At 73.1% G+C, this 113,684-nt stretch carries 105 protein-coding genes, 2 pseudogenes and 1 riboswitch (2 of these 108 cut by a window edge); of the genes and pseudogenes, 48 read left to right on the top strand and 59 right to left on the bottom strand.

Going from position 1 to position 113,684, the window contains the following annotated elements:
* The 7 genes from IH09_RS02990 to IH09_RS02960 form a co-directional block, all read right to left on the bottom strand.
* Positions 1-3,082, bottom strand: partial view of an SDR family NAD(P)-dependent oxidoreductase gene (locus tag IH09_RS02990; RefSeq protein WP_318279373.1) — the 5' portion only. 5,648 nt of this gene lie to the left of the window's left edge; only the first 3,082 of its 8,730 coding nucleotides appear in the window; it begins with the start codon at positions 3,080-3,082; its stop codon lies beyond the left edge, outside the window.
* Positions 3,083-3,299: 217 nt separating this feature from the next.
* Entirely contained in the window at positions 3,300-3,785 is a 486-nt protein-coding gene (gene mce, locus IH09_RS02985) for a methylmalonyl-CoA epimerase (RefSeq protein ID WP_240150933.1), read from the bottom strand.
* A gap of 116 nt (positions 3,786-3,901) precedes the next feature.
* Positions 3,902-5,122: a beta-ketoacyl-[acyl-carrier-protein] synthase family protein gene (locus tag IH09_RS02980; RefSeq protein ID WP_052853668.1), complete on the bottom strand. Its 1,221-nt coding sequence runs from the start codon at positions 5,120-5,122 to the stop codon at positions 3,902-3,904.
* Positions 5,122-5,361, bottom strand: a complete 240-nt coding sequence (locus IH09_RS02975; RefSeq protein WP_172451154.1) for an acyl carrier protein — start codon at positions 5,359-5,361, stop codon at positions 5,122-5,124. The genes IH09_RS02980 and IH09_RS02975 overlap by 1 nt, the downstream gene beginning before the upstream one ends.
* Before the next feature lie 80 nt (positions 5,362-5,441).
* Positions 5,442-6,518 (bottom strand): beta-ketoacyl-ACP synthase III, encoded by a 1,077-nt coding sequence (locus IH09_RS02970; RefSeq protein WP_110952027.1) that lies wholly within the window; start codon positions 6,516-6,518, stop codon positions 5,442-5,444.
* Between the two features lie 687 nt (positions 6,519-7,205).
* Positions 7,206-8,126: a ParB/RepB/Spo0J family partition protein gene (locus IH09_RS02965; RefSeq protein ID WP_110952026.1), complete on the bottom strand. Its 921-nt coding sequence runs from the start codon at positions 8,124-8,126 to the stop codon at positions 7,206-7,208.
* Between the two features lie 504 nt (positions 8,127-8,630).
* Positions 8,631-9,362 (bottom strand): CDP-alcohol phosphatidyltransferase family protein, encoded by a 732-nt coding sequence (locus IH09_RS02960; RefSeq protein ID WP_052853666.1) that lies wholly within the window; start codon positions 9,360-9,362, stop codon positions 8,631-8,633.
* A 132-nt stretch (positions 9,363-9,494) separates the two neighbouring features.
* Between IH09_RS02960 and IH09_RS02955 the strand changes: the two genes are divergently transcribed.
* The 5 genes and pseudogenes from IH09_RS02955 to IH09_RS02935 all read left to right on the top strand — a co-directional run.
* Positions 9,495-10,484, top strand: a complete 990-nt coding sequence (locus IH09_RS02955) for a zinc-dependent alcohol dehydrogenase (RefSeq protein ID WP_052853810.1) — start codon at positions 9,495-9,497, stop codon at positions 10,482-10,484.
* Between the two features lie 62 nt (positions 10,485-10,546).
* Positions 10,547-10,945 (top strand): 6-pyruvoyl trahydropterin synthase family protein, encoded by a 399-nt coding sequence (locus IH09_RS39585; protein WP_052853665.1) that lies wholly within the window; start codon positions 10,547-10,549, stop codon positions 10,943-10,945.
* Positions 10,942-12,063, top strand: coding sequence for a glycosyltransferase family 4 protein (locus tag IH09_RS02945; RefSeq protein ID WP_318279372.1), 1,122 nt, complete (start codon positions 10,942-10,944; stop codon positions 12,061-12,063). The genes IH09_RS39585 and IH09_RS02945 overlap by 4 nt, the downstream gene beginning before the upstream one ends.
* On the top strand, positions 12,060-12,920 hold the full coding sequence (locus IH09_RS02940) for a methyltransferase domain-containing protein (protein WP_052853664.1): 861 nt from the start codon (positions 12,060-12,062) through the stop codon (positions 12,918-12,920). The genes IH09_RS02945 and IH09_RS02940 overlap by 4 nt, the downstream gene beginning before the upstream one ends.
* Positions 12,917-13,747 (top strand): annotated as a pseudogene (locus tag IH09_RS02935) (lysylphosphatidylglycerol synthase transmembrane domain-containing protein); the annotation flags it as partial. The gene IH09_RS02940 and the pseudogene IH09_RS02935, both read left to right, overlap by 4 nt.
* 45 nt (positions 13,748-13,792) lie before the next feature.
* Here IH09_RS02935 and IH09_RS36535 read toward each other — a convergent pair.
* On the bottom strand, positions 13,793-14,662 hold the full coding sequence (locus IH09_RS36535; protein ID WP_110952024.1) for a RibD family protein: 870 nt from the start codon (positions 14,660-14,662) through the stop codon (positions 13,793-13,795).
* Between IH09_RS36535 and IH09_RS36530 the strand changes: the two genes are divergently transcribed.
* From IH09_RS36530 to IH09_RS02925, 3 genes are all read left to right on the top strand, one after another.
* Positions 14,661-15,395: a hypothetical protein gene (locus IH09_RS36530; RefSeq protein WP_110952023.1), complete on the top strand. Its 735-nt coding sequence runs from the start codon at positions 14,661-14,663 to the stop codon at positions 15,393-15,395. The genes IH09_RS36535 and IH09_RS36530 overlap by 2 nt on opposite strands.
* Before the next feature lie 201 nt (positions 15,396-15,596).
* On the top strand, positions 15,597-16,079 hold the full coding sequence (locus tag IH09_RS02930) for a hypothetical protein (protein WP_143682241.1): 483 nt from the start codon (positions 15,597-15,599) through the stop codon (positions 16,077-16,079).
* Between the two features lie 603 nt (positions 16,080-16,682).
* Positions 16,683-18,119: an MFS transporter gene (locus IH09_RS02925; protein ID WP_052853661.1), complete on the top strand. Its 1,437-nt coding sequence runs from the start codon at positions 16,683-16,685 to the stop codon at positions 18,117-18,119.
* 132 nt (positions 18,120-18,251) lie between these two features.
* Here IH09_RS02925 and IH09_RS02920 read toward each other — a convergent pair whose 3' ends face one another.
* The 3 genes from IH09_RS02920 to IH09_RS02910 form a co-directional block, all read right to left on the bottom strand.
* A complete protein-coding gene (locus tag IH09_RS02920; protein WP_052853660.1) occupies positions 18,252-18,446 on the bottom strand; it encodes a CsbD family protein in 195 nt (64 codons plus the stop codon).
* 151 nt (positions 18,447-18,597) lie between these two features.
* Positions 18,598-20,709, bottom strand: a complete 2,112-nt coding sequence (locus IH09_RS02915; RefSeq protein WP_052853806.1) for a helix-turn-helix domain-containing protein — start codon at positions 20,707-20,709, stop codon at positions 18,598-18,600.
* 118 nt (positions 20,710-20,827) lie between these two features.
* A complete protein-coding gene (locus tag IH09_RS02910; protein WP_052853659.1) occupies positions 20,828-21,622 on the bottom strand; it encodes a 3-hydroxybutyrate dehydrogenase in 795 nt (264 codons plus the stop codon).
* Between the two features lie 231 nt (positions 21,623-21,853).
* Here IH09_RS02910 and IH09_RS02905 point away from each other — a divergent pair, with 231 nt between their 5' ends.
* A complete protein-coding gene (locus IH09_RS02905; RefSeq protein WP_052853658.1) occupies positions 21,854-22,417 on the top strand; it encodes a hypothetical protein in 564 nt (187 codons plus the stop codon).
* A 23-nt stretch (positions 22,418-22,440) separates the two neighbouring features.
* Here the strand turns inward: IH09_RS02905 and IH09_RS02900 are convergent, their stop codons facing one another.
* The 3 genes from IH09_RS02900 to IH09_RS02890 form a co-directional block, all read right to left on the bottom strand.
* Positions 22,441-22,929: an NUDIX hydrolase gene (locus IH09_RS02900; RefSeq protein ID WP_052853657.1), complete on the bottom strand. Its 489-nt coding sequence runs from the start codon at positions 22,927-22,929 to the stop codon at positions 22,441-22,443.
* Positions 22,930-22,990: 61 nt separating this feature from the next.
* The gene (locus IH09_RS02895) at positions 22,991-23,617 is read right to left on the bottom strand and encodes a hypothetical protein (RefSeq protein ID WP_052853656.1); all 627 of its coding nucleotides are present in this window, start codon (positions 23,615-23,617) and stop codon (positions 22,991-22,993) included.
* Between the two features lie 129 nt (positions 23,618-23,746).
* Complete coding sequence (locus tag IH09_RS02890) at positions 23,747-24,601, bottom strand: aspartate/glutamate racemase family protein (protein WP_052853655.1); 855 nt, start codon at positions 24,599-24,601, stop codon at positions 23,747-23,749.
* A gap of 147 nt (positions 24,602-24,748) precedes the next feature.
* Between IH09_RS02890 and IH09_RS02885 the strand changes: the two genes are divergently transcribed.
* Complete coding sequence (locus IH09_RS02885) at positions 24,749-25,897, top strand: glycosyltransferase (protein ID WP_052853654.1); 1,149 nt, start codon at positions 24,749-24,751, stop codon at positions 25,895-25,897.
* Positions 25,898-25,925: 28 nt separating this feature from the next.
* On the opposite strand, the gene IH09_RS02880 is transcribed toward IH09_RS02885, so the two are convergent.
* Positions 25,926-27,278 carry a TerD family protein gene (locus IH09_RS02880; protein ID WP_052853653.1) on the bottom strand — a complete coding sequence of 451 codons (1,353 nt, stop codon included), beginning with the start codon at positions 27,276-27,278 and terminating at the stop codon, positions 25,926-25,928.
* Between the two features lie 253 nt (positions 27,279-27,531).
* On the opposite strand from IH09_RS02880, the gene IH09_RS02875 reads away from it, so the two are divergent.
* The 5 genes from IH09_RS02875 to IH09_RS02855 all read left to right on the top strand — a co-directional run bounded on the left by IH09_RS02875 (position 27,532) and on the right by IH09_RS02855 (position 32,829).
* The gene (locus tag IH09_RS02875) at positions 27,532-27,990 is read left to right on the top strand and encodes a DUF6643 family protein (RefSeq protein ID WP_052853652.1); all 459 of its coding nucleotides are present in this window, start codon (positions 27,532-27,534) and stop codon (positions 27,988-27,990) included.
* Between the two features lie 280 nt (positions 27,991-28,270).
* Positions 28,271-28,669 carry an MOSC domain-containing protein gene (locus IH09_RS02870; protein ID WP_052853651.1) on the top strand — a complete coding sequence of 133 codons (399 nt, stop codon included), beginning with the start codon at positions 28,271-28,273 and terminating at the stop codon, positions 28,667-28,669.
* A 248-nt stretch (positions 28,670-28,917) separates the two neighbouring features.
* Positions 28,918-29,391 carry an ATP-binding protein gene (locus IH09_RS02865; RefSeq protein ID WP_052853650.1) on the top strand — a complete coding sequence of 158 codons (474 nt, stop codon included), beginning with the start codon at positions 28,918-28,920 and terminating at the stop codon, positions 29,389-29,391.
* A 219-nt stretch (positions 29,392-29,610) separates the two neighbouring features.
* Positions 29,611-30,216, top strand: a complete 606-nt coding sequence (locus IH09_RS02860) for an Rv1733c family protein (protein WP_190233191.1) — start codon at positions 29,611-29,613, stop codon at positions 30,214-30,216.
* Between the two features lie 156 nt (positions 30,217-30,372).
* Entirely contained in the window at positions 30,373-32,829 is a 2,457-nt protein-coding gene (locus IH09_RS02855) for a right-handed parallel beta-helix repeat-containing protein (RefSeq protein ID WP_052853648.1), read from the top strand.
* Here IH09_RS02855 and IH09_RS02850 read toward each other — a convergent pair.
* Entirely contained in the window at positions 32,799-35,195 is a 2,397-nt protein-coding gene (locus IH09_RS02850; protein WP_052853647.1) for a hypothetical protein, read from the bottom strand. The two genes, IH09_RS02855 and IH09_RS02850, sit on opposite strands and share 31 nt — an antisense overlap.
* Before the next feature lie 239 nt (positions 35,196-35,434).
* Here IH09_RS02850 and IH09_RS02845 point away from each other — a divergent pair, with 239 nt between their 5' ends.
* Positions 35,435-36,280 carry a DeoR family transcriptional regulator gene (locus tag IH09_RS02845; protein WP_052853646.1) on the top strand — a complete coding sequence of 282 codons (846 nt, stop codon included), beginning with the start codon at positions 35,435-35,437 and terminating at the stop codon, positions 36,278-36,280.
* Between the two features lie 117 nt (positions 36,281-36,397).
* Here the strand turns inward: IH09_RS02845 and IH09_RS02840 are convergent, their stop codons facing one another.
* A complete protein-coding gene (locus IH09_RS02840) occupies positions 36,398-37,555 on the bottom strand; it encodes a pyridoxal-phosphate dependent enzyme (RefSeq protein ID WP_052853645.1) in 1,158 nt (385 codons plus the stop codon).
* 245 nt (positions 37,556-37,800) lie between these two features.
* On the opposite strand from IH09_RS02840, the gene IH09_RS02835 reads away from it, so the two are divergent.
* Positions 37,801-38,088 (top strand): hypothetical protein, encoded by a 288-nt coding sequence (locus IH09_RS02835; RefSeq protein ID WP_052853644.1) that lies wholly within the window; start codon positions 37,801-37,803, stop codon positions 38,086-38,088.
* Between the two features lie 175 nt (positions 38,089-38,263).
* A complete protein-coding gene (locus IH09_RS02830; protein ID WP_052853643.1) occupies positions 38,264-38,767 on the top strand; it encodes an ATP-binding protein in 504 nt (167 codons plus the stop codon).
* Between the two features lie 56 nt (positions 38,768-38,823).
* On the opposite strand, the gene IH09_RS02825 is transcribed toward IH09_RS02830, so the two are convergent.
* Both IH09_RS02825 and IH09_RS02820 read right to left on the bottom strand, forming a co-directional pair.
* On the bottom strand, positions 38,824-39,177 hold the full coding sequence (locus tag IH09_RS02825; protein ID WP_052853642.1) for an SHOCT domain-containing protein: 354 nt from the start codon (positions 39,175-39,177) through the stop codon (positions 38,824-38,826).
* Between the two features lie 154 nt (positions 39,178-39,331).
* Positions 39,332-40,675, bottom strand: a complete 1,344-nt coding sequence (locus IH09_RS02820) for an acyltransferase family protein (protein WP_318279371.1) — start codon at positions 40,673-40,675, stop codon at positions 39,332-39,334.
* A gap of 222 nt (positions 40,676-40,897) precedes the next feature.
* Here IH09_RS02820 and IH09_RS02815 point away from each other — a divergent pair, with 222 nt between their 5' ends.
* The 5 genes from IH09_RS02815 to IH09_RS02795 all read left to right on the top strand — a co-directional run bounded on the left by IH09_RS02815 (position 40,898) and on the right by IH09_RS02795 (position 43,979).
* A complete protein-coding gene (locus tag IH09_RS02815; RefSeq protein WP_052853640.1) occupies positions 40,898-41,188 on the top strand; it encodes a hypothetical protein in 291 nt (96 codons plus the stop codon).
* The gene (locus IH09_RS02810) at positions 41,185-41,430 is read left to right on the top strand and encodes a type II toxin-antitoxin system RelE family toxin (protein ID WP_094794733.1); all 246 of its coding nucleotides are present in this window, start codon (positions 41,185-41,187) and stop codon (positions 41,428-41,430) included. Before IH09_RS02815 ends, IH09_RS02810 begins: the two co-directional genes overlap by 4 nt.
* A gap of 243 nt (positions 41,431-41,673) precedes the next feature.
* On the top strand, positions 41,674-42,276 hold the full coding sequence (locus tag IH09_RS02805) for a TetR/AcrR family transcriptional regulator (protein WP_052853639.1): 603 nt from the start codon (positions 41,674-41,676) through the stop codon (positions 42,274-42,276).
* A gap of 144 nt (positions 42,277-42,420) precedes the next feature.
* Positions 42,421-43,005 carry a DUF4865 family protein gene (locus IH09_RS02800; RefSeq protein ID WP_052853638.1) on the top strand — a complete coding sequence of 195 codons (585 nt, stop codon included), beginning with the start codon at positions 42,421-42,423 and terminating at the stop codon, positions 43,003-43,005.
* The gene (locus tag IH09_RS02795; RefSeq protein WP_052853637.1) at positions 43,002-43,979 is read left to right on the top strand and encodes a phosphotriesterase family protein; all 978 of its coding nucleotides are present in this window, start codon (positions 43,002-43,004) and stop codon (positions 43,977-43,979) included. Before IH09_RS02800 ends, IH09_RS02795 begins: the two co-directional genes overlap by 4 nt.
* Before the next feature lie 43 nt (positions 43,980-44,022).
* On the opposite strand, the gene IH09_RS02790 is transcribed toward IH09_RS02795, so the two are convergent.
* Together IH09_RS02790 and IH09_RS02785 are read right to left on the bottom strand one after the other, a co-directional pair.
* Complete coding sequence (locus IH09_RS02790; protein ID WP_052853636.1) at positions 44,023-44,406, bottom strand: PPOX class F420-dependent oxidoreductase; 384 nt, start codon at positions 44,404-44,406, stop codon at positions 44,023-44,025.
* Between the two features lie 205 nt (positions 44,407-44,611).
* Entirely contained in the window at positions 44,612-45,832 is a 1,221-nt protein-coding gene (locus IH09_RS02785) for an ROK family protein (protein WP_052853635.1), read from the bottom strand.
* Between the two features lie 17 nt (positions 45,833-45,849).
* On the opposite strand from IH09_RS02785, the gene IH09_RS02780 reads away from it, so the two are divergent.
* The 3 genes from IH09_RS02780 to IH09_RS02770 all read left to right on the top strand — a co-directional run bounded on the left by IH09_RS02780 (position 45,850) and on the right by IH09_RS02770 (position 49,181).
* Entirely contained in the window at positions 45,850-47,106 is a 1,257-nt protein-coding gene (locus IH09_RS02780; RefSeq protein WP_052853634.1) for an MFS transporter, read from the top strand.
* Between the two features lie 168 nt (positions 47,107-47,274).
* Complete coding sequence (locus IH09_RS02775) at positions 47,275-48,039, top strand: maleylpyruvate isomerase family mycothiol-dependent enzyme (protein WP_052853633.1); 765 nt, start codon at positions 47,275-47,277, stop codon at positions 48,037-48,039.
* A gap of 602 nt (positions 48,040-48,641) precedes the next feature.
* Positions 48,642-49,181 carry a GNAT family N-acetyltransferase gene (locus IH09_RS02770; protein WP_052853803.1) on the top strand — a complete coding sequence of 180 codons (540 nt, stop codon included), beginning with the start codon at positions 48,642-48,644 and terminating at the stop codon, positions 49,179-49,181.
* 22 nt (positions 49,182-49,203) lie between these two features.
* Here IH09_RS02770 and IH09_RS39580 read toward each other — a convergent pair.
* Positions 49,204-49,801: pseudogene (locus IH09_RS39580) on the bottom strand (IS630 family transposase); the annotation flags it as partial.
* 308 nt (positions 49,802-50,109) lie between these two features.
* Between IH09_RS39580 and IH09_RS02765 the strand changes: the two are divergent.
* Positions 50,110-51,018: a putative protein N(5)-glutamine methyltransferase gene (locus IH09_RS02765; protein ID WP_110952021.1), complete on the top strand. Its 909-nt coding sequence runs from the start codon at positions 50,110-50,112 to the stop codon at positions 51,016-51,018.
* A gap of 338 nt (positions 51,019-51,356) precedes the next feature.
* On the opposite strand, the gene IH09_RS02760 is transcribed toward IH09_RS02765, so the two are convergent.
* Positions 51,357-52,562 carry a geranylgeranyl reductase family protein gene (locus tag IH09_RS02760; RefSeq protein ID WP_052853632.1) on the bottom strand — a complete coding sequence of 402 codons (1,206 nt, stop codon included), beginning with the start codon at positions 52,560-52,562 and terminating at the stop codon, positions 51,357-51,359.
* A gap of 180 nt (positions 52,563-52,742) precedes the next feature.
* On the opposite strand from IH09_RS02760, the gene IH09_RS02755 reads away from it, so the two are divergent.
* On the top strand, positions 52,743-54,104 hold the full coding sequence (locus tag IH09_RS02755) for a dipeptidase (protein WP_052853631.1): 1,362 nt from the start codon (positions 52,743-52,745) through the stop codon (positions 54,102-54,104).
* An 88-nt stretch (positions 54,105-54,192) separates the two neighbouring features.
* On the opposite strand, the gene IH09_RS02750 is transcribed toward IH09_RS02755, so the two are convergent.
* The 4 genes from IH09_RS02750 to IH09_RS02735 form a co-directional block, all read right to left on the bottom strand.
* On the bottom strand, positions 54,193-55,227 hold the full coding sequence (locus IH09_RS02750; protein ID WP_052853630.1) for an NUDIX hydrolase: 1,035 nt from the start codon (positions 55,225-55,227) through the stop codon (positions 54,193-54,195).
* 363 nt (positions 55,228-55,590) lie between these two features.
* A complete protein-coding gene (locus IH09_RS02745) occupies positions 55,591-56,478 on the bottom strand; it encodes a carbohydrate ABC transporter permease (protein ID WP_052853629.1) in 888 nt (295 codons plus the stop codon).
* Entirely contained in the window at positions 56,475-57,419 is a 945-nt protein-coding gene (locus IH09_RS02740) for a carbohydrate ABC transporter permease (RefSeq protein ID WP_052853628.1), read from the bottom strand. The genes IH09_RS02745 and IH09_RS02740 overlap by 4 nt, the downstream gene beginning before the upstream one ends.
* A gap of 53 nt (positions 57,420-57,472) precedes the next feature.
* Positions 57,473-58,729, bottom strand: a complete 1,257-nt coding sequence (locus IH09_RS02735; protein WP_052853627.1) for an ABC transporter substrate-binding protein — start codon at positions 58,727-58,729, stop codon at positions 57,473-57,475.
* Positions 58,730-58,998: 269 nt separating this feature from the next.
* Between IH09_RS02735 and IH09_RS02730 the strand changes: the two genes are divergently transcribed.
* Positions 58,999-61,068, top strand: coding sequence for an NPCBM/NEW2 domain-containing protein (locus IH09_RS02730; RefSeq protein ID WP_190233187.1), 2,070 nt, complete (start codon positions 58,999-59,001; stop codon positions 61,066-61,068).
* A gap of 338 nt (positions 61,069-61,406) precedes the next feature.
* On the opposite strand, the gene IH09_RS02725 is transcribed toward IH09_RS02730, so the two are convergent.
* Complete coding sequence (locus IH09_RS02725) at positions 61,407-62,363, bottom strand: ROK family protein (RefSeq protein ID WP_052853626.1); 957 nt, start codon at positions 62,361-62,363, stop codon at positions 61,407-61,409.
* 143 nt (positions 62,364-62,506) lie between these two features.
* Here IH09_RS02725 and IH09_RS02720 point away from each other — a divergent pair, with 143 nt between their 5' ends.
* Complete coding sequence (locus IH09_RS02720; RefSeq protein WP_052853625.1) at positions 62,507-63,547, top strand: LacI family DNA-binding transcriptional regulator; 1,041 nt, start codon at positions 62,507-62,509, stop codon at positions 63,545-63,547.
* Positions 63,548-64,083: 536 nt separating this feature from the next.
* Here the strand turns inward: IH09_RS02720 and IH09_RS02715 are convergent.
* The gene (locus IH09_RS02715; protein ID WP_052853624.1) at positions 64,084-65,367 is read right to left on the bottom strand and encodes a DUF6986 family protein; all 1,284 of its coding nucleotides are present in this window, start codon (positions 65,365-65,367) and stop codon (positions 64,084-64,086) included.
* Positions 65,368-65,581: 214 nt separating this feature from the next.
* Between IH09_RS02715 and IH09_RS02710 the strand changes: the two genes are divergently transcribed.
* A complete protein-coding gene (locus tag IH09_RS02710; RefSeq protein WP_052853800.1) occupies positions 65,582-66,100 on the top strand; it encodes a DinB family protein in 519 nt (172 codons plus the stop codon).
* Between the two features lie 147 nt (positions 66,101-66,247).
* Here the strand turns inward: IH09_RS02710 and IH09_RS02705 are convergent, their stop codons facing one another.
* The 4 genes from IH09_RS02705 to IH09_RS02690 form a co-directional block, all read right to left on the bottom strand.
* Positions 66,248-67,210: an electron transfer flavoprotein subunit alpha/FixB family protein gene (locus tag IH09_RS02705; RefSeq protein ID WP_052853623.1), complete on the bottom strand. Its 963-nt coding sequence runs from the start codon at positions 67,208-67,210 to the stop codon at positions 66,248-66,250.
* A 50-nt stretch (positions 67,211-67,260) separates the two neighbouring features.
* A complete protein-coding gene (locus IH09_RS02700; protein ID WP_052853622.1) occupies positions 67,261-68,046 on the bottom strand; it encodes an electron transfer flavoprotein subunit beta/FixA family protein in 786 nt (261 codons plus the stop codon).
* 212 nt (positions 68,047-68,258) lie between these two features.
* Positions 68,259-68,765: a flavin reductase family protein gene (locus tag IH09_RS02695; protein WP_052853621.1), complete on the bottom strand. Its 507-nt coding sequence runs from the start codon at positions 68,763-68,765 to the stop codon at positions 68,259-68,261.
* Between the two features lie 224 nt (positions 68,766-68,989).
* Positions 68,990-69,322, bottom strand: a complete 333-nt coding sequence (locus IH09_RS02690) for a thioredoxin domain-containing protein (RefSeq protein ID WP_052853620.1) — start codon at positions 69,320-69,322, stop codon at positions 68,990-68,992.
* 328 nt (positions 69,323-69,650) lie between these two features.
* Between IH09_RS02690 and IH09_RS02685 the strand changes: the two genes are divergently transcribed.
* On the top strand, positions 69,651-70,367 hold the full coding sequence (locus tag IH09_RS02685) for a lysophospholipid acyltransferase family protein (RefSeq protein ID WP_052853619.1): 717 nt from the start codon (positions 69,651-69,653) through the stop codon (positions 70,365-70,367).
* A gap of 53 nt (positions 70,368-70,420) precedes the next feature.
* Here IH09_RS02685 and IH09_RS02680 read toward each other — a convergent pair whose 3' ends face one another.
* The 4 genes from IH09_RS02680 to IH09_RS02665 form a co-directional block, all read right to left on the bottom strand.
* The gene (locus IH09_RS02680; protein ID WP_052853618.1) at positions 70,421-71,116 is read right to left on the bottom strand and encodes a B3/B4 domain-containing protein; all 696 of its coding nucleotides are present in this window, start codon (positions 71,114-71,116) and stop codon (positions 70,421-70,423) included.
* 222 nt (positions 71,117-71,338) lie between these two features.
* Positions 71,339-72,427 carry a threonine aldolase family protein gene (locus IH09_RS02675; RefSeq protein ID WP_052853617.1) on the bottom strand — a complete coding sequence of 363 codons (1,089 nt, stop codon included), beginning with the start codon at positions 72,425-72,427 and terminating at the stop codon, positions 71,339-71,341.
* Positions 72,406-73,167 carry an SDR family NAD(P)-dependent oxidoreductase gene (locus IH09_RS02670; RefSeq protein WP_094795557.1) on the bottom strand — a complete coding sequence of 254 codons (762 nt, stop codon included), beginning with the start codon at positions 73,165-73,167 and terminating at the stop codon, positions 72,406-72,408. The genes IH09_RS02675 and IH09_RS02670 overlap by 22 nt, the downstream gene beginning before the upstream one ends.
* 56 nt (positions 73,168-73,223) lie before the next feature.
* Positions 73,224-74,621 carry a DUF6421 family protein gene (locus IH09_RS02665; protein WP_052853615.1) on the bottom strand — a complete coding sequence of 466 codons (1,398 nt, stop codon included), beginning with the start codon at positions 74,619-74,621 and terminating at the stop codon, positions 73,224-73,226.
* A 623-nt stretch (positions 74,622-75,244) separates the two neighbouring features.
* On the opposite strand from IH09_RS02665, the gene IH09_RS02660 reads away from it, so the two are divergent.
* From IH09_RS02660 to IH09_RS02645, 4 genes are all read left to right on the top strand, one after another.
* Positions 75,245-75,928 carry a glycerophosphodiester phosphodiesterase gene (locus IH09_RS02660; protein WP_052853614.1) on the top strand — a complete coding sequence of 228 codons (684 nt, stop codon included), beginning with the start codon at positions 75,245-75,247 and terminating at the stop codon, positions 75,926-75,928.
* A 179-nt stretch (positions 75,929-76,107) separates the two neighbouring features.
* On the top strand, positions 76,108-76,986 hold the full coding sequence (locus IH09_RS02655) for an ABC transporter substrate-binding protein (protein ID WP_052853613.1): 879 nt from the start codon (positions 76,108-76,110) through the stop codon (positions 76,984-76,986).
* Complete coding sequence (locus IH09_RS02650) at positions 76,983-77,891, top strand: amino acid ABC transporter permease (RefSeq protein WP_052853612.1); 909 nt, start codon at positions 76,983-76,985, stop codon at positions 77,889-77,891. The genes IH09_RS02655 and IH09_RS02650 overlap by 4 nt, the downstream gene beginning before the upstream one ends.
* Entirely contained in the window at positions 77,888-78,706 is an 819-nt protein-coding gene (locus IH09_RS02645; RefSeq protein WP_240150932.1) for an amino acid ABC transporter ATP-binding protein, read from the top strand. Before IH09_RS02650 ends, IH09_RS02645 begins: the two co-directional genes overlap by 4 nt.
* 85 nt (positions 78,707-78,791) lie before the next feature.
* On the opposite strand, the gene IH09_RS02640 is transcribed toward IH09_RS02645, so the two are convergent.
* Positions 78,792-79,325 (bottom strand): GNAT family N-acetyltransferase, encoded by a 534-nt coding sequence (locus IH09_RS02640; RefSeq protein WP_052853611.1) that lies wholly within the window; start codon positions 79,323-79,325, stop codon positions 78,792-78,794.
* A 265-nt stretch (positions 79,326-79,590) separates the two neighbouring features.
* Here IH09_RS02640 and IH09_RS02635 point away from each other — a divergent pair, with 265 nt between their 5' ends.
* The 4 genes from IH09_RS02635 (at position 79,591) to IH09_RS02620 (ending at position 82,823) form a co-directional block, all read left to right on the top strand.
* Entirely contained in the window at positions 79,591-79,977 is a 387-nt protein-coding gene (locus tag IH09_RS02635; protein WP_052853610.1) for a VOC family protein, read from the top strand.
* A gap of 257 nt (positions 79,978-80,234) precedes the next feature.
* Positions 80,235-80,861 carry a DUF5134 domain-containing protein gene (locus tag IH09_RS02630; protein WP_052853609.1) on the top strand — a complete coding sequence of 209 codons (627 nt, stop codon included), beginning with the start codon at positions 80,235-80,237 and terminating at the stop codon, positions 80,859-80,861.
* A gap of 127 nt (positions 80,862-80,988) precedes the next feature.
* Positions 80,989-81,924 (top strand): M56 family metallopeptidase, encoded by a 936-nt coding sequence (locus tag IH09_RS02625; protein ID WP_052853608.1) that lies wholly within the window; start codon positions 80,989-80,991, stop codon positions 81,922-81,924.
* A 200-nt stretch (positions 81,925-82,124) separates the two neighbouring features.
* A complete protein-coding gene (locus IH09_RS02620) occupies positions 82,125-82,823 on the top strand; it encodes an HAD family hydrolase (RefSeq protein WP_052853607.1) in 699 nt (232 codons plus the stop codon).
* Between the two features lie 31 nt (positions 82,824-82,854).
* On the opposite strand, the gene IH09_RS02615 is transcribed toward IH09_RS02620, so the two are convergent.
* The 3 genes from IH09_RS02615 to IH09_RS02605 form a co-directional block, all read right to left on the bottom strand.
* The gene (locus tag IH09_RS02615; protein ID WP_052853606.1) at positions 82,855-83,367 is read right to left on the bottom strand and encodes an HAD domain-containing protein; all 513 of its coding nucleotides are present in this window, start codon (positions 83,365-83,367) and stop codon (positions 82,855-82,857) included.
* A gap of 110 nt (positions 83,368-83,477) precedes the next feature.
* A complete protein-coding gene (locus tag IH09_RS02610) occupies positions 83,478-84,899 on the bottom strand; it encodes a M1 family metallopeptidase (RefSeq protein WP_052853605.1) in 1,422 nt (473 codons plus the stop codon).
* 23 nt (positions 84,900-84,922) lie between these two features.
* A complete protein-coding gene (locus tag IH09_RS02605; RefSeq protein ID WP_052853604.1) occupies positions 84,923-85,855 on the bottom strand; it encodes a M20/M25/M40 family metallo-hydrolase in 933 nt (310 codons plus the stop codon).
* Between the two features lie 252 nt (positions 85,856-86,107).
* On the opposite strand from IH09_RS02605, the gene IH09_RS02600 reads away from it, so the two are divergent.
* The gene (locus IH09_RS02600) at positions 86,108-86,833 is read left to right on the top strand and encodes a response regulator transcription factor (RefSeq protein ID WP_052853603.1); all 726 of its coding nucleotides are present in this window, start codon (positions 86,108-86,110) and stop codon (positions 86,831-86,833) included.
* A 379-nt stretch (positions 86,834-87,212) separates the two neighbouring features.
* Here the strand turns inward: IH09_RS02600 and IH09_RS02595 are convergent, their stop codons facing one another.
* The 5 genes from IH09_RS02595 to IH09_RS02570 form a co-directional block, all read right to left on the bottom strand.
* A complete protein-coding gene (locus IH09_RS02595; RefSeq protein WP_052853602.1) occupies positions 87,213-88,013 on the bottom strand; it encodes an SDR family oxidoreductase in 801 nt (266 codons plus the stop codon).
* Between the two features lie 366 nt (positions 88,014-88,379).
* Complete coding sequence (locus IH09_RS02590) at positions 88,380-89,654, bottom strand: hypothetical protein (protein WP_052853601.1); 1,275 nt, start codon at positions 89,652-89,654, stop codon at positions 88,380-88,382.
* Positions 89,655-89,690: 36 nt separating this feature from the next.
* Complete coding sequence (locus IH09_RS02585) at positions 89,691-89,996, bottom strand: chaplin family protein (protein WP_052853600.1); 306 nt, start codon at positions 89,994-89,996, stop codon at positions 89,691-89,693.
* 454 nt (positions 89,997-90,450) lie between these two features.
* Positions 90,451-90,720 carry a hypothetical protein gene (locus IH09_RS02580; protein ID WP_052853599.1) on the bottom strand — a complete coding sequence of 90 codons (270 nt, stop codon included), beginning with the start codon at positions 90,718-90,720 and terminating at the stop codon, positions 90,451-90,453.
* A 1,357-nt stretch (positions 90,721-92,077) separates the two neighbouring features.
* Positions 92,078-93,448: a peptidase C39 family protein gene (locus IH09_RS02570; protein ID WP_052853597.1), complete on the bottom strand. Its 1,371-nt coding sequence runs from the start codon at positions 93,446-93,448 to the stop codon at positions 92,078-92,080.
* Positions 93,449-93,625: 177 nt separating this feature from the next.
* Here IH09_RS02570 and IH09_RS02565 point away from each other — a divergent pair, with 177 nt between their 5' ends.
* Entirely contained in the window at positions 93,626-94,210 is a 585-nt protein-coding gene (locus IH09_RS02565) for a uridine kinase family protein (RefSeq protein ID WP_052853596.1), read from the top strand.
* Positions 94,211-94,694: 484 nt separating this feature from the next.
* Positions 94,695-96,608, top strand: a complete 1,914-nt coding sequence (locus IH09_RS02560; protein WP_052853595.1) for an AAA family ATPase — start codon at positions 94,695-94,697, stop codon at positions 96,606-96,608.
* 33 nt (positions 96,609-96,641) lie between these two features.
* On the opposite strand, the gene IH09_RS02555 is transcribed toward IH09_RS02560, so the two are convergent.
* The 10 genes from IH09_RS02555 to ribD all read right to left on the bottom strand — a co-directional run bounded on the left by IH09_RS02555 (position 96,642) and on the right by ribD (position 105,360).
* On the bottom strand, positions 96,642-97,778 hold the full coding sequence (locus IH09_RS02555) for a CNNM domain-containing protein (protein WP_052853594.1): 1,137 nt from the start codon (positions 97,776-97,778) through the stop codon (positions 96,642-96,644).
* Positions 97,775-99,118: a hemolysin family protein gene (locus IH09_RS02550; protein ID WP_052853593.1), complete on the bottom strand. Its 1,344-nt coding sequence runs from the start codon at positions 99,116-99,118 to the stop codon at positions 97,775-97,777. The genes IH09_RS02555 and IH09_RS02550 overlap by 4 nt, the downstream gene beginning before the upstream one ends.
* Before the next feature lie 175 nt (positions 99,119-99,293).
* Positions 99,294-99,746, bottom strand: a complete 453-nt coding sequence (locus IH09_RS02545) for a PH domain-containing protein (protein ID WP_052853798.1) — start codon at positions 99,744-99,746, stop codon at positions 99,294-99,296.
* A 56-nt stretch (positions 99,747-99,802) separates the two neighbouring features.
* Positions 99,803-100,651 (bottom strand): ATP phosphoribosyltransferase, encoded by an 849-nt coding sequence (gene hisG, locus IH09_RS02540; protein WP_052853592.1) that lies wholly within the window; start codon positions 100,649-100,651, stop codon positions 99,803-99,805.
* Between the two features lie 66 nt (positions 100,652-100,717).
* A complete protein-coding gene (locus tag IH09_RS02535; RefSeq protein ID WP_052853797.1) occupies positions 100,718-100,990 on the bottom strand; it encodes a phosphoribosyl-ATP diphosphatase in 273 nt (90 codons plus the stop codon).
* Between the two features lie 98 nt (positions 100,991-101,088).
* On the bottom strand, positions 101,089-101,574 hold the full coding sequence (gene ribH, locus IH09_RS02530) for a 6,7-dimethyl-8-ribityllumazine synthase (RefSeq protein ID WP_052853591.1): 486 nt from the start codon (positions 101,572-101,574) through the stop codon (positions 101,089-101,091).
* Between the two features lie 91 nt (positions 101,575-101,665).
* Positions 101,666-102,964, bottom strand: coding sequence for a bifunctional 3,4-dihydroxy-2-butanone-4-phosphate synthase/GTP cyclohydrolase II (locus IH09_RS02525; RefSeq protein WP_052853590.1), 1,299 nt, complete (start codon positions 102,962-102,964; stop codon positions 101,666-101,668).
* Complete coding sequence (locus IH09_RS02520) at positions 102,961-103,614, bottom strand: nicotinamide mononucleotide transporter family protein (protein ID WP_052853589.1); 654 nt, start codon at positions 103,612-103,614, stop codon at positions 102,961-102,963. Before IH09_RS02520 ends, IH09_RS02525 begins: the two co-directional genes overlap by 4 nt.
* Complete coding sequence (locus tag IH09_RS02515; protein ID WP_052853588.1) at positions 103,611-104,264, bottom strand: riboflavin synthase; 654 nt, start codon at positions 104,262-104,264, stop codon at positions 103,611-103,613. Before IH09_RS02515 ends, IH09_RS02520 begins: the two co-directional genes overlap by 4 nt.
* Before the next feature lies 1 nt (position 104,265).
* On the bottom strand, positions 104,266-105,360 hold the full coding sequence (gene ribD / locus IH09_RS02510; RefSeq protein ID WP_052853795.1) for a bifunctional diaminohydroxyphosphoribosylaminopyrimidine deaminase/5-amino-6-(5-phosphoribosylamino)uracil reductase RibD: 1,095 nt from the start codon (positions 105,358-105,360) through the stop codon (positions 104,266-104,268).
* Between the two features lie 187 nt (positions 105,361-105,547).
* A riboswitch (FMN riboswitch) is annotated at positions 105,548-105,678 on the bottom strand.
* Between the two features lie 175 nt (positions 105,679-105,853).
* Between ribD and IH09_RS02505 the strand changes: the two genes are divergently transcribed.
* Complete coding sequence (locus IH09_RS02505) at positions 105,854-106,633, top strand: SDR family oxidoreductase (protein ID WP_052853587.1); 780 nt, start codon at positions 105,854-105,856, stop codon at positions 106,631-106,633.
* 19 nt (positions 106,634-106,652) lie between these two features.
* Here the strand turns inward: IH09_RS02505 and IH09_RS02500 are convergent, their stop codons facing one another.
* A complete protein-coding gene (locus IH09_RS02500) occupies positions 106,653-107,900 on the bottom strand; it encodes an ROK family transcriptional regulator (RefSeq protein ID WP_052853586.1) in 1,248 nt (415 codons plus the stop codon).
* Between the two features lie 70 nt (positions 107,901-107,970).
* Between IH09_RS02500 and IH09_RS02495 the strand changes: the two genes are divergently transcribed.
* Positions 107,971-109,203 (top strand): MFS transporter, encoded by a 1,233-nt coding sequence (locus IH09_RS02495; protein ID WP_052853585.1) that lies wholly within the window; start codon positions 107,971-107,973, stop codon positions 109,201-109,203.
* Positions 109,204-109,300: 97 nt separating this feature from the next.
* On the opposite strand, the gene IH09_RS02490 is transcribed toward IH09_RS02495, so the two are convergent.
* Positions 109,301-109,783 carry a thioesterase family protein gene (locus IH09_RS02490; RefSeq protein ID WP_052853584.1) on the bottom strand — a complete coding sequence of 161 codons (483 nt, stop codon included), beginning with the start codon at positions 109,781-109,783 and terminating at the stop codon, positions 109,301-109,303.
* A 233-nt stretch (positions 109,784-110,016) separates the two neighbouring features.
* Here IH09_RS02490 and IH09_RS02485 point away from each other — a divergent pair, with 233 nt between their 5' ends.
* From IH09_RS02485 to IH09_RS02475, 3 genes are all read left to right on the top strand, one after another.
* Positions 110,017-111,420, top strand: a complete 1,404-nt coding sequence (locus IH09_RS02485; protein WP_052853583.1) for a uracil-xanthine permease family protein — start codon at positions 110,017-110,019, stop codon at positions 111,418-111,420.
* 251 nt (positions 111,421-111,671) lie between these two features.
* Entirely contained in the window at positions 111,672-112,325 is a 654-nt protein-coding gene (locus tag IH09_RS02480) for a DUF5995 family protein (RefSeq protein ID WP_052853793.1), read from the top strand.
* Between the two features lie 68 nt (positions 112,326-112,393).
* Complete coding sequence (locus IH09_RS02475; protein WP_052853582.1) at positions 112,394-113,326, top strand: TIGR03619 family F420-dependent LLM class oxidoreductase; 933 nt, start codon at positions 112,394-112,396, stop codon at positions 113,324-113,326.
* A gap of 66 nt (positions 113,327-113,392) precedes the next feature.
* On the opposite strand, the gene IH09_RS02470 is transcribed toward IH09_RS02475, so the two are convergent.
* On the bottom strand, positions 113,393-113,684 hold the final stretch of the coding sequence (locus IH09_RS02470) for a flavin monoamine oxidase family protein (RefSeq protein WP_052853581.1). It continues 1,400 nt past the right edge of the window; 292 of the gene's 1,692 nt are visible here — the last part of the coding sequence; the start codon falls outside the window, past its right edge; it ends in the stop codon at positions 113,393-113,395.

The raw sequence follows: 113,684 nt of genomic DNA, 5'->3' as shown, positions 1-113,684 counted from the left end.
CCTCGGCGTAGTGCACCCGGCGCGGGTCGATCCCCGCGTCGGCGTAGGCGGCGCGCAGCACCGCTTCCTGGGACTGCGGATTGGGGGCCATGATGCCGTTGCTGCGGCCGTCCTGGTTGACCGCCCCGCCGCGGATGACGCCGTAGACCGGGTCGCGGTCGGCCAGTGCCCGGCTCAGGGGCTTGAGGACGACGACGCCCGCGCCCTCGGCACGTACGTAGCCGTTGGCGCTCGCGTCGAAGGTCTTGCAGCGGCCGTCGGGTGACATCACCCCGGCCTTGCTGAAGTTGATGGCGAAGGCCGGGGACAGGATGAGGTTGACGCCGCCGGCGAGGGCGACGGAGCAGTCCCCGCGGGTCAGGCTCGCGCATGCCTGGAGCACGGCGACGAGGGACGAGGAGCAGGCCGTGTCCACGGCCATGCTGGGTCCGCGCAGGTCGAAGAGGTAGGAGAGGCGGTTCGCGGTGATGCTCAGCGCGCTGCCGGTGCCGGTGTAGGAGTCGATCCCTTCGAGGTCGCCGAGCTGGAGGGTGGCGTAGTCGAAGGTGGAGACGCCGATGTAGACCCCGGTGCGGGTGCCGGCCAGGCTCTGCGCGGGGATTCCGGCGTCCTCCAGCGCCTCCCAGGCCACCTCGGCCAGCAGCCGCTGCTGGGGGTCCATGCGGGCGGCCTCGCTCGCGGAGATGCCGAAGAAGTGCGGGTCGAACCGGTCGGCGCCGTCGACGAATCCGCCCCAGCGGGTGGTGGTTTTGCCGGGGGCCGCGGGGTCGGGGTCGAGGAACTCCTCGGTGTTCCAGCGGTCCGCGGGCACTTCGGTCACCGCGTCGCGGCCCTCGGTCAGGAGTTCCCAGAAGGTCCGGGGGCCGTCGACGCCGCCGGGGAAGCGGCAGCCGATGCCGACGATGGCGACGGGTTCGGCCGGGCCGAGTGGCTGCGGAAGCTGCCGGGGGGCGGCGGTAACGGCCGGAGCGGCGGCTTCGGTTGAAGCGGTGCCGACGGCCGGTGCGGTGCCGGCGGCCGGTGCGGCGGCCGCGGGCCCGGTGCCGTCCGGGGTGTCCAGGAAGCGGGCCAGCGCCTCGATCGTCGGGTACTCCCACAGCACCGTGGCCGGCAGGTCGCGCCCGAGCCACTGCTCCAGCTCGCCGAGCAGGGACACCATGGCCACCGACTGCAGTCCGTAGCCCGCGAGGGGCCGGGTGGTGTCCACCTCCGCCGCGGGCAGGCCCGACCGGTCGGCCAGCTCCCGGGTCAGCCACTCCTCGATGCGGGCCCGGCCCGGGGACGGCGGCTCCGTGGCGGCGGGCCCCTGCCGCGCGGTGCCGCGCTCCGCGGCCGCGTCGAGGAGGGGTGGCGGCCAGGTGGCGAGGGTGGCGAGGCTGCCGTCGAGGAACGCGTCCAGGCAGGCGGCGCGCTGCAGCTTTCCGCTGGAGGTCTTGGGGACCCGGCCGCGCCCGGTCAGGGCGATGTGGTGCACCTGGAGGCCGAACTCGTCGGCGACCTTGGCGCGCAGCGCCGCCATGATGCCCTCGGTGTCGAGGTCCTCCGGTCCGCCGTCGACCTCGTGGACGATCAGCAGCCGTTCCGCGCCGTCGATGTGGCGGGCGCCGGCCACCCCGCAGCCGGCCCGCAGGGCCGGGTCGGCGTCCTCCACGGCCCGCTCGATGTCCTGCGGGTAGTGGTTGCGGCCCGCGATGATGATGACGTCCTTGATGCGGCCGGTGACGTGGAGTTCGGTGCCGTCGAGGAAGCCCAGATCACCGGTGCGCAGGAAGGGTCCCGCGCCGTCGGCGGTGCGGCCCGCGAAGGTCTCCTCGGTCTCCCGGGGGCGCTGCCAGTAGCCCTGGGCGATGCTCGGTCCGGACACCCAGATCTCGCCGACCCGGCCCTCGGGGAGGGCGGTGCGCGTCGCGGGGTCCACGATGGCGATCCGCTGGCCGTGCAGCGAGCTTCCGCAGCCGGCCACCTGCCGGGCGTCCTCGCCGGGGCCGGCGTCGGCGGCGCGGTGCGCCGCGAGGGCGTCGGCCGCCAGAGCGCGGACGACCGGCCGGGCGGTGCGGTCGCCGCCGGAGACGACGAGGGTGGCCTCGGCCAGGCCGTAGGCCGGGTACAGCGCCTCGCGGCGGAATCCGGCGGGGGCGAAGGTCTCGGCGAAGCGGTCGAGCGTGGTGGCGCGGACCGGTTCGGCGCCGTTGAGCGCCAGCCGCCAGCCGCTGAGGTCCAGCGTCTCCGGGTCGGCCTCGGATGCCTTCGAGATGCACAGGTCGTAGGCGAAGTTGGGGGCGCCGCTGAGGGTGGCGCCGTGCTCCGATATCGCGCGCAGCCAGCGGAGCGGGCGCTTGAGGAAGGCGAACGGCGACATGAACGTCACCGGGTAGCCGCCGAAGGCCGGCGCCAGCAGTCCGAAGATCAGTCCGAGGTCGTGGTACGGCGGCAGCCAGGACACCATGTGGTCGCCGGGGCCGGCCGCGAACAGCCGCTGGTTCTGCTCGCGCAGATTGTGGATGAGGTTGCCGTGGCCGACCATGACGCCCTTGGGACGGCTGGTGGAACCGGAGGTGTACTGGAGGAAGGCGAGGTCCCCTCCGGTGATGTCCGGGTGCCGCCAGGCGTCCGCGGCGGTGGCCGGATCCGCGCCGAGGTCGTCGACGCCCAGCCACGTCAGTCCCGCCAGTTTCGGGGCGAGTTCGGCGTAGCGGGGCGCCATGGCGACGACCGACGCGGGTGCGAGCACCACGGCGGGCCGGGCGTCCTCGATGATGCCCGTGAGCCGGGGCAGGGTCCGCTTCAGGAAGGCCGGGTCCGGCGGATAGACGGGGACGGCGGTCACCCCCGCGTAGAGGCAGGCGAGGAACGACGTCACATAGTCGAGTCCGGCCGGGCACAGGATCAGGGCCCGCTCCTTGGGGGCGACCCGGTCCTGGAGGGCGGCCGCGAGGGCGCGGACCCTCAGGTCGAGCTCGGCGTTGGTACCGCCGAGCGGCTCCCCTTCGCCGTTCGCGAGAAAGCGGAAAATCCGTTCCCCGGGCCGGCCGGAAAAGATCTCACGGAAATGTTCGACAAGCGTTTCCGAATCCCGACCCACCGCAGACCTCTCCGTCGATTGCGAGCGAACATGCACAGCCGCCCCCCATTTTCCACGCGAATAATTCCCGAACCCCTGAGGGACTTCACGGAGTTACCCGATGCCGGCCCAAAGGTCTTCCTGAACCCGGACACAGGAATTCCGGTTGCTCGGTGTACTGCTCCATTGCCGTACCGGCGTACCGGCGCGGCCTTCGTGAAGCGGAATCCGGGAAATCTCAGTGGTCCGCGGCCGGGGCCGGCTCCACCAGCTCGACCAGCAGCCCGCCGGCGTCCTTGGGGTTCACGAAGTTGACCCGGGAGCCCGCCGTGCCCCGCCGCGGCGCGTCGTACAGCAGGCGCACCCCGCGCTCGCGCAGCGCCGCACCGGCCGCCTCCACGTCGGTGACGGTGTACGCGATCTGCTGCACGCCGGGGCCCGAGCGGTCCAGGAACCGCGCAATCGTCGACGTCGGCGTCAGGGGTGCGAGCAGCTGGACGCACCCGCCCGCCGCGTCGTCCCCGACCGACATCATCGCCTCCCGCACCCCTTGTTCGTGGTTCTCCTCGATATGGGTGCAGCGCATGCCGAACACCCGCTGGTAGTACTCGATCGCCTCGTCGAGGTCGGCGACGGCCATGCCGAGGTGGTCGATGCGCAGCAGGCCGATGCTCCGCACCGTCTTTCCGGTCACATCCATGGAAGCGCCCGTCACACCGGTCATTCCGCTCATTGGACGGCAGGGGAACACTGCCCTTCGGCCGTACTCCCCTCCTCCTTTCTCGAAGGTTCGAAAATTTCCCGGCCAGTTCTTTCTTGCGCTGCTTCTCTTTCGTTCGCTCAGGCCGCGGCGATGGCCAGCGTGGCGTTCTGACCGCCGAATCCGCAGGAATTGCTCAGCGCGAGTTCCACCCGGGCGTCGGTCCGGGTACGGGCGACACCGATGTCCATCCGCGGGTCCAGCCGGGACAGGTTGGCGGTGGGAGGCACCACCCCTCGCTCGACGGCCAGGACGGCGAACGCGGCCTCCACCGCACCCGCCGCGCCCAGCAGATGCCCCGTCACGCCCTTGGTGGAGGTGACGAGCGGGTCCGCGGTCAGCACCCGGTTCAGCGCCTGGGCCTCGACCAGGTCGTTGAGCTGCGTGGAGGTGCCGTGGGCGTTGACGTGCCGGACGTCGGCGGGGGTGGCGTCCGCGTCGGCCAGCGCCGCGCGCAGGGCCCGCTCGACCCCAACGCCCCGGGGGTGCGGGCTGGTCATGTGGTGGGCGTCCGCGGTCGCGCCGTAGCCGACGATCCTGCCCCGCACCCCGGCGCCGCGGGCTCGGGCGTCGGCGGTGCGCTCCAGCACCAGGACGCCCGCCCCCTCGCCCGCGACGAAGCCGTCGCGGCCGACGTCGAACGGCCGGGAGGCGGTCGCCGGGTCGTCCTCGCGGCGGGAGAGCGCTCCCATCTGCGCGAAACCGGCCATCACCAGGGGCGTGATCATCGCTTCGCTGCCGCCCGCCAGTACGACGTCACACCGGTCCAGCGCGAGCAGGTCCCGGGCCGTGCCGATGGCGGTGGCCCCGGACGCGCAGGCCGTGGCCACCACCAGATTGGGTCCGGTGGCCCCGAACTCCATGGCGGTCTGGCCGGCCAGCATGTTCGGCAGCTGCATGGGCAGCAGCAGCGGGGAGACCTTGGCGACGCCACGGTCCCGCAGGACGTCGTGCTGCTGCTCCACCGTGCCCGGCCCGCCGTCGGCGCAGCCGAGCACCACCCCGACCCGCGCACCGTCCCAGGAGTGCGGGTCGAGCCCGGCGTCGGCGAGCGCCTCGCGCGCCGCCACCAGCGCGAACTGGACGAATCTGTCCAGCCGGTAGGCGCGGCGGGCGCCGAGGAGGGCGTCCGCGTCGAAGCCGGGGACCCGGCACGCGAGCCGTACGGGGTTGCCCGCGAGCCCGGGGTCCAGGGCAGCCGTCGGCCGGCCCTCGCAGACCGCCGCCCAGCTCGGCCCGACTCCGACGCCACCGGGGGTGACCAGGCCGATCCCGGTCACCGCGACATCGATCCCGGACATCAGGCCGTGGTGCTCCGCTCTTCCATGAGGCGCACCATGTCCTTGATCGTCGGCGTCTCCAGCAGTTCGTCGTCGCCGATCCGCAGACCGCAGTTCTCCTCCAGCATCAGCGACAGTTCGACCATCGCCAGCGAGTCCAGCTCGATGTCCTCCCACGTCGCCTCGGGCGTGACCTGCTCCGGCGCCACCCGCAACTTGGTGACCAGGATTTCCTTGAGTTGCTCGAACTGCACGGACACGGTGCTTCCTTTCCTGGGAGCCTCTGGGCATCGGGGGTCCGCACGGCGCGTCCGCACGTGCGGACGGATCGGAGGGCGGTTCAGAGGGCCTTCACCTCGGGCCACACCACGGTGGTCGCCCCCCAGGCCAGTCCCCCGCCGAACGCGGTGAGCAGGACGCGGTGACCGGCCGTCAGCCGGCCCTCGGCCGCGGACTGCGCCAGCAGGAGGGGGATCGACGCGGCGCCGGTGTTGCCCACCGTCTCGATATTGGAGAGCTGCCGCTCGGGGGGCAGGCCCAGCCGCTCCGCCACGGTGGCGAGGATGCGGGCGTTGGCCTGGTGAGCGGCGAGCCGGTCGACATCCGCCAGCCGCCACCCCGCGCGGGCGACCGCCTCCTCGGAGGCGGCCAGCATGTGCATCACCGCGTGCCGGTAGGTGTCGCGGCCCCGCATCCGGAAGAACTCCTCCCCCGGCTCCGGTGCGGTGGCCGAGGAGCGCTGGCGGGAGCCGCCCGCGGGGACTTCGATGAGGTCGCTGAGCGTTCCGTCGCTGCCGAGCACGACCGGGCCGACGGCACCCGGCTCGTCCGCCGTACCGGCCCGCAGTACCACCGCGCCCGCACCGTCCGCGAAGATCACGGCGGTGCCGCGGTCCAGCGGATCGATGATCGTGGTGAAGGCGTCGGCCGCGACGAGCAGCACCCGTCCGGCAGTTCCGGCGGCGATCAGGCCCGCGGCGGTGGCCAGTCCGTAGAGGAAGCCCGAGCAGACGGCGGCGATGTCGAAGGCGGCGACGCCGGCCAGCCCGAGGCGGGCGGCCACGTCCGGCGCGGTGGCCGGGCACGGCCGGTCGGAGGTGGTGGTGGCCAGCACGACGGCGTCCGCCCCCGGCTCGCCGGCCGAGGCCAGCGCCCGCCGCCCGGCTTCCACCGCGAGGTCGGAGGTCGCGGTCCCCGCGTCGACCACGTGCCGGGTCGCGATGCCGGTCCGGCTGCGGATCCACTCGTCGGAGGTGTCCAGCCGCTTTTCCAGGTCCTGGTTGGTCACGACTCCGGGTGGCACGTACGAGCCGATCCCCGCGATGACCGCGGCGCGTCCCCCCGGCGGGCCGGTGGCCCCATCGCGCCGGTGGTGCGCCAGGACCGGGTCCGCTGCCGGGGCCGTCGGTTCAGTCATGTCGCCGGGTGGTCCTTCCTGCTGGGGACGCCCTGGGCTCGCGGCGGCCGGGAACGGGATGCGCGGGGCGAGAGGGCGGCGGTGGAATGCGGGCACGGCGGGTACCTCACTCGCCCCCGCGTGGGCGGCCGTCACGGCGCGCCGGAGAGGATCGGGGAACGGTGCGCATCGCCGCGGAACGGCGGCGCGGTCGAATACCGGTACCGGTCAGACCGGCAAACGGATCGTCCCGGGATACCCAGGAATCCGCATTCCGTCTGCCGAAGTCATTTCTTTCCCCCGTCGCCGTATCCACTGAATGCGTTGGCGCAATATGGCTCAACCAAACGTCTACCGCGTACTCCCTAACTTCTACTCATCTCGCATACGAGCAGCAAGCCTCGACCACGCGAGAACCGCACACTTGTACACAACTCGGCGCCCGAGCAGGGGAAACTCCCGACGTCGCGGAGGCTGCAGGGTTTTCCCGCTCCCCGGAGGCCGGCGCAGATCCTCCCGGAGGGGCGGAACAGGCCGCCGCGGCCGCCATTTCCGGCGTCCCCGGACCTGACCGAACGCCGACATCCGGTCCGCGTCGACACGCGGCCCGCACGCATCACGAAATGACAGAAGGCTGTTGCGCACACGGCCTGTGTGCTCAACAGCCTTCAGAAGCGTCCTGCGAAGTGGCCCCCGGCGCCGGCCCGGCTAACTCTCGTGGAGACGTCGCTCCTCCAACTCCTGGGCGAACCTGAGCCATTGCTCGCCGCGTCGGCGCGCCGCCCGCACCACATCGCACGCGCGGTGCGTGGGCACGCCCGTGGCGAGCCACTGCCACTGCTCCGGTTCGATCGGCTGGCAGCTGAGCAGCCTCAGCAGCGTCCGCCCGGACTCCCGGAAGCGCAGCGTGGGGTCCTTGCGCATACTGGAGAGGATCAACGAGTCGCTCTCGGAAGGGAGTTCAGGGACCTTATCCCCTTCTTTCGCCCGATCGTGTGTACCCTTGGGATCGGAGTCCCGCCACTCCGCGGCCCGCAGTTTGGGCGGTACGGGATCCTCGCCGTCCTCCAGCCTTTTGCGTACGTCCCGGGCGGTGGCGACGGCGATGCCCGCGACCTCGGCGACCTCCCGCAAGGAGGCGTCGGGACGCTCGGCGATGAACTCGCCGGCGCGTCTGCGGCCTTCGGCGGCGTTGAGCGGGCGCACCCGCCCATCGCGTCCGGTCCGGGTGTTCGACTGGCCGGCGTCGTCAGTTGAACGGGCCCGCAGGGCGCCGACCCCGCTCGGTGAGATCCCGGCGATCTCCGCGATCTTGCGGTCGGACCAGTGCGGGTGGGTACCGATGATGCGGGCGGCCGCCGCGGTCCGATCGGCCTGCGAAAGGGGCCTGCCGTGCCGGGTGTTGAGTTTCACGGCCATGACGAAGGCGTCCTCCGGGGAGCCGTCGAAGAACCGTGCCTCGATGTGCTCGTCACCCCGCAGCAGAGCGGCGCGCACGCGGTGCAGACCGTCGATCACATGCATCGTGGGCCGGTGCACCACGATCGGCGGCAGGGGCATATCCGTCTCGGCCAGCGCATGGGAGTGGTGGGGATCCTCGCCCGCCAGCCGCGGCGACCCGAAGTACAACAATGATCGTACGGCCACTATCTCGGTGACGTACTGCCGTAATTCACCACCGTCCCGATGCTCCGTGCCCAATCCAGTCAATACGTCAGACACCGCTGCTCCCCCTTGGAGCGTCGAGCCGAAGAAATACTTCAGCACACTTGTGATCACGTAGAGAACTGCCGGAGGCGACCAAGCGAACAAAGAGAAACGGAATTTACGGTTCCCTCATCGTCCGGAATTGCGTTTTATTTCAGTCATATGGGACTGCCGAGCCGCGGGACCTCGGGCCCCGGATGAGATAATTCCAGATTTCCCTTACCCGGTTGCCATATCGAAGCGCACGACGAAAGGCGCGCGGACCTCGGCGCCCATGCGCAGGCCCGGGGTGATGGCCGGGCCCGAAGGACCGGGCGCAGCGCGACGCGGGCCCCACCGACACGCCATGGTCGAATCAGGGTGCGCTTACGTCAAGAGAGAACAAGGCCAATCACAATCGATCGAAGCGCATGGCCCAATCCCACCTCACACCGCTTGACGCGGCCCGCACCGCCGCAGCCACACGACGTCCCGCCCGAACGACCACACGAGGGCGGCCAGCGACAGTCCGAGCAGCAGCCTGGTGGCCACCGGCGGCAGGACCCCCGCGCTCGCCACGACGAGGACGATCCCCTGGAGCGCGGCCACGGCCTTGCGGGCGCAGCTCAGCGGCAACGCGGCCCGCAGCCACGGCAGCAGCCGGGCCGCCCCCACGAAGGCGTAGCGCATGGCGCCGATCACCAGCACCCACGCCCCCTGGGACACCGCCACGAAAGCGCTCAGCACCAGGATCAGAACGGCATCGACCTCCATGTCGAAGCGCGCCCCCACCGCGGAGGCCGATCCGGTGCGCCGCGCCACCCGGCCGTCGACCGCGTCCATGACCAGCGCCACCGCGGCGAGGACGACCATGGACGCCACGGTGAGCGTCCGCCGGTCCGCCACGGCGCTCGCCGCCAGCGCCGTCACCCCGCACACCAGCCCGGTCCGCGCCAGCGTGACGCGGTTCGCCGGCCCGAGCGGCCGCGACCACGTCCTGCGCAGCGACAGCGCCAGCACCACCCAGGTGGCGGCGGCGAACGCCGCGCCGGCCAGCCAGCCGGCCGGCCCCAGTCCCACCCCGACCCACAGCAGCGCCAGCAGGGCGAACTGCGCGCCCACGCCGATGGTCAACTCCTGGCTGAACTGGCAGGTGCCGCTGAGGTCTTGAGCTGCCACCACGTCTCCTTACAGTGTGGCAAAGTGAATCGGCGCGCCTCAGCGTATCCGCGTGCCTGCCGGGTCTCGGGGACCACAGCCCGGCCCCGCCGGGGAACGATGGCGTACCGCCCCGCCGCCACGGAGGTCACCATGCAGCACACGGCACGCGCCTTCTGGCTCCGGGCACCCGGCCGGGGCGAGATCCGGACGGTTCCGCTGCCCGGCCCCGGTGCCGGCGACGTCATGGTCCGCACCCTGTACTCCGGAATCAGCCGCGGCACCGAGACCCTGGTCTTCCGCGGCGAGGTGCCCGAGAGTCAGCGCACGGCCATGCGGGCGCCGTTCCAGGAAGGCGACTTCCCCGCACCGGTCAAATACGGGTACCTCAACGTCGGCGTCGTCGAACAGGGACCGCCGGACCTGCTCGGCCGTACCGTCTTCTGCCTGTACCCGCACCAGACCCGCTACGTCGTCCCCGCCGGCGCGGTGACCGTCGTACCGGACACCGTGCCCCCCGCCCGCGCCGTACTGGCCGGCACGGTGGAGACCGCGGTCAACGCCCTGTGGGACGCTGCACCGCTGCCCGGCGACCGGATCTCGGTGGTCGGGGCGGGCATGGTCGGCTGCTGCGTCGCGGCGGTGCTCGCCCGGTATCCGGCGGTCGGAGTGCAACTGGTCGACACCGATCCCGCCCGAGCGGAGATCGCCAGGGCCCTCGGCGTCGGCTTCGCCCCTCCCGAGGAGGCCCGCCCCGGACGCGACCTGGTCTTCCACACCAGCGCCACCGAGGCCGGACTCGCCCGCTCGCTCGAACTCCTGGCGCCGGAAGGGGAGGTGCTCGAACTCAGCTGGTACGGCGACCGGCGGGTCAGCCTGCCGCTGGGCGAGTCGTTCCACTCCCGCCGCCTGACCGTACGCAGCAGCCAGGTCGGCGCCGTCTCCCCGGCCCGCCGGTCCCGCCGCACCTTCACCGACCGACTCGCCCTGGCCCTGGAGTTGCTCGCGGACCCGGCCTTCGACGTGCTGCTCACCGAGCGGTGCGCCTTCGAGGAACTGCCGCGGGTCATGCCCCGACTGGCCGAAAACAGCCACCCGGTCCTGTGCCAACTGATCGAGTACCCCTCCGCCGACGAGGTCTGAACGGGCGGGCCGCACCCACCCGAAGGCCGGGGGGGGAATCCGGACTCCATGGAGGATGACCGTTGTTCAGCATCACCGTCCGCAGCCACTTCATGGCCGCCCACAGCTTCCGCGGCGAGGTCTTCGGGCCCGCCCAGCGGCTGCACGGCGCGACCTTCACCGTGGACGCGACCTTCCGTCGCACCACCCTCGACGCCGACAACATCGTGGTCGACATCGGTCTGGCCACCCAGGAACTCGGAGCGGTCCTGGGCGAGTTCAACTACCGCAACCTCGACGACCACCCCGCCTTCGAGGGCATCAACACCTCCACGGAGTTCCTCGCCAAGGTCATCGCCGACCGGCTCGCCGGCCAGGTGCACTCCGGCGCCCTGGGCGAGGGTGCCCGGCAACTGTCCGGCATCTCCGTGACCCTGCACGAATCGCCTGTCGCCTGGGCGACGTACGAGCGCGCCCTGTGAGCCCGGCCGGCACGCTCACGGCGGCCCCGGGCCGGGTGCACGTCGTGCTGCCCGGCGGCGTCGACGATCCGGCCGCCCCCAGCGGCGGCAACGTCTACGACCGCCAGGTGTGCCGGGGCCTCGCGGCGGCGGGCTGGACCGTGCACGAGACCGCGCTGCCGGGCTCCTGGCCGCAGCCGGACGACGCGGCCCGCGCGCGCCTCGCCCGCACGCTCGCCGCCCTGCCCGACGCCTCCGTCGTCCTCCTCGACGGCCTGGTCGCCTGCGGCGCGCCCGAGGCCGTCGTCCCGCAGTCCGGCCGGCTGCGGTCGGCCGTCGTGGTGCATCTGCCGCTGGCCGACGAGACCGGGCTGGCGCCGGCCACCGCCGCCCGCCTCGACGAACGGGAGCGGCGGACCCTGCGCGCCGCGGACGCGGTCGTGGCCACCAGTCCCTGGACGGCCCGCCGGCTGACCGCGCGCCACGGCATCGACCCGAGCCGCGTCCACATCGCCCCGCCGGGCACCGACCCCGCGCCCCTCGCACCCGGCACCGACGGCGCCTCCCGGCTGCTGTGCGTGGCCTCGCTGACCCCCCGGAAGGGACACGACCTGCTCCTCCAGGCGCTCGCCGGCCTCACCGACCTGCACTGGGAGTGCGAGTTCGCCGGAGCGCCGGGCCCCGGCCCCCACCGCCGCGCGCACCTGCGCGACGCGGTGGCACGGTTCGGCCTCACCGGCCGGGTACGGCTGCTCGGCCCGCGGACCGGCGCGGACCTCCACCGCACCTACGCCGCCGCCGACCTCGGCGTGCTGGCCTCCCGCGCGGAGCCCTACGGCATGGTCGTCACCGAGACACTCGCCCGCGGAACTCCCGTGGTGGCGACGGCCGTCGGCGGTGTCCCGGACGCCCTGGGGCACGCGCCGGACGGCAGCCTGCCCGGCATCCTGGTGCCCCCCGATGACCCCGGGGCCCTGGCGGCGGCGCTGCGCCGGTGGCTCGCGGACGCCGCGCTGCGCGAGCGGCTGAGGGCGTCGGCGCGGCTGCGCCGTACGGAGTTGGCAGGATGGCGGACGACAGTGGAGAGCCTCGCCGGCTTGCTGGCGCGGCTCGGCCGGCAGCCGGGGAGAACCGTGTGAGCACGGCAGGACAGGTCCGGTACGCCGCCGAATGGCTGGAGTTGCGCGAACCGGCCGACGCACGGGCCCGCTCCGGTGAGCTGCTCGCGCCGCTCACCGCCCATCTGGCGCAGGCACCGTCCGCCACCGGCCGGACGGTGGTCCACGACCTCGGCTGCGGCACCGGTTCCATGGGACGCTGGCTCGCCGCCCGGCTGCCCGGACCGCAGCACTGGATCCTGCACGACCGCGACCCCGAGCTGCTTCGACTGGCCGCCGCCGGGATGCCGGACACCGCCGCCGACGGCAGCCCCGTCACGGTCCGCACCCGGCAGGGTGACATCACACAGCTGCGCGCGGCCGACCTCGACGGCGCCTCCCTGGTCACCGCCTCCGCCCTGCTGGACCTGCTCACCGCGGACGAGGTGGACGCGTTCGCCACCGCGTGCGTGCGGGCCCGGTGCCCGGCACTGCTGGCCCTCTCCGTCGTGGGGCGGGTCGGCCTCGATCCGGCCGACCCGCTCGACACCGAGCTGACCGCCGCGTTCAACGCCCACCAGCGCCGGGTCCACGGCAACCGCCGCCTGCTCGGCCCGGACGCCGCCGACGCCGCCGCCCGAGTGTTCCGCCGACGGGGCGCCAAGGTGTGGTCCCGGCCCAGCCCCTGGCGGCTCGGCGCCGGACAGGAGGCGCTGCTGAGTCGGTGGCTGACCGAGTGGGTGGCCGCGGCCGTCGAGCAGCAGCCCGAGCTGGGTCCCCGCGCCGACGCCTATCTGCGGCGCCGGTCGCGGTCCTGCGCGGCGGGCCGGCTACGCGCCGTGGTGCACCACGGCGACCTGCTGGCGCTCCCGGCGGCGCCGGGCGGGACACCGGTATGAACCGGCGGGTCTGGGCGGTGGCCCGCGTGCTCATCGGGCTCGGCATCCTCGTGGTGGTGCTCTGGCGGATGGGGACCGGTGCGTCCCTCGCCGCCCTGCGCTCCCTCGACGCCGCGACGCCGGCCATCGCGCTCGGCATCGGCCTGTTCACCACCGTCCTCAGCGCCCTGCGCTGGCGCCTGGTTGCGGGCCGGCTGGGCCTGCGGCTCCCGCTGGGCGCCGCCGTCGCGGACTACTACCGCGCGCTGTTCCTCAACGCGGCGCTTCCCGGCGGGGTGCTCGGCGACGTCCACCGGGCCGTGCGGCACGGCAAGGACTCCGGCGACCTCGGCCGCGGGGTGCGCGCGGTGGTCCTCGAACGGACCGCGGGCCAGGTGGCGCTGATCGCCGTCGTCGCCATCGCCCTGCCGGCCGATCCCGCCCTCTTCCGGCACGGCCGCGGTGCCCCGCTGGGCCTGCTCCTCCTCGTCGCCGCGGCCGTTCTGGGTGCGGCGGTCATCGCCCTGGTGGCGGCGGCCCGTTGGGGGCGGTACGCGGCCAGGCTGCGGCGCGCACTGTCCGCCGCCCGCACGGACCTCCGGCTGGGCCTGCTCGCCCGCGACACCTGGCCGGCGGTGGCGGGCCTGTCCCTGGCGGTGCTCGCCGGACACCTCGGCATGTTCCTGGTCGCCGCACGCGTGACGGGAACCCGGGCGCCGGTGGGCCAGTTGGTGCCGCTGTTCCTGCTGGCGCTGCTGGCGATGGCGCTGCCGGTGAACATCGGCGGGTGGGGGCCGCGGGAGGGCGTCTTGGCACTGGCGTTCAGCTCCGCCGGGCTGAGCGCCGAACACGGCCTGGCCGTCTCCGTGGTCTACGGGGTGCTCGCCTTCGTCTCAAGCCTGCCCGGCGCGGGGGTGCTGCTCCTGCGGCAGGCCCGCCCCCGCCCGGCCGGTACGGAGCTCGAACTCCAGGAGTGTGTCCTCCCCGAGTGCGAAGCGGCGCACCGGGGCCCGTAGCGCGCCACCCATCCGGTCCGGTCCGGGGAAGCGCAGTCCGGGTATGCCCTCGCCCAGGATCACGGGTGCGACGGTGACGTAGAGCCGGTCCAGGACGCCGGCCGCCAGAAAGCGGGAGACCGTGACGCCGCCGCCCTCGATCAGGACCCGGCCCAGGGACCGCTCGGTGAGCGCGTCCAGCAGCCGCCGCGGCGCGAAGGGCTCGCCGTCGCCCGGCACATCGAGGATCTCGACGCCGTCCCGACGGGGCCGGGGCACGCCGCATCCGGCTCCCCGAATCCACAGGGTCGGCGCGGCGCCGTCGGTGAACACACCCCGGTCCGGCGGCACCCGCCCGCTGCGGTCCAGGACCACCCGGGGCGGGCTGTCGCCCGCGCAGGCCCGGACGGTCAGCCGGGGGTCGTCCGCGACGACCGTGCCGGCCCCGACGACCACGGCGTCAGCCAGGGCCCGCAACCGGTGCAGATGGCGGCGGTCCTCCTCCCCGGTGACATACACCGCGTCACCGGTGCGCGTCGCGATGAAACCGTCCACGCTCTGGCCGAGTTGGGCGAACACGCAGTGCGGGCCCGCCAGGCACAGCGGGAGGTAGCGGTGGGCCAGCAGCGTCGCCTCGGGTGTGGCGTCCTCCGTCCACCGCCACTCCCCGTCCGGCCCGGGGGCGAGTCCGGCCCGCTCGGCGTCCTGTGGGGTCCGTACGGACAGCAACCTGCCCCAGGCACGGTCGGCGTCGAGTTCTCGTGGCATGGTGGCCTTTCGTCGGTGGCTGCGGTCGGCGCCCGCCAGCCCGTGTCCATGTCTACCCGCCGAGCAGGGCCGGGTACTTGGTGAACGCGGCGACCGGATGAGCGATCACCGCATCGTCCCTGTCCGGCAAGTGACCACTTGCCGGTACACCTCAACCACGGCCGGTCCTATGACGGCCACGATGTGGCAGCCGCCCGCGGCATACCCTCCGGCCACGGTGTCATGGAATTACTCTGCCCGCATTCACGAACAACCCGGCAGACCAAGCACCGGGAAGGAGGCTTCTGTTGCGCACCCGCCATTACCCGCGCGCGGCGGCACCATTGGCCGCATGACAGGACGAGGCAACTCCCTCCGTCCCGTTTCCCGGCAATCGGATTCCGAGCGCGTGGTGGATCTCCGATCGCCGGTCATGCATGGTGAATTACTCGCGGCCGGTCATCCGAATCGCAATTGTCTGCGTGAGTGGGCGGCATTGGAATACGGAGATGTCTCGGGTCTGGTCCCGGGCCAGGAGACTCTCGCCCGTGTTCATTCGGAATTCCTGACCGGTGACGCGTTCGGCTCCCTGCACTGCGGGTCCGGCGAGCAGCCGTCCGCGACACCGGAAGCCGTACGGGTGGCGGCGGACACGGTCTCGGCCCGGCGGTACCCAGCTCGATCCGCTCGCCAAACCCTCATCGGCTCTCGCTCTCAACGCACTATTACACAAGGCCGAAACATAGCCCCCTAAGGGTCTTCCCTGATTGTCGTCGAGGGGCCCGCCGCTAGACTGTCCACGCCAACTCGGGCCTGCCACCGTCGGCATCACCACAGCGAGCACTCGAAGAATCGGCATTACGGTCCACGGCACTGCACCGTGCGCGGAAGCCGCACAGTCCTCACCGCTCCCCTATGTGCCGTGCACCGTAAGAATTCAGATAGAGGAGTACCTTTGTCCAGCCAACAGCAATTAGCACGGCCGACTGCGCCCGCGACGGTCAAGAACGCGGCCACCGTCATGTACGTCGGCATGGGGCTGACCCTCCTCGCGGCGGTGGTACTGATCGTCGACCAGGCCATGAGCGACACCTTGACCCAGCAGCTCAGGGATGCGTACCCGAGCTACTCCGCGAGCCGCATGAGCACGGTGAAGTCGAGCATCCTCACCTACCTCTTCACTCTCGGTGTGGCCGGCCTCGTCCTGTGGCCGTGGATGGCCGCGGCGAACAGGAAGGGGAAGGGCTGGTCGCGCATCGCCGCCAGCGTGGTCTTCCTCCTCTCCACGGTCATCGCGCTGTACGACTTCACCCAGAACTTCCCGCTGTTCGTGACCCTCACCGGTCTGCTCCCGTGCGTCGCCGGCCTGGTGGCCGTCGCGCTCCTGTGGATGCCGGATTCCTCGGCCTTCTACACCGGCAACCGGGCCACCGCCTGAGCTCCGGATAGCCGGCCGGATCCAGCCACGGCTGGGCCCGGCCGGCCGCATGTGCGGAACCCGGGTGTCCGAGCGCCGTTCCCGGCCGGGCCTGCCGGGGGTCGGACCGGCGACGCGTCCGCTCCCCGGTTCTCGGCGAAGTTCCTGGCACGCTCCGGCGTGATCCGGCTGTTGGCCCCGAGGGCGTCGCGGACCAACCCCCGTGCACCGGCCACCGTCGCCTCTTCGCCCAGGACACCGGCGAGCGCCCCCGCGTCGATCACCACGGTGTGCCGCGAGACGGCCTCGACGCCGTCCGGTGCGGTGCACACCCGCCACTCCCCGTGTGGGCCGTCAGGCGCGCGGGCAGCGTGGTCTGCTCGCAGGCGATGCGCTCACCGGGGAAGCAGATCCGTACGGACCGCGTGGTGTGGGTGGCGCCGTCCGGCGTGCCCACGGCGCGGTGCCCCTGGGCGGACTCCACGCGCCCCGGCGGCCGCGCCGATGGCGGCCGCGCACACCTCTGGCCCCGTAACTGTGGGGATGCGCGCTATATCCGCCTGACCTGGGCATTCCTACGGTGTGGCGACACCTGATCCACCCCTGCCCCCGGAAGTGGTGACCATGGCCGCCTCGGCATCCGCGCCCCCAACTCCCGGCTCGCTCAAGCGCATCGTCGCCGCGAGCCTCATCGGCACCACCGTCGAGTGGTACGACTTCTTCCTCTACGGTTCCGCCGCCGCGCTCGTCTTCAACAAGCTGTTCTTTCCCGGGTCCGACCCGCTCGTGGGCACCCTGCTGTCGTTCCTGACCTACGCGGTCGGCTTTGCCGCGCGTCCCCTCGGGGCGCTGGTCTTCGGGCACTACGGCGACCGGCTGGGCCGCAAGAAGCTGCTGGTGCTGAGCCTGTTGATGATGGGCGGGGCGACCTTCGCGATCGGGCTGCTGCCCACGCATGCGACGGTCGGCACGGCAGCGCCCGTGCTGCTGACCCTGCTGCGGCTGATCCAGGGGTTCGCACTGGGCGGTGAGTGGGGCGGCGCGGTGCTGCTGGTGTCGGAGCATGGCGACGCGCGGCGGCGCGGGTTCTGGGCGTCCTGGCCGCAGACCGGTGCGCCCGCCGGGCAGTTGCTCGCCACCGGTGTGCTGTCGGCGCTGACCGCACTGCTGTCGGACGCGGAGTTCGTCTCCTGGGGCTGGCGGGTGCCGTTCCTGCTCTCCGGAGTGCTGGTGCTCCTGGGACTGTGGATCCGGCTGTCCGTGGATGAATCGCCGGTGTTCAAGGCCGCGTTGGCGAACGCGGAGTCGCGCCGGGCCGAGGGCGCGGCGGTGGAGCGGATGCCTCTGGTCGCCGTCCTGAAGTACCACTGGCGGGACGTGCTGATCGCGATGGGCGCCCGGATGGCCGAGAACATCTCGTACTACGTCATCACGGCGTTCGTCCTCGTCTACGCCACCACGCACACCGGCCTGTCACAGCAGACCGCCCTGAACGCGGTGCTGATCGCCTCCGCGCTGCACTTCGCGGTCATCCCCGCCTGGGGCGCCCTGTCGGACCGGATCGGCCGCCGGCCCGTCTATCTGCTGGGCGCGGTCGGGGTGGCCGTCTGGGCGTTCCCGTTCTTCGCGCTGGTGGACTCCACCGACTTCGGGCTGCTGCTGCTCGCGGTGAGCGTCGGACTGGTCTTCCACGGGGCGATGTACGCACCGCAGGCGGCGTTCTTCGCGGAGATGTTCGCGACGCGGATGCGGTACTCGGGCGCGTCGATCGGCGCCCAGTTCTCGTCGGTCGCGGCCGGCGCGCCCGCCCCGCTCATCGCGACGGCGCTGCTCGCCGACTTCGACAGCCCGACGCCGATCGCCCTGTACGTCATCCTCGCCGCGGTGCTCACGCTGATCGCGGTGGGCGTGGCGAAGGAGACCCGCAGCCGCGATCTCGGCGCGGCCGACGCCGCGCGGCCGGGCGGGGCACCGGAGCCGGCCGGGGACACGGGTGCGGGGGCCGGCGACGCCGCGGCGGCCGGTGAGGGGAGCGCGGCGGGCGGTGCCCGGCGGGCCTGAGGCGCACCGCGGCGCGGCCGCGTCCCGGCCGCGCCGGTCAGGGCCCGGCCGGGGAGCGGGCGCGCCGGTGCGGGCGCCCGTGCGGGATGCCCGTCCTGGCACCCCGCCGGAGCACCCGGGTGCCGGCCGGAGTCAGGACTTGCCCTTGCCCCGCAGCGAGTCCTTCACCCCGGCGGCCTTGTCCTTGGCGTTCTCCATCGTGTCCTTGGCCTTGGCCTTGGCCTGGTCGGTGCGGCCCTCGGCCGCCTTCCGGTCGTCGCCGGTGGCCTTGCCCGCCGCCTCTTTGGCCTTGCCCTTCATCTTGCCCATGGTGCTGTCGTCACCCATGGCGAACTCCTTCGTCCGGTGGGGAGGGGGTCTGTCTGCAGACGTGGCCCACGCTCCCGCAGATCGGTACGGTCCGCACCCGGAGGGGGCTATCGGATCACCGGCCACGGGTGCCGCCCCAGGTGGCGGGTACGGCCCGGCACCGTCCCCGTCACGCCCCCGGCGGGCGGACGACCGCGGCGGAGAGCTGGTGCAGCCGCAGCGCGAGCTGGATCTCCAGCGCGCGGGCCGGGGACTGCCAGTCGGGGCCCAGCAGGCGGCCCACCCGCTCCAGCCGCTGGGCGACGGTGTTCACATGGACGTGCAGTTCGTCCTTGGTGCGGGCCGGGCTCATCCCGCTCGCGAAATAGGCACTCAGGGTGCGCAGCAGATCCGTACCGCGGCGCGCGTCGTAGTCGGTGACCGCGCCGAGCGTGCGGTGCACGAACCCGTCCACATCGCGGGTGTCGGCGAGCAGCAGGCCGAGGAACCCGAAGTCGGCGGCGGCCGCGCCCTGCCCGCCGCGGCCCAGCACCCGCAGCGCCTCCCGGCAGCGCCTGGCCTCCGCGTACGCGTCGGCGACCGCGGCGGGGCGGGCGGCCGGGGCCGTCACGGGCGCCGAGCCGCCGACCGTGACGGGTACGTGGAGGACGGCGCCGAGACGTCCCGCGACCTCCCGGGCGGCGTGCGCCGGGTCGTCCCCGGGGCCGAGCGGCAGCAGCAGGACCGCGCCGCCGTCCCGTACGGCGGCCAGTCCCCGGCGGGTGGCGGCGAGATGCGAGGCCGCCGACCACAGGCGCTGCCGGTCGGCGCCGGCGACGGGGCCGGCGGCGTCGTACCCGGCACCGGTGCGGGCGGCGGCCGGGGCGAGAGCAGGCGCGGGAGCCGGGGCGGGGGTCGGCGCGAGGGCCGGTGGGGCCGCCCCGGCAGGGGTGTCCGCCGGCTGCGGGCCGTCGGCGCGCGCGCCCGGCGGGCCTTCAATGCGCGCCGCGAGGACGATATGCGGCGCGTCGAGGTTCGCGCCGACCCGGGCCGCGCGCTCGCGCAGCAGCCGCGGGTCGCGGCCGGCGGCGTCGAGGAGGTCGTCCAGCAGCTCGCCCCGCACCCGCTGTTCGGCCTCGCCCGCGCTCCGCCGGGCGAGCAGCAGCAGGGAGGTGACCATCGCCGCGCGCTCCAGGGTCCGCTGGTCCACGGGGTCCAGCGCCGGATGGCCGCGCAGTACGAGGGCGCCCAGCACCTCGCCGCCCGCCGACACCGCCGCGACCCAGTCCGTACCGTCCCGTACGGCGTGGCCGTCGGCGCGGGAGCGGTCCAGTGCGGCGGCCGGTGCCCGGTCGGGACCGGCGAACTCCACCTCGCCGCGGAGCACTTCGGCCAGCGCGTCCGCGACGTCCTGGACCCCGCCGCCGCGCAGCACCAGTTCGGTCAGCCGGTCGTGGATGTCCGAGGCCCGCTCGATGACCGCGCTGCGGTCGCGGATGATCTCGTTGGCGGCCTCCAGTTCGGTGAGCGTCTTACGGGTCTCGGCGAGGAGGTTGGCGGTGTCGATGGCGACGGCGGCGTGTGCCGCGTGCGCGGCGAGCAGCGCTATCTGGCCGTGCTCGAAGACCCGCTCACGCCGGTCGGCGGCGAAGAGCACGCCGATCACGCCGCTGCCGAGCATCAGCGGCACCCCGAGGATCGCCACCAGCCCCTCGTCCTCGACACCGGTGTCGATGGTGCGGGTGTGCCGGAACCGCTCGTCGTGGAAGTAGCTGTCGGTGACGTACGGGCGGGCGGTCTGGGCGACGAGGCCGCCGAGCCCCTCCCCCATACCGAGCCGCAGCTGCTGGAACCGCGCGGACACCGACCCGTCGGTGACCCGCATATACGTATCGCCCGCCGACGGGTCGTGGAGGGTCAGATAGGCGACCTCGGTGCCCAGGAGGGAGCGGGCCCGGCGCACGATCGCGCGCAGTACGGCGTCGAGGTCGCGCAGTCCGGCGAGGTCGTGGACGGTCGCGTAGAGCGCGGACAGTTCGGCCTCGCGCCGCCGCCGGCCCTCCAGTTCGGTCCGTACCCGCAGGGCGAGGAGCTTGGCCCGCTCCAGCGCGGCGAGCCGCCCGGCGGGCGCGCCCTCGGCGCGGGCGCGCAGCACCGCCCGTTCGAAGTCCTCGGCGGACGCGCCGGTGGCCAGCAGCCGGAGGAAGGGGGTCTCGGCCGGCTCGTCGGGCGGGGGCGCGGCGGTGGTTCCCGTCGGCGGCGGTCCGGGAGCGCGCTCGGGTATCGGATGTTCGCTGGACATGGTCACAGGGATACCTCCGGTACGACGTGACACACCAGCCTCCACCGCCTCACGTTCCGTCCCGTACGCGGCCATCCCGGAACGGCGCACCGCCGTACCGCCGTCCCGTGCCGCGCGCTCAGTGCGCGGTCCAGCCGCCGTCGAGGGCGAGCGAGGTACCGGTGACGAAGGACGCCTGGGGGGTGCAGAGATAGGCGACGGCCTCGGCGACCTCTTCGGGTTCGAGCAGCCGCTTGAGCGCGGAGTCGGCGAGCAGGATGTCGGCCAGTACGCGGTCCTCGGGGATGCCGTGCGCGGCGGCCTGGTCGGCGATCTGCCGTTCGACGAGCGGGGTGCGGACATACCCGGGGTTGACGCAGTTGGAGGTGACGCCGTGCGGGGCGCCCTCCAGGGCGGCGGTCTTCGAGAGCCCCTCCAGGCCGTGCTTGGCGGCGACGTACGCGGATTTGAAGGGGGACGCCCGCAGGCCGTGCACGGAGGAGATGTTGACGATGCGGCCCCAGCCCCGCGCGTACATGTGCGGCAGCGCGCCGCGCAGCAGCCGGAAGGGCGCTTCCAGCATGACCGTCAGCACCTCGTGGAACGCCTCGGGCGGGAACTCCTCGATGGGGCGGACGAGTTGCAGGCCCGCGTTGTTGACCAGCACATCGCTGCCGGCGGCGGCCCGCTCCGCGGCGGCCAGGTCGGTGAGGTCGAGGGGGTGCGGCTCGATGCCGCCGGGGGTGCCGGCCGGCAGCGCGTCCAGGAGGCCGTCGAGACCGGCCGCGTCCCGGTCCACGGCGCGCACCACGGCGCCGGCCGCCGCCAGCCGCAGCGCGCAGGCGCGTCCGATGCCGCCGGCGGCGCCGGTGACGAGGGCGGTGCGGCCCGCGAGGTCGAGGGATACCGGGCCTGGAGTGCCGATCGCGGTCATACCCGCACCTTAGGCAGCCCCGGGGAACGGCGCCGATGTGTCACGGCCCCACACTTGGCCCCGGTGATATGGCGGCCGCGCACCCCCACCGCGAGGGACGGCTGCCACGCCCGTCCGCGCCGCGCCCGCTCACCCGAACGGCCGCCCCGGATCGCCGCGCCCCCGCCGGGCTCCTAGCGTCAGACGACGCAGCGCGCCGCCTGCGCACCGCCGCCACAAGGAGGTCCGACCATGCGCGTGCTGATCGCCGTACCGATCGTGCTGCTCGCCCTCGCCGCCGCCGGATGCGGGAGCGGCGACGGCGACGGGGTCACCGCCGGCGCCGCGTCGTCCACCACCGGGACGGGGACCGGCGGCCCGGACCGCGCCCCCTCGCCGGGTACGTCGGCCGCCTCCCCCGCCGTCCCCGGGCAGTCCGTGGAGTGCGGTGAGCTCCCGGACGCGCTGGGCGCGGGACGGAACGCCGCGCTCTTCGCGGACCCGGGCGCCGGCGGCACGGTGGACTGCGCGGAGGCCCACGGCGTGATGACCGAGTTCTTCCTGCGGGCACCGCGGCGGACCGGCGGGGACCGGGGTTCGCTGGCCGTACGGGGCTGGACCTGCCGGTACGAGAGCGGTCCGGCCGGCACCTGGCTCAGCTCCTGCCGCAAGGAGGACCGGGAGATGCACACCGAGTACCCGTCGGACCCGGACACCGGCCCCGGCCCGTCGGACGGCCCCGACTCCTCCCAGCTGCCCAGCCTGCCCGGCGACCCCAGCGGGCCGGTGGGCGAACCGTCGACCGAGGAGCTGTAGCGGCCCCGGGAGCGGCCCGCGCGCTACGGCCGGGGGTCCTCCCCCATCCCGCGGAACCAGGTGGGCTCATCCTGCAGCGCCCGCTCGATCCGGGTCAGCGCGTAGTCGTGGACCGCCGGCAGGTCGTCCACCGCGAACCAGCCCACGTCCAGCGATTCGTCGTCGTTGACCCGGGCCGTGCCGCCGATCGCGCGGCAGCGCAGCGTGACGTCCATGAACTGGCACCGGTCGCCGTTGGGGTAGCGGACCGGCGCCATGGCCTCGACGAGGACGACGCGTTCGGGCACGACCCGCACCGCCGTCTCCTCGTAGACCTCGCGCACCGCGGTCTCGGCCGGCTGCTCACCAGGCTCGGGGATACCGCCGATGACCGACCAGCCGCCGGTGTCCGCCCGCTTGCCCAGCAGGACCCGGCCCGCGTCGTCGAAGACGACCGCGCTGACCCCCGGCAGCCACAGGAGCTGGTGGCCGATGGAGGTCCGCAGGTCATGGATGAAGTCGGGGGTAGCCATGCCGGGAACCCTAAGGGACGATCTTGTGGGTCCCGGGCGCGCTCGGGCGGCGGCCGGCCGTTCAGGCGCCGGTCCGGCTCGCGCCGCGCAGGCCCAGCCGGCCGCGGATACAGCGGACGGCGCCCTCGGCGTCATCGACGGTGACGGTGAAGGTGCGGCCGTCGCCCAGCCGGAGCACCAGGCCCTCGCCGCGGCGTACGACGACGGCGGTGCCCTGTTCTGGGCGCCAGCGGTAGCCCCAGCCGCCCCAGTGCCGGGGGGTGACCTGGGGGTCGAAGTCGGCGCCGACGACATGGTCGAGGGGGATCCGGCGGCGCGGTACCCCTATGTGGCCGCAGCGGACCTCCAGATGGTCCGCCTCGACGCGCACCGCGACATGGACGAAGGCGAGTGTGCCGAAGATCACCAGCAGTCCGGCCGCGACGCAGCCGACCACGGCCATCGCCAGGGGCGCGAGGCCGGCGGTCCAGGTGCTCTCGACGGCGAGCTGTACGCCCAGGGCCAGACAGGCCGCGCCCACGGCGGCCAGCAGCCACTGCACGCGGTTGGTGGCGCTGCCGTGCCACACCTCGGGAACGTCCGCATGGGCGCCGCGCACCACGGGCGCGCCGCTGCCGGCGCCGCTGTCACGACCGGCATCGCCGGGGGTACCGGGGGCTGCTGCCCCCTCGTGGGGGTGGTCCCTCATGAGACGCAGCGTACGCGTCTTCGCACGCTGGGGCAGGGCTCAGGACGAGGCGTTGGTCACCCCGGGACGCGGGGCGCGGGCCGCCACCGGCAGTGCGGAGGCGGCGTCTTCGGGGGCGCGCCCCCGGTGTCAGCGGCGCAGCGCGGCGGCGGGCTCACCGGTGCCGGTACCGGCATCCGGGTCGGCGCCCGCACCTGTATCGGCCAGGGTCTCGGCGGCGGCGAGCAGCCGGCCCTCCGGGTAGGCGAGCGCCGCGGCGGGCAGCCGGGCCGGGCGGCCGCCGAGGAGCACCCGCAGACCGCCGGTCGGCGCGGCGGCGGGGGCCGGTTCGGCGCCGACGCGGCGCAGCGCCTGGGCCGCGACGGCCTCGGCGGAGCCGTGCAGGACGAGTTCGGGGGCGCCGGGCCGCTGGAGGGCGGCCCGGATCCGGTCGGCGACCAGTTCGTAGTGGGTGCAGCCCAGCACGACGGCGCGGACGTCCGGCGGGGTGCGCCGGGCGGCGGCCGCGACGGCCGCGTCGACGGCGGCGTCGTCCGCGGCCTCCACGGCGTCGGCGAGGCCGGGGCACGGTACGCCGGTGACGGCCACACCGGCCGCGAAGCGTTCGATCAGCTCCCGCTGGTAGGGGCTGCCGGTGGTGGCGGGGGTGGCCCAGATCGCGACGGGGCCGCCGGCGGCCGCGGCGGGCTTGATGGCGGGCACCGTGCCGATGACGGGGACGGCCGGTTCCAGCGCGGCGCGGAGCACCGGCAGCGCGTGCACGGAGGCGGTGTTGCAGGCGACGATCAGGGCTTCGGGGCGGTGCGCGGCGGCGGCGCGGGCGACCGCGAGGGCGCGCGCGGCGACGTCCTCGGGGGTGCGCGGGCCCCAGGGCATGCTGTCGGGATCGGCGGAGAGGACGAGATCGGCGTCCGGCCGCAGTCTCCGCACGGCGGCGGCCGCCGCGAGCAGTCCGGTCCCGGAGTCCATCAGCGCGATCTTCACCCCGACACTCTACTCAGCCGCGCGCCCGGTTTGTCATACCGGCCCGCGGTCCGCCGCTCCCCCGGCCGGCCGACGGCGTTCCGGCGCACCCGGCCGATCACCGGTGCGCGGCACCGTCCGTGCGGCAGACTGCGGCCCGTGGGAGCGATGGAGTACATCGGAGCCGGGACGCTGCTGGCCTGGGTGTGGCTGCTGCTGGGGCAGGGCTTCTTCTGGCGTACGGACGTCCGGCTGCCGGACCGGCGGGATCCGGCGCGCTGGCCGTCGGTCGCGGTGGTGGTCCCGGCGCGGGACGAGGCCGGGGCGCTGCCGGCCAGTCTGCCGTCGCTGCTCGGGCAGAAGTACCCCGGGCGGGCGGAGGTGTTCCTGATCGACGACGGCAGTACGGACGGGACCGGCGCGCTGGCCCGGGAGCTGGCGGCCGAACGGGGCGGGCTGCCGCTGACCGTCGCCTCGCCCGGCGAGCCCGAGCCGGGCTGGACGGGCAAGCTGTGGGCCGTGCGGCACGGGATGGCGCTGGCCCGCGAGCGGTACGCGCCGGAGTATCTGCTGCTGACCGACGCGGACATCGCCCATGAGCCGGACAGTCTGCGGGAGCTGGTGGCGGCGGCGCGGTCGGCGGAGCTGGATCTGGTGTCGCAGATGGCGCGGCTGCGGGTCGAGACGGGCTGGGAGCGGCTGATCGTGCCGGCCTTCGTCTATTTCTTCGGTCAGCTGTATCCGTTCCGGTGGGTCAACCGGCCCCGGTCGCGGACCGCGGCCGCGGCGGGCGGCTGTGTGCTGCTGCGGCGGGCGGCCGCCGAACGGGCGGGCGTCCCGGAGTCCATCCGGCATGCGGTGATCGACGATGTGACGCTGGCGCGGGCCGTGCAGCGCTCCGGCGGACGGATCTGGCTGGGGCTCGCGGACCGGGTGGTCAGCGTGCGGCCGTATCCGCGGCTGGCACAGCTGTGGCGGATGGTGGCGCGCAGCGCGTACGCCCAGCTGCGGCACCGGCCGTCGCTGCTGCTGGGGACGGTCGCCGGGCTGGCGCTGGTGTATCTCGCGCCGCCCGTCACGCTGCTGGCCGGAGTGGCCCTGGGCGAGGCGCCGGCCGCGGTGCTGGGCGGGGCGGCGTGGGCGGTGATGTGCGGGACGTATCTGCCGATGCTCCGTCACTACCGGCAGCCGCTGTGGACGGCGCCGCTGCTGCCGTTCACCGCGCTGCTGTATCTGCTGATGACCGTGGACTCGGCGGTGCAGCACTACCGGGGGCGCGGGGCGGCGTGGAAGGGCCGGACGTACGGGGCGCCGTGACCCGCGCGGTGCGGTGCGGCGGCCTGCGTCATTTGGCGGCCGGGGACCAGTTCAGGCCCCAGCCGTAGGCGTGGTCGACGGTGCGCTGCGGGCTGACGCCGGGCGCGGGGACGAGATAGCGGGCCTCGCGCCGGACGACGAGTTCGCCGTCGGTCCGGGTGAGCAGCGCCAGCGCGCAGACGGGGGCGGGCACCGTGCAGGCGTCGAGCGCGAACTCGACGGGTGCGCCGTGCTGCGGCCGGAGGGTGACCGTGGCGTCCAGCCCCTCGAAACTGCGCGCCCCGGCATAGACGGTGACGAAGATCAGGATGCGCTTGAACCGGTCCTGGTGGTCGAGGTTGACGGTCAGGTTCTCGCCGCCCTCGACAGCGCCGGTGCGGTCGTCGCCGTCGAGCTGGATGTACGGCGGTGTGTGCAGCGAACCGAAGTTGCCGCCGAGGGGGTGCACCACTCCGGCGCTGCCGTCGGTGAACTCGAACAGCGCGCACAGGTCGAGGTCGAGGTCGCCGCCCTGCGGGAGCAGCGCGCCCCGGGCGCCCAGCGCCTCCATCGCCTTGCGGCCGAGCTTGCGGCCCAGGTTCCGGCCGCCCTTGCCGCCGGTCCAGTTGAGGTTCACCCGCAGCGTGCCCGAGGTGCCGCCCTGTTTCGTCAGGGAGACGGCGGGGGCGGCCTTGGTGAGCGTCACCTTCGTCAGCCGGACCGGGGCGGGCGCGGGGGACGGCGCGGACGGGACGGGCGGGGACGGGAGCTGACCGGCCGGCAGCGGGGGCACGAGGGGCACGGGCGGCGCCGCCGGGGGCACGGGCGCCGGCGGCGGGGCCTGCGCCAGGAGCGGTCCGGGGGCGGGCGCGGGCGCGGGCTCTTCGACGCCGATACCGAAGTCGGTGGCCAGGCCCGCGAGCCCGGTGGCGTAGCCCTGCCCGACCGCGCGGAACTTCCAGCCGCCCTGGCGGCGGTAGAGCTCGCCGAGCACGAAGGCGGTCTCGGCGGTGGCGTCCCGGCTCTCGAAGCGGGCGAGCTCGGCGCCGCTCACCGCGTCCAGCACCCGGACACCCAGCCCGGGGACGCTCCCGAAGGTGCCGCCGTCGGCCGAGGCCGCGAGCACCACCGTGTCGACGGCGCCCTCGACGGCGGCGAGATCGACGGTGAGGCTGTCGGTCATGGCGTCACCGACGGGCCGCTTGCCCTCGTGGCGTACGGCGCCCGAGGCGTGCACGGCCTGGTTGTAGAAGACGAAGTCCGCGTCGTCGCGGACCTTTCCCGACACCAGGAGGAGGGCGGAGGCGTCCACGTCCGGAACCCCGGGAGCGGCCTGCCAGCCCAGCTCCACCCGGACCGCCGCGGCGGGTACCGGAACATTGCCGCCCTTGAGCATCGTCATCGCCGCGCCTTCCTCGTCCCCTCGTATGCGCCGCCCCGTCAGCGTGGCACCCCCCCAACCTACTTGGCCCAGGGCGCCCCGAACGCCCCTCGTTCACCTGCGAGAAGTCCTGCCTTTACACGATCCATACGGGCGTTCGCGACCGATTTCCGTAAGTTCGCTCACATTGTGGACGCGGAGCCCCTCGCAACACGCGAAAGAACCCCCTTGCCCGGCTCCCCAATCGACACATCGTGGGCTTAACTTAAGAGGTATGACCTCCCCCCGCTCTACCTACGGCGGCGGCTACTACGCTTCGCCCTCCTTCCCGGACACCCCGATCTACGACAGCCTCGTCGCGGAGCGCGGTACCCCGCAGATCGCCCCGATCCGGGTCACCCCGCCCGCGTACGACACCGGCTCGTCCTATCTGCCGGCGCTGCCCTCGGCACTGCCGGCGCTCCCCGCCGCCCCGTCCCCGTCTCCGCCCTCGCCGGGCCAGGGCTATCCCGGTGCGGCCGCGCAGCCGGTCGCCCCGCTCCAGCAGACTCCGGCGCCGTACATCCCGCAGCAGGCCGGTACCCGGGGCTATCCCGCCCCGCAGCCGCCGCAGCCCCAGCGCTCCGCCTCGGGCACGGGGTACGAGGCGATGCGTCCGGCCGCGCCGGTCGCGCCGCGGCCCCCGGCTCCGTACGACGACCCGTACGGCCGCCAGTACCCGCGCGGGTACTGATCCGGCCGGCCGGCCAACTGTCCGGCCCGACCGGCCGGCCGGCCGCAGGTCCGGGCCCGCACCGCGACCGGCCCCGCCGCGCCCGGTCGCATCCGCCGCGGGGCCGGTCCCAGCGAGGCGGCCGGGGAGCAGTGAGGCCCGCCGGGGAGACGGTGGTCGCGGGCGGCCACCGAGCGCGGGCCGCGCATCCAACGGCCGGGGCCGGAGTCGTCGTTCGTCCGTGCCGGGGGGCTCACGGGCGACGCCCTCCGGCCGGGCCGCGCCCGGCAGGGAGCCGCTGATGGTCACGGCGCCCGGGACCCGGGGGTGGTCCCGACGGAACGAGGCCGGACCCGGCCGGTACGTCTCACCGCTCCGCGACGACGCCGGTCCCGCCGTCCGGGACGCGCCGCCGAGGAACCGTTTCCGGCCCAATGTGGTGATGGGCGGCACCGCGCCCCGGGCGACGCAGGACCGGCACCGGGTCCGGTGCCGCGAGGTGGCCGGCCGGGCCGCCGGACCCGGCGCACGCTGCGTGATCGCCACTGCCGGCCGGTGCGCGGCCGGGCGCGGCGCGGAGCCGCGCCGCACTCTCCCGGGGCGCCGGCGCTCCGGTGACCAGTGGGTCTTCGGCCAGATTCTGATCCCTCGTGAGATCGGCACCATCCCTGTCGGCGACCCGTTCGGGATACTCGGCTGACGGGCCGGCGCGGCCCCCGCCGTGGCCGCGCCGAGGGCGCTCGCGGCGGCCGCCGGACCCCTTGTGGCCCGGTCTACCGGCCGCCTGGCAGTGAGCGTCCGGCGCCGCCTACGGGAGAGGCCGACGGGGAGACAGAGAGCCGCGTGTCGATGGCTGCGAGGAACACCAGGAGCGTCCACCTCATCCCCGTCCCGCATCCGCGGCCCGGGGACCGCCCGGTGGCGCGCCCCGACGGAGGTGGTGCGGCGGTGGCGCACCCCGATCCGGCCCGGCCCGCCGGGACGCCGGCCGAGGCGCCCTGCCGCCCGCTGCTGCGGCGCCGCTTCACCGCCCGGCTGCTGCCCCAGCTGCGGCTGCTGGTGGAGGAGTGCGCGGTCCGCGAGGGGCTGGTCGAGCCGCGGCGGGGTGAGTTCGTGCTGGCCGTCGACGAGATCGCCGGGAACGCCGTGGAGCATGCCGGCGGTTCGGGGCGGCTGGAGCTGCGGCGGGTGGGCGATGAGCTGGAGTGCCGGATCAGCGACGCCGGCCCCGGGTTCAGCGAAGCGGTGATCCCCGAGCTGCTGCCCGGCCTCGACGGTGCGCCGCAGGGGCGCGGGCTGTGGCTGGCGCGGCTGGTGGCGGACCGGTTCGCGGTCGCCGCCGGTCCGGTCGAGGCGGGCGCTGCGGGCACCGCCGCCGGAGCGGTCGGCACGGTGGTGACGCTGGCCGTACGGCTGCGCTGACCGCCGGACGGCGCGGCCTTCCGGCATGCCACTGTGCCCTCAACCCGCCTTCCTCTCAACGGAGTTGCCACCCGGGTGAGGCAGGAAGGACACAGTACGGGCACCCGCCGCCGCCCCCGCGCACGACGTGACGTTGCTCTCTCTTTACGTAACTCCCCCACGGGTTCCACCCGATGAGGTAGGTACGGAACCGGAGAAGGAGGTGCGGCGGTGCGGGCGATGACCGGGCTGGTGACGGGGCTGTGGCGCTGGCGGCGCAATCCGCTGTGGCGCCGGACCGACCGGATCGAGGCGTGGCTGGCGCTGGCCGCCGTCCTCCTGATGGTGCTGGGGACGCCCGCCGCGGGCTGGTACGCCGGCCGGGCCGCGTACGGCACGCTGCTGGAGGGCGTACGGATCCAGCGCGAAACGCGGCACCCGGTGTGGGCCACGGTCGAGCGGCCGGCCTCCCGGACCCCGCTCGGCCCGGATCCGGAGACCCCGTCGTCGCACGCGGGGCAGCCGCGGGTGGTCGCCAGCTGGACGGCGCGGGACGGCAGCGCGCACACGGGGCGGATCGCCGCGCCGCGTGCGCTGCGGCCCGGTGAACGGTTCCGGATCTGGGCCGACGGCCGGGGGCTGGTGCTGCCGCCGCCGATGGACGACGGCACCGCCGCCACCCACGCGGCGCTGGCGGGGCTGGGCGCCGCGGCGGCCGCCGGATGCCTGATCGGGGGCGGCCGGCGGCTGGCCGTGCGGCGGCTGACGGTGCGTCGTCACCGCCGCTGGGACCTCGCGTGGGAGCGCGCGGGCCAGGACTGGGGGCGGGCCGGGGCGGGCAGCTGACCGTCCGGCTGACCATGTCAACTCCCGCCCGCCGGGCGCGCTACGGTGGTGCAGCCAGCCTCCTGGCTGGGGCCCCGCAGAGCCGGCCGCGGACATCCGCGGACGTACGGCTGCCGGGCCGGCAACAGCCGTACGAGGTGGGGACACGACAGCGCCATGGCACAGGGCTCGGTCCAGGTGACGCACTCCGGAACGTCGCGTTGGCGGCGCCGTACGGGGGAGTACAGCTCGCTCGCCGCCGCGCTGGAGGCCGCAGGGGACGGTGATGTGCTGACCGTCCCGGCGGGCACCTACCGCGAGAATCTGGTGCTGGTGCGCGCGGTGACGCTGCGCGGGGCGGACGGGGCGCGCGGTTCGGTGCGGATCGCGCCGGCCGACGGTGTCGCGCTGACGATCCGGGCCTCGGCCACCGTCCACGATCTGCATCTGGAGGCGACGGATTCGGCCTCGCCCGCGCTGCTGGTGGAGGACGGCGCCCCGGAGCTGTCCGATCTGCGGGTGGTGACCCGGTCCGCGTCCGGTATCGAGGTGCGCGGCGGCGCCCGGCCGACGGTGCGCCGCTGCACGGTCGACAACCCGGGCGGGGTGGGCATCAGCATCCTGGACGGCGCCGGCGGGATCTTCGAGGGCTGCGAGGTGCTGGCCGCCGGGCAGTCCGGGGTGGCGGTGCGCGGCGGGGCCCGGCCGCGGCTGGAGAACTGCCGGATCCACCACGCCTCCGGCGCCGGTCTGTCGCTGACCGGCGAGGGCACCGCGGTCGAGGCGGTGGGCTGCGAGCTGTACGAGATCAAGGGCGCGGGGGTGCAGGTGGCGGCGCGGGCCACGGGCCAGCTCACCGACTGCACGGTGCACCGCACCGCGGCCGACGGCATCACGCTGGACACCGACGCGGTGCTCACCCTTGCCGACTGCGCCATCCACGACATCCCGGAGAACGCGATCGACCTGCGCTCCCGGTCGGTGCTGACGCTGACCCGCAGTACGGTGCGGCACTTCGGCCGCAACGGCCTGTCCGTATGGGATCCGGGCACCCGGGTGGACGCCAACCGGTGCGAGATCCACGACAGTACGGGCGACTATCCGGCGGTGTGGGTGAGCGACGGCGCGACCGCGGTGCTGGACGCGACGCGGGTGCACGACGTGCCGGACGCGCTGTTCGTCCTGGACCGGGGCTCGCGCGCCGATGTGGTGGACTGCGATCTCTCCCAGGTCCGCAACACCGCGGTGTCGGTGAGCGACGGCGCGACCGTGCAGCTGGACGACTGCCGCATCCGGGAGGCCGCGACCGGTGCATGGTTCCGCGACCACGGCAGCGGCGGCACGCTCGCCAACTGCACCATCGACGGCGCGCAGACCGGCGTGATCGTCACCAAGGGCGCCGACCCCACCATCGAGGGCTGCACGGTCAGTTCACCGGCCGAGGCCGGGTTCTACGTCTCCGCGGAGGGCCGCGGCACCTTCCACGGCTGCCGGGTCACCGGCAGTTCGGGGTTCGGCTTCCATGTGATCGACGGATGCCGGACGACGCTGACGCGGTGCCGTACGGAGCGGTGCGCGCGTGGCGGCTACGAGTTCGCGGACGGCGGCTTCGCGGCGGGCGACGGCGGCGGGCCGCTGGTCCAGGACTGCACCAGCGACGAGAGCCGGGCCACGCAGACGCCGGCCACCGGGGCGATAGCGGCGCCCACGGCAGGGCAGGTGACGCGGACGGCCGGGCTGCTGGGCGGCGTCCCCGCGCCGGGCGCGGTCCCGGAGCGGAGCGCGCCGCCGCCCGCCGCGGGCGCCGCCGAGCCGGCCGCCGCCCGGCCCTCCGAGGAGGTGCTGGGCGAACTGGACACCCTGGTCGGGCTGGACAGCGTCAAGCGTGAGGTACGCAGCCTGATCAACATGATCGAGGTGGGGCGCCGGCGCCAGGAGGCGGGCCTGAAGGCCGCCTCGGTCCGCCGCCATCTGGTCTTCACCGGCTCCCCCGGTACCGGCAAGACGACCGTCGCCCGGCTGTACGGCGAGATCCTGGCCGCGCTGGGGGTGCTGGAGAGCGGGCATCTGGTCGAGGTGTCGCGGGTGGACCTGGTGGGCGAGCACATCGGGTCGACGGCGATCCGCACCCAGGAGGCGTTCGACCGGGCGCGTGGCGGAGTGCTCTTCGTCGACGAGGCGTACGCCCTCTCCCCGGAGGACTCCGGGCGGGACTTCGGGCGGGAGGCCATCGACACGCTGGTGAAGCTGATGGAGGACCACCGGGACGCGGTGGTGGTGATCGTGGCGGGCTACACCGTCGAGATGGCGCGCTTCCTGGCGGTCAATCCGGGTGTGGCCTCCCGCTTCTCACGGACCATCACGTTCGGCGACTACGCGCCCGAGGAGCTGCTGCGGATCGTCGAGCAGCAGGGCGAGGAGCATGAGTACCGCCTCGCCGAGGGGACCGGGGAGGCGCTGCTGACGTACTTCACGGCGCTCCCCAAGGGCCCCACGTTCGGCAACGGCCGTACCGCCCGGCAGACGTTCGAGGCGATGGTCGAGCGGCACGCGGGCCGGATCGCGCAGGTCGCCGACCCGAGCACCGACGACCTGACGCTGCTCTACGCCGGGGATCTGCCCGAGCCGCCCTGAGCGGGCACGGGCCTCGGGTGGCGGTCGGCCGGACCGAGCCGGGCGATCAGTTCGGCCCGTACCTTGTCGAAGACCGGGTCGGCCTGGTAGTCGCCGTGGCCCAGGATCTGGGCGGGCAGCGGGTGGTACAGGGTGCGGCCGAAGGCGAGCGGGTCGCGCAGCGGGCCGCAGTCGATCCGCCGGCCGTCCTCGCAGACGAGCCGGATCGGGCCGCCGATGGGGTCGGTGAGGCGCCACAGATTGCGCCAGTCGTCCATCTGACGGTGCAGTCCGGCGAGCGCGGGCGGGCCGAAGTAGGCGGGGAACCAGCGTCCGTAGAGGCGTTCCAGCGGGCAGCCGTAGGTGAGCAGCGCGACCCGGCTGCGGGTCACCGGGTCCAGCTGCCAGACGGCGGCCGCCGCCAGCACGCTGCCCTGGGAGTGCCCGGAGAGCACCAGGCGGCCGTCGAACCGCTCGGTCCAGGTGGCCATCCGCCAGGTGAGGTCGGGGACGGCCCGTTCGGCGTAGCAGGGGGGCGCGAAGGGGTGGGCGGCGCGCGGCCAGAAGGTGCCGACGTCCCAGAGGATGCCGATGGTGCGGCGCGCGGAGAGGTCGCGGTAGGCGCGCCGGCCCGTGGCGACGAGCAGCAGCACGCCGGCGCCCATCAGCCAGGAGCCGAGTGCCTCGGCGGTGGCCGCGGCGGCGTGCACGACGGGCGCCGCGTGGTCGGTGGCGCGGCCGGGCGCATGGCCGGTGAGCCAGGCACCGGCCACCGCGCCGGCGCCCAGGACGAGGGTGACGACGGCGGTGGCGGCGACCAGGACGGGGGCCGCGTCGGTCAGGCCGGCACGGGCGATGACCGTGGCGATCCGCTTCGTTCGCCAGGCGTCGGGGCGTTCCTTGGGGTCGTAGAGCCCGGGGATGTCCTTGGCGATCCGGTCACGGACGACGGTCGCCCGGACCGCGGCGAGCGCCGCGACGACGGCGACCACGACCAGCAGGGCGGGGATGACCGACGCCTGCCAGGACAGCAGGACCGGCGGGCCCGCCATGGGGGCGTACGCCTGGCCGGGGGTCGCACCGCGGTCCAGCCAGTCCGCGAACCGCTCGGCCACTCCCCCGGTCAGCACCCCGCCGAGGGCGCAGGACAGCAGCGCGACCGCCGGTCCGGCCATCCCGCGCAGGGCGGTGCGCGCCGTGCTGTGGGCGGCGCGCTGGAGGAACCCGGCGGTGACGGCCAGCGCGAGGACCACGGCCCCCTGGAGGACGGCGATACCGCCGAAGGTCCCGGCGCCGGGCAGCGGGCCCGCGCTGTCGGCTCCGGGGCGCGCCCAGGCGGTGTGCACGGCGGTGAGGGCCAGCACGGCGAGGGCGGCGTACGGCAGCGCCCGCACGATCAGGAGGTCGGATTCGTCGTCCCGGGCGGCCTCGCTGCGGGCGGTGCGCCAGACGATCACCAGGGTGGTGGCGGCCAGCAGGACGACCAGGGCGGTGAGGCCCTGGCCGGTGAAGGCGAGGGCGGTGCCCGCGCCACCGTGCCGGTCGGTCCGCGCGGTGGCGACGAGCAGGGCGGCGGCGATGGTCAGGACGCCGGCCGCGGTGTGGGCGGCGCGCAGCCGGCCGACGAGCCGGCGGCCGTACCAGAAGCCGTCCAGGCCGAGCGCGGTGCGTTCGTCGGCGGGGAGGTCGCGGGTGGCGCCGGGGCGGCGCGGTGGCGGTGAGGCGGATTCGTAGGCGCTCCAGGTGCGGTGCGAGAGCCACCAGAGCAGGCCGACGAGCAGCAGCGGCACCGCGGAGGCGAGCACGAGGCGGCGGCCGGGGGCGCTCCACCAGCCGCCGTGGGCGGGACTGAGGAAGCCCAGCCAGGACTTCCCGGCGACGCAGTACGCGGAGCCGGCGCACTGCCAGGCCGTCAGATCGAGGGCGACCTCGCAGGCCGCGGCGGTCAGCAGGACGGTGAGGGTGAGCGCGAGGATGCGCACCAGGACGTCGTAGATCCGCTGGGCCTTGTGGTCGGGCGGGGCGGCGGGGCGCATCCAGTGGGCGAGGTTGGCGACCATGAAGGGGAGCAGGATCAGCCACAGGGCGCGGGCGCCGTTGCCCGAGGTGAGGTTGGACCAGCAGTACGCCTCGCGGACCGGTTCGCCGTGGTAGTCGTCGGGCCGCTGTTCGGCGTCCACGTCCGCGGTGCGGCGGTAGCAGGCCGCGGTGGCGTCGCCGGTGATCAGCTGGACGCGCGGGTCACCGAGCATCTGCTGTGCGGTGGTGCCCCCGACGCCGTGCACCAGCAGCTCCAGGGCGAGCCGCGGTCCGGCGGCCTGGGGCCCGGGCGGCGTGCCGTCCCGGTCCGTCGGGCGGGCGTGCGGTGTGGTGTCCGCGGTCTCCACTGGTGTGTCCCCCGTTGTCGTGCGGCGCCGTGCGGCGACGGGCCGTCAGATTCTCTCCTGCCCGCAGGCGGACATCCATCCACCCCCCCGCCGGTGAAATTCTTGTCGCGTTCACGCCATCAATTCGGGTCGCGTCGCGCTGTCGGTGGCTCGTGCGAGGATGAGGGCACCAGTGATCGCGGGCGCAAGCCGGCACGGACGACCCGGGCTCGCGGACCGGGCGGAAGGGACGGGCCGGGGTGAGCGACAGCCACAACCTCCTCGCGGAGCAGCGGCGGGCCCTGATCCTCGATGAGGTCAGACGGCGCGGCGGGGTGCGGGTCAATGAGCTGACCCGCAGGCTCAGCGTGTCGGACATGACGGTCCGTCGCGATCTGGACGCGCTGGCCCGCCAGGGCATGCTGGAGAAGGTGCACGGCGGCGCGGTGCCGGTGAGCGAACCGAGCGCACACGAGCCCGGTTTCGAGGCGAAGTCGGGGCTGGAGCTGAGCGCGAAGGAGGACATCGCCAGGGCCGCGGCCCGGATGGCGTCGCCGGGCAGCGCCATCGCGCTGGCGGGCGGCACGACGGCGTTCGCGCTGGCGCAGCAGCTGCTGGAGGTGCCGGAGCTGACGGTGGTGACGAATTCGGTGCGGGTGGCCGATGTGTTCTACGGCGCCCAGCGGGCCGAGGCGAGCGGCGGCGCGGAGCCGCGCCCGGGGGCCCCGACAGTGGTGCTGACGGGCGGGGTGCGCACCCCGTCGGACACCCTGGTGGGCCCGGTGGCGGACGCGGCGATCCGGTCGCTCCACTTCGATGTGCTCTTCCTCGGGGTGCACGGCATATCGGTGGAGGCGGGACTGTCGACACCGAATCTCGCCGAGGCGGAGACCAACCGGCATTTCGTGCGGTCCGCGCGGCGGGTGGTGGTGGTCGCCGACCACACCAAGTGGGGCACGGTGGGCCTGAGTTCGTTCGCCTCGCTGGACGAGGTGGATGTGCTGGTGACGGACGCGGGGCTGTCCGCCGGGGCGCGCGCGGAGATCTCGGAGCTGCCGCCGGAGCTGCTGGTGGCGGGCGAGCCGGCGGACGACACGGACTGCTGACGGACCGCCGGCCGGGGCCCGGCGGCACCGGCCACCGGGTCCGGACGGCATGCCCCGCAGGGGCAGCACCGGACCGCCGGAGCGCGCGGGCCCACCGGGGCAGGCGGGCGCGGCCGGTCAGTCCGACCAGGTGCCGGTGGTCAGGAAGGTCTCGATGGTGCGCGCATAGGGCGCGATGTCCAGCCCCTGGGCGGCCAGCCAGTCGTCGGAGTAATACTTGTCGAGGTAGCGGTCGCCGGGGTCGCAGAGCAGGGTGACGACGGAGCCCGTACGGCCCTCGGCGCGCATCTCCGCGACGATCTTCAGGGCGCTCCACAGCCCGGTGCCGGTCGAGCCGCCCGCCTTGCGGCCGATCGCCGTCTCCAGGGCGCGGACGGCGGCGACACTGGCCGCGTCCGGGACCCGCATCATCCGGTCGATCGCGGCGGGCAGGAAGCTCGGTTCCATCCGGGGCCGCCCGATGCCCTCGATACGCGAGGCCGTGGCGCAGTCGGTCCCGGGGTCGCCGGTGAGCCAGCCGGGGAAGAAACAGGAGTTCTCCGGGTCGGGGACGCAGACGCGGGTGTCGTACTGCATGTAGTGGACGTACCGGGCGATGGTCGCCGAGGTGCCGCCGGTGCCCGCGGTGGCCACGATCCAGGCGGGTTCGGGGTGCCGCTCCAGCCGCAGCTGGTGGTAGATCGACTCGGCGATGTTGTTGTTGCCGCGCCAGTCCGTCGCCCGTTCGGCATAGGTGAACTGGTCCATGTAGTGCCCGCCGGACTCGGCGGCGAGCCGGGCCGACACCTCGTAGACGGTCCGCGGGTCCTGGACGAGATGGCAGGTGCCGCCGTGGAACTCGATCAGCCGGGTCTTCTCCCGGCTGGTGGTGGCCGGCATCACCGCGATGAACGGGACGCCGACCAGCTTGGCGAAGTACGCCTCGGAGACGGCGGTGGAGCCACTGGACGACTCGATGACCGGCTTGCCGGGGCGGATCCAGCCGTTGCACAGCCCGTAGAGGAAGAGCGAGCGGGCCAGCCGGTGCTTGAGGCTGCCGGTGGGATGTGTCGACTCGTCCTTGAGGTAGAGGTCGACACCCCACTCCTCGGGCAGCGGGAAGCGCAGCAGGTGGGTGTCGGCGGTGCGGTTGGCGTCCGCCTGGACCTTGCGGACGGCTTCTTTGAGCCAGCTCCGGTAGTCCGGATCCGTGCGGTCGACGTCGATGGTGGGGATCGGGGCGCCGGCCGCGCCGTCCCGGTCCGGCCGGCTCTGCGACTGTTCTGCGGTGCTCACCGACGCGCTCCTCAAGTGGTTCCGGGGCCCGCGCGGAACACCGGGCCGATTCCGACTATAACCACCCACCGCACGCTTCTCACCTGCATAAACATCACTTTGAGGAGCCCCAAGGAGGCCCTGGAGCAGGGGTGTTGCACGGGCTGCGGGCCCCGGGGCACTGGTGCGCCGGGTGGCACCCGGGCAGACTTTCCCCCACGGGCCGGCGGCGGACGCCCGCCCGCTTCACCCAGGAGGTGGCGGCCATGGCGGAGCCGGAGTTCAACATGACCGGCGTACGGATCGAACGGTGGCTGAGGTCCCTGACCCGCGCCGGGCAGGTGGTCATCCGCGACGGCAGGCTGGCGCTGCTGACCAGCTACGGCACGGAGATCGACAGCGCCCCGATCCAGACCGTGCAGGCCCACAAACCGCTGTTCGCGGCGCGGGACCGGGCGCTCGCCACCCTCAACGGCCACCGCTACTCCCTCACTCTCGACACTCCGGAGCTCTTCCTGAAGGCGGTGCGGTCGGCGCGTCCGCCACATGCCTGAGGCCCCACCGCGGCCGAGGTGTGCGGTTGCGGGAGCGCACCGCCTGCCGGACCCTGGACACGTATCACTGAGGGTTCACCAGCGGTGACGTTGTGGCGCAGTCGGCATCGCTGGATCCGATCTTCGTCCCTGCCGTGTACGTGGGGGCGCCCGACCTCATCAGGGAGTCGCGGTCGTGATCAGGCAGCCCAGCAGGCACTGCTCGGTGGAGCTCCAGGCCCTTCCGGCCCGCATCGGACATGTGCGCAGAATCGTCTCCGCACAACTGCGGTACTGGCGTCTCGACGCCTTGATCGATCCGGCCTCACTCGGGGTGACCGAGCTGCTCGCCAATGTCCACCGGCACGCCCGCCCCAGTAAGCAGTGCACGGTCGAACTGTACGTACTGCTCGACCAGTTGACGGTCTCGGTGCACGATCTCGATCCGCGGCTGCCGCGGATCCGGGCCGCCGACACCTGGGAGACCAGCGGGCGCGGTCTGTCCCTGGTCGCGGCGCTCAGCGAGAGCTGGGGGGTGCGCCCGGACGGTTGCGGCAAGGTCGTCTGGTTCACCCTCCCGACCCTCGGCCCCGCGCGCGAAGAGGTCCGCCCGGTGCCCGCGTGCTGGGACACCATGCCGCTGGAGGCCCGTACGGCCGCCGGTCCGCGCGCCCGGGAACGGGGCACGAAGGTCGGCTGAGCGCCACCGCGCGGCTGCGCGCACGAGCGGGGGCCGTACGGGCGAACCGGCTGCGCTCACGCCTTGCCGCCCCCCTTCCCCGGCCACACGGGACCGGCGGGCCCCGGCGGACCGGCCGGCCCGGCGCCGAAGCGCTCCTCCAGGACGGCCAGCCGGCGCCGGTACTCCTCCTCGTCGATCTCACCGGCGGCGAAGCGACGGCCGAGTTCGGCGATCGGCGAGTTCGCGTCGGCGCCGTGCCACGGGCCGCCGAACGGCCGGCCGGGCCCGCCGTGCCGCCACGCCGCGCGGCGCGCCAGGATCACGAGGAGGCCCACCAGGCACAGGATGACCAGCGCCCAGAAGACGGGGACGAAGAGGATCCAGGGGCCGGGACCGCCACCGGACCAGTAGTGCGCCAACACGAACATGGGACTCAGCTCCTCGCCGGTACGAGTGCCTGTGCTGTCACTACCCAGCCTGCTCCTCCGAGGGCCGCCGTACCGCCCGGCCAGGGACCGGGCGAGTACCGCAGATGTCCGGGCGGGGCCGGACGAGCCCGGCCCCGCGCCGGTCCGGCGGACGTCAGCCGGACGGCACCGGCCGGTTTCCGCCATCGCTTCCGGCGCCGTTTCCGACACCGCTCGCGCACGGCTGCGGGCCCGGTCCCGTGGTCCGCCCGGCGAGCGCGGGTAGTTGCGGCCGGGGGCCGCGCGGTGCGTCCCGGTCCGGCGCCGTGGTGGCCGCCGGCCGCTGCCGCGGGCTCATCCCGCGCGTCAGATGGCGCCGCAGCACGCGGCCGAGAGGGCCGTCGACGGTGCGGTGGATGACGGCCGAGAGCAGCAGGGAGAAGGCGAGGGCCACCGCCATCGACGGCAGGACGCCGAGCGCGGGCACCTTCTGGAGCAGCCCCTTGGCGACGGGTATGCCGATGCTCTGGTGCACCAGGTAGAACGGGTAGGTGAGCGCACCGGCGGTCACGAGCCAACGCCACCGCAGCCGGGCGAGCGGGCCGGATCCGGCGAGCGCGAGGACGACGAGGAAGAAGGTCAGCACCGCGGCGCAGACGGCCCAGGAGAGCGCGCCCCCGTCAGCGGGCCGCACGGTGTGGCCTGCCACCCGGTCGTTGAGCACCGTGAGTTCGTAGCACCAGGCGATGCCGGCCAGCAGCCACAGCACGAGGTTCTGGCCGAACCGGTGCATCAGGTAGAGCGCGATTCCGGTGATGAAGAGGCCCGCGTACTGGCTGATGAAGATCTCGTCGAGTACGGCCGAGTGGAGTTCACGGCTGACGATCGCGAGGGTCAGCCAGGTCCCGCAGAAGGCGATCATGCGGCGATAGGTCAGCCCGAAGAAGAGCATGACCGCCATCAGCAGGTAGAAGCGGGCCTCCACCCACAGCGTCCAGGCGACCCCGTCGATCAGGTCCAGCCCCAGCGGCCCCGGGACCATCGTCAGGTTCCCCAGGACCGTCCGGAGGTCGATCGGTGTGGCGGCCTGGAGATGGGCGAGCCGCGCGGTCAGGACCAGGGCTATGACCAGCAGCACGGCGCACCAGTACGCCGGGAACAGCCGGGAGACGCGGGAGACGACGAACTGCACGGGGGACCGTCCCCAGCAGCTCATGCAGATGACGAACCCGCTGATCATGAAGAAGAACTCCACGCCCAGCCAGCCGTAGCGGCTGATCTCGTGCAGCGCCGGAGCGAACTGCTTCGGGTCGTGGCTGCCCCAGAAGTGCGGGGTCGTCGTGCCCACGTAGTGGTAGGCGGCCACCGCGAGGGCGGCCACGAGGCGCAGTCCGTCGATGGCGGCCAGCCGCGTCCCCGCAGCCGGCCCGCCTGGTGTCCGCGCACCTCTCCGGCCCGCCGGAACCTCGCCGAGACAGGGTTCCTGCCGGATGGCAGGCGTCGAACCGCTTTTGGGCACGCTGGGTCCTCCAGAGCAGGTGGCGAGGGCCGCCGAGCACGGACCCGCTGACTATAACCAGCATGTATACACGCAACGAATAGAGGGGTGGTGCGCCGGACTTGCCCGCCGGCCCGGCCGGTACCGCGGGACGGGCGCCCGACACCCCGGAACCGGTTGTCCACACGGCCACCCGCCGCGCGGGCACGCGCGTACCGTGGCCGTAGCCGAGGGAGGTACCGCATGAGCGACGTCGCAGCCGTGACGTGGACGACTTACGTCGGCGGCCGGCCGGTCGAGGTCCCGGCGACCATAGAGGGCATCCGCGCCACCCTCGACGAGGCCGATACCGAGGCGTACGACGCCGATGTCCTGCGGACTCCGGCCCAGGACCTGCACCGCGTGCTCGCCCGCTGGGCACTGCCCGCCGAGGCCGAGGACGAGGACGACACGGTCGTCGCCCGGCTGCGGGCCGGCGACTTCTCCGGTTGCGTCCCCCAGGACGGGGACGAGCGCCGCACGGGGGTGGCGTGAGCCGCTACCGCATCCAGTACGCGGACCAGGCCGCGGCGTCCTGGAAGGCGATGACCCCGGACACCGGCACCGCGTTCGAGCGGGCCATGGGCAAGACCCTGGGCCTCGACCCGTACGGCCACGGCTCCACCCAGCTCCAGGACGACCGCGACTACCGCGAGGCGACCGTGGCCGGGGCGTTCGTCGTCTACTACGTCAGTTCGGCGGTGCTGGTCGTCACCGCGGTCCGCATCGTCCACTGACCACGCGATCGCTCGCCATGTGGGCACGCCGCGCGAGCACCGACCGCGCGGAAGGCGGGCCCGAGTTCGGCGTCCTCGCCGGACGGGGGCCCGTCTCGTCGTTCGGGCGCGCGGCGGCGCTTGGGGCGGACCGCGCGCCGGGGCGGTCCTGGCACGGTCACTCGGAGAGCGCCCCGGACCCACCACGCCGCGCGCATCGCCCCCTCCGCTGATTCTGTAACTACTGGTATGTACAGTGGCCCCATGAACACTCGGGAACGGCTGGTGGAGAGCGCCCAGGAACTCCTGTGGGAGCGTGGCTACGTCGGCACCAGCCCCAAGGCGATCCTGGAGCGCGCGGGCGTCGGCCAGGGCAGCATGTACCACCACTTCGCGGGCAAGTCCGCGCTCGCGCTGGCGGCGATCCGGCGCACCGCGGAGGGCATGCGGGAGTCCGCGGAGGAGTGCCTGTCCGGACCGGGGACGGCGTACGACCGGGTCGCGGCCTATCTGCTGCGGGAGCGGCGGGTGCTGCGCGGCTGCCCGATCGGCCGGATGGCGCAGGACCGCGATGTGGTGCACAGCGCGGAGCTGCGGCAGCCGCTGGACGAGATGTTCGGCTGGCTCCGGGGCCGGATCGCGGAGGTGCTCGCCGAGGGACAGCGGCGGGGTGAACTGGCCGCCGCCCTGGATCCGGCGGCCACCGCCGCGGCTGTCGCGGCCGTCGTCCAGGGCGGCTATGTGCTGGCCCGCGCGGCCGACGATCCGGCACCGTTCGACGCCGCGGTACACGGCGTGCTCGCCCTGCTCGCCGCCCAGGTCACACCGGCCCCGGCCAGCACACCGGGCACACCCGCCGCCGGCTGACCGCCGCCCCGCCTCGGCTCCCCCGGCCGGCCGTCCGAGCGCGACGCCACACCGCCCGCACAAGTGGTCCGCACCTCGGCCGGGCGCGCGCCCCGCGCCGACAGCACCACACTCCTCCCCCTCCTCCACCACCCGGAGCCGACCATGCACGCCATGCAGTACGCGATCACCCTGCCCGCCGACTACGACATGCGGATCATCCGGGACCGGGTCCGGTCCAAAGGGCATCTCCTGGACGACTTCGAGGGGCTCGGCCTCAAGGCGTACGGAATCCGCGAGCGCGGGACCGACGGGTCGGCCGTCAACCAGTACGCGCCGTTCTATCTCTGGGCCGATCCGCGGGCCATGAACCGCTTCCTGACCGGGGACGGCTTCCGCGGGGTGATCCGCGACTTCGGACGGCCGCCCGTCCAGCACTGGCAGGGGCTCTTCCACCGCCCGGGGCCGGCCGCCGGCACCCTCCCGCGGGCCTTCTCCCGCCGGACCGAAACCGTCCCCGAGAGCGCCGATCCGGCGGCCGTCATCGCGCACGCGCTGGCCGGGCACGAGGAGCTGGCCGCCACGGACGGCGTGCACACGACCGCACTGGCCCTCGACCCCCGGCACTGGGAACTGGTCCACTTCACCCTCTGGGCGGACGCCGTCCCCGAGTCCGCGGGCGACCGCTATCAGGTGCTGCATCTGTCCGGGCCGGGCACCGGCCGGCTGGGCACGGGGCGGCAGTGGTGAGCCCGGCCCCCACGGGGCGGCCCGCCGCACCGGCCGCCCCCGACGCCGCCCGCACCGTCCGCACCGTTCTGGGGGATATCGCCCCCGGCGACCTCGGCGTCTGCGATGCGCACGACCATCTGTTCCTGCGCAGCCCCCTGCTGCCGGGCCAGGAGCTGGACGACCCCGCCCCGGCCGCCGCCGAACTGCGTGCGTTCCGGGCCGCGGGCGGCGCGGCGGTGATCCAGTGGACGCCGTACGGGATGGGGCGCCGCGCCGCCGAACTGCCGCGGCTGGCACGGGAGTCGGGCGTACGGATCGTCGCGGCGACCGGGCTGCACCAGGCCGCGCACTACGCTCCCGAGATCCTGGAGCGGCTGCCCGCGGATCCGGCCGGGCTGTTCGTCGCCGAGCTGACCGAGGGGATCGGCGGCACCGGCCCCCGGGCCGGGATGATCAAGGTCGCCGGGGGGTTCCACGGACTGGACGGGCACGCCCGGCGCACCCTGGCCGCGGCCGCCGAGGCGCAGCGCGCCACCGGGGCCGTCATCGGCGTCCACCTGGAGCTGGGCACCGGTGTGCCGGACGTCCTCGACATGCTCTGCGGCGACCTGGAGGTGCCGCCCAACCGGGTGATCCTGGGCCATCTCAACCGCTCGCCGGACCTCACCGCGCACCGGCTGGCCGCCGAGGCCGGTGCGTACCTGGCCTTCGACGGCCCCTCGCGCGCGCACCACGCGACCGACTGGCGGCTGCCCGAGGCCCTGGCCGCGCTCGCCGACGCGGGGTACGGCGACCGGATCCTGCTCGGCGGGGACACCACGACGGCCGGTGCCCGGTCGGTGAACGGCGGCCCGGGGATGCCGTATCTGCTGCGCGGTCACCGGACGCGGCTCGTCCGCACCCTGGGCCAGGAGTTGGTGACGCGGTTCCTGACGGCCAATCCGGCCCGCGCCTTCGCCGCCGACTGGGGGCCGCGGGCGGCCGGTACCTGAGGGAGCGTCGGGGCGCGGCACCGCCCGCGGGGTGGCGGCTCCGCTACAGGGTGACGGCGATCCCCACATGCGGGCGCCGGCCCCGGCGCAGCAGCGCGCCCCCGGTGTCCAGCAGCCGGAACCGCAGCCCGTACTTGCCGGCCAGCGCCCTGCGTACGCGGTCGAGTTCGGCGCCGCCCGCCAGCAGCCGGGCGGTGCCCTCGGCGGTCGGCGCCCCTTCGGCGATCGTGCCGCGCACATCGCACGGGGTGACCGTCACCCGCGTGTCGTTGCGCAGCCGCTTGACCTTCCCGCTGTCGTCCCGCGTCCACACCAGGAGTTCCGCCCCGACGGCCACCGCCCATACGGGGGTGGCCACCGGGGTGCCGTCCCTGCGGTGCGTGACAAGGCTGACGTAGGGGCTGCGGGCGATCTCTTCGGGAATCATGAGGCGCAGCCTAGATCCGGTCCACCGCGGCCCGGCGCCCCCGCGTCAGGGCCTGTCGTCACCTTCCCGTCGTCGCCGGTAGGGCGGCCCGACGGCGTCCGGTGCGCGCTCCCGAGTCCTTGTACTGGAGTACTGGGGCTTTCGCCCGGTGCGGCGAGAGCGCGTGCCGGGCGTCGCTGGGCGGACGGGAAGGTGACGACAGGCCCTAGTAGTCCAGGACCACCAAGGGATCGTCCAGGACCGGCTGCCAGGCCAGTTCCGCCGCGCCGACCAGGCTGTTGTGGTCGAGACTGCACGGCAGGATCGGCACTCCGCCGCTGCGGCCCCACAGGCTGCGGTCGGCGACCACCGCCCGCAGCCGTTCGGGGTCGGTCTCCAGGAGGGTGCGGTGGAGTCCGCCGAGGATGATGCGGTCGGGGTTGAGGATGTTGACGAGCCCGGCGATGCCCAGCCCGAGCCGGTCGATGAGGAGGTCGGCAGCGGCGCGTACGGCCGGGTCGGCGTACTCGTACCGGAGCAGGTCGGCGGCCTGCTGCAGCAACGAGCCCTCGGGGCCCGGTGCGCGGCCGGCCGCGCCCAGGAAGGCGAGCGGGTCCGCCTCGACGTCCAGGCAGCCGCGGCCGCCGCAGTGGCAGGGTGCGCCGTCGGGCTTGACGGTCAGATGGCCGACCTCCAGGGCCAGGCCCGAACTGCCGCTGTGCAGACGGCCGTCGAGCACCAGCGCCCCGCCGACACCGCGGTGGCCGGAGGCGACACAGAGCAGGTCGCGGGCGCCCTGGCCGGCGCCGTGCCGGTGTTCGGCCAGCGCCATCAGGTTGACGTCGTTTCCCGTGAAACCGATCGCGTCGGTGACGCCGGGGATGCCGGCGTCGGCGAGGGAGCGCAGGAAGAGCGCGCGCACCGGGGCGCCCGAAGGCCAGGCCAGATGCAGCGGGTTGAGGGCCTCGCCGTCCGGTTCCGCGACGGCGGACGGCACCGCGAGGCCCGCACCGAGGCAGCGCAGACGGGTCTCGCGCAGCAGGCCGGAGCCGGCCGCGACGGCGTCGGCGAGGACATGTGCGGGGTCCTCGGAGATGGTGCCGCAGCCGGTCGCGGTCGCCGCGATACGGCCGCCGAGGCCGACCAGGGCGACGCGGTAGCCATCGGCGTGGATCTGCACGGCGAGCACCACGGGGCCGCTCTCGTCGATGAACAGCCGGTGGGAGGGGCGTCCTTGGGAGCCGGCGGAGGCGGTCGGCCGGGAGTCGACGGTGATCAGGCCGAGGGCTTCGAGCTCGGCGGCCACCGCGCCCGCGGTCGCGCGGGTCACGCCGAGTTCGGAGGTCAGGACCGCGCGGGTGGGCGCGCGTCCGGTGTGTACGAGCTCCAGTGCGGGTCCGAGGGCGCCGCGGCCCCGCTCCAGCCTGGTTGTCCGAGTCTGGGTCACGCCTCTATTCTGGCTTTGTGCCGACGCTAAACAAAATACGGACGGCCCTTACCGCGACCCTCTCGGGGATCCGGCCCCAGGATTCCACCGACCCGCGGCTGGTCCGGCTCCGCATCGCCCTCACCGCGTTCTTCGCCCTGGACGGCTTCGTCTTCGCCGGCTGGGTCGTCCGCATCCCCGCGATCAAGGCGCAGACCGGCGCCGGGGCGGGCACGCTGGGGCTCGCGCTGCTCGGCGTCTCGGCCGGTGCGGTCGCCTTCATGACGCTCACCGGAAGGCTCTGCCGCCGGTTCGGCAGCCATCCGGTGACGGTCGTCTCCGCCGTCGCCCTCTCCCTGAGCATCGTGCTGCCGCCACTCACCCGTTCGGCGACCGCGCTGGGCCTGGTCCTGATGGTCTTCGGCGCCGCCTACGGTTCGCTCAACGTCGCCATGAACAGCGCCGCCGTCGATCTGATCGGCGAGCTGCGGCGCCCGGTGATGCCGAGTTTCCATGCCGCTTTCAGCCTCGGCGGGATGCTCGGCGCGGGGCTCGGCGGGCTGCTCGCCGGCGGCCTGTCCCCCACCGTCCATCTGCTGCTGCTCGCCGCGGCCGGCCTGCTGGTGACGGCCGTCGCGGGCCGGGCGCTGCGGACACGTCCGGCGACCCCGGGGCGGCGGTCCGTGCCCGGGGGCCGCACCCCGACGGCGCGCAGCGGGCCACGGGCGGGCCACCCGCGCCGTATCGTCCTCGTCTTCGGGCTGATCGCGCTGTGCACCGCGTACGGCGAGGGGGCGATGGCCGACTGGGGCGCCCTGCATCTCTCGCAGGACCTGGGCGCGGGTCCCGGTGTGGCCGCGGCCGGTTACACGGTGTTCGCGCTGGCGATGACCGCCGGACGCCTGTCGGGGACGGCCGTGGTGCAGCGGTTCGGAGCGGCCCGCACCCTGGTCGCGGGCGGTACGACGGCCGCCGCCGGGATGCTGCTGGGCGCGCTGGCGCCCACGGCGTGGGCGGTCTGTCTGGGCTTCGCGGTCGCCGGTCTGGGGCTGGCCAACATCTTTCCCCTCGCCATCGCGCGGGCCGGTGAGTCCGGCGGCTCGGGCGGTGTCGCCGCGGCCTCCACGGTCGGCTACGGCGGCATGCTGCTCGGCCCGCCCGCCATCGGCTTCCTCGCCGAGGCGTACGGTCTGCCCGGCGCGCTGACGACGGTCGCCCTGCTCGCCGCCGTCGCGGCCCTCATCGCCCACGTGACCCGCGGGGCGCACCGCACCGAGGGGGCTGAACCCCGGTAGCCGGCGCAGCTGTTGCGGCCGGGCGTGCGTACGGCCGTACGTCCGCCCCCTGGCCGGGCCGCGGACGGCGCCGGGACCCACTCGCGGCCGACTGAGGGGGACCCCGCGGCCACGGCCCTCCGAAGCCCCGCCGGTCCATTGTCAGTGGCGGCTGGCACACTCGACGGCATGGACATCACTGAGCACCTCGAAAGACTGCGGCTGGACGGGACGTTGCTCGCCGATGCCGCGGACGCGGCCGGTCCCGACGCCCGGGTTCCGGCCTGTCCGGAGTGGCAGGTGCGGGACCTGGTCTCCCATATCGGGCGGGTGCACCACGGAGCGGCGCAGTTCCTGACGGACCGCGCCGAACGGCCCGGCAGATTCCCCGAAGCGCCGGAGCTGGCCGACAGCGAGCTGATCCCCTGGCTGCGGGAGGGCCACCGCCTCCTCGTGGCGACGCTGACGGCGGCCCCGCCGGATCTGACGGTCTGGACGTTCCTGCCCGCCCCGTCCCCGCTGGCCTTCTGGGCACGACGACAGGCGCACGAGACGGCGGTGCACCGCGTGGACGCCCAGCAGGCCGCCGGTATGGCGCTGTCCCCCCTGCCGGCCGCGTTCGCCGCCGACGGCATCGACGAACTCCTGGCGGGCTTCCACTCCTTGGACCGCAGCTCCGTCCGGACGGACGTGCCCCGGACCCTGCGGGTACGCGCGACGGACGTGGCCGACGCGGACTGGACGGTGCACCTCTCCACCGAACCGCCGCGCACGGTGCGTACCGCCGGCACGGCGGAGAGCGGCGCGGCACCCCAAGAGCCTGCGGACAGCACGGTCGAGGGCCCGGCCGAGGAGCTGTACCTCGCGCTGTGGAACCGCCTGCCGTGGGACGGTCTGACGGTCACCGGCGATCCGGCACCGGTCCGGCTGTGGCAGGAGAAGGCCGGCATCTGATCCCCCGGAAGCGGCGAACACCCGGTGCCGGGGCCTCCGGTCCCGGCACCCGGTCCGGATGCTCGCCGCCACGGGACCGCCGGCCGGCCACCGATCGGCGGCAGTGCGCAATCCCCTTACGGCTACGGGCTGTTGACGGCCCGGTTCACGAATACGTCCACCGCCCTCACAGCCACCGCCGGCCGGCCTCCCCGGGCATCCGACCGGCATACGCCTCGGCGGTCAGCGGGCTGACGACCAGCCGGCGAGCGATCTCCTCGTCGCAGAGGCCAATGCCGAGGAAGCCGAGGACAGGGCATGCGCATGCCCGCCGAGCGGGACGCGGTCCGGCTGGAACCTCGCCGCGAAACGGGACCCGGCCATCACGAAGACCGTCAGCGCGAGCGTCGACGGCCAGGGCAGGCGGGCCCGGCTCCGCGCTTCCCCGCTGGTGCTGTGACCGCAAGGGTTCGCCGGGCCGGTGGGTGCTTCGTCAGCCTGGGAGCGAGCTGTGCATGTGCCTCTTGCGTGGTAGTGCCGCCCTGAAGGAAATGTTGCGTGGTGGAGCCGCCCTGAAGGAAATGGGATTGCCTCGGGCGCACGGGTCGCGTTGGCTGGGCGGCATGGCTGAACTGCGTACCGACCGCCTCACCCTCCGCCGATGGCGTGACTCCGACCTTGAACCCTGGGCGGCGATGAATGCCGATCCCGAGGTTCGGGAGCACTTGGGCGCTCTGCTCACCCGCGAGCAGAGCGATGGTTCCGTGGCGCTGTTCCAGGCCGAGTTCGATCAACGAGGCTACGGATGGTGGGCAGTTGAGGTGCGGGCCACGGGTGAGTTCATCGGCTTCGCGGGCTTGGACCAGGTGGATGACGGCATGCCGTTCACCGGAGTGGAGATCGGCTGGCGGCTCGCCCGCTCGGCCTGGGGGCACGGCTACGCCACCGAGGCCGCGCTGAGCGTCCTGTCCCACGGCTTCGACACTCTTGATTTTCCCGAGATCCTTGCTGTGACAACGGCCACCAACCTCCGCTCACAGGCGGTGATGCGCCGGATCGGTATGACGCGGGACCCGGCCGACGACTTCGACGACCCCACCGTGCCTGAAGGGCCGCTGCGTCCGAACGTGCTGTACCGCATCACCCGTAGCGCGAGAATCTGACGTTCTTCGCTGCGGCGCCTGGTCAGGCTGCGGTCGCGAGTGGGCGTCCGCACCGGCGACTGGCCTTCTCGCTGCGGATGCGGGCGCGTTCTTTGCATGGGGCGGCGAGCACGTCGGGGTGCCGGGCGTTGGCGTTGCGCCGGTGCGGGTAGCGGTGCCAGAAGCGGGTCCGCGCTGGGTCCCACGGCTGCCACTCTGACGCCGTGGGTGCGGCGGTAGGTCGTCGGCAGCCGGTTGGGCCTGCCCTGTCCGGCCTGGTAGGAGCCCGCGGTGGGGCGGATCCCGAGGAACCCGAACTCGCCGAAGGCGAAAACCCGGTCCACGAAATGCTCCAGGACATTTCGATGCGGTCGTGCCCGGTATCGCATTCGGGGCCGGGCGATTCCTTCCGTGTCTTGGTGTGCTGGAAGGTGATGCCGCGGCGCGGGAGCAGGCACCGTAGGGCTTCTCGGCCGATGCGGATGACCGCGTTCGTGGACGCGGCGCAGGCAGGCGGCGAGTTCGCGGATCGACCGGCGGGTGAAGAGCTGGCCGAGCTTGGTGGGGCGGGTGGTGGCCGTCTGGCTGACGAAGTCCTCGTCGTCCGTGCCGAGACGGTGCCGCGCCCTCGGCGGCGCTCCGTTCTCCCTGCCCGTGACGCTGACCGCACCGGACCCGCGCGACGTCCGCCCACCGCGGTGACCGGCCGTACGCCCACGGGAGCAGCCGCCGGCCCGGCGACGGCCGTGGCGGGTGGCACGGCGTGGAGTCCGGGGCGCGACACGGTCGGCGTGCTGAGGTACTGTTTCCGCCTCCAGCAGTGGACATACCGAGGAGGTGAGACCCATTACCGCTGTATCAGGTCGGGTGCTCCCTCCCTCTCACGGCCGTGCGGTCCCTCTGGCGTAGGTGACCGCGGGAGCACCCTCAGGTATCCCGGAGGGCTCCCATGTCAGCGTCATCCACCCCGTCACGTCCGTCGTCCCCGTCCCCGCTCACCCCGTCCGCCGTCGTCACCAGGCTCCGGGCCGTCGGCTGTGTCTTCGCCGAGGACGAGGCGGAGTTGCTCGTCACCACCGCACGCACGCCCGCCGAGCTCGCCGCCATGGTGGACCGGCGGGCCGGCGGCCTGCCCCTGGAACACGTCCTGGGCTGGGCGGAGTTCTGCGAGCTGCGGATAGCCGTGGACCCCGGGGTCTTCGTCCCCCGCCGCCGCACCGAGTTCCTGGTCCGCCGGGCCGCGGCCCTCGCCCGGCCCGGCGCGGTGGTCGTCGATCTGTGCTGCGGTTCGGGCGCGGTGGGCGCCGCGCTGGCCGCGGTGCTGGACGGGATCGAGCTGTACGCGGCCGATATCGACCCCGCCGCGGTGCGGTGCGCCCGCCGGAACATCGCCGCCGTGGGTGGCCGGGCGTACGCGGGCGATCTCTTCGAGCCGCTGCCCGCCACGCTGCGGGGCCGGGTCGGCGTCCTGGCAGCGAATGTGCCCTATGTCCCCACCGGCGCGGTCGGGCTGCTGCCCCCGGAGGCCCGCGACCACGAGCCGCTGGTGGCGCTGGACGGCGGCGCGGACGGGCTCGCCGTGATGCGGCGGGTGGCCGCCGAGGCGCCGCGCTGGCTCGCACCCGGCGGCCATCTGCTGGTCGAGACGAGCGAGCGCCAGGCGCCGCCGGCCGCCGACGCCTTCGCCCGCAACGGGCTGGTTCCCCGGATCGCCCACAGCGAGGACCACGACGCCACCGTCGTCATCGGCACCGCCCCGGGCGGGGTACGTACGGCACCCGGCGGCGGCATGCGAGTCGAGGGGGACGGCCACGGAGGCGAAGGCGGCCACAGAGGCGAACGGCCCATCCGCCACTGAGACGCGGCGATCGGCGGGCGGCCGGTCCGCGGATTCCGTCGGCCCGCCGGTCGCGTACGCGGTGCGGCCGCCCGCCGACCGGCGGGCGGCCGACCCGAGCGGCAGGCTCCACGGCGGTACGGGGACGTGGCAGCCGTAACGGTCGGGGGCAGCCGGCGCCTCGCCCCCACCCGCACGCCTGGCACATCCACGACGATGCGCCGGTCACGGGCAGCGGCGAACGGCGCCCCGGCCCCCAAGATCCGCCCGCACCGACCCACCGCCCCCGGAGCGGAAACGTCCGTCCGTGGCCACCGCCCGCACACCCGGGGCACCGGCCTCACGACCGGTCGATGGCCTCAAGGCCGGTCGATGGCCTCCAGCGCGCGCCGCGCCATCGGGTGGGTGCGGACCAGCTCGCCCAGCGTCGTCGTACCGCGGGTGATCTTCGCGAAGGCGTGCCAGGCCGGGCGGAAGCCCGTGACCGCGGCGTGCATCATGCCGGGGCGCCGGGAGAAGGCGGCGAGCATCCGCCGCCCCACGCTCATCTCCACACCGAGCCCCGCCTTGATCGCGAAGGCGTAGTTCAGGGCCTGCCGGCGGGCGTCCACGGCGTCGTGTGCCTCACTGACGCGTACCGCCCACTCCCCCGCGAGCCGCCCGGACCGCAGCGCGAAGGAGATGCCCTCCCGGGTCCACGGCTCCAGCAGCCCGGCCGCGTCACCGCAGACCAGCACCCGGCCGCGGGAGAGCGGCGAGTCGTCGGCGCGGCAGCGCGTCAGATGCCCGGACGAGATGCTCGGCTCGAAGCCCGCGAGCCCCAGCCGCCCTATGAAGTCCTCCAGATAGCGCTTGGTCGCCGCGCCCTCGCCGCGCGCGGAGATCACGCCGACGGTGAGGGTGTCCCCTTTGGGGAAGACCCAGCCGTAGCTGCCGGGGATCGGGCCCCAGTCGATGAGCGCCCGGCCCGCCCAGTCCTCGGCGACCGTCGCGGGCACCGGAATCTCCGCCTCCAGGCCGAGGTCGACCTGGTCGACCTTGACGCCGACATGCGCGCCTATCCGGCCCGCGCTGCCGTCCGCGCCGACCACGGCCCGCGCCAGCACCACCTCGCCGTCGCCGAGCACCACCGCGACGGTCCGCCGGTCCGGGACCGCGGCGCCGTGCTGCTCGACCCGGGCGACGGTGACGCCCGTGCGGACCGTCGCGCCCGCGTCCTTGGCCGACTCGACCAGCCCCGCGTCGAACTCGGGGCGGTTGACCAGCCCGAAGAGCATGTTCTTGGAGCGGCGGGTGCGGGTCAGCCGGCCGTTCAGCGAGAACGTCACCGCGTGCACCCGGTCGCGCAGCGGCAGCTCGAAGCCGGGTGGCAGGGAGTCGCGCGAGGGGCCGATGATGCCGCCGCCGCAGGTCTTGTACCGCGGCAGGGCGGCCTTCTCCAGGAGCAGCACCCGGCGTCCCGTACAGGCCGCGGCGTGCGCGGCCGAGGCGCCCGCCGGTCCCGCGCCCACCACCACGACGTCCCACACCTGCTGGTTGTCCTCGGCTGCCTGCTCGCTGCTCACCTGTGCTGCTGCTCCCGTTCGATGCCTGGCTGGGCGTACCGCCCGCATCCTACGGGCCGCACTCGCGCGGATGGCCTGTGGGAAGATCGGGGGCACTCTTGCCCGTGTGTGCGGCCCGTCCGGCGGCATCCCGCCGGGCGTTCCGTACGTACTCAACGCCGCGCCCACAAGGAGCGTTCCATGTCTGACAGCCCGCTCGCGCACACCGTCGCCGCGCTCCAGCCCCGCGCCCGGACCGAGCTGGCCGAGCTGGTGGCCTTCAAGTCGGTCGCCGACCCGGCCCAGTTCCCCCGGAGCGAATGCGATGCGGCGGCCGACTGGGTCGCCGGCGCGCTGCGCGCGGAGGGCTTCCAGGACGTCGCCCTGCTGGACACGCCGGACGGCACCCGGTCGGTCTACGGTTTCCTGCCCGGTCCGGCCGGTGCCCCGACGGTGCTGCTCTACGCGCACTACGACGTGCAGCCCCCGCTGGACGAGGCCGCGTGGGTCTCCCCGCCGTTCGAGCTGACCGAGCGGGACGGCCGCTGGTACGGGCGCGGTGCCGCCGACTGCAAGGGCGGCCTGATCATGCATCTGACGGCGCTGCGCGCGCTCAAGGAGAACGGCGGCGTCCCGGTCGGCGTCAAGGTGATCGTGGAGGGTTCGGAGGAGCAGGGCACCGGCGGCCTGGAGCGGTACGCCGAGGCGCACCCCGAGCTGCTGGCTGCCGATGCGATCGTCATCGGTGACACCGGCAACTTCCGGGTCGGGCTGCCGACGGTGACCGCGACGCTGCGCGGGATGACGCTGGTGCGGGTGCAGGTCGACGCGCTGGAGAGCAATCTGCACTCCGGCCAGTTCGGCGGCGCGGCGCCGGACGCGCTGGCCGCGCTGATCCGGATCCTGGACTCGCTGCGCGCCGAGGACGGTTCGACGACCGTGCGCGGGCTGGCCGCGGACGCGAGCTGGGAAGGGCTCCAGTACGCGGAGGCGGAGTTCCGCAAGGATGCCAAGGTGCTGGACGGAGTCGGGCTGATCGGCAGCGGTACGGTCGCGGACCGGCTCTGGGCGCGCCCGGCGGTCACCGTCCTCGGCATCGACTGCCCGCCGGTCATCGGCGCCACCCCGTCCGTCCAGGCGGGCGCGCGGGCGCTGGTGAGCCTTCGGGTGCCGCCGGGCACCGACGCCGCGGAGGCAACGAAGCTGCTCGTCGCGCATCTGGAGGGCGCCGCTCCGTGGGGCGTGCGGGTCGCGGTCGAGCAGATCGGCCAGGGGCAGCCGTTCCGTGCGGACACCGGGAGCCCGGCGTACGCGTCGATGGCGTCGGCGATGCGCGAGGCGTACGACGGCGAGGAGATGCAGACGTCCGGTATGGGCGGCTCGATCCCGCTGTGCAACACCCTCGCCGGGCTGTACCCGGACGCGGAGATCCTGCTGATCGGGCTGAGCGAGCCCGAGGCGCAGATCCACGCGGTGAACGAGAGCGTCTCGCCGCAGGAGCTGGCGCGGCTCTCGCTCGCCGAGGCGCTGTTCCTCCAGCGGTACGCGGCGAGCCGGGGCTGACGCACCGGGCCGCGCGCCCGGGGGCGCCGCGCACGGACCGCCGGTCGGCGGCCGGGGCGCGGCGCCTGCCGCTGCGCCCGGGGCCGGTTCAGCCGACCGGGACGCCCGCCTCCAGGTTGAGCGGGCAGCCCCGGGCGCGGGCGCGCAGCGCCCAGCGCAGCCGGTTCCAGCGCACCGGGGGCAGCAGCTTCTCGGCCTCCGCCTCGGTGACGAAGCGCCAGTCGCGCAACTCGGCGCCGGGCAGGAGCAGTTGGCGGATCCGGTCGCCGGACAGCGTGCCGCCGTCGAAGAGCAGCCGCAGACCGCCGAAGCCGGGTGGTTTGGGCGCTTCCCAGTCCATCACCAGCAGCCGGGGGGTGCACGGCAGTTGGATGCCCAGTTCCTCCGCGACCTCGCGCACACCGGCCCGGGAGGGCGCTTCGCCGGGTTCGACGATGCCGCCGGGGAACTCCCAGCCCGGTTTGTAGGTCGGGTCGACGAGCAGCACCCGTTCCTCGTCGTCGAAGAGGAGTACACCGGCGGCGAGGGTCTCGGCGGTCGGCTCCGGGGTCTGCACGATGTCGCAGGAACCGGCGCCGGTCCGGACGGCCTCGGCGACCTGTTCGGCGGTCTGCCGGGGGGTCAGCCGGGTGGTGTCGACGACGTGCGCGTCGTCCGCCAGCCACTCCAGCGCGGTGGCGTACGTCCCCAGGTGCGCCAGCGACCAGGCGCGTGTCGAGGCGCCGGTCCCGAGGTCCGCCTGCTCCTCCTCCCGTCGCGATATCCGCGCACGCAGGATCGTTTCCTCCGCATGTAGCAGGACATGCCGGACGGGTATCCGGCGGGCTGCGAGCGAGCCGAAGATCTCGTCGCGGTACTCCTGGCGGAGCAGCGTCATCGGCGTCACCAGAGGTCCGGGGACCTCGGTGAGGAGGGCCGCGGCGGTGTCCACGACCATCCGCCGCCAGGACGGCAGGTCCTGGTAGTCGTCGACGTCCTCCAGCCGCTTGGCCGGCAGCATCAGCCGCAGGCCGCCGCCGAGGAGTTCGGGGTCGTAGAGCGTGCTTCCGGGAAGCAGGTCGAGCAATTCATGAGCCGCTGTGGTCTTGCCCGCACCGAACGTGCCGTTCAGCCAGACGATCACGGTTTCCCCTCTTCCCTAGACCCAGGTGAGTTGCCCGCAACACCCTGCCACGGAAACGCCCCGGACCACGGGTCGCGGGCATGACCGGGCGCCGCGCGCCTCCACCTACCGGCCAGGCCCGGAGACCGCTGGATCCCCGTGTTCCGACCGGTCGGGAATGCGCCACGGCGGGGGTTCCGGTCACCGCATCCCCCGCCGCGTAGCCCCCGGCAATCAAGCGCTCCCCCGCCCCTCCAGCCCCGAAACCCCCACCCGCGCACCGACCTCCGGACTGCGGGCGGGCGGTGCCGGTGCACCTATGACACGGCTGCCCACCGGGCGGTCAACGGCAACCCATCGGCGGGTCAACTGCCCTTCTGCGCCCTATCCTTTGCTCGCCCCCAGGGTCAGGCCGGCGATGAAGTGCCGTTGCAGGGCCAGGAACACCAGGATCGTGGGCAGCGCGACGAGGACGGAACCCGCCGCGAGCAGGTTGTAGTCGGTGAAGAACTGGCCGCGCAGATTGTTCAGGGCCGAGGTGACGGGCAGCTTGTCGCCGTCGGACAGGAAGACCAGGCCCCAGAGGAAGTCGTTGTACATCCAGGTGAACTGGAGCGTCCCCAGGGCGGCGAGCGCGGGGCGGCACAGCGGGAGGGTGACGCGCCGGTACCGGGCCCAGACCCCGGCGCCGTCGACGATGGCGGCCTCCAGGATCTCCACCGGCAGGGTGCGCATGAAATGGGCCAGGACGAAGACGCAGAAGCCGAGCTGGAAGGCGATCTGCACGGCGATGACGGCCCAGTAGGAGTCGTACACGGTCAGCGAGTCGGACATCCAGTACGGCAGCGGAATCTTGTTGAAAAGGACGTACAGCGGGGTGACGATCACCTGTTGGGGCAGCAGGTTTCCCGCGGTGAAGACCATCAGCAGGACCGTGCCGCCGCGGATCCGCAGCCGGGCGACGGCGAAGGCCACGAAGGACGCCAGGAAGAGCGTGATCAGCACGCCGGGGACGGCGATGACGAGCGAGTTCACGAAGTACTTGCCCATACCGGAATCGACGAACGCCTGCCGGTAGTAGTCGAAGGAGAGATGGCGCGGAAGCGAGAAATAGCCGTATTTCGCGGTCTCCTCGTAGGGGCGCAGCGAGGCGTAGACGGCCAGCAGCAGCGGAGCGAGGAAGGCCAGCGAGACGACGAGCAGAAAGGCGTGGACGCCGAGTCGGCCGCGGGAACGGGCGCGGGCCGGGGCGGGAGTGGCGGAGAGGGTCATCGCCGCTCTTCCCCGCGGAGTTCCTGGACGAGATAGGTCACGATGAATCCCATGGAGACGAGCAGCAGGACGACGGCGATCGCCGAGCCGAATCCGATCCGGCCGGCCTCCCCGATGATGTTGTCGGTGACCAGCACCGAGAGCAGTTCCAGGCCGTTGCGGCCCTTGTTGACCGCGTAGACGATGTCGAAGGCGCGCAGCGATTCGATGACGGTGATGACGCCGACGATGACATTCACCGGGCGCAGCGTGGGAAGGACGACGCGGAAGAAGGTTTGCCGTTCGGTGGCGCCGTCGATGGCGGCGGCTTCTTTGAGGGTCGGGTCGACGGATTTCAGGCCGGCGAGATAGAGAACCATGACGTATCCGGTGTGCCGCCAGCAGGCCGCCAGCAGCACCATCCAGATATTGAGGCCGGGGTCGCCCAGCCAGTCGGTGGGATTCCTGCCGCCGATCACGGCGTTGAGTGCGCCCTGGTCCCGGGAGAGGATCAGCTGGGCGATGAATCCGACGACGGCCAGGGAGAGCACCACCGGCATATAGAGCGTCGACTGGTAGAAGCGGCTGAAGCGGACACCGCGGTCGATGAGGACGGCCAGCAGCAGGCCGAAGGGCGCGGCGAACACTCCGAGGAAGACCAGCCACAGCAGGTTGTGGCGGACCGCCGGCCAGAATTGCGGGTAGGTGGTGAACAGGTTGTCGTAATTCTTGAAACCGGCCCAGGTGATGTCGCCGACACCGTCCCAGGTGGTGAAGGACAGGCCGACGGAGGCGAGCGTCGGACCCCAGATCAGGGCGAGGTCGAGCAGGATCGGTATGCCCAGCAGCACGCCGAGGACGGCGAGATCGCGGCGGGTGTGGCGCCGCGGTCCGCGTCGTCCGGCGCGCCGTGCGCGGGTGTTCGGCACGGCTTTTCGCTCCCCGTCCCTCGCGGCGGTCATATGACGGAATTCCCCGGCCGGCGGCGGCCGGTTGACGGCGGTACGGGGCACGGTCAGCCGGCCGCGAAGATCTGCTTCTTCTGGCGTTCGATGTCGTTCACCAGGCCGTCGATATCGTCCGGTCTGTTCAGGAATTGCTGGATCGCCTGGATCAGCACGGTCGAGGCGAAGTCGGGCCGGGTGTCGCGGTCCATGAACTGCGATATCTGCCGGGCGCCCGAGACGAGTTGGACGGCCTTTTTCTGCAGCGGTGTGTACGCGCTGGTGTCGGCGCCGCTGTTGACCGCGATGTTGTTCGGGTCGGAGGCCAGGTAGATGTCTTCCGCCGCGGGCGTGGCGAGGTAGGTCAGCAGTTCCCTGGCACCGCTCTTGTCCCTGGCCTTCTTCGACATCAGGAATCCGTCGACCGGCGCCTCGACGGCATCCCGGCCGAAGGCGGGGTCGATTTCGGGAAAGGGGAAGAAGTCCAGATCGTCGCGGTCGGCCGCGGCGAACTGCTGCCCCGGGTGGGGCAGGCCGAGGACGGTCATACCGGCCTTCTTCTGCGCCAGGCTCTGCGCGGCCTCTTGCCAGGTGCGGCCGTTGGCGCCCTTCTGGTGATACGGCAGCAGTCCGCGCCACAGGTCGAAGACCTGCTTGACCTGCGGACTGTTCCAGGATTTCCGGCCGCTCAGCAACGCGATGTGGAAGTCGTAGCCGTTGGCGCGCATATCGAGGTAGTCGAAGGTGCCCATCGCCGGCCAGCCGTCCTTGTCGCCGAAGGCGAACGGCACCAGCCCGTCCCGCTGCATCCGCTTCGCGAGCGCCCGGTACTCGTCGAAGGTCTTGGGGATCTCGTACCCCTTCTCCTGGAACACGCTCTTCCGGTGGAAGACCGCCCACGGATAGTAGTAGTACGGCACGAAGTACTGCTTGCCGTCCGCACCCGTGGACTGTTTCTTGAGGGCGTCGGAGAATCCCCCGAAGTGCTGCCACAGATCGCTGATGTCCGCGAGCAGGCCCTTCTGTGCGAAGTACTGCATGCGGTTTCCGGCGAACCACATGAAGACATCGTCCGGGGTGCCCTGGAGATAGCGGTTGATGTTCTCCTGGAAATTCTCGTGGTTGACGGTGTTGACCTTCACCGTCTTCTTCGACTTCTTCTCGTATGCCGCGAAGGCCGCGGCGAACGCCTTCTTCGGTACGGCGTCCGAGGCGTTGGACCCCAGCGAGACACCGCTCGGGCCGCTGTCGCAGGCGGCGAGCAGGGACGGCAGGGCGACGGCCCCCGCGCCGAGCGCGGCGCCCCGCAGCAGCGTCCGGCGGGACATCCGATCTCCTGCCGTTTCCCCGTACGCGCCTGAGCCGCTGAACGTTGACCGGGCCATGTCCCCCTCCTCAGGGGTGGAACCAAACAGAACCGAACGCGAGTGGTGGGATCTCACCTCCCAACTACCCTGCCAGTCAAGAGATTTGGCAGGCAGAGGAACAACCGTTACCGCTCCTCTTCCAACAGAGTTCAACAAGCCCTACCGTAAACACTCGCCAGTGACCGGTACATGACTCCCCAGCACCTCTCGCGAGGACGGAGAAGCCCCTCATGCACCCGCACATCCGCAGCACACCCCGGCGAGGCCGGCGAAGAATCGTCGGAGCACTGTCCGTCGCACTGCTCTGCACGGCGGGGGTGACCGCCCTGCCGGCCGCGGCCCGTACACCCGGCCCGGACCCCTCGGACACCCCGCGCGCCGCCCGCACCACCGGCGACGCCCCACGGCTGCCGGGCGGACTCGCCAAAACGCCCCCGATGGGGTTCAACAACTGGAACTCCACCCACTGCCGGGCCGAGTTCAACGAGGAGATGGTGCAGGGCATCGCCGATCTCTTCGTCGCCAAGGGCCTCAAGGACGCGGGCTACCGGTATGTCAATCTCGACGACTGCTGGGCGCTGCCCGCCCGCGATGCGCACGGCAAGCTCGTCCCCGACCCGCAGCGCTTCCCGCACGGCATCAAGGCGGTGGCCGACTACGTCCATGCCAAGGGCCTGAAGTTCGGCATCTATACGAGCGCCGGCACCAAGACCTGCAGTGCGGTCGGTTTTCCCGGTGCGCTGGGCCACGAGTCCTCCGATGCCCAGCAGTTCGCGGACTGGGGCGTGGACTATCTCAAGTACGACAACTGCAATAACCAGGGTGTGGACGCCCGGCAGCGGTACCGCACCATGCGGGACGCGCTGCAGGCCACCGGGCGGCCCATCGTCTACAGCATCTGCGAATGGGGCGAGAACAAGCCCTGGGAGTGGGCGTCGGACGTGGGCCATCTGTGGCGCACCACCGGCGACATCGGTGACAACTGGCCGAGCATGCTCGCGATCCTCAAGCAGAACTTGCCGCTGGCGCCGCACGCGGGCCCCGGGCACTGGAACGACCCGGACATGCTGGAGGTCGGCAACGGCGGTATGACCGACATCGAGTACCGCAGCCACTTCTCCCTGTGGTCGATGATGTCCGCTCCGCTGCTGATCGGTTCCGATCTGCGCAAGGCGTCCCCCGCGACCTTCGAGATCCTGGACAACAAGGACGTCATCGCCCTGGACCAGGACGCGCTGGGCAAGCAGGCCACGGTCCACACGTCCGAGTCCGGCCGCTGGACGGTGGTCAAGCAACTGGCCAACGGTGACCGCGCGGTCGCGCTCTTCAACGAGACCGACCAGCCGCAGCGGATCACCACCACCGCCACGGACATCGGCCTCCCGCAGGCGGCCGGCTACCGGCTGCGTGACCTGTGGCAGCACCGGGACTACCACACCGCGGGCACCGTCTCCGCGACCGTGCCGGCCCACGGCACCACCCTCTACCGGGTCTCCGCCGACCGGCACTGGGCGAGCTACCCGCCGTCCGTCGAGACCGGCACCGACCGTACGCCGCTGGTCGAGGCGGGCGCCGCCACCGTCCTCCGCAGCACCGTCGGCAACCTGGGCCGCACGCCGGCCAAGGACGTCACGGTCACCCTCCAGGGCCCGCAGGGGTGGCGGATCCGGGCCACCTCCGCCGCGACGGCCCACGCGCTGCCCGGCGGCGGGCGGCTGACCACCACCTGGCGGATCACCGCCCCGCCCGGAACCGCGCCCGGCGCCCGGCCGCTGACGCTGACCGCCGGCTACCGCGCACCGGGCGGACAGCGGATCACCACCACCCTGCCCGGCACGGTCCAGGTCGTGGTGCCACCGCCGGCCGGGACCGCGTACGCCGCCGAACTGCCCTGGCTGACGTCCGCCAACGGCTGGGGCCCGGTCGAGAAGAACACCAGCGTCGGGGAGCGCGCGGCCGGTGACGGCGGACCGATCACCATCGGCGGCGCCCGCTTCGACCGGGGCCTGGGGGTGCACGCGCCCAGCGAGGTGAGCTTCTACACGGGCGGCCGGTGCTCGGCCTTCACCGCGCAGGTCGGCATCGACGACGAGGTGGGCGACAAGGGGTCGGTCGCCTTCGAGGTATGGGCGGACGGCGAACGGGTCGCCGCGAGCGCCACCCGGACCGGCGCGGACCCCGCCACGACGCTCACCGCCGGCCTCACCGGGGCCGAGACCGTCCGCCTGGTGGTGACCGACGGCGGCGACGGTGTGGACTACGACCACGCCGACTGGGCCGACGCCAGGTTCAGCTGCTGAGCGAGCGGGTGGCGCGGGTGGCGCCGGGCGGACTCGCCCGTCGGGCCCGGCCGGTACTGGTTGGGGCGCGGTCCGCGCCGTCGGCACCTTCCGGGCCGTGCTCAGCACGGGGACCGCTCCCGTCACCCGGGAAAACGCTCAACCCCACCATGCTGCGGCGGGCCGCCTGGCGGCCCGCCGCACCGGGACCGTTCCCACGCTGACCCCGCGCCCCGGCCGCTCCGCTCACGCTCCCCCGATGCAACGCCGCCATCGCCGCCGCCCCCTCGATACGCAGAGCACCGCCCGTATGCGTGATGGACGGCAGGGTGAGGGGCGCCCGGGTGACGGTCGCGCGCTCAGAGGGTGGGGAGGAAGGCTTCGAGACGGGACTGTTGCGCGGCGGCCGCGGCGGCGCCCACCACCCCTGCGTCCGTGCCCATTTGGGCCGGGACGACGGTCAGGTCCGCCACGAAGGACAACTTGGCGTAGTCGCGCAGGGCGGCGCGCAAGGGGGTGAAGAGGATGTCCCCGGCGCCCGCGACGCCACCGCCGATGACCGCGATCTCGATCTCGACGAGCGTCGCGGTGGCGGCGATCCCGGCGGCCAGTGCCTGGGCGGCCCGCTCGAAGGAGCGCAGGGCGACCGGATCGCCGGCCCGCGCCGCGGCGCCGACGGCGGCCGCGCTGACATCGCCGTCGGGTCCCGGCTGCCAGCCGTTCGCCAGCGCCCGGCGGGCGATGTTGGGACCGCTGGCGATCCGCTCGACACAGCCGCGGGCGCCGCACGGGCACAGGTCGCCGTCGAGATCGACGCTGATGTGGCCGATGTGGCCGGCGTTCCCGGTGGGCCCCGGGTGGAGTTGGCCGTTGAGGACGAGTCCGCCGCCGACACCGGTGGAGACCACCATGCACAGCGCGTTGGCACGGCCGCGCGCCGCGCCCTGCCAGTGCTCCGCCGCGGTCATCGCCACGCCGTCGCCGACCAGCACGACCGGCCGCTCACCGACCAGTTCCCGTACACCGGCGACGAGCGGGAAGTCACGCCAGCCGGGGATGTTGACGGGGCTGACCGTGCCGGCCGAGGCGTCCACCGGGCCCGCGCTGCCGATACCGACGGTCGCCACCCGCGCCCAGCCGGGATCCGCGGTCAGCTCCCCGACCACCTCGGCAACCGCACGCATCACCGTCGCCCCGTCCTTGTCGGCGGGGGTGGGTCGCGTGACCCGCGCGGTCATTCTGCCGGTTCCGTCCACCAGAGCGCCGGCGATCTTGGTGCCGCCAATGTCCAACGCTGCGCTGAGGTACGTGTGCATCGGTGTCGAATCTCCTGGTGGGCATGGAGCCGGGGAGTGTCAGCCCGGCAGGTTATGGGCCAGTCTTAACGCTTTTGACAACGTTGTCTAGAGGCTATGCTCGGCAGCGCACCCCGCTGTCGAAAGAAACAGGACCGCGCACCGTGACCGACACCGCCCGGGGCACCGCCCGCCGCTACGGCACCCGGCCCACGATGAAGGATGTCGCGGCGCGGGCCGGAGTCGGCCTCAAGACGGTCTCGCGCGTGGTCAACGGCGAACCGGGCGTCACACCCGACACCGAACGGCGCGTCCAGGAAGCCATCACGACGCTGGGCTTCCGCCGCAACGACTCCGCCCGGATCCTGCGCAAGGGCCGCACGGCCAGTATCGGGCTCGTCCTGGAGGATCTCGCCGACCCCTTCTACGGACCGCTCAACCGCGCCGTCGAGGAGGTCGCGCGCAGCCACGGCGCGCTGCTGATCAATGGTTCCAGCGCCGAGGACCCGGCTCGCGAACAGGAGTTGGTGCTCGCGCTGTGCGCGCGGCGGGTGGACGGTCTGGTGATCATCCCGGCGGGCGACGACCACCGCTATCTGGAACCGGAGATCGCAGCCGGGATCGCGACCGTCTTCGTGGACCGGCCGGCCGGCCGGATCGACGCCGATGTCGTGCTCTCCGACAGCTTCGGCGGCGCCCGGGAAGCGGTGGCCCATCTGATCGCGCACGGGCACCGCCGGATCGGCTTCATCGGGGACCAGCCGCGGATCCACACCGCGATGGAGCGGCTGCGCGGCTACCGCACTGCGATGGCCGAGGCCGGGCTGCCGGTCGACGCGTCGTGGGTGGCGCTGGGCTCCACCGCCCCGGAACGCGTACGCGCCGCCGCCGCCGCGATGCTGGCCGGTCCGGAGCCGGTGACCGCGCTGTTCTCGGGCAACAACCGGGTCACCGTCACCGCCGTGCGCATCCTCGGTGAACGGCCGCGCCCGCTCGCGCTGGTGGGCTTCGACGACTTCGAACTGGCCGATCTCGTCTCCCCCGCGATCACCGTCGTCGCACAGGACGCGGCACGGATGGGACGGACCGCCGCCGGACTGCTCTTCCGCCGGCTGGACGGCATCGAGGAGCCGCCGCGCCGGGTGGAGATCCCGACCCGTCTGATCACCCGGGGCTCCGGCGAGATTCCGCCTGAGGACGTCTGACGGACCGAAAGCGTCTGACGGGCCGAAGACGTCTGGCGGGCCGAAGACGTCTGGCGGGCCGAGGGCGCCTGACCGGCCGAGGACGTCTGACGGCCCGAGGACGTCCGATCGGCCGGGTAAGTCCGGCCGACCGGAATCCGCCGGCCGAGCGCGCACGGCCCGAAAGGGTCCCACCGGCCGGACGTGCGCGGGCGGCGGCAGTCGGTCGGCAGCCGGGCCGCCGCGCCGGCCGAGCGGGTCCGCGACCGTAGCCGTGGCCGCGGCTACGCCGACCGGTGCACACGACTCGGGGCTCGTATACGGTCCGACGGCGTGCCGGTCCGCGGCGGTGCGCGAAAGTGTCATCTGCCTCTCCCCCGTGCAGTTCTGACGCATCGGCATTCATGCTCGCACGAGGCACTGACAACGCCGCCGCCCCGCGTCCGGGCCCCGACAGGACCGCGTCCACGAGGCGACGGGAGGTGCGGGACAGCGGGCGGCGCGGGACGGCGGCGCGGCCAACGACAGCGTGGCCGACCGCAGCGTGGCCGACGGTGTCAGGCCGTCTTCGCCGGGCGGCCCGCGAGTGCGTCGAGGCCGGCGCGGGTCAGGCCGGTCAGCCCGGCGACCTCGGAGGCGTCGACGGCGCCGCAGTCCAGTCCGCGCAGCAGATAGCCGCTGAGCGCCCTGGCGGTCGCCGGCTCGTCCATGACATCGCCGCCGGTCTTGGCGACATACGCCGCGAGCCGGGCCGAAGCCTCCTCCAGGCCCTCGCGGTAGAAGGCGTAGACCGCCGCGTAACGGGTGGGCAGGTGGCCCGGATGCATGTCCCAGCCCTGGTAGTAGGCGCGGGCCAGCGACCGGCGGACGAGGCCGTGGTGGAGCCGCCAGGCGTCGTGCACCCGGGCTGTCGGGCCGACCGGCAGGACATTGGTGGAGCCGTCCGAGAGGCGGACGCCGGTGCCCGCGGCGGCGGCCTGCATCACGGCCTTGGCGTGGTCGGCCACCGGATGGTCCAGGGACTGGTGGGCGGCGCTGACACCGCAGGCGGCGCTGTAGTCGAAGGTGCCGTAATGCAGAGCAGTGGCCCGGCCCTCGGCGGCCTCGATCATGCGGGCGACGGTGGCGCGGCCGTCGGCACCCAGGATCGACTGCGTGGTCTCGATCTGTATCTCGAAGCCGAGCCGGCCGCTCGCCAGACCGGCGGCCTTCTCGAACTCCTCCAGCAGCCGGACCATGGCGGTGACCTGCTCTGCGTAGGTCACCTTGGGGAGCGTCAGGACGAGCCCGTCGGGCAGCCCGCCGGCCGCCAGGAGACCGGTGAGGAAGATGTCGAGGGTGCGGATGCCGCGGTCGCGGACGGCGGCTTCCATGCACTTCATCCGGATACCCATATATGGGGCCGCGGTGCCCTCCTTGTCTGCGGCGGCCACCAGCGCGGCGGCGCGGGCGGCCGCCTCGTCCTCCTCGGCGTCCGGGCGGTGGCCGTAGCCGTCCTCGAAGTCGATGCGCAGGTCCTCGACGGGCTCGCGCACCAGCTTGGCGCGGACGCGGTCATGGACCGGCCCGGCGAGTTCGTCGGGGATGCCGAGGACGGCGGCGAGCGCGGCGGCGTCGGGGGCGTGCGCGTCGAGGGCGGCGAGCGCCTGGTCGCCCCAGGAGCGCAGGGTTCCGGCGGTGAAGACATCGCCGGGGACGTAGACGGTGTGGACCGGCTGGCGGGTGCCGGGGTCGCCCGGGTAACGGCGTGCCAGATCCGCGTCGGTCGCGGCGAGAGCGGCGCCGATCTCCGTGCGTACGGTGTCCGCAAGGCTCGTCGCCACGGTCTCCTGCTGCCCCATTCGGCACCCTCCCGGTGCTCACGTCCGGCGATCGGACGTTTCCCCGCATTCCGCCCACCGGAATCAACAATCCGTATGGCGAACCTAATCGCGCCGACTGCCGGGGTCAACACCCTCTCCCGGAGGCGGCGCAGGCCAGGCGCCCGGGGCCGGGTGCGCGGCGAACGGAATCAACTCCGTGGCGTACGGCGGCCGGTCCGGTCACACTCACCCCATGACTTGGATCGCACCACAGATAGAACGCCGGGACATGCCGACGGCCGCCGGCGAACGGGAGATGCTCCAGAGGTGGCTGGACTGGCACCGCGAAACCCTGCTCAGCAAGTGCGCGGGACTCACCCCGGACCAGCTCGTCACGGCGAGCGCCCCGCCCTCCAACCTCACCCTGCTCGGTCTCGTCCGGCACATGACCGAGGTCGAGCGCAGCTGGTTCCGGCAGCGCTTCCTCGGCGAGCAGACGGGCGACCTCTACTTCAGGGCCGACAATCAGGACGCCGATTTCGAGGACGCCGCCCCGGCCGGCGCCGAGGCCGACTTCGCGGCCTTCCGCGCCGAGATCGTGAGCTGCGACGCGGCCATGACGGACCACGGGCTGGACGAGACCTTCGCCGGTCCGCGCGACCGCACGCTGAACCTGCGCTGGATCTACGTCCACCTGATCGAGGAGTACGCGCGCCACAACGGCCACGCGGATCTGCTGCGCGAGCGGATCGACGGCGCCACCGGCGACTAGCAGGCCACGAGGGGTGTCCGCCCCGCAGTGCGGCCACCGTTGCCCGCCGCCTCCCCCCGGTGCGAACACATGGCACGAGGCCCCGTACGCGCAATGCGTACGGGGCCTCGTGCCGCTGCCGTAGGCAGGCCGCGGAGAGCCGGGGGCTCAGCCCTTGCGGGCGTTGACCTCGTCGGTGAGGGCCGGGACGACGTCGAACAGGTCGCCGACGACGCCGTAGTCGACCAGGTCGAAGATCGGGGCCTCGGCGTCCTTGTTGATGGCGACGATGGTCTTCGAGGTCTGCATACCGGCACGGTGCTGGATCGCACCGGAGATGCCCGCCGCGATGTACAGCTGCGGCGAGACCGACTTACCGGTCTGGCCGACCTGGTTGGTGTGCGGGTACCAGCCCGCGTCCACCGCGGCGCGCGAGGCGCCGACGGCCGCGCCGAGCGAGTCGGCGAGCGCCTCGATGACCGGGAAGTTCTCGGCGCCGTTGACGCCGCGGCCGCCGGAGACCACGATCGCGGCCTCGGTCAGCTCCGGGCGGCCGGTCGACTCGCGCGGGGTGCGCGAAACGATCTTCGTGCCCTTGGAGGAGTCGGCGACGGTCACCGCGAGCTGCTCGACCGTACCGGCGGCCGGCGCGGCCTCCGGGGCGGCGGAGTTCGGCTTGACCGTGATGACCGGAGTGCCCTTGGTGATACGGGACTTGGTGGTGAAGGACGCCGCGAAGACGGACTGCGTCGCCACCGGGCCCTCGTCGCCGGCCTCCAGGTCGACGGCGTCGGTGATGATGCCGGAGCCGATGCGGACCGCGAGCCGGGCCGCGATCTCCTTGCCCTCCACGGAGGACGGCAGCAGCACGGCGGCCGGGGAGACCGCGTCGTAGGCGGCCTGCAGGGCGTCCACCTTGGGGGCGACGAGGTACTCGGTGAACTCCGGGGCGTCGGCAGCCAGGACCTTCACCGCGCCGTGCTCGGCGAGCACGGCGGCGGCGGTGTCCGCACCGGCGCCCAGGTGCACGGCGACCGGCTCGCCGATGCGGCGGGCGAGGGCGAGGAGTTCGAGGGTGGGCTTGCGGACGGCACCGTCCACGTGGTCGACGTAGACAAGGACTTCAGCCATGGGATGACTCTCCTGCGGGAAGAAGGAAGGCGGTTGAGAAGAGGCGGGGCTCAGATGAACTTCTGGCCCGCGAGGAACTCGGCGAGCCGCTTGCCGCCCTCGCCCTCGTCCTTGACGATCGTGCCGGCCGTGCGGGCCGGGCGCTCGGTCGCTTCGTCGACCGTGGTCCAGGAACCTTCGAGGCCGACCTCGTCCGCCTCGATCTCCAGGTCCTCCAGGTCGAGGGACTCCACCGGCTTCTTCTTCGCGGCCATGATGCCCTTGAAGGAGGGGTAACGGGCCTCGCCGGACTGGTCGGTGACGGACACGACGGCCGGCAGCGCGGCCTCCAGCTGCTCGCTGGCGGTGTCGCCGTCCCGGCGGCCGGTCACCTTGCCGCCGGCCACGGCGACCTCGGAGAGCTGGGTCACCTGAGGCACGTTCAGCCGCTCGGCGAGCAGCGCGGGCAGCACGCCCATGGCGCCGTCGGTGGAGGCCATACCGCAGACGACCAGGTCGTAGCCGGTCTTCTCGATGGCCTTGGCGAGCACCAGCGAGGTGCCCAGCGCGTCGGTGCCGTGCAGGTCGTCGTCCTCGACGTGGACGGCCTTGTCGGCGCCCATCGACAGCGCCTTGCGGAGCGCGTCGTTGGCGTCCTCGGGGCCGACGGTCAGGACCGTGATCTCCGCGTCGTCGGCGGCTTCCTTGATCTGCAGGGCCTGCTCGACGGCGTACTCGTCGAGCTCCGAGAGGAGGCCGTCCACGTCGTCGCGGTCGACGGTCAGATCCTCGGCGAAGTGCCGGTCGCCGGTGGCGTCGGGCACGTACTTCACACAGACAACGATCCTCAGGCTCACGCCGGCTCTCCTACCTGCTTCGTCTCTTCAGAACTGCCTTGTGCTGGCAGCATAGGCGCCTGTTGGGGCGGCTCCCGGTCGGTTGCGGAACCTCGCGCCGACCCGAATATTACTCGCCAGTACATACAGTCTCGCCCCCGGAATCAAGGCCGTTGAACTGTGACGTTGCCAACGGCCCCGACCCGGGGGACGACGGAGCGGCGGGGAACCCTTCAGTCCCGCAGCGCGTTGAAGCGCCCCTGGTGGTAGAGGAGCGGCCGGCCCGGCCCCGAGGGGTCGCCGACGACCGGCTGGGCGAGCACGATCCGGTGGTCGCCGGCCGGCACCCGCGCCACCACCCTGCACACCAGCCAGGCCAGTACGCCGTCCAGGAGGGGCACGCCCTCGGGGCCGGTGCGCCAGGACGTGGCCGGTCCGAAGCGGTCCGCGCCGCTGCGCGCGAAGGTGGCGGCCAGGTCCTGCTGATGCTCGCCGAGCAGGTGGACGCCGATGTGCTCGGCCTCGGCGACGGCCGGCCAGCTGGAGGCGCCGGTGGCGATGCCGAACGAGAGCAGCGGGGGCTCGGCGGCGACGGAGGTCAGGGAGGTGGCGGTGAAGCCGACGGGGCGGGAGCCGTGCGCGGTGATCACCGCGACACCCGCGGCATGCTGCCGGAAGACGGAGCGCAGGAGATCGGGGGCGGCGGTGCGAGGCGTGCCGAGGTCGGGCGAGGCCGTCATGGAATTGTCCTTCTGCTGTGGTGTACGAGCCCAGGCGGAGCGGCCGGCGGCCACGAGGCGCCGGCGGCTCTGTTGTCGTCGCTGCTCACACACCCGGACAGCGCGCGCTGGCGGTACGCAGAAGGTCGACGTGCGCACGTCCGTACAGAAGGGTCCCTGACCGCATAACGTCAGACTGACGATGCCCGGCCCGCACCGTCAAGGGCCGCCCGGTATCTGGGAGATCAATCACGGACGGCCATGCCCAGTGCGGCGATGACGTCCGCCTTGCGCGGCAGACCCGCGGCCCGGCGCACGATCGCGCCGCCCGCGTCGAGCACCAGCACCGTGGGCGTGCGCTCGATGTCCAGGGCCCGGACGAGTTCGAGCCGGGCCTCGGCGTCGATCTCCACGAGCGCCACCCCGGCCACCATGTCCGCGACCTCGGTCAGGGTGCGCCGAGTGGCGCGGCAGGGCTGGCAGAAGGCGGTGGAGAACTGCACCAGCGTGGCCCGCTCCCCCAGTTCCGCGCCGATCTCGGCGGCGCCCAGCCGCTCCCCGTCGTCCCGCCCTGGCACCCTGCGCCTCCCGTTGGATCCGGCCCCGGACCCGGCCCCTGTCTTGGACCGCGCCCCGGCACGAACGGTGTGTCATCGGCGGGTGCAGCGTCCGCCCGGCCGTAAACATTCCCGCCCGGTCACCTGCCGGGATGCGAGGTGTACCTTCTGTTGCGGAGGGCAAGCGCGGAAAGTGAACCCCACGTGACGAGAATCTCTCGGCCGCGCGCCCTGACGCGGTGGCTCCTGGGGCCGTCATCGGGCACGATCTCCCGGAGCCGCACACTTACGGCCGCGTAGGTTTCCGCCGGGAGAACCCTCCCCAGGCACAGAAAAGGGGTCCTCCGACATGGCAGAGCTCGTCTATCCCCCCGTGATCGGTGCGGCCCGCACCGTCTTCAAGGCGATCGACCTCAAGTTCGACATCGCCGGGACGGACAATATTCCGCGCCGTGGCGGAGCCGTGCTGGTCAGCAATCACATCGGGTATCTGGACTTCGTCTTCTGCGGTCTGGCGGCACGGCCGGCCAAGCGGCTGGTGCGGTTCATGGCCAAGGACTCGGTGTTCCGGCACAAGGTGTCGGGGCCGCTGATGCGGGCGATGAAGCACATCCCGGTGGACCGTTCGCAGGGCGTGCACGCCTATAAGAACGCGCTCTCCGCACTGCGTTCGGGCGAGATCATCGGGGTCTTCCCCGAGGCGACCATCTCCGAGTCGTTCACGCTCAAGAACTTCAAGTCCGGTGCGGCGCGGCTGGCGCAGGAGGCCGGGGTGCCGCTGCTGCCGATGGCGCTGTGGGGCACCCAGCGGCTGTGGACCAAGGGCCACAAGCGCGATCTGGGCCGCCGCCACTACCCGGTCACGATCCGGGTGGGCGAGCCGATGGAGGCCGATCCGGCGGAGTCGGCGGAGAAGGTCACCGACCGCCTGCGGGCCCGGGTGCAGGAGCTGCTGGAGGCGGCGCAGCGCGCCTATCCCGTACGCCCCAGGGGTCCCGAGGACACCTGGTGGGTTCCGGCCCACCTCGGCGGCACCGCACCGGCCGCGCCCGGGACGGCTGGCTAGCGGGACCGCCCCGGAGGCGGGCGGCACAGTTCCCCGGCACGCCCGGCGGCAGCCTAGGCGCGGATCTCACCGATCTCGATGCGGGCGTCGGGGCAGAGCTTGTGCAGCGCCTCGGCGAGTTCGGCGGCGGCGGCCGACAGCTCGTCCAGCGGCATCGGCGCCATCCGCTCCAGCAGGAAGAGGGCGCTGACCGACTCCTCGGTCAGGCGGGTGCGGACGCCCTGGCGCCAGTTCCAGCGACGGCAGGTGACGCCCGCGTCGTCGCACCAGACGACCTCGCCCGGCTCGGGGTGCTCGACGGTCTCCGCACCGCCCGCCGCGGTCGCGAACGGCTCCTCGCCGGTGGCCCGGACGAGCCGCATATCGCCCTGGATGCGATCCAGGTCCTCACCGCCGACGGGGATGAGGTGGGCGACGCTGATGGCGTTGTAGAGGTCGACGAGGCGGTTGATGCGCGGCAGTCCGCCGTCCGCGAGGGCGCGCTTGGCCAGCGCCTCGGCGGAGTTGCGGGTCCGCGAGGGCTTGGCGCCGAAGGCGGTGTACGCGGCACGCCAGGCGGCGAGGTGCGGATCGTCCTGCGGTGCGCGGCCGGCCAGCCGCTCCGTGAGGCGGCGGGTAGCCTCGTCCAGCAGCGCCGCACCGGTCTCGTCGCTGGGCCCGTTGGTCAGACCGTGCGCTTCGACGGCGAGATGGCCGAAGCCGGGCGCGAGCGCGCGGACATCGTCGGAGACGTGCAGGGTGCGGGTCATCGCCGTTCCTCGGAGTTCAGGTGCGGAGGGTCTGCCGGAGGCGGTCGGCCGCCTCCGGAGGCATTGCAGCACGACCCGACACCGTTCAGCAAACTGCACTGGTGAGTCCATTGCAGTGGACTCACGACGATACGCAGCGATGCGCCCGGCCGCGTGCCGTGGGCACGTCGGTCGGGCGCATCGCGGTACGACAGGGGGCGGGCGCCACTTCGACGCCCCGCCTCAGCGGCTGATCTCCTCCCGGAGCGCCTCGACGAATCCGTCGACGTCCTCCGTCGTCGTGTCGAACGAGCACATCCAGCGCACATCGCCTGCCCGCTCGTCCCAGAAGTAGAAGCGGTAGCGCTTCTGGAGCCGCTCGCTGACGTCGTGCGGCAGCCGCGCGAACACCGCGTTGGACTGCACCGGGTGGAGGATCTCCACACCGTCGATCTGCCGTACGCCGGCCGCCAGCCGCTGCGCCATGGTGTTGGCGTGGCGGGCGTTGCGCAGCCACAGGTCGCGGGCGAGCAGCGCCTCCAGCTGCACCGAGACGAAGCGCATCTTGGAGGCCAGCTGCATGGACAGCTTGCGCAGATGCTTCATGGCGCGCACCGCGTCGGGGTTGAGGACGACCACCGCCTCGCCGAAGACCGCGCCGTTCTTCGTGCCGCCGTAGGACAGGATGTCCACGCCCACGGCGTTGGTGAAGGCCCGCATCGGGACGTCGAGCGACGCGGCGGCGTTGGCTATCCGCGCGCCGTCGAGGTGCACCAGCATCCCGCGCTCATGGGCGTGTTCGCAGATCGCCCGGACCTCGTCGGGGGTGTAGACGGTGCCCAGCTCGGTGCTCTGGGTGATCGAGACGACCTGGGGCATGGCGCGGTGCTCGTCGTCCCAGCCGTACGCCTCGCGGTCGATCAGCTCCGGGGTGAGCTTGCCGTCCTCGGTCGGTACGGTCAGCAGTTTCAGCCCGCCGACGCGCTCGGGGGCGCCGCACTCGTCGACGTGGATGTGCGCGGTGTCGGCGGCGATCACCGCGCCCCAGCGGTCGGTCACCGCCTGGAGGGCGACGACATTGGCACCGGTGCCGTTGAAGACCGGGAACGCTTCCGCACTCTGCCCGAAGTGGCTGCGGATGACCCGCTGGAGATGCGCGGTGTAGTCGTCCTCGCCGTAGGCGACCTGGTGGCCGCCGTTGGCGAGGGCGAGCGCGGCGAGGATCTCCGGGTGCGCGCCGGCGTAGTTGTCGCTGGCGAAGCCGCGTACCTGGGTGTCGTGGTGCTGCCGGGCGTCGGTCTTCTTTCCGCTCACGGCTCGGGGGTCAGCCACAGACGCTGTCCATTCACTTCATGGGCGGGCCTGCTCCAGACCCCGGCGATGGCCTCGGCCAGCTCCGTGACGTCCGTGAAGCCCGCGAACTTTGCGTTCGGTCGTTCGGCGCGCATCTGGTCGTTGACGAGCGCCTTCACGATCAGGATCGCAGCCGCGGCCCGCGGGCCGTCCGGGCCCCCCGACTTGCGGAACGCGTCCGCCAGGGCCAGCGTCCAGGCTTCGGCCGCGGCCTTGGAGGCGGCGTAGGCGGCGTTGCCCGCGGTCGGCTTGCTGGCGCCGGCCGCGCTGGTGAGCAGATAGCGGCCGTTGCCGCCGCGTTCGAGGGCGGAGTGGAAGGCCAGGGAGGTGTGCTGGACGGTGCGCACCAGCAGCTTGTGGAGGAGTTCCCAGTCGTCCAGGTCGGTTTCGGCGAAGCTCGCCGAGCCGCGCCAGCCGCCCACGAGGTGGACCAGACCGTCGATCCGCCCGAACTCCTTCTCCGTGCGGTCCGCCCAGTCGCGGGTGTGCGCCAGATCGAGGAGGTCCACGGTGTCGCCGGTGACCGTGGCGCCGCCGTGGGCGTAGCGCGCCGCGTCCACGGCCTCCGCCAGGCGGGCGGCGTCCGAGTCCGCGGCGACGACCACCGCACCGGCCTCGGCCAGCCGCAGCAGAGTGGCCCGGCCCGCCGGCCCGGCCGCCCCGGCCACCGCGACGACGGCACCTTCCAGCGGCCCCTGGCCGCCCGTCGAAGTGGTCATCTCCGTCGCCTCCTCATGCTCCTGGACGGCCGGCTTCCCGGCGTCCCGGACGGCCTTCACGCCGCCGCCAGTACGTCGCTGCCGGCCGTGATGCCCTTGGTGGAGGCGATCACCTCGCGCAGCTTCTTGGCGAGCGCCTCGTAGAACATGCTCAGCGGGAACTCGTCCGGGAGGACGTCGTCCACGAGTTTGCGCGGCGGCTGGTCCAGGTTCAGGGCATCCGGCCCCTTGGCCCAGACGGAGCCCGGGTGCGGTGCGAGGTAGGTCGAGACGAGGTCGTACGCGGCGAACCAGTGGACCAGCTTGGGCCGGTCGATGCCGTCACGGTAGAGCTTTTCGATCTCGCCGCACAGCTGGTTGGTGACCTTGGGCGCCCGCTCCCAGTCGATGTGCAGTGTGTTGTCCGTCCAGCGTACGACGTCGTGCTGGTGGAGGTACGCGAAGAGCAGCTGGCCGCCGAGGCCGTCGTAGTTGCGCACCCGGTCGCCGGTGACCGGGAAGCGGAACATCCGGTCGAAGATCACCGCGTACTGCACGTCCCGGGCCTGGGGGCAGCCCTCGGCCTCCAGCTTCACGGCCTCCTTGAAGGCGGTGAGGTCGCAGCGCAGCTCCTCCAGGCCGTACATCCAGAACGGCTGCCGCTGCTTGATCATGAACGGGTCGAACGGCAGGTCGCCGTGGCTGTGCGTGCGGTCGTGGACCATGTCCCAGAGGACGAACGCCTGCTGGCAGCGGTCCTGGTCGGCGAGCATGTCGCGGATGTCCGGCGGGAGGTCGATGCCGAGCGTGGCGACGGCGGCCTCGCTGACCCGGCGGAAGCGGGCGGCCTCGCGGTCGCAGAAGATGCCGCCCCAGGTGAACCGCTCGGGGGCCTCGCGCACGGCGATGGTCTCCGGGAAGAGCACCGCGGAGTTGGTGTCGTAGCCGGCCGTGAAGTCCTCGAAGGTGATGCCGCAGAACAGGGCGTTGTCGTAGCGCGTGCGCTCCAGTTCGGCGAGCCAGTCGGGCCAGACCATGCGCAGCACGACGGCCTCGAAGTTGCGGTTCGGGTTGCCGTTCTGGGTGTACATCGGGAAGACCACGAGGTGCTGGAGGCCGTCGGCGCGCTGCTGGGCGGGCTGGAAGGCGAGCAGCGAGTCGAGGAAGTCCGGTACGCCGAAACCGTTCTCGGCCCAGCGGCGCAGATCGGCGGTGAGCGCCTGGTGATAGGCGGCGTTGTGCGGCAGCAGGGGGGCGAGCTCTTCGATGGCGGCTATGGCGCGGTCGACCTCGTGGCGGACGGTGGCGGCGCTGGGCGCGTCCTCCGCCAGGAGGTCCACCGAGCCGTCCTTGGCCTGCCAGGGGCGGATGGTCTCGACCGCCTCCTTGAGCACCGGCCACGCGGGGTGGTCGGCCACGCGGACCGCGGTCACGGTGCCCTCCGGGACACCCACAGGCGAAAGGATTTCCGTCATGACTGCCCTCCGGCGGTAGATCGTCTGGTGAGCACACGGTATCCAGCGAGGTTCTCCCGCTTCAAGAGGAACTGTTGAAAATTATTCTGTACAGACCCCTGGCCACGCCTATTTTTCCCGCGCTCCGAGGTTTCGGCGACATTTTCTGCCCGTAGCGCGGAAGCTCTCCGCGCTTCCTCCGGCGGCCGCGGCGGCGGACCGACGGGTTCCGGAGGGGCGCCGGCGCTCGGCGGAGGCGGCACCGGGCGCCCCCGGAGCGGCGCGCGGCGACCTGCGTCAGCGCGGGGAGGACGCGCCCACGCGCGGGTGAGCCGGTCCGCCGACGGCGGCGCCGGACGGGCGTCCGCGGCACCTTCGGCACCGCACCGACCCCGGGGCGGCCGACCGGGTGAACGCCCGCCGCCGTCCTCGCCGGGAGGGCCTCCCGAGGGTCTGACTCCGGGCCCCGCGGGTATCGGTACAGGGCACGCCACGGTCCTGTCCGGTTACCGGTCCACCGCGGTACGGGCCCGTTAGGCTGTGCGCCGTTTCGTGGAGCGTTGTCGACAGTCGACAGTTTCCGGTCGGCGGCCGGCACCTTCCCCCACCGACAGTTGCACCGAGCCGACAGAAGCGAGGCAGCCTTGTCCTTTCTCACCATCGGACACCGCGGGGTCATGGGCGTGGAGCCGGAGAACACCCTGCGGTCCTTCGTGCGCGCCGAACGCGAGGGGCTCGACGTCATCGAGCTGGATCTGCATCTGAGCAAGGACGGCGCGCTCGTGGTGATGCACGACGCGGAGGTGGACCGCACCACCGACGGCAGCGGGCCCATCGCCGAGCACACCCTCGCCGAGCTGCGCGAACTGGACGCCGGGCGGGGTGAGCGGATCCCCGTCTTCGAGGAGGTGCTGGACGCGGTCGGGGCGCCGTTGCAGGCGGAGATCAAGGACGTGGCGGCCGCGCGGGCGCTCGCGGAGGTCATGCGGTCGCGCGATCTGACCGGCCGCATCGAGGTGATCTCCTTCCACGACGAGGCGCTGGCGGCCATCCGCGCCCTGCTGCCCGGGGTGCGCACCACACTGGTCGCCAGCCGCTACGGCAAGGAGGTGGTCGACCGCGCACGGGCCGTCGGCGCGCACCGGCTGTCGCTGAACATCCGCCGGCTCACCCTCGAACTGGTCGAGCGCGCGCACACCGCGCAGCTGACGGTCCTGGGCTGGACGGTCAACACCCACGATCACCTCCGGCTCGCGCGCGGGCTGGGGCTGGACGGCGTGGTCACCGACCAGCCCGAGATCCGTCGGGCGGTGCGCTTCACGGCGTGAGCCAGGCGGGCGGCTGTGCCGCCCGCACGGGCCCGGCAGGCCCGGCGAGCAGGGCGGTTCCGGCCGGTCCCGGCGTACCCGGAAACCCGTCGTTCACAGGCGCGCAACGTCTTCCCAGCATGCGGACGATTTCTCCGGTGATCTCGACAGACGGGCCGGTGCGCTGCCACTCTCCCGCCATGCGCCTCGTCAACCGCCCCACACGCCTCACCACTTGCGCCGCCGCCTTACTGCTCGCCGCGGCCGCCGGCTGCGCCCCGCAGGACGCGTCCCCCGGTGGTGCGCACGCCTCCGGACCGGGAAAGGAGAGCTGCGAGCCCGGCAAACTGCCCACCGTCGCCGCCGGAAAGCTGACGGTGGGCACCGACAAACCCGCGTACGCACCGTGGTTCGTCGACGACGACCCGGCGAGCGGCAAGGGCTTCGAGTCGGCGGTCGCCTACGCCGTGGCCGGCCAACTGGGGTACGCCAAGGGTGCGGTGGCCTGGCGGACCGTGCCATTCAACAACGCGTTCGCGCCCGGTGCGAAGAAGTTCGACTTCGACCTCAACCAGATCTCCATCAGCGCCGCGCGGCGACAGGCGGTCGCCTTCTCCGCCGGCTACTACGACGTCCGCCAGGCGATCGTCGCGCTCAAGGGCTCCAAGGCCGCGGGGGCCAAGGGCATCGCCGCGCTCCGGGACGTCAGGCTCGGTGCGCAGGTCGGCACCACCAGTCTCGACGTCATCAACGACACCATCCGGCCCACCCAGCGGCCCGCCGTCTTCCAGAAGAACGACTACGCCAAGTCCGCACTGAAGAACGGCCAGGTCGACGCGATCGTCATCGACCTGCCGACGGCCTTCTACATGACGTCCGAGGTGAAGGACGCCAAGGTGGTCGGGCAGTTCCCGGCCACGGGCACCGCGAAGGAGCAGTTCGGGATGGTCCTGGACAAGGAGAGCCGGCTCACCGGCTGTGTGACGGCCGCGGTGGACGCGCTGCGCAAGAACGGCACACTCGCCGCGCTGGAGAAGAAGTGGCTGACCGACGCCGTGGCCGTACCGGTGCTCTCATGACGCTCCACAGCGGACCGGTGCGGGAGGAACGGGACGACGGACGGCCGCCGGCCGGGGACGGATACGCGCCGTCGCAGCGGCGGATCGAGCGGGAGCGCTTCCACCGCACAAGGACACGCCGCGCCACGGCCGTCGCGGCGCTCTCCACCCTGGTCACCGCCGTCGTCCTGTACTTCGTCATCACCGGCTCCCCCGGCTGGCAGCGCACCCGCGAGACGTTCTTCAGCGCGGAGTACGCCCGACAGGCGCTGCCCAAGGTGCTGGAAGGGCTGCTGCTGAACCTGCGGCTGCTGGTGGTGTGCGGGGCGGCGGTGCTGCTGATCGGGATGCTGCTGGCGGTGGCCCGGACGCTGCACGGCCCGGTGTTCTTCCCGCTGCGCGCGCTGGCCACCGCGTACACCGACTTCTTCCGCGGGCTGCCGCTGATCATCTGCCTGCTGATGGTGGTCTTCGGTGTCCCGGCGCTGCGGCTGCAAGGAGTGACGACCGATCCGGTGGTGCTCGGCGGCTCCGCGCTGGTGCTCACCTACTCGGCGTACGTGGCCGAGGTCTTCCGGGCCGGTATCGAGTCGGTCCACCCCAGCCAGCGGGCGGCGGCCCGGTCGCTGGGGCTCTCCAGCGGCCAGGCGCTGCGCTTCGTCGTACTGCCGCAGGCCGTGCGGCGGGTGGTGCCGGCGCTGCTGAACGACCTGGTGTCGCTCCAGAAGGACACCGGACTGGTCTCCATCGCGGGCGCGGTGGACGCCGTCTACGCCGCGCAGATCATCGCCGGCAAGGACTTCAACTACACGCCGTACGTCGTCGCCGGGCTCGTCTTCGTCGCGCTGACGATCCCGATGACGCGGTTCACGGACTGGGTCACGGCCCGGATGGACCGCAGGCGCGCCCAGGGAGGCACCGTATGAGCACCCCGAAGGACGTCGTCCCGCACGAGGCGGCCGGGGCGGACCCGGTCGCCGACGGGCCGCCCGGCGGCCCGGTGCTGCGGCTGGAGTCGGTCCGCAAGACCTACGGGCGCGGCACGGTCGTCCTGCGGGACGTGGACCTGACGGTCGCGCCGCACACCGTCACCGCGCTGATCGGCACCTCGGGCTCGGGCAAGTCCACGCTGCTGCGCTGCGCGAACCTGCTGGAGGAGATCGACGACGGCGCGATCTTCCTGGACGGTGCGGAGATCACCGATCCGCGGGTCGACCCGGACGCGGTACGCCGCCGGATCGGCGTCGTCTTCCAGGCGTACAACCTCTTCCCGCACCTGACCGTCCTGGACAACGTCACGCTGGCGCCGCGCCGGGTGCACGGGGTGCCGCGGGCCGAGGCCGAGCAGCGGGCGCACGAGCTGCTGGCGCGGCTGGGGCTCGACGGGCGGGCGCACGAGTACCCGGACCGGCTCAGCGGCGGTCAGCAGCAGCGGGTCGCGATCGTCCGCGCGCTGGCCGGCCGGCCCCGGCTGCTCCTGCTGGACGAGATCACCGCGGCGCTCGACCCCGAGCTGGTCGGCGAGGTGCTGGGCGTGGTCCGCGATCTCAAGGCGGAGGGCATGACGATGGTGCTCGCCACCCATGAGATGGGCTTCGCGCGGGAGGTCGCGGACCAGGTGTGTTTCCTGGACGGCGGGGTGGTGCTGGAGCGCGGCACCCCCGAGGAGGTCTTCGGCGATCCGCGGCAGGACCGCACCCGGCAGTTCCTGCAGCGGATCATCCAGGCGGGGCGGCTGTAGCGGGCCCCGGGGAGGGGCGGCCGTCGGTGGGACCCCGCGGGCCCCGGCGCCGCCGCCCCGCCCTCGTACTCCGCGGCCGGAGTACCTAGCCCAGCCGCTTGACCAGCAGCTCGAACTCCAGGTCGGCGCGCTGCGGGATGCCGAACCGCTCGTCGCCGTACGGGAACGGGGTGAGCTGCCCGGTGCGCCGGTAGCCGCGCCGCTCGTACCAGGCGATCAGTTCGGCGCGCTGCCGGATGACGGTCATATGCATCTCACGGGCGCCCCAGGCGGCCTGCGCGGTCCGCTCCGCCTCGGCCATGATCACCTTGCCGAGGCCGCCGCCCTGGAGCGTGGGGCGCACCGCGAACATCCCGAAGTAGACGTGGTCACCCCGGTGTTCGAGCTGGCAGCAGGCGACCAGTTCGCCGTCGCGCTCGGCGATCATCAGTCGGCCGGTCTCGTTGCGGACCACCGCGGCGACACCGTCCGGGTCCGTGCGCTGACCCGCCAGCAGGTCCGCCTCCGTCGTCCAGCCGGCGCGGCTGGCGTCGCCCCGGTACGCCGACTCGATGAGCTCGACGAGCCCGGGGATGTCGGCGTCGGTGGCGGAACGGAAGGCGAGCTGGCTGGTGGGCATGGTGCGCGGGGTCCTCTCGGGGCGGCCGGCGGCGGGCGACCGGCGGGCTGTCACCGGTGTCGGGCGGGTGGTGACGGATGGCGTTGGACGGCTGGCCAGGTGTGGCGCGTGGCCGGAATGGAGGCTAACAAGACCGGGGCCCTCCGTGTCAGGGCCGTCCGGCCACCGGATTCCGGCATCGGATTCCGGCCACCGAAGACCCGCCCGGCGCGCGGCTGCCCCGGGTGGCCCGGCGGGCTCGGCACGGCCGCGTAGGGTCCGTGCCATGGTGCAGGTACTGAGCAGCAGGGTGCTGGTGCGGCCGGCCGACCCCGAGCGTTCGCGGGCGTTCTACGGCGGGGCACTGGGACTGCAGATCTACCGGGAGTTCGGTACGGGGCCCGAGCGCGGCACGGTCTACTTCCTCGGCGGCGGCTTCCTGGAGGTCTCCGGGCGCTCCGCCGGGCCCGCCACCGGCACGCTCCAGCTGTGGCTCCAGGTGGCCGACGTGGGCGCGGCCCACGCGGAGCTGTCGGCCCGCGGCGTCGAGGTGCTGCGGCCGCCGGTGACGGAGCCCTGGGGGCTGATCGAGATGTGGATCGCCGATCCCGACGGCCACCGGATCGTCCTGATCGAGGTCCCCGCGGACCATCCGCTGCGCCACCGCCCCTGACCGCCGCCCGCCGCCGCGGCGACTCCCCCGGCGCCGCCGGGCCGCCTGCCCGGGGCCCGGTGACCGGGTGACCTGCCCCTGTCTGCCGGCACCTCGTCCCGGCCTACTGGTGGCCCGCCGTGCGTGCCCCCCTGTTGCGCCCGTGCGCTCCCGTGTGCCCGGCCCGCGGCGGGCAGTCTGCCGTCGTACGGAACGGGCGCCCCGCGCGACCAGCGGGGTGCCGTGGTCCGTACGACGGGCGCGTGGGGAGGTGCTCCGTGCACGGACCGCCGTGGGTGGGCTGGCTGCTGGTGGTGCTCTGTGCCGCGACGGGCGCGTACTGCCTGTCGCGGGTGGGTGCGGGCGGCGCCGCGCAGCGGCGGGAGGCCCGCGGTGAGGCGCTGATGGGGCTCGGTATGGCGGTGATGGCGCTGCCGATGTCCGTGGTGGTCCAGCCGTCGTGGTCGCCGTGGGTGTTCGCCGCCGTCTTCGGCGCGGCGGGTCTGTGGGCGCTCGCCCACCGGCATCCGCACCACCTGGTCGGCTGTGCGGCGATGGTCTACATGGCGCTGGCGATGACGGCGGCCGCGGGCACCGGCTCCGCCGGACACGCCGCGCACACCGGCCATGCGGCACCGGGCGGGGTGCCGGTGCTGACCGGGCTGCTGCTCGCTTACTACGCCGTGTTCGTCATCGCCGCGGGCCTCCGGCTGGCGCCGGCGGGCGCGGTGGCGGCCGGGGGGCCACCGGCCGGAGCGGTGGCGACGGCTGACGGGCCGGCGGACGCACCGGACGGTGCGGGGCCGGGCGGCCGGGCCCGAAGGGGCTCCGCGCGGCCGGAGTTGATAGGCGCCTGCCGGGTGGCGATGGGCATCGGGATGTTCGCGATGCTGCTGACGCTCTGAGCTGCGACGTTCACGATGCGGCGGCGCGCGCCCCGTTGAACCGCGGACGGCTCGGACGGGAGTGGCTTATGTCACTTCCCCTGCGGGGCCGTACCAACCGGTACACCGGCGCTCATAGGGTGACGCCATGATGGTCCCCCTCGCCCTGATGATTCTCGGCGTGCTGGCCGCGGCGATGGCGCCACGGCTGATGACCCGCTCCGACTGGCCCGACCGTGAGCCGGTGCTCGCCCTGTGGGTGTGGCAGTGCGTGGTCGCCGGTGTCCTGCTGTGCTGCGCGCTCGCGATGTCGCTGAGCGCGGCCGCCGCCTGGGAGGCCGTCCGCGGACAGCTCTTCGGGCCCGCCCCGCGGGTGGTCGTCGAGGCGTACGAACTCCAGGCGCACGGACCGTGGGCCGGGGCGCTGGCCGTCCTGCTGGCGGGCGGCGGCGCGTGGACGGCCGTGGCGCTGACCCGCGAGGTGCGAGGTGCCCGCGCCCGGCGGCGCCGGCGCCGCGCGGACCTCCTGCGCCGCTCCCCCCTGCTGCCCGGCGAGGAGCGCTCCGGGGACCGCCTGGTGATCCTGGAGGGCGACCGTCCGGAGGTGTCGTGGCTGCCCAGCTCACCGCCCCAACTGGTCATCACCACCTCGGCGTTGCGGCGCCTGAAGGGCCGCCAGCTCGACGCCCTGATCGCCCATGAGCAGGGACACGCACGGGCCCGGCACGATCTGCTGCTGTACTGCGCGGCGGCGCTGGCCGCCGGTTTCCCGCAGATACCGGTCTTCGCCGCCTTCCGCGACCAGGTGCACCGGCTGGTCGAACTGGCCGCCGACGACGCGGCCTCACGCCGCTTCGGACGGCTGACGTTCGCCCTGGCACTGGTCGAACTCAACGAGGACCGCGGGGTGTTCGGCCCGGGACCGTCCCAACTCGCCCAGGTACAGCACCGGGTGGACCGGCTGCTGGCGCCCGCGCACCGCTTCACGCCCGGCCGACGGCTGCGGATGACGGCCTACGCGGCGCTTGTCCCCGCGATCCCCCTGCTGATCACGTTCGTACCGGGGCTCAGCGCGCTGACGTAGCGGCACCGCGCGGACTCGGGGCGGCGGGAGCCGCCGACGGCGGACGGTACCGGCCGGCACCCGTCGGATCCGTACGCGGCGCACCCCGCGCAGGCCGCCCACCGGCCGTCCAGATCTCTCACCGGCCGCCACCGACTGCCTCCCCGCCGCCATCCCCCAACAGCATCGGCGGATGCCACACGACGCGACAGAATGGCCCCATGACGACGTTCCAGGGCGTGCTCTTCGACTTCTCCGGCACCCTGCTGCGGATCGAGTCCGCCGAGTCCTGGCTGCGGGCGGTGCTGACCGCGTCCGGCACGGAGATGGCCGAGCCCGAGATCGTCCGCCGCGCGGGCGAGCTGGCGCGGGCGGGCGCGCTCCCCGGCGGACCGGAACCCGCCGCGCTCCCCGCCGAGCTGGCCGGGCTGTGGCGGCTCCGCGACAGCCGGCCCGACCGCCACCGCGAGCTGTACACCGCGCTGGCCCGCCAGGTCCCGCTGCCCCGGCCCGAGTTGTACGAAGCGCTCTACGACCGCCACCGGACGGCGGACGCCTGGGCGCCGTACCCCGACGCCGAGGAGGTACTGGCCGCGTTGCACGGCCGCGGCATCCGTCTCGGCGTGGTGAGCAACATCGGCTGGGATCTGCGGCCGGTACTGCACGCCCATGGCCTCGACCGCTATCTGGACAGCTGTGTGCTCTCCTGCGAACACGGCGTCCAGAAACCCGATCCGCGGCTTTTCCGGCTCGCCTGCCGGGAGTTGGGGCTCGCCCCGGCCGCCGTCCTGATGGTGGGCGACGACCGCACCGCGGACGGCGGCGCCACGGCGCTGGGCTGCGGCTATCTGCCGGTCGACCACCTGCCGGTGGACCGCCGTCCGGACGGCCTGCGCCCGGTACTGGACCTCGTGGGGTGAACGCCCCGGCGCCGCCCGGGGCCGAAGTCCGTCAGCCGCCCGCCGCCCAGGCCCGTAACGTCGCGAAGTCGTCCGGGAGCAGCCCCTTGGCCGGGTCGACGCGGTGCAGCAGCGCCCGGCCCCGGTGGTGGTGCGCGATCCACTCCCGGTCCGTCGGGCCGATCTCGTCGTCCACCCAGGCGAACGGCCGGCCCGCCGCCGTTGCGACGAGGTGGCGGGTCTTCCAGTGCACGCCGTCCGGGTCCTGATGGTGCATCCGCGGCCAGTGCACGACAGGCAGCTCCGGCAGGCCCAGTACGGGGGCTATCCAGATGTTGGCCTCGGCCTGCCAGGTGGTCGCCCAGACGAGCCGGAAGCCGAGGTCCAGCAGCAGCGGACCGTGGCCGGGGTTGAGCCACACCCGCAGCGGCGGACGGGGCGCCTCCCAGCCCGCCGGCCGCATCGGCAGGGCGCGGTAGCCGGCGGGACGGCGGCGGGAGGCGGCCCACCACGGGTTGAGCGGGCCGTCGACATCGAGGAAGAGGAACGGTCGCTGTTCGGTCACGGGGCAGATGATGCTCCCCCGGGCCGGTGGCGGCGACCCTCCGGACGAGGCAGGGCCGGGCAGGCTCCTCGCAACCGCCCGCCCGGCCCCGCCCCCGCCCTGTCAGTGCGCTACGAGGGGTCCAGCGAGCCCAGGCTCCCCGGGTAGAGGTACTGCTTCGCCGGTTTCGTCGTCCCGTGGGCCCAGGCGTCGAAGAAGCCCTTGAGGTCCTTGCCCGACACCTCCGCCGCCAGTGCCTCGAACTGCGGGAACGAGGCGTTGCCGTACGCGTGGTCGTGGGTCCAGCGCCGGAGGGTGCCGAAGAACGCGTCGTCGCCGACGGTACGCCGCAGCGCGTGGAGCATCAGGGAGCCCTTGCTGTACAGGGCGTGGTCGAGTTCCTTCCCCGGTCCCGGGTCGTAGAGCTTCGTGGACCAGTACGACGGGTCGTCCTCGCTCTCGGCGAGCTCGACGGCGTAGAAGCCCGTGTCGAGGTTGGTGCCCTTGTGCTCCTCCCACAACTGGTTGGCGTACTGGGCGAAGCACTCGGCGAGACAGCCGTCGCGCCAGTCGGTCATCGAGACGCTGTCACCGAACCACTGGTGGGCGATCTCGTGCGACGCCGAGGCGTCGTAGACAGCTCCGGAGTAGGTGGGCCGGCTCTGCGTCTCCAGGGCGAGCGGGCCGCCGTCGGTCGCCTGCGCGCCGACGATGATGCCGCCCGCCGAGGAGAACGGATACGGGCCGAACTTCGAGGCCAGGAACGTCAGGATTTCCCCCTGCTGGGCCTCCGTCACCGGGTCCATCCGGGCGTCCGGACTGTAGGCCGTGATGAGCGGCGTACCGTCGGGCAGCTCCGTGCGGTGGACGGTGAACTTGTCGATGGCGACCGTGCTGGCATACGTCACCATCGGCTTGTCCTCGTGCCAGCGGAAGGTCGTTCTGCCGCCCTTGGTGGTGGTCGGGCCGGGCAGTCCGTTGCCGATGGCGGTCCAGCCCTCGGGGACGGTCGCGGTGAGGGCGAAGGTGGCCTTGTCGGACGGGTGGTCGTTGGACGGGTACCAGGAGGTCGCGGAGTGCGGTTCGCCCGCGGCGTTCGCGCCGCCGTCCTTGAGGGTGTGCCAGCCCTCGGCGTCGGGCTTGCCGGCGTACTTGACCCGGACCGCGAACGTGGCGCCGCCGGCCACCCGGTGCGCCGGGACGACGGCCAGTTTGTGGGCTCCGGACCGCGAAAACGACTTCGCCGGTGCGCCGTCCACCGTGACCGAGGCGACCTCGAAGCCCTTCAGGTCCAGTGTGAAGCGGTCCAGCGCGCCGACGGCACGGGCGGTGACGGTCGTGTCACCGTCCAGATGGTCGGTGCGCGCCGGGTCGTAGGCGATCCGGACGTCGTAATGCGTCACGTGGTAGCCGGGGTTGCCGTCGTCGGGGTAGTACGGGTCGCCGATACCGGTCGCGGCCGAGGCGGGGGTGGCCGTCAGGGTGAGGGCGAGGGCGGTCGTGGTCGTCAGCACGGCGGTGGTCCCGCGGCGTTGTCTCAGTGGTCTGCGCATCTCTGCTTCCTGGTGATCGGCGGTCAGTGACGGCTGGCGGCGGGGGTGGCGGCGAGCTGCCACACCACGCCGAGCAGGGCGTTGGTGCTGGTCGTCTCCGTCTGCGGGTCGACATTGGCGAGGTCGTCGCACGCCTCGTGAATGCAGTCCGAGATGCCGGTGCTGAAGCCGGACGACGGGATACCGGCGTTCCCGAACGACTCGTGGTCCGAACCGCCCACCCCGATGTCGAACGTGGCGATTCCCCGGGCGGCGAACCACGCCTCGAACGCCTGCTGGCCCTCGGTCTCACCGTGCTCGTTGTCGTGCACCACGAGCCACTGCTTGGTGTTCTTGCTGCCCGCCTGGTCGAGGTTGAGATACAGGTCGATCTTGCTCCGGTCATCGGCGGAGAGCTTCCGGACATAGTCCGTGGAGCCGACCAGCCCCCCTTCCTCCGCTCCCCACCAGGCGAAACGCAGGTGCCGGGTGGGCTTCAGTCCGGCGTCGGCCACCCGCAGGGCGGTGGTCAGGACCGCCGCCGCGCCGGAACCGTTGTCGTTGATCCCCGGCCCCTGCTTGACGCTGTCCAGGTGGGCGCCGGTGAACAGCACATGGTTCGGGTCGCCGCCCGGCCAGTCGGCGATCAGGTTGTAGCCGGCCGCGCCGCCGTACGAGAAGGGGCGGAGCTCGGTGTGGAAACCGGCCCGGTCCAGCGCCTTGCGTACATACGCCACCGAGTCGGCGTATCCCTGTGTGCCGTGCGCGCGGTTGCCGCCGTTGCGGTCGGCGATCTGCTGGAGCGCTTGCAGATGCGGCATCACCTCACCCTCCGAGACGGTGGGCGCGGCGGCGGGGCCGGCGGTCGTGGCCGTGGTAGTGGCCGTGGCCGTGGCCGTGGTGGCGGGTACCGCGGACAGGACGAGGCACACCCCCAGGATCCGGGCGGCGAGAAGCAACAGTCGACGTGATGACATCACATGGGCACCTTCCAGCTCGGAACGGGGCACTCGCCCCGGCGGACCGCGCCCACACTTGCCCATCGGTGTCAGGGAGTTGTCGGGAAGCTGTCGGGAAGCGGTAAGGGCACGGCGGGTATCCGGCCCCGCAGACCGGTGGCGGATATGGGGGGGAACCTGTCAGGAAATGTGTGGCGGATCCCGCCGGCCGCCGTCCCGGTCCGGACGCCGCGCGGAACGGCCCCTGGGGAGCGCCCTACGATCATCCGCATGTGCGCACATGTCGTGGTGGCCGAGGACGATCCCAAGCAGGCCGACCTGATCCGCCGCTATCTGGAGCGTGAAGGGCACCGCGTCGTCGTGGTCCACGACGGCCGCGCCGCTCTGGAGGCGGCCCGCGGCGGCCCGGCCGAGTTGCTGGTCCTCGATGTGATGATGCCCGTCATGGACGGGCTCGACGTCTGCCGCGCGCTACGCGCCGAATCGGCCCTGCCGGTGCTGATGCTCACCGCCCGTGCCACCGAGGAGGACCTCCTGCTCGGCCTCGACCTCGGCGCGGACGACTACCTCACCAAGCCCTACAGCCCCCGGGAGCTCATGGCCCGGGTCCGCTCCCTGCTGCGCCGCAGCTCCGGCGCGCTCCCCCAGGAGGCGCCCGCGCCGTCGGCCGCGCCGTCACCCGCGCTGACGGCCGGGGCGGTCACCGTCGATCCGCTGCGCCACGAGGTCACCGCGGACGGCCGGTACGTGAGCTGCACGCCCGCCGAATTCCGGCTGCTGGAGGTGCTGGCCGCCGAGCCCGGCCGGGTCTTCACCCGCGCCCAGCTACTGGAGCAGCTGCACGGCATCGACCGGTACATCACCACCCGCACCGTCGACACCCATGTGATGAACCTGCGCCGCAAGATAGAGCCGCATCCGCGCCGCCCCGCCCGCCTCCTGACGGTGTACGGCATCGGCTACAAACTCGCCGAGGGACCGCACGGCGCGTCGTGACACCCCGGCTGCGCCCAGCTTCCCGGTGCGGCTGCTCGCACTCTCCGCACTGGTATCTCTCTGCTCCGTCGGCGCGATGGACTGGCCGGCGGCCCGCATCGCCATCGGCGGGGTCCAGCAGGTGCAGGGCTAGGTCATCTGCTCGTACCGGACACCGGTCGGCTCCGGGCAGCGGCCTGCTCCGGGCATCGGTCGGTGTCCCGGGCATCGGCCGGTGTCCGCGGCATCCGCCGCAGGCGGTGACGAGGTCACCGGCCGGGCTGCCCCGACGCGCCTCGCGCCTTGCACGCGGACGGGTCGGCCGTACTTTCACCTGTCCGCACAGACAGGCGGGGGGGGGAAGGCCCTCGAACTACTCGATCTACTCGATCTACTCGAACTAACCGATACCGCCATCGCTCATCAGCAACTGACCGTTGATCCACTGCCCCTGCGGGGAGCACAAGAAGTCCACGAGGTGCGCGGCGTCCTGCGGTGTACCGAGACGGCCAAGGGGCACGCGGCGCACGCAGTCCGCCCGCGCCTCCTCCGACATCCATCCGGTGTCCACCGGGCCGGGATTGACGGCGTTGGCCGTCACGCCGAGGTGGGCGAGTTCGCGCGCAGCGGCCAGGGTGATGCGGTCCATGGCTCCCTTGCTCGCGCCATAGGGCATGTTGCCGACGGTGTGATCGCTGGTAAGGCCGACGATCCGGCCGGTTCCCGGGGCTGCCGCACAGCGGCGTCCGTACTCGCGGATCAGCAGCCAGGTGGCGCGCGCGTTGACGGCGAAGTGCCGGTCGAAGCTCTCCACGGTGGTGTCGAGCAAGCCTGAGTCGACCGACTCGCAGTGGCACATCACCAGCGCCGTGACACCGCCCAGCGTCCGTACCACCTCGTCGAAGATCCGCGCCGGAGCATCCGGGTCGGCGAGGTCCGCCTCGATCGACATGGTGGCCGCACCGTGCTCGCCAAGCGCCCTGGTGATCGCTTCCGTCGCCCCGGGCTCACTCCCCCAGGGCATCCGCTCGTCGTAGGGCGCCCAGTGGGTGAAGGCGATGTCCCACCCCGATGCCGCGAGCCGGCGAGCGATTCCGGCGCCGATACCAACGGTGCGGCCGACGCCGGTCACCAGCGCAAGCGGACGGGCCGCGGGCGAGACTCGGTCACGGTCGGGCCTACCTCGTTCAGAAGGCGTCATCACACTTCGGAATCGTCCATGCCCGACGCCACTCCCTCAAGTCCTTTTGTCCCGAGCCGAGTCGGCACGGCCGCAGCGAGTGATGTAGCAGCACGAGATCAAGCCGGCGTGTCGCGTCCTCCGGCAGTTCGCGGGAAGGAGGCGGATTGCCACGCATCGGCAGGTGGATCAGCGCGCGGTGACGTGGCGATGGCCGCGCAGAGGCAGGCGTCGCCGAATGCCCTGTCCCACTCGGTGAACGGGGAGTGGGGCGTTGCCCCGCCGTGAGACGACGGCCATCTGGGGCACGGCCATGGGACATCGTCGCAATGAGGTGGAGCGTGGGCCTTTGCTGAAGCGAGAACCAGCGGTTTCGCCGGTGAGGGATCAGCGGGTTCCGGTCGCCGTTGCCGGTGCGGTGGTGGTGAGGAGGAGGTCCTCGTAGGTGTGGTGGTGGCGGGTGGTGGTGCGGTGGCGCAGCAGGTCGGCTGCGCGGGTGTGGTCGCCCGCGTCGACGAGGGCGCGGGCGAGGGTGTCCTGGATGATTTCTCGTTCCACGCGTACTCCGCCGATCCGCTCGGCCTTCTCGCCCAGGCCGTTCAGCAGGTCCGCCGCCGCCCGGGGGCGGCCCGCGGTGATTTGTGCCAGTGCGCGGACGACGGGGGCCAGGACGTCGCGGTAGTCGGGGCGTTCATCGGCGGCGGCCCGGCGGGCCAGGGCCTGAAGGTCTTCGGTCGCGGCTTCGACGGCCAGGGCCAGGGCGAGGTTGAAGGTGTGGAAGACCTCCGCCATCCCCCCCGGTGCGGCCAGCAGCTCCCGTACCAGCCCGGGGTCGCTGCGGCCGGCCGGTGTCTGCCCGACCAGCAGGAGGCGCCAGTTCGTCGCGGCCCGCATGCCGACGTCCGCACGCGGCAGCGCCGCATCCGCGCGCCGGCGCGCGTCCGGGAAGTCGCCGCAGGCGATCGACTGCAACGCGGCATGCCAGCTCAGATGCCGCAACTGCACCGCCTGCGGGTCCGCCGCCAGCCACCGGTCCAGGAACTCGACGCACACCCGCCCGGCACCCAGCTCGTGTTCGGCGTGCGCGAGGGCGTGCGCGGCCACACCCGAGCGGGGATACAGCTCCAGCGCCCGCTCGGCCAGTTCGTGCGCCTCCCGCACCCGGCCCTGCTCCGCCCTGGTCGAGGCCAGCCAGCTCGTCCACGGCCAGCTCTCCGGGCCCGCCAGCGCGGCCTGCCGCTCCACCAGTTCATCGCCGTGCGCACGGTAGGCGGCGTCCCCGCAGGCGGCGAAGGCGCCCAGCATGAGCCCGGCCAGCTCATCGGCCGGCCACCGGGCGAAATGCGCCACCAGATGATCGGCCGTCAGCCGGTACTGCCGATGCGTATGCAGGAACACCCCGTAGGCCAGACTCGCCTGCCGCTCACCGGCGGCCCGCGCATCCCGGTGGGCGATCACCAGCTGCTCCTTCAGTACGGCGTCGTCCAGGCGGTCACCGGTCGCCAGCGTCAGCAGCGCCCGCGCCACACCACAGTCCGGCTCCCCGGCCACCCACTCCCGCAGCATGGGCAACGCCCGCCCGCTCAGGGCCAGCAGCTCCACCACCGCCCGGTCCCCCGGAGTCACACCCGACGGCACCACACCCGCCGTTGTCACATCCATCACCCTCCCGCCGGAGCCCGCCGCTCGGCCGTCACCTCACACACTGGCCATGAACACGGCAGTGCAGACGATGCCGCTGTTGCCGCAATGGTTACGCGGCAGGCTCAACGGCAGACCGGCGTAATCGCCGCCGACCACTCCGCTCCCGGCCGCCGTGGAACCCACGGCCCGCGCACCGCCCTGGTTGACACAGGTGTTCCCGAACACCGCGTTCCCGATCCCGACGACGTTCGCCTGCGCGGCACCGGCCGGAAGCAGCGCCACCCCGGCCACCGCACCCACCACCGCGGCCCGCACCCCCGCACCCACCGCGCCGCCCGCACCCCGCGTCTCCACACCCATCGCGCTCCTCCTTCATCCGGGACCGGATCCCGGGCCTGTGGCCGTCCACGCCAGTCCGGACAAATCCGGCTGTACCCCCACCAACGACGGAACCCGACCCCCGACACGCCGACACCACTCATGATTTCGTGAGCGAAGTAATCGAAATAACTGCGGCGATCTTCTGCGGCGGATCGAAAGGATGTGCAGACGAGAAAAAATCGCTTTCAGGGAAACACCGGACGAGGCTTGAGCGGGAGTCGCGCTTTCCCCTACCAGGGCAAGCATGACCGCCATAGAACCGGTTAGCCGGTTGGTTTTAAATCAATTACATTCGCGGCCTTCCGAAGGACGCCAGGGGATACCTCATCGCGTTGAGCGACGTGGCGACCAGCCCCGAAGACAGCTGGAGTTCCGCACCGGGAGGAAGCACCACACGCGAGCACACCCCACCTGACCCACCATGCCCAAGCGCTCACTCGGGGGCGATGCACCCCCTGAGGAGGATGAGTTGGATGTCTAAGTCATCAGCATGAAGAGTCAGCGTATCGGCGGCGGCGAGCAGGGTGACGCCGTCCACCGAGCCTCCTTCGGCGTCGGCCGGAGCCTGGGCCTGCGCGCCTACCGCCTCGGCTTGGACAACCCATGACTGAGCCACGGCACGCAGCATGGCCGTGACGTGCTCAGCTGCGATATAGAGCCGGCCCTCCGGGCCGCAGGCGACTTCGAAGGGGACCTTTTGCATTCTCGTGATTTCACTCTCTCGTCAGTATTCGGGCAGGGCGCCACGGCCGCCCACAGTCGAGCAAGCAACCTCGACGCCTTAGCTATTCGGCATTGATACCGTAGCTACGCCGAACACTGTCAGACCCCGCCTTTCGGCAAGGGTTTCATTCCGAATATTCAGACAGGTCCATGTGGTGAGGCTGGTGTCGCTTTTTCATGGAGCTCCCGGACAACCCGTGCCCACAGGTCGGGACACCTCCCTGTCGATCATCAAGGAGGCATGTCCAGGACGGTGCCGGCAGATGTGCCGACACCGTGGCTCGGCGCGCAAGCCCGACCGAACCCGCGGGTGCGTAACACGAGAAGGTGGCAACTGGTGCTGCTGGTCCAACTCCCGCCAATGAAGGCGGCGTTGGAGACGCGGTTGCTTCCAGTTCCGAAGTCGGCGCCATGGATTGCGGTACCGGGATCGCGACTGCTGCGGCTGCGGAGATCTGGAGCGTGAGGCCCGCCGTACGCTGGCGGACCTGGCCCCGATCGGATCACGGTCGTAGATCCCGTAGGGATCGCCTTGACCGGCTCGTGCCGGGAAGCCGCGGGGCGAAGCAGGAATCAAGAACGGCTTTCGGCGTAGCAGGCGTTCCTGTAGTTGACGACCAGCCCCGCCTCCTGGCCTTCCCCGCTGCCACGGCGCCCCGCCAGCACGGCTCATTGCCGCCGCAGGGAACCCGTACGCCGCTTGGCGTGAACGGCAGTTGGCGCCTTGGGGCTCCTTGCGCAGGTGGGCTATTGATCAGAAACGCATTGGGTCACTCGTCGAGGATCTAGCGGACGTGGCGGGTGTGGAAATATCCGCGCACGATGTGGGGCTGGCGTTGTCGGCGGTGGAAGAACCTGCGGTACTCGGTGGCGAGTTCGGCCTGGCTCCTGGCCCGGTGGGCGTCCTCCCTGCCCAGTACGTGATCGCCTCTGCACGCTGCGCGCCCCTGAAGCACCGAAAGGAAGGAGAGTGGCACAACGTCCCCCTGACTGACCTCCTTTCTGCCCACTCCAGCCGCTTCCCCAGCGTCAATCAGCAGGGCGGAATGACCTACCCCGGACTTGTCCGCGCTTCCTGGGATCGATCCGTCAAGCGTCTGTGGCTCCGCGCACACACACCGCACGACCTCCGCCGCAAATGGGCAACCCTGACCTTGATGAATGGCGTTGCCCTTCACGAAGGGTCCCGTTGGTTCGGACACCGTTCCCTCAAGGTCACGGCCGACCGGTACGGGCACCTCGCCCAGGACGGACGGAAGCGCCGCCGCCAGGTGGTGACGACGACCCTCCAGGGCCACCTCCCGGAGGAGATGCCGGTCCACCTGACGGCGTGCGCGCTAACGGATTCCGAGTTCCCGCAGGACCCGGTGCTGACCTGGTGCCGGGTTCACCGGGAAGTAGAGGTAACAAACGCCCCCCGAACCGCTCTTGACCTGCCCCTTCGCGTCGTACCGCTTGGTCCGTAGCCAGATGTTCTCGAACTCGCGGCGCCGGTAGACGTGTCGGACCGCCGGGTCGTCCGGGGAGGCCGGGTCGTTGGCGATGACATCGCCGTTCTCGGTGAAGCCGACGATGGTCATCAGATGACCGGAGGTGCCGTAGCCCGCGCCGTCCAGTTCGGTCGCCAGGAAGGACTGCGAGGTGATGACCGGGATGCCCACGTGGATCAGGCGCTCGGCGTCCGTGAGGGAGCCGAGGCGGGTGACGACGGCCTGGAGGTCCTGGTAGGTGGCGGCGTAGGCGGCGTTGAAGGGCCAGTTGCCGCAGCCCTTGTACTGGTGGTCGAAGGTGTGGCGGGCGGCGTGGCAGACCTGGGGATCGGCGTAGTCGGGGTTGACCCAGGCCAGGTCGGCGGCGGTGGGCCTACGGCCCCAGTACTCGATGATCATCTGGGAGGAGGTCGGGCTGCACCATGCCTCTCCCCCGTTGTCGTACTCCGGGTACTGCCCCTTGTGGATCTCCTGCGAGTAGCGCGGGACGGCCAGCTCCCGGCCGACGGTGCCGGGCCGCGAGGCGGGCACCTCGAAGCGGTCGGGGATGTCCGAGCCCATCGCGCCCAGCCGCCAGACGGTCGGGGTGCGCGTCGTTCCGGGCGTGCGGAAGAGGGTGAGGCGCAGGGCGTAGGCGGTCAGCCGCAGGCCGCTCGCCGGGGCGTCGATGGCGAGGGTGTCGGTGGAAACGCTGCTCTTGCCGTCCTGCTGGCCGTCGACGGAGGTGCGCCGGATATCGGCGTCGCCGTCGCCCGCCGTCCAGCGGCCCATGACGTACCAGGGGGTGTGACCGCCGTCGCTGTAGGTGCCGCGCAGTTCGACGGCGATCCAGGTGCCGGGCGGGGTGTGCGCGTTCCAGGAGGCGACGGCTTCGGTCGCGGGGACCGCGAGGGTGTGCACCGGGGAGGTCCAGATGGCGTACTCCCAGGTGGCGGTCTTCCCGGAGTGCGGGTCCTGGTAGTCCACGGTGCCGGCGGGGGCGGCGATCCGGACGCCGGGGCGCGGGCCCCGGGTGACGCGGGTGCCGTCCGCCCTGCCCGTGCTCCAGTCGGCGGCGGTGGTCCAGGCGTGATAGTCCACGAGGCTCTTCGATCGGCGCCCGGCGGCGCGGGCAGTGGTCGCGGTCGGGGCGGCGGCGTGCGCCAAGGGGGCGGCGGCGCCCGCCGCGGCGGCGAGCGCGGCGGCCAGGACGGTGCGCCGGGGCGCTGAGCTGGTCAAGGTGGTGGTCCCCCAGTCGGATGCGGGCGAGCGGGTACGGGGTGGCGGTCCGGACTACAGGCGTACGCGGGCGGGACGTCGAGGCTCAACTATCTCCGTCCGCACCGCCTTCGGCCAGCGGTTCGGCGCGAGCCGTGGCACAAATATTGGTGTGGACCACTGACGTACGCTGGTGTGATGGACCGCGCTCTCGACCTGCTCGCCACCCGGCTGCGCACGCTGCCGCCCTCCTGCGGGCCGGTGCGGCTGATCGCGGTGGACGGGCACGCGGGGTCCGGTAAGAGCACCTTCGCCGGGCGGCTGGCCGAGGCGCTCGGCGGTACGCCGGTGGTACACACCGATGATCTCGCCACCCATGACGAGCTGTTCTCGTGGAGCGGGCGGTTCCGCGAGCAGGTGCTGGCGCCGCTGTCCCGGGGGGAGCTCGCGCGCTACGGGGTCTACGACTGGGTGCGCCGGGAGTTCACCGGGGAACGGGAGCTGGCGCCCGCGCCCGTCGTGGTCGTCGAGGGGGTCGGCGCGGGTCGCCGCGCGCTGCGGCCGTATCTGGCGTGCCTGCTGTGGATGGAGCTGCCCGACGAGGACTCCTGGGAAAGGGGTCAACTCCGGGACGGACCGGAGCTCTCCGGTTTCTGGGGTGGCTGGATTCCGGCGGAGCGCGCGCACTTCGCGGCGGACCCTTCGCGCCCGTATGCCGATCTCCTGGTGCATCAGGGGGAGATGGGCTACGTGGTGCACAAGGGGACCTCCCCGGCGCCCTGACTTGCCCAACATCTCACGCTCCGTAGCCAACTGCGGCCGGTGCACGGCCGGGCGCCGACAGGGTCGCGCCGAGTGCTCCAACTCGGCTTGACCTGGGGGGCGTACAGGACTTACGTTCTCAATGTGCGGTTCTACGGACCGCCCGCAGACGCGAAGCCCCCGGTTGTTCCCCCGTGATCGGGGGCTTCGTTCTGTGTATACCGCTCTCCTGGCAGGCCCCTCGCCGCCGGTTGCTCACCGTCGGTCACCGCTTTCTTCACGCCGCCGGGCTCTCTCTTTCCCTCTCACTCCCCCGTTCTCCCTCTTGCGGCCCTCTACGGCCTGCACCGACGGCGCGGGTACGATGCGAGTCCGTGTCACCGAAGGACGCGGGCCGGGCTGCGCGCGGCGACACCCAACTCCCGCCCGCCGTACACCGGTTCGTGAGGCTGCGGCCCGGCACTCGCCCGGCGGCACACGGGGGGACGTTTTGTGGGGGGACGTGATGGAATCCGGCATGCAGGGCGCACCCGCCCCGGCCGAGATCGCCTGGCTGCGCGCGGTCGACGCCTACACCGTCGGCGCCTACCCGCAGGCCGAGGAGGAGTTCCGGGCCGCGGTCCGGCTCGACCCGACGATGGCCGACGCCTGGCTGGGCCTGCACGCGCTGCGCGCCGACACCGCCACCGCCCTGCTGCGCATGCACCGCCACCGCGACCGCTTCGGCGAGCAGCGCGTCCGTCACCGACGCACCCTCAATTCCTGGTACTGGCTCGGCTGGTGGGTGCAGCCGGTCCTGGAGACCGGCCGTGACCTGCTGCTCGCCCACGCCTCCCACTGGCTGGACGGCCGCCATGTCGCCGAACTCGACCAGGCGCTGGCAGGCTGCCCGCCCGTCGACGGCGATCCGCAGGTCCGTTTTCTGCACGCCTGCCGCGCCTACCTCGTCAAGGACTGGGACCAGCTCGTACGGCACACCGAGCCGCTGGTGGACGACCCGGCCCTGGGCATCGAGGCCGGGCTTTTCGGCGGTATGGCCCGGGTGCGGCTGGAGATGTACGGACAGGCCGAGCCGCTGCTGTCCGCCGCGCTGATGCGCTGCCGCAGCGAGCAGCCGCAGCGCAAGGAGCTGCGCTACTGGCTCGCCCGCGCCCACGAGGGCACCGGCCGCAGCGCCGCCGCGCTCCCCCTGTACCGCGCGGTGCACCGTATCGACCCGTCGTTCATGGACACCTCGGCGCGGCTCGCCGCCATCGCGGCGTCGGACGGCTTCGAGGAGGGCCCCGATCTGGCGGCGGTCACCGCCCCGGGGCTCGGCCAGGAGGCCGGCACCGATCTCGATCCGCTCGCCCCGCTGGACCCCCTGGACGGCCGCGATCTGCTGACGACCGGTGAGGCGGACGGGGTGGACGGCGATCTGGCGGGCGTGGGCGGCGGGCCGGCCGGCGGCGGCACCGCCGCCCGGGTCAAGGCCGCGCCGCCCGGCCCGCGCGGCGTCGGACGCCCGCCCGCCGGGCCCGCCGATCCGGTCCTGCTGGAGCGGGCGCTGGCGGAGCTGGAGCGGATGGTCGGCATGGAGCCGGTCAAGCGTCAGGTACGGGCGCTGTCGGCGCAGCTGCGGATGGCGCGGCTACGGACCGGCCAGGGGCTGCCGGTGCAGCCGCCCAAGCGGCACTTCGTCTTCTCCGGCCCCTCGGGCACCGGCAAGACGACCGTGGCCCGGATACTCGGGCGGGTCTTCTACGCGCTGGGGCTGCTCGGCGGCGACCATCTCGTGGAGGCCCAACGCGCCGATCTGGTGGGCGAGTTCCTCGGCCAGACCGCCGTCAAGGCCAATGAGCTGATCGATTCGGCGCTGGGCGGGGTGCTCTTCGTCGACGAGGCGTACAGCCTGGCCAACTCCGGCTACAGCAAGGGCGACGCGTACGGCGACGAGGCCCTACAGGTGCTGCTCAAGCGCGCCGAGGACAACCGTGACCGGCTGGTCGTCATCCTGGCCGGCTATCCGGAGGGCATGGACCGGCTGCTGGCCGCGAACCCGGGCCTCTCCTCCCGCTTCACCACCCGGGTCGACTTCCCCAGCTACCGGCCCCGGGAGCTGACCGCCATCGGCGAGGTGCTGGCCGCCGAGAACGGCGACCGCTGGGACGAGGAGGCCCGCGACGAGCTCTGCAGCATCAGCGCCCATGTCGTCGACCAGGGCTGGATCGACGAACTCGGCAACGGCCGCTTCCTGCGCACCCTCTACGAGAAGAGCTGCGCCTACCGCGATCTGCGGCTGTCCACCTGGCCCGGCATCCCGAGCCGCGACGATCTCGCCACCCTGCGGCTGCCGGACCTGATGCAGGCTTACGGCGAGGTCCGCTCCGGGCGCGGCCCGGGTCCGCAGGGGCCGCCGCCGAAGGAGCTGGACCTGTAGGGAGCGCGCGGCGCCGTACGCGCCGCGCGCCCGTCAGCCGGCCAGTGCCCGCACGTCCGCCGGCCGCGCGACGCCCGTGCGCGGTTCGGCGATGAGCTCCCCCGCGTCCGCCGGCTCCGGCCGGGAACGGGCCGCCGGTGCCGTGCGGTGCGCGGGGTCGCGGACCTCGCCGACCAGCATCTCCATCACGTCCTCCAGGGCGACCAGGCCCAGCACCCGGCCGCCCGCGTCGGCGACGGCCGCCAGATGGGAGGCGGATCTGCGCATCGCCGTCAGGGCGTCGTCCAGCGGCAGTTCGGCGCGGAGCGTCACCATCGGGTGCCAGATCCGCTGCGGCACCGCGCGGTCCCACTCCTCCAGGTCCAGGACGTCCTTGACGTGCAGATAGCCCATGAAGGCGCCGCCGGGCGCGCACACCGGGAAGCGGGAGTAGCCGGTCCGCACGGTCAGCTCTTCCACCTGGCGGGGGGTCACCGTCGGATCGATGGTGACCAGTCCCGTCCGGTCGAGGAGGACGTCCGTGACGGGGCGGCTGCCCAGCTCCAGGGCGTCCGAGAGCCGTTCCTGTTCGGCCGGGCCGAGCAGGCCCGCCTGGCCGGAGTCCTCGACGAGATGGGTGAGCTGCTCGCTGGTGAAGACCGCCTCGACCTCGTCCTTCGGCTCGACGTGGAAGAGCCGGAGCACGCCCCGGGCGCAGGCGCCGAGCAGCGCGGTGACCGGCCGGCACAGCCGGGCGAAGGCGACCAGACCGGGGCTGAACCACAGCGCGGTCTTCTCGGGCGCCGCCATCGCCAGGTTCTTGGGGACCATCTCGCCGATGACCAGATGCAGGAAGACCACCAGCGCCAGGGCGATGACGTAGCCGAGGGGGTGGACCAGCGGTTCGGGGAGGCGGACCGCCTGGAAGGCCGGCTCCAAGAGGCCGGCGACGGTCGGCTCGGCGACCGCGCCGAGCGTCAGGGAGCAGACGGTGATGCCGAACTGGGCGGCGGCCATCATCTGCGGGAGGTTCTCCAGACCGTGCAGGACCTGCCGGGCCCGGGTGGACCCCGCGGTCGCCAGCGGTTCGATCTGGCTGCGGCGTACGGAGACGAGGGCGAACTCGGCGCCGACGAAGAATCCGTTGGCGAGGACCAGCAGCACCGCGATCAGGAGCTGGACCGCGCTCACCGGGCCACCTCCGCGGCACCGGCGGCCAGGGCGGCGGAGGCCGTCCGTACGATCCTTATCCGCTCGGCGCGGTGGTGCGAGACCAGTCGCACCCGCAGCCGCCAGCCGTCGAGTTCGGCGGTGTCGCCGGGGGCCGGGATCCGGCCGAGTATGTGTGCCACCAGTCCTGCCACCGTTTCGTACGGGCCGTCCGGGGCCGCCAGGCCGATCCGCCGCAGGGTGTCCACCCGGCAGCCGCCGTCGGCGTCCCATGCGGGGCGGCCGTCCTCGGCCGGGGCCTGGCCCAGCTCGGGCAGGTCCACCCGGTCGTGCTCGTCGCGGACCTCGCCGACGAGTTCCTCGATGATGTCCTCCAGCGTGACCACACCGGCCGTGCCGCCGTACTCGTCGACGACCACCGCGATCGGCTGCTCGCTGCGCAGCCGCTCCAGCAGCGGCTGCACCGGGAGCGTCTCGGGCACCAGCAGCGGCGGTACCGCGATCCGGCCGGCCGGGGTGCGCAGCCGCTCCTGCGACGGGACAGCCAGGGCGTCCTTGAGGTGCACCATGCCGACGATTTCGTCGATCCGGGTGCGGTAGACGGGGAAGCGGGACAGGCCGGTGGCACGGGTGAGGTTCACGACGTCCTCGGCGGTGGCGGACGACTGGAGGGCGCTGACCCGCACCCGCGGCGTCATGACGTTCTCGGCGGTCAGACCGCCCAGCGAGAGGGTGCGTACGAAGAGGTCGGCGGTGTCCTGCTCGATCGCACCGGCCTGCGCGGAGTGCCGGGCGAGCGAGACCAGTTCACCCGGGGTGCGGGCGGAGGCCAGTTCGTCGGTCGGCTCCACGCCCAGGCCGCGCACCAGGCGGTTGGCGACGGTGTTCAGCAGGGTGATCACCGGGCGGAAGAACCGCGCGAAGGCGTGCTGCGGGCCGGCGACGAAGCGCGCGACCTGGAGCGGCCTGGAGACCGCCCAGTTCTTGGGCACCAGTTCGCCGATGACCATCTGGACGGCGGAGGCCAGCAGCATGCCGATGACGACGCCGATGCCGGGCACCGCGCCCCGGGGCAGACCGGTGGCCAGCAGCGGGCCGGACAGCAGATGGGCCAGCGCCGGTTCGGCGAGCATGCCGACCACCAATGAGGTGATGGTGATGCCCAGTTGGGTGCCGGACAGCTGGAAGGAGAGTTCGCGCAGTGCGGAGACGACGGTGCGGGCGCGGCGGTCGCCGTCGGCCGCGGCCCGCTCGGCGTCCGCTTTCTCGACGGTGACGAGTCCGAACTCCGCGGCCACGAAGAACCCGTTGGCCAGGATCAGGACGAGTGCCGCGGCGAGCAGCAGCAGGGGGCCGGTCATGCCGCCGCCTCCGTGGTATGCGGAGGTTCCGGAGGGGCGGCGCAGGTACTACAGGACGATCCGTCCATTGCTGGAGGGAGTCACTCCTCTGGTCGCAGGTGCCCACTGACGGGGCGGGGCGCGGAACGCGCCCCGGGGAACAGAGTAATCAGCGGGGCGCGGATCGGGGCAAGGGTCACCGGGCCGCGTGGTCGCCGGCGCCGCGCTCCTCGCAGAGGGCCCGCAGCGCACGGGCGTCACGGATCGCCTGGTCCTTGGCGATGCCGGGCTGGATGCCCATGGCGGGCAGGCTGGTGCCGTCGGCGAGGTCCAGATGGACCCAGGGGTCGCCTGCCCGGAGGTTGACGCGCAGGACCTGGGCCCAGGCCAGTTCGCGCTTGGTGGTGAGGTTGACGACGGTGACGCCCTCCTGCCGGGCGACCACCTTGGGGCGGCTGAGCAGCAGGAGGACGGCGAGCACGAGGACGCCCGTGAGGATGAAGCTGATCCGCTCACCGCCGGTCAGCTTCGGCAGCAGCAGCGCGATCGCCGTGAGGGCGGCGAGCTGGGCGATGCCGACGGCGTACAGCACGGCCCGGGTACGGGTCGGCCGGAAGGTCACCGGGAGGCTGGGCAGGGGCGCGGACACGGACACGTCGTCGGTCTTCCGTCGTCGGAGGGGCGGGGTGAACCGGCAGCCGGCGGTCAGAGCCGGCAGGCGTGGATGCCGGTGGTCAGGATCGCGCGGGCGCCGAGGTCGTAGAGCTCGTCCATGATGCGCTGGGCGTCCTCGGACGGGACCATCGAGCGGACCGCGACCCAGCCTTCGTGGTGCAGCGGGGAGACGGTCGGCGACTCCAGGCCCGGCGTGAGGCCGACGGCCTTCTCGACGTGCTCGACGCGGATGTCGTAGTCCATCATCACGTACCGGCGGGCGACCAGGACGCCCTGCATACGGCGGAGGAACTGGCGCACCTTCGGGTCGTCCTCCGGGGCGCCGGTGCGGCGGATGACGACCGCTTCCGACTTCAGGATCGGCTCGCCGATGACCTCCAGACCGGCGTTGCGCAGGGTGGTGCCGGTCTCCACGACATCCGCGATGATCTCGGCGACGCCGAGCTGGATGGCGGTCTCCACGGCGCCGTCGAGGTGCACGACGGAGGCGTCCACGCCGTTGTCGGCGAGGTGCTGGGTGACCAGGCCGGAGAAGGAGGTGGCGATGGTCATGCCGCCGAACTCGGTGACGTCCTGCGCGGTGCCCGGACGGGTCGCGTAGCGGAACGTCGAGCCGGCGAAGCCGAGCTGCATGATCTCCTCGGCCGGTGAGCCGGAGTCCAGCAGCAGGTCGCGGCCGGTGATGCCGATGTCGAGTTTTCCGGAGCCGACGTAGACGGCGATGTCGCGCGGGCGCAGGAAGAAGAACTCGACCTCGTTGCCGGAGTCGACCAGGACCAGTTCCCTGCGGTCCTTGCGCTGGCGGTAGCCGGCCTCATGGAGCATCGCCGACGCAGGCTCGGACAGTGAACCCTTGTTGGGGACAGCGATGCGCAGCATGAGAGCGGATTCCTTCGTGCGGTGGGGCGTTGGGCAGGGTGGGTGGGTGCGGCCGGGCCGGACGGCTCAGAGGTGGGCGTAGACGTCGTCGAGGGAGATGCCCTTGGCGACCATCATGACCTGGAGGTGGTAGAGGAGCTGCGAGATCTCCTCGGCGGCGGCCTCGTCGGACTCGTACTCCGCGGCCATCCAGACCTCGGCGGCCTCTTCGACGACCTTCTTGCCGATGGTATGCACACCGGCCTGGACCAGCTCGGCGGTACGGGAAGTGGCGGGGTCGCCGGTGGCGGCCTTCTGCTGGAGCTCGGTGAAGAGCTCCTCGAACGTCTTCTTGGACATGGTGATCCCCACCCTACGCGCTGCGGCCGCGACAGCGTGCAGCGGCTCCGCCGGGTGACGGTGCCGCGTCGGCGGCCGTCCGTCCGGAGCCGGGCCGCTCAGCGCCAGGGCTCGGAGACGGAGCGCAGGGTGGCGGCGGTGGATACCGCGGCGGTGACCGCTTCGTGGCCCTTGTCCTCGGTCGATCCGGCGAGGCCGGCCCGGTCCAGGGCCTGCTGCTCGTCGTCGACGGTGAGCACGCCGAAGCCGACCGGGACGCCGGTGTCCACGGCGACCTGGGTCAGGCCCTGAGTGACGCCCTGGCAGACGTACTCGAAGTGCGGGGTGCCGCCGCGGACGACCACGCCGAGGGCGACCACCGCGTCGTAGCCGCGGCCGGCCAGGACCTTGGCGACGACCGGCAGCTCGAAGGCGCCGGGCACCCGCAGCAGCGTCGGCTCGTCGATGCCGAGATCGGCCAGGGCGCGCAGTGCGCCGTCCACGAGCCCGTCCATCACCTTCTCGTGCCACTGCGCGGCGATGACGGCCACCCGCAGGTCGGCACAGTTCTTCACGGTCAGCTCGGGTGCGCCCTTGCCGCTCACGATTCTCCTCCTACGGGTGATGGTGCTGCTGCTCGGTGTGCTGACGGTCCGCCGGTTCCGGGGCCGGCGGCGGCCGGTCCGGTCCGCCGCGTCACTGGTTCTGGCAGGTGGCCGTGGTGCCGGGGTCCAGCCAGGGCAGGTCGTGCCCCATCCGGTCCCGCTTGGTGCGCAGATACCGCAGATTGTGTTCGCCGGCCTGGACGGGCATCGGCTCGCGGCCGGTGACGGTGAGGCCGTGGCGTATCAGGGCGGCGGTCTTGTCGGGGTTGTTGGTCATCAGGCGCAGTGAGCGCACGCCGAGGTCCTGGAGCATCTGGGCGCCCGCGGCGTAGTCACGCGAGTCGGCGGGCAGTCCCAGTTCGAGGTTGGCGTCGAGGGTGTCGCGGCCGCGCTCCTGGAGTTCGTAGGCGCGCAGCTTGGACATCAGTCCGATACCGCGTCCTTCGTGGCCGCGGAGGTAGATGACCACGCCGCGGCCGGCCTCGGCGATCCGCCGCAGGGACGCGTCCAGCTGGGGGCCGCAGTCGCAGCGCAGCGAGTGGAAGACGTCACCGGTCAGGCATTCGGAGTGGATCCGGACCAGGACGTCCTCGCCGTCGCCGAGCTCACCGGCGACCAGCGCGATGTGCTCGACGCCGTCGGCGGTGGAGCGGTAGCCGTAGGCGGTGTACTCGCCGTGCGCGGTGGGCAGCCGGGTGCGTGCCTCGCGGCGGACGGCGGGCTCGGGTCCCCGGCGGTAGGCGATCAGGTCCTCGATGGAGATGATGGACAGACCGTGCTTGCGGGCGAACAGCACGAGTTCGGGCAGCCGCAGCATCGCGCCGTCCTCGCCCGCGATCTCGACGATGGCGGCGGCCGGGCGCAGTCCGGCCAGCCGGGCGAGGTCGACACCGGCCTCGGTGTGGCCGTTGCGGACCAGGACGCCGCCGGGCTTGGCGCGCAGCGGGAAGACGTGGCCGGGCCGGACGAGGTCGCCCGCGGCGGCGGTGCCGGAGGCGAGCAGCCGCAGGGTGGTGGCGCGGTCGGCGGCGGAGATGCCGGTGCTGACGCCGTGCGCGGCGGCGGCGTCGACGGAGACGGTGAAGGCGGTCCGCATCGACTCGGTGTTGTGCTCGACCATCTGCGGGAGTTCCAGCCGGTCCAGTTCCGGGCCTTCCATGGGGGCGCAGATCAGTCCGCGGCACTCGCTCATCATGAAGGCGACGGCCTCGGGGGTGGCCTTCTCCGCCGCGATGACGAGGTCGCCCTCGTTCTCGCGGTTCTCGTCGTCCACGACGACGACGGGGCGGCCCGCGGCTATGTCGGCGACGGCCCGCTCGACGGGGTCCAGGGCGATGGCGTCGGCGGTTTCGGCGTCCTCGGCGTCGTCCCAGTTCTCCAGTGCGGTCATGCCACAGCTCCTTCCAGGACGGAACGGTCGCTCGCGCGCGAGCGCAGCCACCAGTCACGCATGCCCCATGCGACGAGGGCGAGATAGACGACGTAGACGAGGCCGGAGAAGGCGAGTCCGCTGCTGAAGGCGAGCGGTACGCCGACGAGGTCGACGAGCAGCCACGCGAACCAGAACTCGACCAGACCGCGCGCCTGGGCGACCATCGCGGCGAGGGTGCCGACGAAGATGTAGGCGTCCGGCCAGGGGTTCCAGGAGAGCTGCGGGAGCAGGGTGAACGCTCCGCCGACGGCGGCGGTGCCGACCGCCGTGCCGCCCAGCAGCAGAGCGCGCTCGCGCCAGGTGGCGAAGCGGACGGCGATGGAGCCGTCCTGGGCCTGCCGGCGGCCGCGCTGCCAGGCGCGCCAGCCCCACACCGCCACCCCGATGATCAGGAGCTGCTTGCCGACGCCGCCGCTGAGGTGGGCGGAGCCGTAGGCGGCGACGAGGATGAGGCCGGAGAGGAACTGGGCCGGCCAGGTCCAGATGGAGCGCCACCAGCCGAGGGCCAGGGCGGCAAGGCCGATGGTGTTGCCGATCATGTCGGACCAGATGATGTGCTGTCCGAAGACCGTGAACGCTTCGGCGTTCAGCCAGGTCAGCGCGGTCACCGGACGATCTCCTGCGGGTCCCGGACGCCGGCGGCGAGCAGCCGCTCCACGTACTTGGCGAGGACGTCGACCTCAAGATTGACGGGGTCGCCGACCTTCTTGATGCCCAGGGTGGTCAGGGCGAGGGTGGTGGGGATGAGGCTGATGGTGAAGTGGTCGTCCGCGGCGTCGACGACCGTGAGGCTGACGCCGTCGACGGTGATGGAGCCCTTCTCGACGACATAGCGGGCGAGCGTGGCGGGCAGCGAGACCCTGACGACCTCCCACTGCTCACCGGGGATGCGCTCGGTGATGGTGCCGGTGCCGTCCACATGGCCCTGGACGAGGTGTCCGCCGAGCCGGCCGCCGAGCGTCATGGGCCGTTCCAGGTTGACCCGCGAGCCCGGGGCCAGCGCGCCGAGGCTGGAGCGGTGCAGGGTCTCGGCCATCACATCGGCGGTGAACTCGTCGCCGGCGTGGTCCACGACGGTCAGGCAGACGCCGTTGACGGCGATGGAGTCGCCGTGCTTCACGCCCTCGGCGACGACCGGGCCGCGCAGCCGGAGCAGGGCGGCGCGATCGGGGGCGTCCCCGGCGGTGGCCGAGGGGCTGTCACCGAGGTGCTCGACGGCGACGACCTCACCCAGTTCTTCGACGATTCCGGTGAACACTTCAGTTCTCCTCAGGACGGGTGTGACGGACGGGGGTGGCGGTGATGCGCAGATCGGGGCCGAGCCGTGCGGTGTCGGTCACGTCGAGCCGCAGCGCCTGGGCGATGGTGGTGATGCCGGCGTCGCCGAGGGTCACCGGCCCGGAACCGAGCAGTACCGGCGCGAGGTAGCCGATGACCTTGTCGACGGCCTTGGCCGCGAAGAAGGCCCCGGCGAGCGTGGGCCCGCCTTCGAGCAGGACCGAGCGCACCTCGCGCTCGTACAGCGCCTGGAGCAGGGCGGGGATGTGCAGGCCGGGCCCTTCGGCGGCGCGCGGCAGCCGGACGATCGGGGCGAGGCCGTCGAGATGCGCGGCGTCCGCGTCCTCGGCGACCGCGATGAGAGTGGGGGCGGTGCCGTCCAGAACCCGGGCACCGGCCTTGACGGCGGCGGCGCCGGAGTCGACGACGACCCGCAGCGGCTGGCTGACCTCGGTGTCGGCGAGGCCGCTGACCCGGGCGCCGAGCTGCGGATCGTCGGCGCGGGCGGTGCCGGAGCCGACGATGACGGCGTCCGCGGCGGCCCGCAGCCGGTGCACATCGGCGCGCGACTCGGCCGAGGAGATCCAGCGGCTGGTCCCGTCGGCGGCGGCGATCCGGCCGTCGAGCGTGGCGGCGTACTTCCACAGGACGAAGGGGCGGCCGAGCAGCACCGATGTCAGCCAGGCTTCGTTCCCGGCGGCGGCGGTGCCGGCGAGCAGTCCGGCCTCGACGTCGAGGCCGGCCCCCGCCAGGGTGGCGGCGCCGCCTGTCGCGGTCGGGGTGGGGTCGGCGACGGCGTAGACGACGCGGGCGATCCCCGCGTCGATCAGCGCCTGGGCGCAGGCACCCGTGCGGCCGGTGTGGTTACAGGGCTCCAGGGTGACGATCGCGGTGCCGCCCCTGGCCCGCTCCCCCGCGGCGCGCAGTGCGTGGATCTCGGCGTGCGGTCCGCCCGCGCGCTGGTGCCAGCCCTCGCCCGCCGTACGGCCCGCGGAGTCCAGGACGACGCAGCCGACCACGGGGTTGGGGCTGGTGTGCCCGATGCCGCGCGCGGCGAGCTCGATGGCCCGGCTCATCGCCGCGGTCTCGACGGGGGGTGTGGTGGCCACCGGGTCCTCCTGCCTCTCAGGGCACGGACTCCGGGGCTGTCGGAAACGACAGGAGCGGAAACGAGACCATGGGCACACCACAGTCGGAAAAGAGAGCTCGCCCGGGGAAATGGACCGGACGCGCCGTCGACGGCGGTGTACCGATGCTCGCCCGCCGCGCACTGCCTCCCATCCGGACTTTCACCGTCGGTGCAGGAATTTCACCTGCTCAACCGGCCGCTGGCTGCGGACGGGTCGCGGACTGTTACCGCCGGCTCGGAATTACACCGACCCCGGAGTGCGCTGCTGCTTTTATCTCAGTACGGCTTCAGTCTGCCACGGCTGATCGTGGCCCATGCGGGCGGAGCCTTGTGGGCTGTCTCACAGCCCCGGGCCCGGCCTGCCTGTCACACCCGGCGGGCGCGCCGTGTCACAGCGGGAAAGACTCTTCTCACTTTCTCCACCCAAGGAGTGATGCGCGATGGCGACGATTCTGGTGACCGGCGGTACGGGCAGGCTCGGACGGGCCCTGGTCGACCGGCTCCTCGATGACGGCCACGACGTCCGGTCGCTGAGCCGGCGGCCGCACACCGGTATCGGGCGTACGGGGCTGACGGCGTACGCGGTCGATCTGCGGGACGGCACCGGGCTGGCCGCGGCGGTGGCGGGCGTGGACGCGATCGTGCACTGCGCCACGGCGCCGTCGGGCGGTGACGAGGAGGCGGCCGGCCGGCTCATCGCGGCGGCGCGGGCGGCGGGCGTCCCCCATCTGGTCTACATCTCCATCGTCGGCGTGGACCGGATCCCGTTCGGCTACTACCGCACCAAGCTCGCGGTGGAGCGTGCGGTCGAGGCGTCCGGGCTCGGCTGGACGGTGCTGCGCACCACGCAGTTCCACGACCTCGTGCTGCGCATCGTCAAGGCCGGGGCGCGGCTGCCGGTGCTGCCGGTGCCGTCCGGGGTACGGGTGCAGCCGGTCGATGTGCGGGACGTCGCCGCCCGGCTGGCGGAGCTGGCGGCCGGGGAGCCGGCCGGGCGGGTCGCGGACCTGGGCGGCCCCGAGGTGTTCGAGGTGCGCGAGCTGGTGCACCGGACGCTGCGGGCCGGCGGGCGGCGCCGGCTGGTGGTGCCGCTGCGGCTGCCGGGGGCCGCGTTCGGTGCGCTGTCGCGGGGCGAGAACCTCGCACTCGACCAGCCGGCCGGGCGGTTCGGCTACGGCGACTTCCTGGCGGCGCGGGGCGGCCGCGCGGCGAACGGGTGAGGGCGGGACGGCCGGGGCGTCAGCGCGCGGGCGCGAACAGCTCGTTCTGCGCGGCGTCCGTCGCGGCGAGCACCGCGCCGTGCAGCACCGCCCGCCCGCCGACCGTGCCCGCGCGTACCTCGGTGGCCAGCGGGGAGATCCGCGCGAGGTGTCCGGCCACCCGGGTGGCGAGCGCGTCGCCGCCGCTCCGGCCGATCTCGCCGCCGAGGACGACGCACCCCGGGTCGAGCACGGCGCAGACGGCCGCCACGCCGAGGGCGATCCGGGCGGCCAGCGCGTCGAGGAACGCGTCGCCCCCGCCGCCGGCGGCGACGGCGGCCCGGACGACGGATTCGGCGGGCGGGGCGTCGGCATCGGTGTCGGCACCGGCATCGGGTGCGGCTCCCGGGGCGAGCGGGCCGGGCCGCAGACCGTGTGCCGCCGCGAGCGCGCAGATCGCGGCGGAGCCGGCCAGTGAGTGGAAGCCGCCGTCGCAGCCGCCGGCCGTGGGGAGCCCGTCGGTGCCGGGGACGGGCAGGAAGCCGATCTCGCCGGTACCGCCGGAGGCGCCGCGCCGCAGTCTGCCGTCCAGGACCACCGCGGCGCCGGTGCCGTGCCCCAGCCAGAGCAGGACGAAGGTGTCGCGGTCGGTGGCCGCGCCGTCGCGCTGTTCCGCGAGGGCGGCGAGGTTGACCTCGTTCTCCAGCAGCACCGGTGCGGCCGTCCGGTCCTGGAGCGCGCCGACCAGCGCCGCGTGCCAGGCGGGGATCCAGTCGGTGCCGCCGAACCGGCCGGTGGCGGGGTCGACCAGACCGGGGGCGCCGACGGCGATGGCCTGCGGGCGGCCCGCGCCCGCCGCGCCGAGGGCCGCGTCCAAGGCGGCGAGGGCGGTCGCGACGGCCCGGCCGGGCGGGTCGTCGGGGCCGATGGGGACGGTGCGCTCGGCGCATACCCGGCCGAGGAGGTCGGCGACCGCGACGGTGACGCTGTGGGCGCGCAGATCGAGGCCGACCAGATGGGCCCGGTCGGCGACGATGCCGTACAGCTTGGCGTTGGGCCCGCGCCGCCGGGCGCCGCTCTCCCCGACGACGGCGATCAGACCGGCCGCTTGGAGGCGGTCGACGAGGTCCGCGACGGTCGGCCGGGAGAGACCGGTCAACGAGGTGAGCTGACCGGCCGTCAACGGCCCCTCGGACTGGAGGAGTTGGAGGGCGATGCGGTCGTTGATCAGCCGTGCGGTGCTCGGGGAGGCGGTGCGGCCGGCGGCCGCCGCGCGCAGTGCATGCATGGCGGGATCCTTCCAGACCGTCTCCCCCCTGTCCCTTATTAACAGGAAGGGTCCCTGATAGTTTACCGCCATGGCCGGCCACGGCGTCCCCGACGCGACCCCACCCTCCCCGCACCACCCCGCGAACAGGCTGCGCCGCGCGCGCTGGGCCATCGCGCTCGTCTTCCTCGTCCACGGCGCGGTGACCGGCAACTTCGCCACCCGCATCCCCTGGATCCAGGACCACACCGGCATCACCGCGGGCCAGCTGGGCCTGGCCCTCGCCTTCCCCGCGATCGGCGCGTCCCTGGCCATGCCGCTCGCCGGCCGGATCAGCCACCGCTTCGGCGCCCGCACCGCATTGCGCGGGCTCCTCGCGCTCTGGACGCTGGCGCTGGCCCTGCCCGCCCTCTCCCCCAGCCTGTACGCGCTCTGCCCGGCGCTGCTGGCGTACGGCGCGAGCGCCGGCATGTCGGATGTGGCGATGAACGCGCTGGGCGTGGAGACCGAGGACCGGCTCGGCAAGCCGATCATGTCGGGGCTGCACGGCATGTGGAGCGTGGGCGCCCTGCTCGGCTCGGCGGCCGGCACCGTCGCGGCGCACGCCGGGGCGGACGCCCGGCTCCATCTGGCCGGTGCCGCGCTCGTACTGACGGTCCTCGGCGCGCTCGCCTGCCAGGGCGTACTGGACCTGCGCCGCGCCCCCGACGAGCACCCGCCGCCGCGCTTCACCCTGCCGCCGAAGTCCGCGCTGGTCATCGGGGCGATCGGGTTCTGCGCGGTCTTCGCGGAGGGCGCCAGCCTGGACTGGTCGGCGGTCTACCTCCGCGACGAACTGGGTACCGACGCGGGCCTGGCGGCCGCCTCGACCACCGCCTTCGCCTGCACGATGGCCCTCGCCCGGCTGGCCGGTGACAAGGTGGTGGCCCGCTTCGGCGCGGTGCGCACCGTACGGACCAGCGGGGTGCTGGCGACCGCGGGCGGTCTGCTGATCGTGGCGGCGCCGCACCCGGTGGCGGCGATGGGCGGGTTCGCCCTGGTGGGGCTGGGCATCGCGGTCGTGGTACCGCTGGCCTTCGCGGCCGCCGCGCGCAGCGGCCCGGCCCCCAGCCAGGCCATCGCGGGCGTCGCCACGATCACCTACGCCTCCGGTCTGATCGCGCCCTCCGCGATCGGCGGGATAGCCCAGGCGACCTCGCTGACCGTGTCGTTCGTGATGGTCACGGTGCTGGCCTTCGGGCTGATCGCCGGCGCCCGGGTGCTGCGGGTGCCGGGGCGTACGGCGGCGGTGTCCGGTGAGGCCGCCGACCTGGAGCCCCGGTGACTCCCGAGACCCTTGCGACCACCGGCCGGGCGCCCTTCCGATCACCGCCCGGGGCCGGGCCGGGAGGCGGTTCCGTACCGCCCCCGGCCGCCCGCGCTCAGGCCGCGTCCGCCTCCGCCGCCTCCTGCGGGCGCAGCAGCTCCGCCGCTGTCGTGCGGGCCCGGTCGGACCAGGGGGTGGGCCGCAGGGCCTGCGGATCGACCCGGACGAGCACCCGGTGGCCCCGGGCATAGGTCTCGGTGCCGTCGGCGGAGCAGAGCCGGAAGCCGTAGGTGAGGCCGGTGCGGCCGAGGCGTTCGATCCACAGGTGGGCGGCGTAGTGGCCGGGGCGGGTGAGCGGCCGCTCGTAGGAGACCTGTACCTCCTTGATGACGTTGCACATATCGCCCGCGGCGGCCCAGTCCCCGTCGAAGCCGTAGCCGCGGTCGTGCCAGTAGGCGGTCCAGGCGCGTTCGACCAGCAGCGGGTAGCGGGCGTTGTGGAGCATGCCCAGCGCGTCGAGGTCGTCGAAGTGGACGGTGACGGGGACCAGTTCTCCGTACGGGACGGGGTGGACGGGCCGGCGGGGTTCGACGCTCACGGGTGGTGCTCCTGAAGTTCTTGGTGCGATGGGTGCCCTCGGCGGTGCCGCTGTCGCGACCGGGGCACCGCCGTCACGGGTCGGCCCCATCGTAAAGCGGCTGCTTAGAATGCTTCGTCCGCCGTGACGAGTGACCGAGGGCATAGACCTTGGACCGTTACTTATCAGGACAAAGCGGAATTACCCCGCACTAACATTGCCCGGTCATCACCGTGCGAAGAAGTGGAGCAGTCATGGGTCTCGGCGTGCGCTGGACCGTGCATGGCGACGGTCGCAACCCCGCCCCGGGAGCCGTGGTCAGGCCGGACGAGCGGCTGTCGTGGCCGCGGACCGCGGGCCTGGGCGCGCAGCACGTGGTCGCGATGTTCGGCGCGAGTTTCGTCGCACCGGTCCTGATGGGACTCGACCCCAACCTCGCGATCATGATGTCCGGTGTCGCGACGGTCATCTTCCTGCTGGCCACCCGCGGCCGGGTGCCCTCCTATCTGGGCTGTTCGCTCTCCTTCGTCGGCGTCGCCGCCGTCATCCGGGCACAGGGCGGTACCAGCGCGACCGTGACCGGCGCGGTCCTGGTCGTCGGCGTCGCGCTCTTCCTCGTGGGGGTCGCGGTCCAGCGCTTCGGCGCGCGGATCATCCACGCCGCGATGCCGCCGGTGGTGACCGGTGCGGTGGTGATGCTGATCGGCTTCAACCTGGCACCGGTGACGGCGCGTACGTACTGGCCGCAGGACCAGTGGGTGGCGCTGCTGACGATGCTCTTCACCGGGCTCGCCGTGGTCTGCCTGCGCGGCTTCTGGTCCCGGATCGCGATCTTCCTCGGCCTGGTCTTCGGGTACGGCATCTCCTGGGTCTTCGACCGGGTCTTCGGCATGATCCATTCGGTCAACGGCGCCGGGCAGCTCGTCGACCACTGGCGGCTGGACTTCTCCGCGGTCGGCTCGGCGAACTGGATCGGCCTGCCGTCGTTCCACGGCCCCAGCTTCCAGTGGTCGGCGATCCTGGTCGCGCTCCCCGTCGTGATCGCGCTGGTCGCGGAGAACGCCGGACACGTCAAGGCGGTCGGCGAGATGACCGGTGACCCGCTGGACGACAAGCTCGGCACCGCGATCTCCGCGGACGGCGCGGCCTCCGTGCTCTCCACCGCGCTGGGCGGCCCGCCCAACACCACCTACTCCGAGAACATCGGCGTGATGGCGGCGACCCGGGTCTACTCCACCGCGGCCTACTGGGCGGCGGCCTGCTTCGCCCTGCTGTTCGGCCTGTGCCCGAAGTTCGGCGCGGTGGTGGCCGCCATCCCCGGGGGCGTCCTGGGCGGTATCACCGTCATCCTGTACGGCATGATCGGCCTGCTCGGCGCCCAGATCTGGGTGCACAACAAGGTGGATCTGCGCAATCCGCTCAACCTCGTGCCGGTCGCCGCGGGCGTCATCATCGGCGTCGGCGGCGTCGGCCTCAAGATCAGCGACAACTTCGAGCTGAGCGGTATCGCGCTGGGCACGATCGTGGTGCTCTCCGGCTACCACGTCCTGCGGGCGATGGCCCCCGCCCACCTCAAGGAGCAGCCGCCGCTGCTGGACGAGGGGACCTCCTCGTACGCCAGCCCGGACGGCGACCGGCCCCCGGGCGACCGGACCTGACCCCCGGCCCCGAGGCCGTTCCCGGTCTCCGGGGCGGCCCGGGAACAGCACAAGCGGGCGCGCCGGTGGTTACCCCGATCCGGTCAACACCCCTTGGCGGGCGACGGGAGGGACGCTCCGGCTGTCACGCTGAGTCGATGACGATCACTCAGCGGTACGGCGGACCCGCCCGGCCGGACACGACCGGGCGGACCGCGCGCCGGCCCGCCGACGGTACGGCACCCGCGGCCACGGACCCGGCGGGCGGCGGCATGGCAGGGGTGCTGGCGCGGATGCGGGCGCTGGAGGCCGCACTGCCCGCACGGGACGGCGTGGCCGTCTTCAACCGCGTCTATCTGACCGTCACCGAGACGGTGGCGCGGCGTCTGGGGGACGGCGCGTTCGAGGATCCGGTGGCCGCCGGCGAGCTGGATGTCCGGTTCGCACGGCGCTACTTCGGCGCGCTGGACGCCGAGGCCGCGGGGCTGCGGCCGCCGGCCTGCTGGCGGCCGCTCTTCCAGCTCCGCGGCCATCCCGGCATCCGCCCGCTGCAGTTCGCGCTGGCCGGTATCAACGCGCACATCGGGCACGACCTGGCGCTCGCGGTGGTGGACACCTGCCATGCGCTGGACTGCGAACCGCCCGCCCTCCAGGAGGACTTCGACCGGATCGGGACGGTGCTGACGAGTCTGGAGGAGCGGATCCGGGAGAGCCTGATGCCCGGTCCCGATCTGCTGGAGCTCGCCGATCCGCTCACCCATCTCGCCGGCTGCTGGAGCCTGGAGATGGCCAGGGACGGCGCCTGGGCCGCGGCCCGGATGCTGTGGGGCGCGCGCCGGCTGCCCGAAGCGGCCCAGGAGTTCGCCGCGCGGCTGGACGCCGGCGTCGGCCTGATCGGCCGGTGCCTGCTCACCCCCTTGAACTGACCCGCCGCCCCGGGGCACGGCCGCCGCGCGGATTCCCCTCCGCCACCGGCGGTCGTAGGGTGCGCCCCATGACGCTACGGCTGGGACTGGGGCTGCCCCAGATGGCGCAGTACGACCCGGGGCACGCGGTGCCGGAGGTCGCCCGCGCGGCGGAGGAGATCGGGTACGACAGCGTGTGGGTCTTCGAGCGGACGGTGCTGCCCCGCGACCCCCTGGAGGGCCTGTACGGCATCGACGGCGTGCCCTGGCCCGACCTCTACCGCGCGTGCGCCGACCCGCTGGTCACGCTCACCCTGGCCGCCGCCGTCACGGACCGGGTCCGGCTGGGCAGCAGCGTGCTGGTCTCGGGGCTGCACGCGCCGTTCCCGTTCGCCCGCACCCTGGCGACGCTCGACGCGGCCAGCGGCGGCCGGGTGCTGGCGGGGCTGGGCACCGGCTGGTCGCGAGACGAGTACCGCGCGGCCGGGGTCACCGGCTTCGCCGACCGCGGCGCCCAGCTGGACGAGCTGCTGGACGTCTGCGCGGCGGTCTGGGGCCCCGATCCGGTGGCGTACCGGGGCGCCTACACCGAGATCGCGCCCGCCTCGGTCGGTCCCAAGCCCGCCCGTCCGATCCCGGTCTATCTGGCCGGGGCCGGCGGCCGGGCCCTGGAGCGGGTGGCGCGCCGCGCCGACGGCTGGCTCCCGGCCCATCTGACGGGAGAGCGGCTCCGCGCGCAACTGGCGCGGCTGACGGCGGCGGCGGAGCGGCACGGCCGGACGGCCGGGGCACTCGACGTCTGCCTGCGGGTCGGCGCGGAGCCGACCGGGAAGCCGCTGCCGGAGCGGGACCGGCCCCCGTACCGCGGCAGCCACGACCAGATCGTCGAGGACCTGGCCGGCGCCGCCGCGGCGGGTGCGCACGAGGTGCTGCTGGACGTGCAGACGCACTGCCGGGACGCGGCGGAACTGACCGACCGGGCCGCCGGGCTGTACGCCGCGGTGCGCGCGGCGGGGCTGTAGCTCCGGGGCGGGCGGCGGGACCCCCGTACCCGCCGCCCGCCGCCCCCGGCCGGACCGGCCCGCCGGTCAGTCCTCCGGGAGGACGACCGGCGCGATCTCGTCGTAGCGGTCCCCGGGGCCCGGGTTGGACGCGTCGGTACCGCCGCCGAAGTGGTGCATCACGCCCCACACCGCGTTCAGCGCGGTCTGGACGGCGCCCTCGGCCCAGCCCGCCGTCCACGAGATGTCGTCGCCCGCGAGGAAGATGCCGCGTTTGTCCGCGGGCAGCCGGTCCTGCATGAAGTGGGTGAACAGGCGCCGCTGGTAGCGGTAGTGGCCGGGCAGGTTGGCCTTGAAGGCGCCCATGAAGTAGGGCTCG

The organism is Streptomyces celluloflavus (assembly GCA_000720995.1).
Lineage (GTDB): Bacteria > Actinomycetota > Actinomycetes > Streptomycetales > Streptomycetaceae > Streptomyces > Streptomyces celluloflavus.
The sequence above is the reverse complement of the archived record's forward strand: the minus strand, read 5'-3'. Positions and strand labels throughout refer to the sequence as shown.

Coding starts and splice junctions, on each gene's coding strand:
- mce (WP_240150933.1), bottom strand. CDS start 3,785: ATGACCGGTGTGACGGGCGCTTCCATGGATGTGACCGGAAAGACGGTG.
- IH09_RS02980 (WP_052853668.1), bottom strand. CDS start 5,122: ATGTCCGGGATCGATGTCGCGGTGACCGGGATCGGCCTGGTCACCCCC.
- IH09_RS02970 (WP_110952027.1), bottom strand. CDS start 6,518: ATGACTGAACCGACGGCCCCGGCAGCGGACCCGGTCCTGGCGCACCAC.
- IH09_RS02955 (WP_052853810.1), top strand. CDS start 9,495: ATGCAGCACACGGCACGCGCCTTCTGGCTCCGGGCACCCGGCCGGGGC.
- IH09_RS36530 (WP_110952023.1), top strand. CDS start 14,661: ATGGTGGCCTTTCGTCGGTGGCTGCGGTCGGCGCCCGCCAGCCCGTGT.
- IH09_RS36535 (WP_110952024.1), bottom strand. CDS start 14,662: ATGCCACGAGAACTCGACGCCGACCGTGCCTGGGGCAGGTTGCTGTCC.
- IH09_RS02925 (WP_052853661.1), top strand. CDS start 16,683: ATGGCCGCCTCGGCATCCGCGCCCCCAACTCCCGGCTCGCTCAAGCGC.
- IH09_RS02920 (WP_052853660.1), bottom strand. CDS start 18,446: ATGGGTGACGACAGCACCATGGGCAAGATGAAGGGCAAGGCCAAAGAG.
- IH09_RS02915 (WP_052853806.1), bottom strand. CDS start 20,709: ATGTCCAGCGAACATCCGATACCCGAGCGCGCTCCCGGACCGCCGCCG.
- IH09_RS02910 (WP_052853659.1), bottom strand. CDS start 21,622: ATGACCGCGATCGGCACTCCAGGCCCGGTATCCCTCGACCTCGCGGGC.
- IH09_RS02905 (WP_052853658.1), top strand. CDS start 21,854: ATGCGCGTGCTGATCGCCGTACCGATCGTGCTGCTCGCCCTCGCCGCC.
- IH09_RS02900 (WP_052853657.1), bottom strand. CDS start 22,929: ATGGCTACCCCCGACTTCATCCATGACCTGCGGACCTCCATCGGCCAC.
- IH09_RS02895 (WP_052853656.1), bottom strand. CDS start 23,617: ATGAGGGACCACCCCCACGAGGGGGCAGCAGCCCCCGGTACCCCCGGC.
- IH09_RS02885 (WP_052853654.1), top strand. CDS start 24,749: ATGGAGTACATCGGAGCCGGGACGCTGCTGGCCTGGGTGTGGCTGCTG.
- IH09_RS02880 (WP_052853653.1), bottom strand. CDS start 27,278: ATGACGATGCTCAAGGGCGGCAATGTTCCGGTACCCGCCGCGGCGGTC.
- IH09_RS02875 (WP_052853652.1), top strand. CDS start 27,532: ATGACCTCCCCCCGCTCTACCTACGGCGGCGGCTACTACGCTTCGCCC.
- IH09_RS02870 (WP_052853651.1), top strand. CDS start 28,271: ATGGTCACGGCGCCCGGGACCCGGGGGTGGTCCCGACGGAACGAGGCC.
- IH09_RS02860 (WP_190233191.1), top strand. CDS start 29,611: ATGACCGGGCTGGTGACGGGGCTGTGGCGCTGGCGGCGCAATCCGCTG.
- IH09_RS02855 (WP_052853648.1), top strand. CDS start 30,373: ATGGCACAGGGCTCGGTCCAGGTGACGCACTCCGGAACGTCGCGTTGG.
- IH09_RS02835 (WP_052853644.1), top strand. CDS start 37,801: ATGGCGGAGCCGGAGTTCAACATGACCGGCGTACGGATCGAACGGTGG.
- IH09_RS02825 (WP_052853642.1), bottom strand. CDS start 39,177: ATGTTCGTGTTGGCGCACTACTGGTCCGGTGGCGGTCCCGGCCCCTGG.
- IH09_RS02815 (WP_052853640.1), top strand. CDS start 40,898: ATGAGCGACGTCGCAGCCGTGACGTGGACGACTTACGTCGGCGGCCGG.
- IH09_RS02805 (WP_052853639.1), top strand. CDS start 41,674: ATGAACACTCGGGAACGGCTGGTGGAGAGCGCCCAGGAACTCCTGTGG.
- IH09_RS02800 (WP_052853638.1), top strand. CDS start 42,421: ATGCACGCCATGCAGTACGCGATCACCCTGCCCGCCGACTACGACATG.
- IH09_RS02790 (WP_052853636.1), bottom strand. CDS start 44,406: ATGATTCCCGAAGAGATCGCCCGCAGCCCCTACGTCAGCCTTGTCACG.
- IH09_RS02775 (WP_052853633.1), top strand. CDS start 47,275: ATGGACATCACTGAGCACCTCGAAAGACTGCGGCTGGACGGGACGTTG.
- IH09_RS02770 (WP_052853803.1), top strand. CDS start 48,642: ATGGCTGAACTGCGTACCGACCGCCTCACCCTCCGCCGATGGCGTGAC.
- IH09_RS02765 (WP_110952021.1), top strand. CDS start 50,110: ATGTCAGCGTCATCCACCCCGTCACGTCCGTCGTCCCCGTCCCCGCTC.
- IH09_RS02755 (WP_052853631.1), top strand. CDS start 52,743: ATGTCTGACAGCCCGCTCGCGCACACCGTCGCCGCGCTCCAGCCCCGC.
- IH09_RS02745 (WP_052853629.1), bottom strand. CDS start 56,478: ATGACCCTCTCCGCCACTCCCGCCCCGGCCCGCGCCCGTTCCCGCGGC.
- IH09_RS02740 (WP_052853628.1), bottom strand. CDS start 57,419: ATGACCGCCGCGAGGGACGGGGAGCGAAAAGCCGTGCCGAACACCCGC.
- IH09_RS02735 (WP_052853627.1), bottom strand. CDS start 58,729: ATGTCCCGCCGGACGCTGCTGCGGGGCGCCGCGCTCGGCGCGGGGGCC.
- IH09_RS02730 (WP_190233187.1), top strand. CDS start 58,999: ATGCACCCGCACATCCGCAGCACACCCCGGCGAGGCCGGCGAAGAATC.
- IH09_RS02725 (WP_052853626.1), bottom strand. CDS start 62,363: ATGCACACGTACCTCAGCGCAGCGTTGGACATTGGCGGCACCAAGATC.
- IH09_RS02715 (WP_052853624.1), bottom strand. CDS start 65,367: ATGGGGCAGCAGGAGACCGTGGCGACGAGCCTTGCGGACACCGTACGC.
- IH09_RS02710 (WP_052853800.1), top strand. CDS start 65,582: ATGACTTGGATCGCACCACAGATAGAACGCCGGGACATGCCGACGGCC.
- IH09_RS02705 (WP_052853623.1), bottom strand. CDS start 67,210: ATGGCTGAAGTCCTTGTCTACGTCGACCACGTGGACGGTGCCGTCCGC.
- IH09_RS02695 (WP_052853621.1), bottom strand. CDS start 68,765: ATGACGGCCTCGCCCGACCTCGGCACGCCTCGCACCGCCGCCCCCGAT.
- IH09_RS02685 (WP_052853619.1), top strand. CDS start 69,651: ATGGCAGAGCTCGTCTATCCCCCCGTGATCGGTGCGGCCCGCACCGTC.
- IH09_RS02680 (WP_052853618.1), bottom strand. CDS start 71,116: ATGACCCGCACCCTGCACGTCTCCGACGATGTCCGCGCGCTCGCGCCC.
- IH09_RS02670 (WP_094795557.1), bottom strand. CDS start 73,167: ATGACCACTTCGACGGGCGGCCAGGGGCCGCTGGAAGGTGCCGTCGTC.
- IH09_RS02665 (WP_052853615.1), bottom strand. CDS start 74,621: ATGACGGAAATCCTTTCGCCTGTGGGTGTCCCGGAGGGCACCGTGACC.
- IH09_RS02655 (WP_052853613.1), top strand. CDS start 76,108: ATGCGCCTCGTCAACCGCCCCACACGCCTCACCACTTGCGCCGCCGCC.
- IH09_RS02650 (WP_052853612.1), top strand. CDS start 76,983: ATGACGCTCCACAGCGGACCGGTGCGGGAGGAACGGGACGACGGACGG.
- IH09_RS02645 (WP_240150932.1), top strand. CDS start 77,888: ATGAGCACCCCGAAGGACGTCGTCCCGCACGAGGCGGCCGGGGCGGAC.
- IH09_RS02640 (WP_052853611.1), bottom strand. CDS start 79,325: ATGCCCACCAGCCAGCTCGCCTTCCGTTCCGCCACCGACGCCGACATC.
- IH09_RS02635 (WP_052853610.1), top strand. CDS start 79,591: ATGGTGCAGGTACTGAGCAGCAGGGTGCTGGTGCGGCCGGCCGACCCC.
- IH09_RS02625 (WP_052853608.1), top strand. CDS start 80,989: ATGATGGTCCCCCTCGCCCTGATGATTCTCGGCGTGCTGGCCGCGGCG.
- IH09_RS02620 (WP_052853607.1), top strand. CDS start 82,125: ATGACGACGTTCCAGGGCGTGCTCTTCGACTTCTCCGGCACCCTGCTG.
- IH09_RS02610 (WP_052853605.1), bottom strand. CDS start 84,899: ATGCGCAGACCACTGAGACAACGCCGCGGGACCACCGCCGTGCTGACG.
- IH09_RS02605 (WP_052853604.1), bottom strand. CDS start 85,855: ATGTCATCACGTCGACTGTTGCTTCTCGCCGCCCGGATCCTGGGGGTG.
- IH09_RS02600 (WP_052853603.1), top strand. CDS start 86,108: ATGTGCGCACATGTCGTGGTGGCCGAGGACGATCCCAAGCAGGCCGAC.
- IH09_RS02595 (WP_052853602.1), bottom strand. CDS start 88,013: ATGACGCCTTCTGAACGAGGTAGGCCCGACCGTGACCGAGTCTCGCCC.
- IH09_RS02590 (WP_052853601.1), bottom strand. CDS start 89,654: ATGGATGTGACAACGGCGGGTGTGGTGCCGTCGGGTGTGACTCCGGGG.
- IH09_RS02585 (WP_052853600.1), bottom strand. CDS start 89,996: ATGGGTGTGGAGACGCGGGGTGCGGGCGGCGCGGTGGGTGCGGGGGTG.
- IH09_RS02580 (WP_052853599.1), bottom strand. CDS start 90,720: ATGCAAAAGGTCCCCTTCGAAGTCGCCTGCGGCCCGGAGGGCCGGCTC.
- IH09_RS02565 (WP_052853596.1), top strand. CDS start 93,626: ATGGACCGCGCTCTCGACCTGCTCGCCACCCGGCTGCGCACGCTGCCG.
- IH09_RS02560 (WP_052853595.1), top strand. CDS start 94,695: ATGGAATCCGGCATGCAGGGCGCACCCGCCCCGGCCGAGATCGCCTGG.
- IH09_RS02550 (WP_052853593.1), bottom strand. CDS start 99,118: ATGACCGGCCCCCTGCTGCTGCTCGCCGCGGCACTCGTCCTGATCCTG.
- hisG (WP_052853592.1), bottom strand. CDS start 100,651: ATGCTGCGCATCGCTGTCCCCAACAAGGGTTCACTGTCCGAGCCTGCG.
- IH09_RS02535 (WP_052853797.1), bottom strand. CDS start 100,990: ATGTCCAAGAAGACGTTCGAGGAGCTCTTCACCGAGCTCCAGCAGAAG.
- IH09_RS02525 (WP_052853590.1), bottom strand. CDS start 102,964: ATGACCGCACTGGAGAACTGGGACGACGCCGAGGACGCCGAAACCGCC.
- ribD (WP_052853795.1), bottom strand. CDS start 105,360: ATGAGCCGGGCCATCGAGCTCGCCGCGCGCGGCATCGGGCACACCAGC.
- IH09_RS02505 (WP_052853587.1), top strand. CDS start 105,854: ATGGCGACGATTCTGGTGACCGGCGGTACGGGCAGGCTCGGACGGGCC.
- IH09_RS02500 (WP_052853586.1), bottom strand. CDS start 107,900: ATGCATGCACTGCGCGCGGCGGCCGCCGGCCGCACCGCCTCCCCGAGC.
- IH09_RS02495 (WP_052853585.1), top strand. CDS start 107,971: ATGGCCGGCCACGGCGTCCCCGACGCGACCCCACCCTCCCCGCACCAC.
- IH09_RS02485 (WP_052853583.1), top strand. CDS start 110,017: ATGGGTCTCGGCGTGCGCTGGACCGTGCATGGCGACGGTCGCAACCCC.
- IH09_RS02480 (WP_052853793.1), top strand. CDS start 111,672: ATGGCAGGGGTGCTGGCGCGGATGCGGGCGCTGGAGGCCGCACTGCCC.
- IH09_RS02475 (WP_052853582.1), top strand. CDS start 112,394: ATGACGCTACGGCTGGGACTGGGGCTGCCCCAGATGGCGCAGTACGAC.